At 58.5% G+C, this 93,553-nt stretch carries 92 protein-coding genes and 1 pseudogene; 67 read left to right on the forward strand and 26 right to left on the reverse strand.

Annotated elements, in window-relative coordinates:
- The 30 genes from CWI75_RS16840 to rplQ form a co-directional block, all read left to right on the forward strand.
- On the forward strand, positions 1 to 85 hold an 85-nt coding region (locus tag CWI75_RS16840), incomplete at its 5' end, for an EF-Tu C-terminal domain-related protein (RefSeq protein WP_206604777.1).
- A 310-nt stretch (positions 86 to 395) separates the two neighbouring features.
- Positions 396 to 638 carry an HP1242/YdcH family protein gene (locus CWI75_RS16845; RefSeq protein ID WP_101522698.1) on the forward strand — a complete coding sequence of 81 codons (243 nt, stop codon included), beginning with the start codon at positions 396 to 398 and terminating at the stop codon, positions 636 to 638.
- A 385-nt stretch (positions 639 to 1,023) separates the two neighbouring features.
- Entirely contained in the window at positions 1,024 to 1,335 is a 312-nt protein-coding gene (gene rpsJ, locus CWI75_RS16850; RefSeq protein WP_101522699.1) for a 30S ribosomal protein S10, read from the forward strand.
- Between the two features lie 126 nt (positions 1,336 to 1,461).
- Positions 1,462 to 2,097, forward strand: a complete 636-nt coding sequence (gene rplC, locus CWI75_RS16855; RefSeq protein WP_101522700.1) for a 50S ribosomal protein L3 — start codon at positions 1,462 to 1,464, stop codon at positions 2,095 to 2,097.
- Between the two features lie 18 nt (positions 2,098 to 2,115).
- Positions 2,116 to 2,733: a 50S ribosomal protein L4 gene (rplD, locus tag CWI75_RS16860; RefSeq protein ID WP_101522701.1), complete on the forward strand. Its 618-nt coding sequence runs from the start codon at positions 2,116 to 2,118 to the stop codon at positions 2,731 to 2,733.
- Complete coding sequence (gene rplW / locus CWI75_RS16865) at positions 2,730 to 3,026, forward strand: 50S ribosomal protein L23 (RefSeq protein WP_101522702.1); 297 nt, start codon at positions 2,730 to 2,732, stop codon at positions 3,024 to 3,026. Before rplD ends, rplW begins: the two co-directional genes overlap by 4 nt.
- Positions 3,027 to 3,040: 14 nt before the next feature.
- Entirely contained in the window at positions 3,041 to 3,868 is an 828-nt protein-coding gene (gene rplB, locus CWI75_RS16870) for a 50S ribosomal protein L2 (RefSeq protein ID WP_101522703.1), read from the forward strand.
- 38 nt (positions 3,869 to 3,906) lie between these two features.
- Complete coding sequence (gene rpsS / locus CWI75_RS16875; protein WP_101522704.1) at positions 3,907 to 4,182, forward strand: 30S ribosomal protein S19; 276 nt, start codon at positions 3,907 to 3,909, stop codon at positions 4,180 to 4,182.
- Positions 4,183 to 4,209: 27 nt separating this feature from the next.
- Complete coding sequence (gene rplV, locus CWI75_RS16880) at positions 4,210 to 4,548, forward strand: 50S ribosomal protein L22 (RefSeq protein WP_101522705.1); 339 nt, start codon at positions 4,210 to 4,212, stop codon at positions 4,546 to 4,548.
- 17 nt (positions 4,549 to 4,565) lie between these two features.
- A complete protein-coding gene (gene rpsC, locus CWI75_RS16885) occupies positions 4,566 to 5,237 on the forward strand; it encodes a 30S ribosomal protein S3 (protein WP_101522706.1) in 672 nt (223 codons plus the stop codon).
- A gap of 11 nt (positions 5,238 to 5,248) precedes the next feature.
- Positions 5,249 to 5,662 (forward strand): 50S ribosomal protein L16, encoded by a 414-nt coding sequence (rplP, locus tag CWI75_RS16890; protein WP_101522707.1) that lies wholly within the window; start codon positions 5,249 to 5,251, stop codon positions 5,660 to 5,662.
- On the forward strand, positions 5,662 to 5,853 hold the full coding sequence (gene rpmC, locus CWI75_RS16895; RefSeq protein ID WP_101522708.1) for a 50S ribosomal protein L29: 192 nt from the start codon (positions 5,662 to 5,664) through the stop codon (positions 5,851 to 5,853). The genes rplP and rpmC overlap by 1 nt, the downstream gene beginning before the upstream one ends.
- A 2-nt stretch (positions 5,854 to 5,855) precedes the next feature.
- Positions 5,856 to 6,122: a 30S ribosomal protein S17 gene (rpsQ, locus tag CWI75_RS16900; protein WP_101522709.1), complete on the forward strand. Its 267-nt coding sequence runs from the start codon at positions 5,856 to 5,858 to the stop codon at positions 6,120 to 6,122.
- Between the two features lie 40 nt (positions 6,123 to 6,162).
- Entirely contained in the window at positions 6,163 to 6,531 is a 369-nt protein-coding gene (gene rplN / locus CWI75_RS16905) for a 50S ribosomal protein L14 (protein ID WP_101522710.1), read from the forward strand.
- Positions 6,532 to 6,557: 26 nt separating this feature from the next.
- Positions 6,558 to 6,872, forward strand: coding sequence for a 50S ribosomal protein L24 (gene rplX / locus CWI75_RS16910; RefSeq protein WP_101522711.1), 315 nt, complete (start codon positions 6,558 to 6,560; stop codon positions 6,870 to 6,872).
- Positions 6,873 to 6,895: 23 nt separating this feature from the next.
- Positions 6,896 to 7,435 carry a 50S ribosomal protein L5 gene (gene rplE / locus CWI75_RS16915; protein WP_101522712.1) on the forward strand — a complete coding sequence of 180 codons (540 nt, stop codon included), beginning with the start codon at positions 6,896 to 6,898 and terminating at the stop codon, positions 7,433 to 7,435.
- Between the two features lie 12 nt (positions 7,436 to 7,447).
- Positions 7,448 to 7,753, forward strand: coding sequence for a 30S ribosomal protein S14 (gene rpsN, locus CWI75_RS16920; RefSeq protein ID WP_101522713.1), 306 nt, complete (start codon positions 7,448 to 7,450; stop codon positions 7,751 to 7,753).
- Between the two features lie 15 nt (positions 7,754 to 7,768).
- Complete coding sequence (gene rpsH, locus CWI75_RS16925; RefSeq protein ID WP_101522714.1) at positions 7,769 to 8,164, forward strand: 30S ribosomal protein S8; 396 nt, start codon at positions 7,769 to 7,771, stop codon at positions 8,162 to 8,164.
- Positions 8,165 to 8,190: 26 nt separating this feature from the next.
- Positions 8,191 to 8,718: a 50S ribosomal protein L6 gene (rplF, locus tag CWI75_RS16930; RefSeq protein WP_101522715.1), complete on the forward strand. Its 528-nt coding sequence runs from the start codon at positions 8,191 to 8,193 to the stop codon at positions 8,716 to 8,718.
- A 10-nt stretch (positions 8,719 to 8,728) separates the two neighbouring features.
- Positions 8,729 to 9,079 (forward strand): 50S ribosomal protein L18, encoded by a 351-nt coding sequence (gene rplR, locus CWI75_RS16935; protein WP_101522716.1) that lies wholly within the window; start codon positions 8,729 to 8,731, stop codon positions 9,077 to 9,079.
- 9 nt (positions 9,080 to 9,088) lie between these two features.
- Entirely contained in the window at positions 9,089 to 9,601 is a 513-nt protein-coding gene (gene rpsE, locus CWI75_RS16940; RefSeq protein WP_101522717.1) for a 30S ribosomal protein S5, read from the forward strand.
- Between the two features lie 18 nt (positions 9,602 to 9,619).
- A complete protein-coding gene (gene rpmD / locus CWI75_RS16945; RefSeq protein ID WP_101522718.1) occupies positions 9,620 to 9,802 on the forward strand; it encodes a 50S ribosomal protein L30 in 183 nt (60 codons plus the stop codon).
- A 15-nt stretch (positions 9,803 to 9,817) separates the two neighbouring features.
- Positions 9,818 to 10,252 (forward strand): 50S ribosomal protein L15, encoded by a 435-nt coding sequence (gene rplO, locus CWI75_RS16950; protein ID WP_101522783.1) that lies wholly within the window; start codon positions 9,818 to 9,820, stop codon positions 10,250 to 10,252.
- Positions 10,253 to 11,578 carry a preprotein translocase subunit SecY gene (gene secY / locus CWI75_RS16955; protein WP_101522719.1) on the forward strand — a complete coding sequence of 442 codons (1,326 nt, stop codon included), beginning with the start codon at positions 10,253 to 10,255 and terminating at the stop codon, positions 11,576 to 11,578.
- A 27-nt stretch (positions 11,579 to 11,605) separates the two neighbouring features.
- A complete protein-coding gene (gene rpmJ, locus CWI75_RS16960) occupies positions 11,606 to 11,722 on the forward strand; it encodes a 50S ribosomal protein L36 (RefSeq protein WP_101522720.1) in 117 nt (38 codons plus the stop codon).
- Between the two features lie 148 nt (positions 11,723 to 11,870).
- Positions 11,871 to 12,227, forward strand: a complete 357-nt coding sequence (gene rpsM / locus CWI75_RS16965) for a 30S ribosomal protein S13 (protein WP_101522721.1) — start codon at positions 11,871 to 11,873, stop codon at positions 12,225 to 12,227.
- A gap of 80 nt (positions 12,228 to 12,307) precedes the next feature.
- Positions 12,308 to 12,700, forward strand: a complete 393-nt coding sequence (rpsK, locus tag CWI75_RS16970; protein ID WP_101522722.1) for a 30S ribosomal protein S11 — start codon at positions 12,308 to 12,310, stop codon at positions 12,698 to 12,700.
- A 19-nt stretch (positions 12,701 to 12,719) separates the two neighbouring features.
- Positions 12,720 to 13,340 carry a 30S ribosomal protein S4 gene (gene rpsD, locus CWI75_RS16975; RefSeq protein WP_101522723.1) on the forward strand — a complete coding sequence of 207 codons (621 nt, stop codon included), beginning with the start codon at positions 12,720 to 12,722 and terminating at the stop codon, positions 13,338 to 13,340.
- Positions 13,341 to 13,377: 37 nt separating this feature from the next.
- A complete protein-coding gene (locus tag CWI75_RS16980) occupies positions 13,378 to 14,382 on the forward strand; it encodes a DNA-directed RNA polymerase subunit alpha (RefSeq protein WP_101522724.1) in 1,005 nt (334 codons plus the stop codon).
- Between the two features lie 59 nt (positions 14,383 to 14,441).
- Entirely contained in the window at positions 14,442 to 14,831 is a 390-nt protein-coding gene (gene rplQ, locus CWI75_RS16985; RefSeq protein ID WP_101522725.1) for a 50S ribosomal protein L17, read from the forward strand.
- Positions 14,832 to 14,891: 60 nt separating this feature from the next.
- Here the strand turns inward: rplQ and uvrA are convergent, their stop codons facing one another.
- Positions 14,892 to 17,792: an excinuclease ABC subunit UvrA gene (uvrA, locus tag CWI75_RS16990; RefSeq protein ID WP_101522726.1), complete on the reverse strand. Its 2,901-nt coding sequence runs from the start codon at positions 17,790 to 17,792 to the stop codon at positions 14,892 to 14,894.
- A gap of 243 nt (positions 17,793 to 18,035) precedes the next feature.
- Here uvrA and CWI75_RS18750 point away from each other — a divergent pair.
- From CWI75_RS18750 to CWI75_RS17020, 5 genes and pseudogenes are all read left to right on the forward strand, one after another.
- Positions 18,036 to 19,174: pseudogene (locus tag CWI75_RS18750) on the forward strand (MFS transporter).
- Positions 19,175 to 19,341: 167 nt separating this feature from the next.
- The gene (gene ssb, locus CWI75_RS17005; protein ID WP_101522729.1) at positions 19,342 to 19,860 is read left to right on the forward strand and encodes a single-stranded DNA-binding protein; all 519 of its coding nucleotides are present in this window, start codon (positions 19,342 to 19,344) and stop codon (positions 19,858 to 19,860) included.
- A gap of 48 nt (positions 19,861 to 19,908) precedes the next feature.
- Positions 19,909 to 20,769 (forward strand): sugar nucleotide-binding protein, encoded by an 861-nt coding sequence (locus CWI75_RS17010; RefSeq protein ID WP_162300119.1) that lies wholly within the window; start codon positions 19,909 to 19,911, stop codon positions 20,767 to 20,769.
- A 22-nt stretch (positions 20,770 to 20,791) separates the two neighbouring features.
- On the forward strand, positions 20,792 to 21,319 hold the full coding sequence (moaB, locus tag CWI75_RS17015) for a molybdenum cofactor biosynthesis protein B (protein ID WP_101522731.1): 528 nt from the start codon (positions 20,792 to 20,794) through the stop codon (positions 21,317 to 21,319).
- A complete protein-coding gene (locus CWI75_RS17020; RefSeq protein WP_101522732.1) occupies positions 21,312 to 22,517 on the forward strand; it encodes a molybdopterin molybdotransferase MoeA in 1,206 nt (401 codons plus the stop codon). Before moaB ends, CWI75_RS17020 begins: the two co-directional genes overlap by 8 nt.
- Here the strand turns inward: CWI75_RS17020 and fabB are convergent.
- Both fabB and fabA read right to left on the reverse strand, forming a co-directional pair.
- On the reverse strand, positions 22,514 to 23,740 hold the full coding sequence (gene fabB / locus CWI75_RS17025) for a beta-ketoacyl-ACP synthase I (RefSeq protein ID WP_101522733.1): 1,227 nt from the start codon (positions 23,738 to 23,740) through the stop codon (positions 22,514 to 22,516). The genes CWI75_RS17020 and fabB overlap by 4 nt on opposite strands.
- Positions 23,741 to 23,744: 4 nt before the next feature.
- Positions 23,745 to 24,260: a 3-hydroxyacyl-[acyl-carrier-protein] dehydratase FabA gene (gene fabA, locus CWI75_RS17030; protein ID WP_101522734.1), complete on the reverse strand. Its 516-nt coding sequence runs from the start codon at positions 24,258 to 24,260 to the stop codon at positions 23,745 to 23,747.
- A gap of 231 nt (positions 24,261 to 24,491) precedes the next feature.
- Between fabA and CWI75_RS17035 the strand changes: the two genes are divergently transcribed.
- The 3 genes from CWI75_RS17035 to CWI75_RS17045 are packed head-to-tail and all read left to right on the forward strand — an operon-like array spanning position 24,492 to position 28,122.
- Positions 24,492 to 25,931, forward strand: coding sequence for a mannose-1-phosphate guanylyltransferase/mannose-6-phosphate isomerase (locus CWI75_RS17035; protein WP_101522735.1), 1,440 nt, complete (start codon positions 24,492 to 24,494; stop codon positions 25,929 to 25,931).
- Positions 25,928 to 26,755 (forward strand): UTP--glucose-1-phosphate uridylyltransferase GalU, encoded by an 828-nt coding sequence (gene galU / locus CWI75_RS17040; protein WP_101522736.1) that lies wholly within the window; start codon positions 25,928 to 25,930, stop codon positions 26,753 to 26,755. The genes CWI75_RS17035 and galU overlap by 4 nt, the downstream gene beginning before the upstream one ends.
- Positions 26,756 to 26,772: 17 nt before the next feature.
- Entirely contained in the window at positions 26,773 to 28,122 is a 1,350-nt protein-coding gene (locus CWI75_RS17045) for a phosphohexomutase domain-containing protein (RefSeq protein ID WP_101522784.1), read from the forward strand.
- Here the strand turns inward: CWI75_RS17045 and pgi are convergent.
- Together pgi and CWI75_RS17055 are read right to left on the reverse strand one after the other, a co-directional pair.
- The gene (gene pgi / locus CWI75_RS17050; RefSeq protein WP_101522737.1) at positions 28,119 to 29,762 is read right to left on the reverse strand and encodes a glucose-6-phosphate isomerase; all 1,644 of its coding nucleotides are present in this window, start codon (positions 29,760 to 29,762) and stop codon (positions 28,119 to 28,121) included. The two genes, CWI75_RS17045 and pgi, sit on opposite strands and share 4 nt — an antisense overlap.
- Before the next feature lie 66 nt (positions 29,763 to 29,828).
- A complete protein-coding gene (locus CWI75_RS17055) occupies positions 29,829 to 30,791 on the reverse strand; it encodes a polyprenyl synthetase family protein (RefSeq protein WP_101522738.1) in 963 nt (320 codons plus the stop codon).
- Between the two features lie 277 nt (positions 30,792 to 31,068).
- On the opposite strand from CWI75_RS17055, the gene rplU reads away from it, so the two are divergent.
- The 6 genes from rplU (at position 31,069) to CWI75_RS17085 (ending at position 35,516) form a co-directional block, all read left to right on the forward strand.
- Entirely contained in the window at positions 31,069 to 31,377 is a 309-nt protein-coding gene (gene rplU, locus CWI75_RS17060; RefSeq protein WP_101522739.1) for a 50S ribosomal protein L21, read from the forward strand.
- Positions 31,378 to 31,392: 15 nt separating this feature from the next.
- The gene (gene rpmA / locus CWI75_RS17065) at positions 31,393 to 31,650 is read left to right on the forward strand and encodes a 50S ribosomal protein L27 (RefSeq protein ID WP_101522740.1); all 258 of its coding nucleotides are present in this window, start codon (positions 31,393 to 31,395) and stop codon (positions 31,648 to 31,650) included.
- Positions 31,651 to 31,768: 118 nt separating this feature from the next.
- Positions 31,769 to 32,968 carry an Obg family GTPase CgtA gene (gene cgtA / locus CWI75_RS17070; RefSeq protein WP_101522741.1) on the forward strand — a complete coding sequence of 400 codons (1,200 nt, stop codon included), beginning with the start codon at positions 31,769 to 31,771 and terminating at the stop codon, positions 32,966 to 32,968.
- A complete protein-coding gene (gene proB / locus CWI75_RS17075; protein WP_101522742.1) occupies positions 32,968 to 34,095 on the forward strand; it encodes a glutamate 5-kinase in 1,128 nt (375 codons plus the stop codon). The genes cgtA and proB overlap by 1 nt, the downstream gene beginning before the upstream one ends.
- 65 nt (positions 34,096 to 34,160) lie before the next feature.
- Complete coding sequence (locus CWI75_RS17080) at positions 34,161 to 35,048, forward strand: ZIP family metal transporter (protein ID WP_101522743.1); 888 nt, start codon at positions 34,161 to 34,163, stop codon at positions 35,046 to 35,048.
- Positions 35,049 to 35,066: 18 nt separating this feature from the next.
- Positions 35,067 to 35,516 (forward strand): methyltransferase family protein, encoded by a 450-nt coding sequence (locus CWI75_RS17085; RefSeq protein WP_101522744.1) that lies wholly within the window; start codon positions 35,067 to 35,069, stop codon positions 35,514 to 35,516.
- Positions 35,517 to 35,552: 36 nt separating this feature from the next.
- Here CWI75_RS17085 and hemH read toward each other — a convergent pair whose 3' ends face one another.
- Complete coding sequence (gene hemH / locus CWI75_RS17090) at positions 35,553 to 36,635, reverse strand: ferrochelatase (protein ID WP_101522745.1); 1,083 nt, start codon at positions 36,633 to 36,635, stop codon at positions 35,553 to 35,555.
- Between the two features lie 77 nt (positions 36,636 to 36,712).
- Positions 36,713 to 37,702, reverse strand: a complete 990-nt coding sequence (locus CWI75_RS17095; RefSeq protein ID WP_241521277.1) for a prenyltransferase — start codon at positions 37,700 to 37,702, stop codon at positions 36,713 to 36,715.
- Between the two features lie 103 nt (positions 37,703 to 37,805).
- Between CWI75_RS17095 and CWI75_RS17100 the strand changes: the two genes are divergently transcribed.
- From CWI75_RS17100 to CWI75_RS17135, 8 genes are all read left to right on the forward strand, one after another.
- The gene (locus tag CWI75_RS17100; protein WP_241521278.1) at positions 37,806 to 39,233 is read left to right on the forward strand and encodes an amidohydrolase; all 1,428 of its coding nucleotides are present in this window, start codon (positions 37,806 to 37,808) and stop codon (positions 39,231 to 39,233) included.
- Between the two features lie 84 nt (positions 39,234 to 39,317).
- Entirely contained in the window at positions 39,318 to 39,779 is a 462-nt protein-coding gene (locus CWI75_RS17105; protein WP_101522747.1) for a MarR family winged helix-turn-helix transcriptional regulator, read from the forward strand.
- Positions 39,780 to 39,921: 142 nt separating this feature from the next.
- The gene (locus tag CWI75_RS17110) at positions 39,922 to 41,094 is read left to right on the forward strand and encodes an acyl-CoA dehydrogenase family protein (protein ID WP_101522748.1); all 1,173 of its coding nucleotides are present in this window, start codon (positions 39,922 to 39,924) and stop codon (positions 41,092 to 41,094) included.
- A gap of 1 nt (position 41,095) precedes the next feature.
- Positions 41,096 to 41,728 (forward strand): glutathione S-transferase family protein, encoded by a 633-nt coding sequence (locus tag CWI75_RS17115; RefSeq protein ID WP_101522749.1) that lies wholly within the window; start codon positions 41,096 to 41,098, stop codon positions 41,726 to 41,728.
- A 42-nt stretch (positions 41,729 to 41,770) separates the two neighbouring features.
- Complete coding sequence (locus CWI75_RS17120) at positions 41,771 to 42,976, forward strand: acyl-CoA dehydrogenase family protein (RefSeq protein WP_101522750.1); 1,206 nt, start codon at positions 41,771 to 41,773, stop codon at positions 42,974 to 42,976.
- An 11-nt stretch (positions 42,977 to 42,987) separates the two neighbouring features.
- Positions 42,988 to 44,115 carry an acyl-CoA dehydrogenase family protein gene (locus CWI75_RS17125; RefSeq protein ID WP_241521279.1) on the forward strand — a complete coding sequence of 376 codons (1,128 nt, stop codon included), beginning with the start codon at positions 42,988 to 42,990 and terminating at the stop codon, positions 44,113 to 44,115.
- 62 nt (positions 44,116 to 44,177) lie between these two features.
- Positions 44,178 to 45,566, forward strand: a complete 1,389-nt coding sequence (locus CWI75_RS17130) for an ABC1 kinase family protein (protein ID WP_101522751.1) — start codon at positions 44,178 to 44,180, stop codon at positions 45,564 to 45,566.
- Positions 45,567 to 46,889: an ABC1 kinase family protein gene (locus tag CWI75_RS17135; protein ID WP_101522752.1), complete on the forward strand. Its 1,323-nt coding sequence runs from the start codon at positions 45,567 to 45,569 to the stop codon at positions 46,887 to 46,889.
- On the opposite strand, the gene nagA is transcribed toward CWI75_RS17135, so the two are convergent.
- Entirely contained in the window at positions 46,879 to 48,033 is a 1,155-nt protein-coding gene (gene nagA, locus CWI75_RS17140; protein WP_101522753.1) for an N-acetylglucosamine-6-phosphate deacetylase, read from the reverse strand. The two genes, CWI75_RS17135 and nagA, sit on opposite strands and share 11 nt — an antisense overlap.
- A gap of 154 nt (positions 48,034 to 48,187) precedes the next feature.
- Between nagA and CWI75_RS17145 the strand changes: the two genes are divergently transcribed.
- Together CWI75_RS17145 and CWI75_RS17150 are read left to right on the forward strand one after the other, a co-directional pair.
- Positions 48,188 to 50,635, forward strand: coding sequence for a penicillin acylase family protein (locus tag CWI75_RS17145; RefSeq protein ID WP_162300120.1), 2,448 nt, complete (start codon positions 48,188 to 48,190; stop codon positions 50,633 to 50,635).
- 1 nt (position 50,636) lies between these two features.
- Entirely contained in the window at positions 50,637 to 52,178 is a 1,542-nt protein-coding gene (locus tag CWI75_RS17150; protein WP_101522755.1) for a cryptochrome/photolyase family protein, read from the forward strand.
- 16 nt (positions 52,179 to 52,194) lie between these two features.
- Here CWI75_RS17150 and CWI75_RS17155 read toward each other — a convergent pair whose 3' ends face one another.
- On the reverse strand, positions 52,195 to 53,514 hold the full coding sequence (locus tag CWI75_RS17155) for a DASH family cryptochrome (protein WP_101522756.1): 1,320 nt from the start codon (positions 53,512 to 53,514) through the stop codon (positions 52,195 to 52,197).
- 160 nt (positions 53,515 to 53,674) lie between these two features.
- Between CWI75_RS17155 and CWI75_RS17160 the strand changes: the two genes are divergently transcribed.
- The 3 genes from CWI75_RS17160 to gdhA all read left to right on the forward strand — a co-directional run bounded on the left by CWI75_RS17160 (position 53,675) and on the right by gdhA (position 56,945).
- Positions 53,675 to 54,784 (forward strand): NADH:flavin oxidoreductase, encoded by a 1,110-nt coding sequence (locus CWI75_RS17160; RefSeq protein WP_101522757.1) that lies wholly within the window; start codon positions 53,675 to 53,677, stop codon positions 54,782 to 54,784.
- Between the two features lie 57 nt (positions 54,785 to 54,841).
- Positions 54,842 to 55,462, forward strand: a complete 621-nt coding sequence (locus CWI75_RS17165) for a 2OG-Fe(II) oxygenase (protein WP_101522787.1) — start codon at positions 54,842 to 54,844, stop codon at positions 55,460 to 55,462.
- A gap of 127 nt (positions 55,463 to 55,589) precedes the next feature.
- Positions 55,590 to 56,945 carry an NADP-specific glutamate dehydrogenase gene (gene gdhA / locus CWI75_RS17170; protein WP_338152711.1) on the forward strand — a complete coding sequence of 452 codons (1,356 nt, stop codon included), beginning with the start codon at positions 55,590 to 55,592 and terminating at the stop codon, positions 56,943 to 56,945.
- Here the strand turns inward: gdhA and CWI75_RS17175 are convergent.
- Genes CWI75_RS17175 through CWI75_RS17195 form a run of 5 tightly spaced genes read right to left on the reverse strand, consistent with a single transcriptional unit; the run spans position 56,938 to position 64,165 of the window.
- Entirely contained in the window at positions 56,938 to 58,002 is a 1,065-nt protein-coding gene (locus CWI75_RS17175; RefSeq protein ID WP_206604781.1) for a tRNA-queuosine alpha-mannosyltransferase domain-containing protein, read from the reverse strand. The two genes, gdhA and CWI75_RS17175, sit on opposite strands and share 8 nt — an antisense overlap.
- Positions 57,999 to 59,621 carry an ABC transporter ATP-binding protein gene (locus CWI75_RS17180; protein ID WP_241521281.1) on the reverse strand — a complete coding sequence of 541 codons (1,623 nt, stop codon included), beginning with the start codon at positions 59,619 to 59,621 and terminating at the stop codon, positions 57,999 to 58,001. Before CWI75_RS17180 ends, CWI75_RS17175 begins: the two co-directional genes overlap by 4 nt.
- Entirely contained in the window at positions 59,618 to 60,991 is a 1,374-nt protein-coding gene (locus CWI75_RS17185; RefSeq protein WP_101522760.1) for an ABC transporter permease, read from the reverse strand. The genes CWI75_RS17180 and CWI75_RS17185 overlap by 4 nt, the downstream gene beginning before the upstream one ends.
- Positions 60,992 to 61,004: 13 nt before the next feature.
- Positions 61,005 to 61,982: an ABC transporter permease gene (locus CWI75_RS17190; RefSeq protein ID WP_101522761.1), complete on the reverse strand. Its 978-nt coding sequence runs from the start codon at positions 61,980 to 61,982 to the stop codon at positions 61,005 to 61,007.
- 11 nt (positions 61,983 to 61,993) lie between these two features.
- On the reverse strand, positions 61,994 to 64,165 hold the full coding sequence (locus CWI75_RS17195; protein ID WP_241521282.1) for an ABC transporter substrate-binding protein: 2,172 nt from the start codon (positions 64,163 to 64,165) through the stop codon (positions 61,994 to 61,996).
- 108 nt (positions 64,166 to 64,273) lie between these two features.
- Between CWI75_RS17195 and CWI75_RS17200 the strand changes: the two genes are divergently transcribed.
- On the forward strand, positions 64,274 to 66,637 hold the full coding sequence (locus CWI75_RS17200) for a M1 family metallopeptidase (protein ID WP_101522762.1): 2,364 nt from the start codon (positions 64,274 to 64,276) through the stop codon (positions 66,635 to 66,637).
- Positions 66,638 to 66,717: 80 nt separating this feature from the next.
- Here the strand turns inward: CWI75_RS17200 and CWI75_RS17205 are convergent, their stop codons facing one another.
- The 10 genes from CWI75_RS17205 to CWI75_RS17250 form a co-directional block, all read right to left on the reverse strand.
- Positions 66,718 to 69,147: a TonB-dependent receptor gene (locus CWI75_RS17205; protein WP_101522763.1), complete on the reverse strand. Its 2,430-nt coding sequence runs from the start codon at positions 69,145 to 69,147 to the stop codon at positions 66,718 to 66,720.
- A 216-nt stretch (positions 69,148 to 69,363) separates the two neighbouring features.
- Positions 69,364 to 70,359 (reverse strand): ABC transporter permease, encoded by a 996-nt coding sequence (locus tag CWI75_RS17210; protein WP_101522764.1) that lies wholly within the window; start codon positions 70,357 to 70,359, stop codon positions 69,364 to 69,366.
- Positions 70,359 to 71,951 (reverse strand): sugar ABC transporter ATP-binding protein, encoded by a 1,593-nt coding sequence (locus CWI75_RS17215; RefSeq protein WP_101522765.1) that lies wholly within the window; start codon positions 71,949 to 71,951, stop codon positions 70,359 to 70,361. The genes CWI75_RS17210 and CWI75_RS17215 overlap by 1 nt, the downstream gene beginning before the upstream one ends.
- Before the next feature lie 14 nt (positions 71,952 to 71,965).
- A complete protein-coding gene (locus CWI75_RS17220) occupies positions 71,966 to 72,937 on the reverse strand; it encodes a sugar ABC transporter substrate-binding protein (RefSeq protein WP_206604776.1) in 972 nt (323 codons plus the stop codon).
- A 127-nt stretch (positions 72,938 to 73,064) separates the two neighbouring features.
- Positions 73,065 to 75,752: a cation-translocating P-type ATPase gene (locus tag CWI75_RS17225; protein ID WP_101522766.1), complete on the reverse strand. Its 2,688-nt coding sequence runs from the start codon at positions 75,750 to 75,752 to the stop codon at positions 73,065 to 73,067.
- Between the two features lie 153 nt (positions 75,753 to 75,905).
- Positions 75,906 to 76,601: a gamma-glutamyl-gamma-aminobutyrate hydrolase family protein gene (locus CWI75_RS17230; protein WP_101522767.1), complete on the reverse strand. Its 696-nt coding sequence runs from the start codon at positions 76,599 to 76,601 to the stop codon at positions 75,906 to 75,908.
- The gene (locus CWI75_RS17235) at positions 76,586 to 77,584 is read right to left on the reverse strand and encodes an amidoligase family protein (protein WP_101522768.1); all 999 of its coding nucleotides are present in this window, start codon (positions 77,582 to 77,584) and stop codon (positions 76,586 to 76,588) included. Before CWI75_RS17235 ends, CWI75_RS17230 begins: the two co-directional genes overlap by 16 nt.
- A gap of 62 nt (positions 77,585 to 77,646) precedes the next feature.
- Positions 77,647 to 78,474 (reverse strand): class II glutamine amidotransferase, encoded by an 828-nt coding sequence (locus CWI75_RS17240; protein ID WP_101522769.1) that lies wholly within the window; start codon positions 78,472 to 78,474, stop codon positions 77,647 to 77,649.
- 12 nt (positions 78,475 to 78,486) lie between these two features.
- On the reverse strand, positions 78,487 to 80,070 hold the full coding sequence (locus CWI75_RS17245) for a GNAT family N-acetyltransferase (RefSeq protein WP_162300121.1): 1,584 nt from the start codon (positions 80,068 to 80,070) through the stop codon (positions 78,487 to 78,489).
- 92 nt (positions 80,071 to 80,162) lie between these two features.
- Positions 80,163 to 80,528, reverse strand: a complete 366-nt coding sequence (locus tag CWI75_RS17250) for a DUF6763 family protein (protein WP_101522771.1) — start codon at positions 80,526 to 80,528, stop codon at positions 80,163 to 80,165.
- A gap of 201 nt (positions 80,529 to 80,729) precedes the next feature.
- On the opposite strand from CWI75_RS17250, the gene CWI75_RS17255 reads away from it, so the two are divergent.
- Positions 80,730 to 82,025 (forward strand): serine hydrolase domain-containing protein, encoded by a 1,296-nt coding sequence (locus CWI75_RS17255; RefSeq protein ID WP_101522772.1) that lies wholly within the window; start codon positions 80,730 to 80,732, stop codon positions 82,023 to 82,025.
- Here the strand turns inward: CWI75_RS17255 and CWI75_RS17260 are convergent.
- The gene (locus CWI75_RS17260; RefSeq protein ID WP_101522773.1) at positions 81,982 to 82,527 is read right to left on the reverse strand and encodes an SRPBCC family protein; all 546 of its coding nucleotides are present in this window, start codon (positions 82,525 to 82,527) and stop codon (positions 81,982 to 81,984) included. The two genes, CWI75_RS17255 and CWI75_RS17260, sit on opposite strands and share 44 nt — an antisense overlap.
- A 210-nt stretch (positions 82,528 to 82,737) precedes the next feature.
- On the opposite strand from CWI75_RS17260, the gene CWI75_RS17265 reads away from it, so the two are divergent.
- The 3 genes from CWI75_RS17265 (at position 82,738) to CWI75_RS17275 (ending at position 85,943) form a co-directional block, all read left to right on the forward strand.
- Positions 82,738 to 83,190 (forward strand): nitroreductase family deazaflavin-dependent oxidoreductase, encoded by a 453-nt coding sequence (locus CWI75_RS17265; protein WP_241521283.1) that lies wholly within the window; start codon positions 82,738 to 82,740, stop codon positions 83,188 to 83,190.
- A gap of 246 nt (positions 83,191 to 83,436) precedes the next feature.
- On the forward strand, positions 83,437 to 84,699 hold the full coding sequence (locus CWI75_RS17270; protein WP_101522775.1) for a hypothetical protein: 1,263 nt from the start codon (positions 83,437 to 83,439) through the stop codon (positions 84,697 to 84,699).
- A 98-nt stretch (positions 84,700 to 84,797) separates the two neighbouring features.
- A complete protein-coding gene (locus CWI75_RS17275; RefSeq protein WP_101522776.1) occupies positions 84,798 to 85,943 on the forward strand; it encodes an FG-GAP repeat domain-containing protein in 1,146 nt (381 codons plus the stop codon).
- Positions 85,944 to 86,056: 113 nt separating this feature from the next.
- On the opposite strand, the gene CWI75_RS17280 is transcribed toward CWI75_RS17275, so the two are convergent.
- On the reverse strand, positions 86,057 to 86,740 hold the full coding sequence (locus CWI75_RS17280; protein WP_101522777.1) for a response regulator transcription factor: 684 nt from the start codon (positions 86,738 to 86,740) through the stop codon (positions 86,057 to 86,059).
- A gap of 245 nt (positions 86,741 to 86,985) precedes the next feature.
- Between CWI75_RS17280 and CWI75_RS17285 the strand changes: the two genes are divergently transcribed.
- The 5 genes from CWI75_RS17285 to CWI75_RS17305 all read left to right on the forward strand — a co-directional run bounded on the left by CWI75_RS17285 (position 86,986) and on the right by CWI75_RS17305 (position 93,224).
- On the forward strand, positions 86,986 to 89,694 hold the full coding sequence (locus CWI75_RS17285; protein ID WP_101522778.1) for a cytochrome c peroxidase: 2,709 nt from the start codon (positions 86,986 to 86,988) through the stop codon (positions 89,692 to 89,694).
- Between the two features lie 591 nt (positions 89,695 to 90,285).
- Complete coding sequence (locus CWI75_RS17290; protein ID WP_101522779.1) at positions 90,286 to 90,909, forward strand: hypothetical protein; 624 nt, start codon at positions 90,286 to 90,288, stop codon at positions 90,907 to 90,909.
- 44 nt (positions 90,910 to 90,953) lie between these two features.
- Complete coding sequence (locus tag CWI75_RS18835; RefSeq protein ID WP_277621778.1) at positions 90,954 to 91,178, forward strand: HPr-rel-A system PqqD family peptide chaperone; 225 nt, start codon at positions 90,954 to 90,956, stop codon at positions 91,176 to 91,178.
- A gap of 1 nt (position 91,179) precedes the next feature.
- Positions 91,180 to 92,097, forward strand: a complete 918-nt coding sequence (locus tag CWI75_RS17300; protein ID WP_101522781.1) for an HprK-related kinase A — start codon at positions 91,180 to 91,182, stop codon at positions 92,095 to 92,097.
- Positions 92,094 to 93,224: a nucleotidyltransferase domain-containing protein gene (locus CWI75_RS17305; RefSeq protein WP_101522782.1), complete on the forward strand. Its 1,131-nt coding sequence runs from the start codon at positions 92,094 to 92,096 to the stop codon at positions 93,222 to 93,224. The genes CWI75_RS17300 and CWI75_RS17305 overlap by 4 nt, the downstream gene beginning before the upstream one ends.
- Positions 93,225 to 93,553: the final 329 nt, after the last annotated feature.

A 93,553-nucleotide genomic window follows, 5' to 3' on the forward strand; every position in this document is an offset into this window, starting at 1 on the left:
TGCGATGGAAGACGGCCTGCGCTTTGCGATCCGCGAAGGCGGACGTACAGTGGGCGCCGGCGTGGTTGCCAAGATCATCGAATAAGATGACGGGGTCAGGTCTCGCATTGTAGCATCCTGCGGGATGCTACAATGCGAGACCTGACCCCTGGTTTATCACTCCGTAGTTCATAAGAGCCCGGCCATTGTGCCGGGTTTTTTTTGGCTGAAATATCGGTGGTGGCTGGAGGGAGTGCCTGCTCGGCGACTGCGCATCCGACCTTGTGTGCGTGCAGGTTGCTGGGGGCATTGCTACCGGGGCGGGTGTTAAAATGATCTGCATCATGGTGTGCAGCGGGGGGCGCGTTTATTCTGGGGGTGCTCACGGGCACCAAAACGATATCAAGGAGCCAAGTATGTCAGTAGAACACCATGACCTGATCCATGAGTTTCCCGAATTCAAGGACCGTATTCATACCCTCAAGACCACCGATGAGGAGTTCCGCAAGCTGTTTGATGAATATCATGAACTCACACGCAGCATTGAGAACATGGAGAACGAAGTGACCCCGGTATCGACCCAGACCGAAGAGCAGGCGAAAGTCCGCCGGCTGCGCCTCAAAGATGCCCTCTATTGCATGCTCAATGCCGCCGAATAGGTAGCTTGCGCAAATATTTTTGCCGTGGGCGAGCGTCCGGGATATTTTGGGTGCTCCCTGGGGTCTCTGAGCCCCGCAGCCTGGGGTGCGCCTTACTGGCGCCGGACTATGGCCGGCAGGCCACGAGGACCCGGCTGTAGGAGCGGTGGCCACGTTCCCCGGCACGGGTGGCGACCCCCGTGCGCCCAGTGTGCCCTGTGGTGTGTGGCGTCCTGTTGAGGGTGGGCGTGGATCAAGCGGTGCCGGGGATATTATCGACGCCCAATTCTCTTAAATAATACCCAGTCGTGCTTGACACTATGCCGGGGGGTCATTAGAATTCGCATTCCTTTTTCGGGGGCCTCCAAGCGGACCCCTGGTTTTTTATTGATTGGAGTTAGGATAAGTGCAGAACCAACGCATTCGAATTCGTCTGAAGGCTTTTGACCATCGCCTGATTGACACGTCTACGCAGGAAATCGTCGAGACAGCTCGTCGCACAGGCGCCCAGGTCAAGGGCCCGATTCCTCTTCCTACCAAGAAAGAGAAATTTACTGTGCTGGTATCGCCTCACGTCAACAAGGATGCGCGTGACCAATACGAGATTCGTACTCACAAGCGTCTCCTGGACATCGTAGAGCCCACGGAAAAAACCGTTGACGCTCTGATGAAGTTGGACCTGGCAGCAGGTGTGGAAGTACAGATTAGTCTTGGATAACTACAACAAGATGTAGCAAGACCGGCCCAGCGGCCCTCAAGGTCGTTGGGTGTGTAACGCCCGGCTCTTTTTTACATAGCGGGGCGGCCATAGAGGGTAAGCCCCGTACACTGAGAGGTTAGCAAAATGGCTATTGGCTTAGTCGGCCGTAAGTCCGGTATGACACGTGTTTTTACCGAAGACGGCATATCCATCCCAGTAACCGTAGTGGAGGTAGCTCCAAACCGCGTTACTCAGATCAAAGAACTCGATGGCGAAGGCTATCGGGCAATCCAGGTCACTGCGGGCAACCGCAAGGCCTCGAAAGTGAGTAAATCAGCGGCTGGGCATTTTGCGAAAGCAGGTGTCGAGGCGGGTTTAGGCTTGTGGGAATTTCGGCTCGCGGAGGCAGAGGAAGCGCCTGCAGTGGGTTCCGAACTGACCGTAGAGCATTTCGCAGTCGGCCAGAAGGTTGACGTGGCGGGCAAGTCCAAGGGTAAGGGCTTCCAGGGCGTTATCAAGCGCTGGAACTTCTCCATGCAGGACGCCACCCACGGCAACTCGCTGTCGCACCGTGCTCCAGGCTCCATCGGTCAGTGTCAGACACCTGGTCGCGTGTTCAAGGGCAAGAAGATGTCCGGGCACATGGGCGCCGAGAGCGTTACTACCCAGGGGCTGGAAGTCGTGCGTGTTGATGTGGAGCGTAACTTGCTACTCATCAAGGGCGCTGTCCCCGGTGCACCCGGCGGAGACGTGATTGTGCGTCCCGCGGTCAAGGCTTAAGGTTAGGGGGTCTCTAACGTGGAATTGAGTGTAGTCAAGCCGGGCAACGCCGTTGCGGGTACAGTATCCGTTTCTGATGTAGCGTTTGCGCGTGAGTTTAATGAAGATCTGGTTCACCAGGTCGTCACTGCCTATATGGCCGGTGCCCGTCAGGGTACTCGTGCCCAGAAAAACCGCGCAGCAGTGCGTGGTGGCGGCAAGAAGCCCTGGCGTCAAAAGGGTACCGGTCGCGCCCGGGCGGGAACGATTCGTTCGCCGATCTGGCGCAGTGGTGGTGTCACTTTTGCCGCACAACCGCAGGATCACTCCCAGAAAGTGAACCGCAAGATGTATCGTGCCGCCATGCAGTCCATCATGTCGGAGCTGGCCCGCCAGGATCGCCTGATGGTTGTTGAGAGTATGGACCTGGATGCGCCCAAAACCGGGTTGCTGGTCAAGCAGCTTGGCGAATACGGTCTTGATAATGTGTTGATCGTGACTGCGGAGCTGGGTGAGAACCTGTATCTCGCGGCCCGTAACCTGCACAAGGTTGATGTCCGGGACGTGGAAGGTGTCGATCCAGTTAGCCTGATCGCTTACGACAAGGTCATGGTTACTGTGGACGCGGTGAAGAAATTTGAGGAGATGCTGGCATGAATCAGGAGCGCATTTTCCAGGTGCTGGTTGCCCCGCACGTCTCCGAGAAGGCGGCAGCACTGGCCGAGGCCAGTAACCAGTACGTGTTCAAGGTTGCCGTTAATGCAACCAAGGCAGAGGTCAGGAAGTCTGTCGAGCAATTGTTCAAGGTGAAGGTTGAGGCTGTTCAGACTCTGAAGGTGAAGGGTAAGCTCAAGCGCAACAAATATGGTCAGAGCGCCAAGCCGACCTGGAAGAAGGCATATGTTCGACTCGAGCGTGGTCAGGAAATCGACCTCGCCGTGGCTGAATAAGGAGTAGGTTCGAAATGGCAGTTTTGACAAGTAAACCCACTTCTCCCGGTCGTCGTCACGTCGTCCGTGTGAGCAGTGAAGGCCTGCACAAGGGTGATCCCTATGCGCCTTTGCTGGAGGCGCAGTCACGTAACGGTGGCCGTAACAACAACGGCCGAATTACTACCCGTCATGTTGGTGGTGGTCACAAGCAGCATTACAGGATTATTGATTTCAAGCGCACCAAGGACGGCATTCCGGCCAAGGTTGAGCGTATTGAATACGATCCCAACCGCACTGCGCATATTGCGTTGCTGTTGTTTGCCGATGGCGAGCGCCGTTACATTATCGCTCCCAAGGGTGTAAAGTCCGGCGACTCGCTGGTTTCCGGGTCGGCAGCGCCGATCAAGCCCGGTAACTGCCTGCCGCTGCGCAACATCCCGGTTGGCTCGGTGATCCATGCCATAGAGATGAAGCCTGGCAAGGGCGCGCAAATAGCACGCTCCGCCGGCACTTCAGTTCAGTTGGTGGCCCGCGAGGGCCAGTACGCGACGCTGCGTTTGCGTTCAGGTGAAATGCGTAAAGTGTTGTCTGACTGCCGCGCTACCCTGGGTGAGGTCTCGAACTCCGAGCACAGCCTGAGGAAGTTGGGTAAGGCAGGGGCTTCGCGGTGGCGTGGTGTGCGTCCGACGGTACGTGGTGTTGCCATGAACCCGGTCGATCACCCGCATGGTGGTGGTGAAGGCCGCACCTCCGGTGGTCGTCACCCGGTGAGCCCATGGGGCACGCCGACCAAAGGTTACAAGACCCGTTCGAACAAGCGTACTGACGCATTGATCGTGCGCCGTCGTGGTAAGAAATAAGTACGGTCGATAGAGCCAGGAAATTAGAGGAAGACATTGTGCCGCGTTCACTGAAGAAAGGTCCTTTTATTGACCTTCACTTGATGAAAAAAGTTGAAGCAGCGATTGAGAGTAACGATCGTCGCCCGATCAAGACCTGGTCGCGCCGTTCCATGATATCGCCCGATATGGTTGGTCTTACGATCGCCATCCACAATGGCCGGCAGCATGTTCCGGTGTTGATCAACGAAGATATGGTTGGTCATAAGCTCGGTGAATTTGCGGTAACTCGCACATTCAAGGGGCATATTGTGGACAAAAAGGCGAGGCGCTAGGCGCTGGTCTATAGCGAGGTTTAGGAAATGGAAGTTGCAGCAAGACTGAAAGGCGCGCGGATATCGGCGCAAAAGGCTCGCCTGGTTGCTGACCAGGTACGCGGCATGTCCGTTGAAGAAGCGCTTAGCCTGCTTGAGTTCAGCCCCAAGAAAGCGGCTCACATAGTCAAGAAGATTCTTGATTCTGCGATTGCCAATGCTGAGAACAATGAAGGCGCGGACGTTGATGAATTGAAGGTGTCCAGCATCTTTGTAGACGAAGGTATGACAATGAAGCGTCTGCGTCCGCGTGCCAAGGGCCGCGCTGACCGTATTTTCAAACGCAGCTGTCACATCACAGTAAAAGTTGCGGACGGCGAAGGCTAAGTTCAGGAGAAGACCACATGGGTCAGAAAGTACATCCGATCGGCATACGTTTGGGCATCGTCAAGGATCATAATTCGATCTGGTATGCGGACACCAAGAACTATGCGAAGACCTTGATCACCGATCTGTCGGTGCGCAAGTATATTGAGAAAGCGCTTGACCACGCTTCCGTCAGTCGCGTTGTTATTGAGCGTCCGGCGCAAACTGCCCGCATCACTATTCATACCGCGCGTCCTGGTATCGTGATCGGCAAGAAGGGTGAGGATGTGGATAGCCTGCGCAAGAAGCTCGCTCAAAAGATGGGTGTGCCCGTGCACATCAACATCGAGGAGATTCGCAAGCCGGACCTCGATGCCAGGCTGGTCGCGCAGAATGTTGCGCAACAGCTGGAGCGCCGGGTGATGTTTCGTCGGGCGATGAAGCGGGTCGTACAAAATGCGATGCGCCAGGGCGCCGAAGGCATCAAGATCCAGGTGGGTGGGCGTCTCGGCGGTGCTGAAATTGCGCGTTCCGAGTGGTATCGCGAGGGTCGTGTCCCGCTGCATACGCTGCGCGCCGACATCGACTACGCGACCTACGAAGCGGCAACGACTTACGGCATCATCGGGGTCAAGGTCTGGATTTTCAAAGGCGAAGTAATTGGCACTGGTGACCAGTCAGACAGCGCCAAGAAGACAGCAACTAATTAAGGGTTACGCAGATGCTTCAACCAAAGCGTACAAAGTTTCGCAAGATGATGAAGGGCCGCAATCGCGGTCTGGCGGAGCGCGGTAGCAAAGTCAGCTTCGGTGAATACGGTTTGAAAGCGACCGGCCGTGGCCGGATCACTGCGCGTCAGATCGAAGCTGCTCGTCGTGCGATGACTCGCCACATTAAGCGTGGCGGTAAAATCTGGATTCGTGTCTTCCCGGACAAGCCTATCACGGGCAAGCCGCTGGAAGTCCGCCAGGGTAAAGGTAAGGGTAATGTTGAGTACTGGGTAGCCCAGATTCAGCCGGGTCGCGTCCTGTATGAAGTACAGGGTGTGTCCGAAGAGTTGGCTCGCGAGGCGTTTGCGCTGGCAGCAGCGAAGATCCCGGTGGCTACGGCATTTGTTAAACGGTCGGTGATGTAATGAAAGCTAGCGAATTGCAGGATAAGTCCGGAGAGGACCTTAACAAGCAGCTGCTCACCCTGCGTGAAGAGCAGTTCAAGCTGCGCATGCAGAAGTCCACTGGGCAGCTTGGGCAGACTCATCTGCTCCAGCAGAACCAGCGGGACATTGCACGCGTCAAGACTGTACTGAAAGAAAAGGCGGGTAATTGAGTATGTCTGGTGCAGAGAAGCGTATACGGGTGGCAACTGGAAAGGTTGTCAGCAACAAGATGGACAAGACGATCACAGTATTGATCGAGCGGCGGGTAAAGCACCCGGTTTACGGTAAGTATATTACCCGGTCCTCGAAGATCCACGCTCATGATGAAAACAATGAGTGTTCGATCGGCGACACCGTGAAGGTTACCGAGTCGCGCCCCATTTCCAAGAGCAAGACGTGGAAGTTGCTCGAAGTTGTGGAAAGTGTCCCCCAGGTTTAAGCGCAGTATTTTGCGGCTCCGCCGCAGTTTGGAGTAGAAGATGATTCAGACAGAGTCGTACCTGGAAGTGGCCGATAACAGCGGCGCCCGCCGGGTGATGTGTATTAAGGTGTTGGGTGGCTCCAAGCGGCGTTATGCGCGCGTTGGCGACCTCATCAAGGTCACCGTAAAGGAAGCGATTCCGCGCGGCAAGGTCAAGAAAGGCCAGGTGATGACAGCGGTAGTGGTGCGCACTCGTAAAGGCGTGCGTCGGGCTGATGGCTCTCTGATCAAGTTTGACGACAACGCAGCGGTTTTGCTCAACAACCAGCAAGCGCCTATCGGCACCCGTATATTTGGGCCGGTGACTCGTGAGCTGCGCGGTGACAAGTTCATGAAGATCATTTCTCTGGCTCCAGAAGTTATCTGAACCGGCCGAGAGAGAGAGGAAGCAAAATGTCTAAGATCAAGCGCGATGACGAAGTGATTATCCTGGCCGGTAAGGACAAGGGTAAGCGCGGCAAGGTTCGCAAGGTGCTGGCTGACGATCGTGTGGTGGTCGCTGGCGTTAACATGATGAAGAAGCACACCAAGCCCAATCCGCAGATGGGTGTGGCGGGTGGTATTGTGGAGCGCGAGGCACCTATCCAGGTGTCCAATGTCGCGATCTACAATCCGGCTACCAGTAAGGCTGACCGTGTGGGCTTCAAAGTCGAAGGAGATACCAAGCTGCGTATCTTCAAATCCAGTGGCGAGGCGATTGACGCCTGAAGTCGGGGTTAAAGGTAAAAGACATGGCAACGTTGAAACACAAATACAAGAGCGAGATTGCTCCCCGCCTGAGGGAAGAGCTGGGTCTGGCGAATGTGATGGAAATCCCGCGCATCACCAAGATCACCCTGAATATGGGTGTTGGTGAGGCGGTTGGTGACAAGAAAGTGCTGGAAAACGCCGTAGGCGACATGCAGAAAATATCCGGCCAGAAGCCGGTTGTTACACTGGCACGTCGGTCCATTGCCGGGTTCAAGATTCGTGACGGCTGGCCGATTGGGTGCAAGGTGACCCTGCGGTCCGACCGTATGTACGAGTTCCTGGAGCGGCTGGTGAGCGTCGCGATCCCCCGGATACGTGACTTTCGCGGTATCAGCCCCAAGTCGTTTGATGGTCGCGGCAACTTTGCCATGGGTGTCACCGAGCAGTTTATATTCCCCGAAATCGAATACGACCAGGTGGATGCGTTACGCGGTATGGATATAACGATCACCACTACGGCTCGTACGGATGATGAGGGTCGCGCCCTGCTGCGCGCCTTCAACTTCCCACTGAAAAGTTAAGAGGCTTATTTAATGGCTAAGAAATCGATGATCGCACGTGAGAAAAAGCGCGCTCAACTGGTAGTAAAGTACGCGGTAAAAAGGGCTGCCCTGAAGGCTGTTCTGGCCGACCAGAATGCATCGGACGATGCTAAGTGGGAAGCCCAGATTGCGCTGCAGAAGTTACCGCGGGACGCCAGCCCGGTACGCAAGCGGAATCGCTGTCAGGTGACCGGTCGTCCTCACGGTGTTTATCGTAAATTTGGCCTGTGCCGTAACAAGTTGCGTGAAGCAGCCATGCGCGGGGATGTACCTGGTCTGGTTAAAGCCAGCTGGTAACGGAGAGATTCGAAAATGAGTATGCAAGATCCGCTGTCAGATATGCTGACCCGTATTCGTAACGGCCAAATGGCTGGCAAGGCAACTGTTGAGATGCCTGGTTCCAAGCTCAAGGCAGCTGTTGCGAATGTTTTGAAAGAAGAAGGCTTTATTGTAGATTTCGCTGCTACCGTCGATGGTGTCAAGCCAAGGCTTAGCGTCGAGCTCAAGTATTATCAGGGCAAGCCGGTCATTGCAGAAATTGACCGTATAAGTCGTCCTGGCCTGCGCAGATATGCCGCCCAGGGTGAGTTGCCTACTGTTCGCAACGGTTTGGGGGTGGCGATCGTGTCAACTTCCAAGGGTGTTATGACCGATCGTGCAGCTCGCGCTGCCGGCGTCGGTGGTGAAGTACTCTGCACCGTATTTTGAGTTTATTGAATTGAAGGGCATTTAGCATGTCTAGAGTCGCAAAAAATCCGGTACCGCTACCCAAAGGGGTGGAAGTTACCTTGAACGGCCGTGATGTTACGGTAAAGGGTGGTCGTGGTTCGCTCGCGTTCCAGCTGAGCGAAGGTATTGACATTACCCAGGAGGAATCTGTCCTCAGGGTTGCTTACGCAAACGAAAAGTGCAGGGCGCTTGCGGGCACCACACGTGCGCTCGTTAACAACATGGTCATTGGCGTTAGTGACGGCTGGGAGCGGCGCTTGCTGCTCAACGGTGTCGGTTATCGTGCCAAGTCGGATGGCAAGTCAGTGAACCTGACCGTCGGTCTGTCGCACCCGGTCGACTACACGTTGCCCGAGGGTGTCAGCGCCGAAACACCGACGCAGACCGAAGTGGTCCTGCGTGGTATTGACAAGCAGGCTGTTGGCCAGGCGGCTGCGGTACTTCGCAGCTTCCGTCCGCCAGAGCCCTACAAGGGTAAGGGTATTCGTTACTCGGACGAGATAGTCCGCCGTAAAGAAGCCAAGAAGAAGTAGGTAGGTTGAGATGAGTACAAAAAACGAATCAAGGCTGCGTCGGGCGCGTCGTTCGCGGAATCGTATGCGTGAGCAGGGCGTAGTTCGCCTGAGCATTCACCGTACTCCGCAGCATATCTACGCCCAGGTTTTTGCGCCCGCTGGCGATAAGGTATTGGCCAGTGCGTCAACCCTGGACAGTACGCTGCGCAGCGGCAGTACGGGCAACGCCGAGGCAGCGGCCGCCGTAGGCAAGCTGGTTGCCGAGCGCGCCAAAGCGGCGGGTGTCAGCAAGGTCGCATTCGACCGCAGCGGCTTCAAGTATCACGGACGTGTCAAGGCGCTCGCCGACGCTGCTCGTGAAAGTGGACTGGAATTTTAGGGTAGCACTATGGCTTTTAACGATCAGAAAAAGCAGCAACAGGAAGGCGACCTCCAGGAAAAGCTGGTTCAGGTCAACCGCGTTGCCAAGGTGGTCAAGGGGGGGCGTATATTCGGCTTCACCGCACTCACTGTTGTCGGCGACGGCAAGGGCAAGGTAGGTTTTGGTCGTGGCAAGGCGCGTGAAGTGCCGGTCGCAATCCAGAAAGCGATGGAGGCGGCTCGCCGCAACATGATCCAGGTTGAGCTGAACAACGGTACTATCCAGTACCCCGTTAAGGCCAGCCATGGAGCATCCAAGGTTTATATGCAGCCAGCATCCGAGGGTACCGGTGTCATTGCCGGTGGCGCGATGCGTGCTGTTCTTGAAATCGCGGGTGTGCATAACGTTCTGGCCAAGTGCTACGGCTCAACCAATCCGGTCAACGTCGTACGAGCAACCTTCAACGGCTTGCGTGACATGGTTTCGCCGGACGATGTGGCAGCCAAGCGCGGCAAGACTGTCGAAGAAATTTTGAATTAATTATTGGATTGGCTAGTCATGGCTAAAGCTACTATCAAGGTTACACAGGTTAAAAGCGTCCACGGTCGCCTGAAGAACCACCGCGCCTGTGTGGCGGGTTTGGGTCTGCGCCGTATCGGCCACACTGTTGAGGTTGAAGATACGCCCTCGGTACGTGGCATGATCAATCAAGTGAATTACCTGGTCCGGATCGAGGAATAAATCATGTCAGATGTTATGCGACTGAATAGCCTGAGCGCTAATCCGGGCGCCCGTAAGGACGCCAAGCGTGTGGGGCGAGGAATCGGCAGCGGGCTGGGTAAAACAGCCGGCCGTGGTCATAAAGGCCAGAAGTCACGTTCCGGTGGTACGGTTAGGCCGGGCTTCGAAGGCGGTCAGATGCCGCTGCAGAAGCGACTGCCCAAGTACGGTTTTACGTCTCGTGTCGCGCGGACTACTGCGCAGGTTCGCCTGGGCGAGCTGAGCGCGATCCAGGGCGATGTAATTGATGTTGATGCGCTGAAGGCGGCTGACGTGATTCGTCAGGATATTCGTCGAGTGCGCGTCTTTCTGTCTGGCGAAATTACCCGGGCCGTGACGGTCAAGGGTCTTGCGGTCACCAAGGGTGCACGTGAGGCAATTGAACAGGCCGGCGGGAAAGTCGAGGAATAAATGGCGAAAGCGCAACTGCCAGCAGCGGGTGCCAAGGCGGGGAAGGGTGAGCTTTTTTCCCGCCTTCGTTTTGTCTTACTGGCGATAATCGTATACCGCATAGGGACACACATCCCTGTGCCCGGTATCGACCCCAACCAGTTGGCGGCGCTGTTCAACCAGAACCAGGGTACCATCCTGGGCCTGGCGAACATGTTTTCCGGCGGTGCGCTGGAGCGCATGAGCATTCTGGCTCTCGGTATCATGCCGTATATCTCTGCGTCCATTATTATGCAGTTGATGTCGGCGGTGACACCGCAGCTGGAGGCGTTGAAGAAAGAGGGTGAGTCCGGGCGGCGTAAAATCAGCCAGTACACCCGCTATCTTACCGTGGTGCTCGCACTCGTTCAGGCTACCGGCATGACCGTCGGTATGGCTAACCAGGGCATGTCCTACGATGCCTCAATCGTGTTTTACGTGATCGCGATCACTTCACTGGTCACCGGTGCCGTGTTCATGATGTGGCTTGGGGAGCAAATTACCGAGAAGGGTGTTGGTAACGGTATATCGCTGTTGATTTTTGCGGGTATTGTTGCGGGGCTTCCCTCTGCGATAGGGCAATCCCTGGAGCAGGCGCGGCAGGGTGAACTGAACATCCTTATCCTGCTGTTTGTGTTGTCGCTGGCCATCGCCGTGATCTACCTGATCGTGTTCATCGAACGCGGGCAGCGCCGGATTACGGTCAATTATGCCAAGCGCCAGCAGGGCCGCAAGATGATGCAGGCCCAGAGCTCCCACCTGCCACTTAAAGTGAATATGGCGGGCGTGATTCCGGCGATTTTCGCCAGCAGTATATTGCTGTTCCCGGCTTCGATTGCGCAGTGGTTCGGGTCCAGTGGCTCGGCCGATTGGCTACAGGACCTGGCAGTGGCGATAGGCCCCGGCCAGCCGCTGAATATCCTGTTGTTTACGGCGTTTATCGTGTTCTTCTGTTTCTTTTACACGGCGCTGATGTTCAACCCACAGGAAGTGGCGGACAATCTCAAGCGCTCCGGTGCGTTTGTACCAGGGATCCGCCCCGGCCAGCAAACCGCCAACTATATCGACGGTGTGTTGACGAGGTTGACGGTGTTTGGTTCGGCGTATATCGCACTGGTCTGTCTCATGCCCCAGTTTCTGGTGGTCATGTGGAACGTCCCGTTTTATCTGGGTGGCACGTCACTATTGATTGTGGTGGTCGTGGTTATGGATTTCATGGCGCAGGTTCAGAGCCATCTGATGTCGCATCAGTATGACTCGGTGATGAAAAAAGCGAAATTGAACAACTATGGTGCTTCCGGCCGCTAGCGCGGACCGGTCATTGGAGATAGAGAGATGAAAGTACGTGCGTCAGTCAAGAAGGTCTGCAGAAATTGCAAGATCGTACGTCGCAATCGTGTGGTACGGGTTATCTGTACCACCGACCCGCGTCACAAACAGCGCCAGGGCTGAAATCGCCCGGTTTCTTGAGTGTTGATTTTTTGTAAACTTACCGCTAGAATGCTGCGCCCTTCGCGGCCACCCTTAGTGCCAGTTGGTGCCCCGGTGGTGAGTGTTTGCCCAGCGCAAAGCGATGAATTGAGTATTTGGAGATAGTTGCATGGCTCGTATTGCCGGCGTCAACGTACCTGATAACAAGCATGCTGTTATCGCCTTGACCTACATTTTTGGCGTGGGACGTACCCAGGCCAAATATCTGTGCGCCGCTACCGGCGTTGCTGAGAATGCCAAGATCGGCGAACTCAGCGAAGTGGAGATGGATTCGCTACGCACCAAGATAGGGGATCTCACGGTAGAGGGTGACCTGCGTCGTGAAGTGTCGATGAATATCAAGCGTCTTATGGACCTTGGTTGCAATCGTGGGTTGCGTCATCGTCGCAGTCTGCCGCTTCGAGGCCAGCGCACCAAGACCAATGCCCGTACCCGGAAGGGTCCGCGGAAACCGATTCGCCGCTAAGGCAGCTGCCTGTAACGCGCGAATCCTTTTAGTGTAGCTGCACCCGAGTGCAGTGTTGATATTAAATCAGGAAATAGAATATGGCTAAGCCAGGTGCGAAAAGCACTCGCAAGAAGATCACCAAGACCGTCGTTGATGGTATAGCGCACATTCATGCGTCGTTTAACAACACCATTATCACCATCACGGACCGTCAGGGTAATACCCTGAGCTGGGCTACCTCGGGTGGTTCCGGCTTTCGCGGCTCGCGTAAGAGCACCCCCTTCGCTGCCCAGGTGGCTTCGGAGCGCGCCGGAGAAGCGGCGAAAGAGTATGGATTGAAGAATCTCGACGTACAGGTGAAGGGCCCCGGCCCAGGCCGTGAATCGGCGGTGCGCGCACTGAATTCATGTGGCTACAAGATCGGCAGCATCACTGATGTAACGCCTATTCCCCATAACGGCTGCCGTCCGCCCAAGAAACGTCGCGTATAACGCTTACAGGAAGACTGACATGGCTCGATATATTGGACCCAAGTGCAAGCTCTCCCGTCGTGAAGGAACAGATCTGTTCCTCAAGAGCGGAGTGCGTGCGCTGGAAAGCAAGTGTAAACCCGAATCCGTTCCAGGCCAGCATGGTGCCCGCCGCGGCCGCCTGTCTGACTACGGGGTACAGCTTCGCGAAAAGCAGAAAGTACGTCGTATCTACGGTGTTCTCGAAAAGCAGTTTCGCAACTACTACAAAGAGGCTGCGCGTCTCAAGGGCGCCACGGGTGAAAACCTGCTGCAGCTGCTTGAATGCCGCCTGGATAACGTTGTTTACCGCATGGGTTTTGGTTCTACCCGCGCGGAATCCCGCCAGCTGGTTGCCCATAAGGGGATCCTGGTAAATGGGGCAGTGGTTAACGTTGCGTCCTATCAGGTTAAGGCCGGTGACATTGTATCCCTGCGGGAAAAGGCCAAGAAGCAGCTGCGTGTGCAGTCAGCCCTGGCTTTGGCGGCGCAGCGCGGAGAGCCCGAGTGGATCGAGTTAAATAGCGATAAGCTGGAAGGAGTATTCAAGTCGGTGCCCGAGCGGCAGGACCTGTCATCCGAGATCAACGAAAACCTGATCGTGGAACTGTACTCGAAGTAATCCGACTTAGGACTAACCTAACAATACAGGTGCCAGAATGCAGACTGCAGTAAATGAATTTTTAACACCGCGCGTGATCAATGTCGAAGAAAAGACGCCCACGCGCGCCCAGGTGACGCTGGAGCCACTGGAGCGCGGCTTCGGCCACACTCTGGGTAACGCCCTGCGTCGCATTCTGCTGTCCTCCATGCCCGGTTGCGCGATTACCGAAGTGGAAATCGACGGCGTTCTCCATGAATACAGCGCAATTGAGGGTGTCCAGGAAGACGTCATCGAGATTCTGCTGAACCTCAAGGGCGTGGCGCTGGTCATGAACGGTAAGGAAGAAGCCGAACTCACGCTGGCACGCAAGGGACCGGGTGTGGTGACGGCGGGCGATATCCAGGTCGACCACGACATTGAAATTCGTAATCCCGATCACGTAATTTGCCATTTGAATGCCAGCTCCGATATCAGTATGAAGCTGACAGTGGCTCGCGGTCGTGGTTACTCTCCGGCGGATTCCCGTGAAAACCCGGAAGAGGAAACGCGTTCCATTGGCAGGCTTCACCTCGACGCCACGTTTTCCCCGATTAACCGGGTGTCTTACGTAGTTGAGGCCGCGCGTGTTGAGCAGCGCACCGACCTCGACAAGCTGGTGCTGGACCTGGAAACCAACGGAACCATTGATCCCGAAGAGGCAATTCGCCGGGCGGCGACTATACTCCAGCAGCAGCTGGCGGTGTTTGTTGACCTCGAAAGCGAGAGCGAATCGGAGTCTGTGGTGGAAGAGGATGAAGTAGATCCGATCCTGCTGCGGCCGGTCGATGACCTGGAACTTACGGTTCGTTCGGCTAACTGCCTCAAGGCAGAGAATATTTACTACATTGGCGATCTGGTCCAGCGGACCGAAGTGGAGCTTTTGAAAACGCCGAACCTGGGCAAAAAGTCACTGACAGAGATCAAGGATGTATTGGCGTCGCGCGGCTTATCGCTGGGTATGCGCCTGGATAACTGGCCACCAGCCAGCTTGAGAAACGATGACCGGGTGTTGAGCATCTAAACCACCCGGATTAACAGTTGGCAGTGCTGAGATAGCACAGACAGTATAGGACAGTAAAAATGCGTCATCGACATAGCGGACGTCAGTTAAACAGGAACAGCTCGCATCGTAAGGCGATGTTCCGGAACATGACCGTGTCTCTGCTGGAGCACGAGTTGATCAAGACCACGCTTCCCAAGGCGAAGGAACTGCGCAGCTACGCGGAGCCCCTTATTACCCTGGGTAAAAGCGATAGCGTAGCGAATCGCAGGCTGGCCTTCGATCGCATGCGTGACAAGGCTGCTGTGGGCAAGCTTTTTACCGAGCTGGGTCCACGGTACCTCGAGCGTCCCGGTGGTTATATTCGCATCCTCAAGTGCGGTCTGCGCGCGGGCGACAAAGCGCCGATGGCCTATGTCGAGCTGGTTGACCGCCCGCAGGTGGAAGATCTGGAAGCCGGCGACGAATAACCCCACGGTATCCAGTCAAAAAAAAGCCGGGTCGATACCCGGCTTTTTTTTGTGTCCCACTCAGGCTGTCGCTTTTTTCTTGCCAGCTTTCCGCGTAGTCTTTTCTGGCGCCTGTAACTGCGCGTCCGCTGCGGCCTGCTTTCGCAGCATCGGTCCCAGGAACTGCCCGGTATAGGACCCTGCAACCCCGGCGACATCCTCGGGGGTGCCCGTGGCGATGATCTGGCCTCCGCCGGAGCCCCCCTCTGGTCCCAGGTCCACAATCCAGTCTGCGGTTTTGATAACATCCAGGTTGTGCTCAATAATGACGACGGTATTGCCGTGGTCGCGGAGCCGGTGGAGTACGTCCAGTAACTGGCGAATATCCTCAAAGTGGAGGCCGGTTGTGGGCTCATCGAGGATGTAAAGCGTCTTGCCGGTATCGCGTTTGGACAGCTCCCGTGACAGCTTGACTCGCTGTGCCTCACCGCCGGACAGGGTTGTGGCGGCCTGCCCCAGGCGCACGTAGGTGAGACCGACGTCTATCAGGGTTTGCAGTTTGCGCGCCACGGTCGGCACCGGTTCGAAAAACACGAGGGCATCCTCTATCGTCATCTCCAGGACTTCGTGGATGTTCTTGCCCTTGTAGCGGACTTCGAGGGTTTCCCGATTGTAGCGTTTACCCTTGCACACGTCGCAGGGCACGAATATATCGGGCAAAAAGTGCATTTCCACCTTGGTAACACCATCCCCCTGGCAAGCTTCGCAGCGTCCACCCTTCACATTGAAGCTGAAGCGCCCCGGCTTGTAGCCTCTGGAGCGCGCTTCCTGGGTGCCCGCAAACAGTTCACGTACCGGAGTGAAAATACCGGTGTAAGTGGCGGGGTTTGAACGCGGGGTGCGGCCGATGGGGCTTTGGTCAATATCAATACACTTGTCGATAAGCTGCATGCCTTCAACGCTTTCGTAGGGCGCCGGCATCAACGTGGTGGCACCGTTCAGTTCGGTAGCGGCGAGTGGATAGAGTGTGTTGTTGATCAGGGTGGACTTGCCGGAACCGGATACGCCGGTGATACAGGTGAGCAGCCCCAGGGGGAGTGCCAGGTTAACGCCGCAAAGGTTGTTGCCGGTAGCGCCCGAAAGCAGCAGTTGTTGCTTCGGGTCCGGTGCGGTGCGCCGGGCGGGTACCGCGATACTGCGTTTGCCGGAGAGGTAGGCGCCGGTGAGGGATTGTTCATTGCCGGTGATATCGGCAAGCTGCCCCTGGGCCACTATCTGGCCACCGTGAACCCCGGCACCCGGGCCAATATCGATAATATGATCTGCGCTGCGGATCGCGTCCTCGTCGTGCTCTACGACCAGCACGGTGTTGCCCAGGTCGCGCAGGTGGGTGAGGGTTCCCAGCAGTCGTTCGTTGTCGCGCTGGTGCAGGCCGATGGAGGGCTCATCCAGGATGTACATGACGCCCACCAGCCCGGCGCCGATCTGCGACGCCAGGCGGATGCGTTGCGCTTCGCCGCCCGACAGGGTCTCGGCACTGCGGCTCAGGGTCAGGTAATTGAGACCAACGTCTACCAGGAACCGATATCGAGCCCGTAATTCCTTCAGTATCTTGCTGGCAATTTCGCCCTTGCGGCCTTCGAGTTGCAGCTGTCCGAAATAGACCTCGGCGTCGCCTACAGGCATCTCGGTGATGCTGGGCAAATTGCGATCGTCAACAAAGACGTGGCGTGCGTCCTGGCGCAGGCGTGTGCCATGGCAGTCGGGGCAGGGTTGTGTGGACAGGAATTTGGCGAGCTCCTCGCGCACGGACTGGGACTCCGTATCGCGGTAGCGGCGTTCCATATTGGGAATGATGCCCTCAAACGGATGCGTGCGCTTGTGGATATCGCCCCGGTCGTTGATATAGGCGAAGGCGACATCCTCGCCCTGACTGCCGTAGAGGATAATCCCGCGATGTTCCGCGGACAGTTCATTAAAGGGCGTATCGATGGAAAAGCCGTAGTGTTCCGCGAGGCTGGTGAGCATGTGAAAATAATACACATTACGCCGATCCCAGCCGCGAATGGCACCTTCCGCCAAGCTCGATTCCGGGTGCAGGACAACGCGCTCGGCATCAAAAAACTGTTTTACCCCCAGGCCATCGCAGCTACTGCAGGCGCCGGCCGGGTTGTTAAAGGAAAACATTCGCGGCTCAAGCTCGTCGATGCTGTGGCCGCAGACAGGGCAGGCGAAGCGGGCGGAGAACATGATCTCCTCACCGTCGCCATCCATATAGCTCACCGCCGCCAGGCCATCGGTAAGGCCCAGCGCGGTTTCGAAGGATTCAGCGAGGCGCAAGCCGATATCGTCGCGCACCTTGAAGCGGTCGACCACCACGTCAATGGAATGCTTGCGTTTCTTGTCAAGGCTGGGCAAATCGTCCAGGTCGGTGACGATACCGTCGATTCTGGCGCGTACAAAGCCCGAGGCGCGCAATTCTTCAAATACGTGCAGGTGCTCACCCTTGCGCGCTTTTATTACCGGAGCGAGCAGCATCAGCCGGGTACCCTCGGGCAGGCCGAGGACCAGGTCAACCATCTGGCTGACGGTCTGCGCCTGCAGGCTTTCACCATGATCCGGACAGCGTGGCTCGCCAACCCGCGCATAGAGAAGGCGCAGGTAATCGTAGATCTCGGTAATAGTCCCCACGGTTGAGCGAGGGTTGTGGGAGGTGGACTTCTGTTCGATGGAAATCGCCGGCGACAGGCCTTCGATGTGGTCGATATCGGGCTTTTCCATCATCGAGAGGAACTGCCTGGCATAGGTGGACAGTGACTCTACATAGCGCCGCTGGCCCTCGGCGTAGAGGGTGTCAAACGCCAGTGAGGACTTGCCTGAACCCGAGAGTCCGGTGATCACGACCAGCTTGTCTCTGGGAATGTCCAGGTCGATATTTTTCAGGTTGTGCGTGCGCGCACCGCGGACGTGAATGGTGTCCATGATTCTCCGTTGTTGATCAAACACGATAGTATAGAGCCTGCCTCTGTATGTAAGCAAAGCGTGCAGGCAAATATTGTAGTGGATGTACGCAGCCAACCCCTTCGCGGATGTTGGGGTGTGCGAGAACTGCTATTATAGACAGGTTGACCACCGTAAAGTTGCTGCCTTGTGATTACCAAATACCCCATGACGCCGCTGGAGCGGCGCTCGGTAACGTCCCTGGCGTTGCTGTATAACTTCCGTATGCTCGGCCTGTTCATGGTGCTCCCCGTACTGGCACTGTATGCGGCGGAGCTGGACGGGGCGACCCCCGCGCTTATTGGTACGGCCCTGGGTATTTACGGCCTGAGCCAGGCCTGTCTGCAAATTCCCTTTGGCTGGTTGTCGGACCGTATCGGTCGCAAGCCGGTTATTATCGGGGGGCTGCTCATTTTTGCCCTGGGCAGTGTAGTGGCCGCCTGTGCCGACACCATCTACGGTGTTATCGCGGGCCGCCTGTTACAGGGTGCCGGCGCCATTGCCAGCAGTATCATGGCGCTGGTGGCGGACCTTACCCGCGAAGAGCAGCGCACCAAGGCCATGGCGATAGTCGGGGCCAGTATTGGCCTTGCCTTCGCCCTGGCATTGGTTGCAGGCCCTTTGCTGGCGGCTTATGGCGGCCTTGAGCTGGTTTTGGGGTTACCGCGCTGCTTGCGTTGTCCGGTATCGCGGTGGTGTATTGGCGGGTGCCCAGCCCGCCGACCATTGGCGTCACCCATGCCGAGGTCGGTACCCGGACCAACCTGATTGCCCATAACCTGCGCAATTCCGCATTGCTGCGGCTGGATGCCGGCATTTTTATCCTGCATTTCGTGCTCATGGTGAGTTTCCAGGTGGTACCCACTACGCTGGAAGCCACCCTCGGTGTGGCCCGGGAGCTTCACTGGCAGGTTTACTTGCCGGCAGTGCTGTTGTCAGTGGCGGGTATTATCCCGTTGATGCGTCTGGCGGAGCGTGGCGACCGCCCTCGCCTGGCATTCCTGGCCAGCATTGCGTTGTTGTTTGTTGCGCTGGCGGTTTTGGGCGTGGCACAGCGTGCATGGATTTTCTATGCCGGTTTGTGGCTGTTCTTCGTCGGCTTCAATTATATGGAAGCGACACTGCCGTCCATGGTGAGTAAAGCGGTCGTTGCCAGTGGCAAGGGTACCGCCATGGGTATCTTTTCCACGGCCCAGTTCCTTGGCATTTTTGCCGGCGGTGTGATGGGTGGTGTAGTACTGGAACAGTTTGGGGTTTTCGGCATCACCGCTATGTGCCTGGCGCTTGTCGGGCTCTGGTTCCTGCTGGCGCTGCCCCAGGCTTTCGGCAGTGTCCGGCCCGCAGATGAAGCCCTGGCTCCCTGAGTCAGCAGGGCCTGCAGGGCCGGCAGCGAACACCTTGCTGCCCTGCACGCGGGTGCTGGCCTGATCTGATGGCCTCTGGCCACTAATGCTGTCGCATTTGCAGGGCGGGATTGCTATAGTCGCCGACTCATTCTTATTCGCAAACCGTCCATGACAAAGGAGTTCCCATGGCTTCACGGGGGGTAAACAAAGTCATTCTGGTGGGCAATCTGGGCGCTGATCCAGAGGTCCGTTATATGCCATCCGGCGGCGCAGTAACCAACGTTACTCTCGCCACATCCGAAAGCTGGAAAGACAAGCAAACCGGTCAGCCACAAGAGCGTACCGAGTGGCACCGGATAGTATTTTTCAATCGGCTGGCGGAGATCGCGGGCGAGTATCTTAAAAAAGGCTCGAAATTGTACGTGGAAGGCTCTCTTCGCACGCGCAAATGGCAAGGGCAGGATGGGCAGGATCGTTACACCACTGAAATAGTGGCGGCTGAAATGCAGATGCTGGACAGCCGCGGTAGCGGCCAGCAGGGCGGCGGACAGCAGGGCGGCGGCAACTACGCCCAGGGAGACTATAACCAGGGTGCTCCACAAGACTCTTCGCCGCCGGCAGGGTCCAGGCAGCCTGCCCAGCCGCAGTCCAGTGGTTCACCAGCGGGAGATTTTAGCGAATTTGACGACGATATCCCGTTCTGAGCCCGGAATGCAGCCACACTCTTTTCCTGGTAGACCGGAGGCCTGGCTTTGCGGGTACTGCTGATCGGATCCGATACATCCCTCGGGCTGGCACTCACGGCCCACCTGCAGCGCTGGGGCAGGCACGAGCTCGAGACAGTGTCGATGACATCATCCCGCTGGAAGAGCGAGCGCCACGCAAAAAAGGTGGTACGTCGCAGCAACAGCGATATTGTAATTGATGCGAGGATAGAGGGCGCCATCGACAGTGGCGAACTTATTACCGAGCTGGATACGGACCGGTGCCACTGGCTGGCCAAGTCGTGTCAACGCAACGGTGGCTGCTACCTGCTGGTGTCCAGTGCCCGGGTATTTGCCGGAGATGCCGGGCGTCTTTACCGGGAAGACGATACCCCGGATAACTCCGAAACCGTTGGCCAGCTGCTGGCGAGGGCCGAGGAGCTGGTCCGCAGCACTTGCCCGCGCCACCTGGTATTGCGGCTGGGGCCGGTATTTTCTGCCCGCGGTGTCAATGTACTCTCGCACATGCTTGAGCAGCTCATGGCCGGCGGGCAGCTGGTGTTGAACAATCAACAGCGCGGCGGTCCGATCGAATCCGTGGATGCTGCCAGGGTTGTGGCCGGGATCATTGACCAGCTAAGCGCAGGTGCCGAGGCCTGGGGTACCTATCATTACTGCAGCCCCGATGCGACCAACTGCTATGAGTTTGCCGAGGTACTGTTTGCCTGTGCCTCGCAGTTCTCCGAATTCTCTGCAGACGCGGTACAGCTTGCGGCCGCAGACGCCCCCGAGATTATCAACCGATCCCTGCACTGCGGCCGGATTCGCAATACCTTTGCCATCAAGCAGGTACCCTGGCGTGGCTTTGTGGCCGATGCTGTGCGGGACTACTTTTACCATCGCCAATAGCCCAAAGCGGAGTAACTCTGTCATGCCAGTTAGCTGCGAAACGACCACTGAGCTGGGTATCGCGGTGCTCACCGTTTCCGATACCCGCAGCGAAAGTACCGACACGTCGGGCCGTTACCTTCAGGAGGCGTTGGTATCAGCGGGGCATCACTGCCGGGCCAGGCACATTGTCAGGGATGATATTTACCAGATCAGGGCGATACTCTCCGCCTGGATTGCCGATGACGATATTCACGCGGTACTGGTAACCGGTGGTACCGGGTTTTCCGGTCGAGATTCGACACCGGAGGCAGTAAGCCCCTTGCTGGACAAGACAATCGAGGGTTTTGGGGAGGTGTTTCGCGCCTTGTCCCTCGCTGAAATCGGCTCCTCTACCATCCAGTCCCGTGCCCTGGCGGGGATGGCCAACAGTACGGTGATCTTCTGTATGCCCGGGTCAACCGGTGCCTGCCGCACAGCCTGGACCGGTATTATCAGCGAGCAGCTCGACAGTTGCCACCGGCCGTGTAATTTTGTCGGTGTGCTACAGGTGCGGGCCGGCGTTGAGTAGTACTTTGTTGGCGGTTAGTGATGCCCTGGCGGCGCTGCTGGAACAGGCAACAGCGCCGGTGAAAACTGAGTCCCGGTCGTTGTTGCGGGCGCGCGGATGCGTGTTGGCCGAGGATATCAGGGCCGCAATAGCAGTGCCGGGAGAGGACAACAGCGCGATGGATGGTTATGCCCTGCGCGCAGCGGATGCGGCGGGCCCTCTCCCGGTCACCCAGCGGATTCCCGCCGGTGCTTCACCCCGGCCGCTGGCGCCGGGAACCGCAGCCCGGATTTTCACTGGTGCGCCTGTCCCCACCGGCGCCGATACCGTGGTCATGCAGGAAAACTGTGTAGAGGAACAGGGCGTTCTCCGGGTGCAGGCTGCGGTTACCGCTGGAGCCAATATCCGCCGACGCGGCCAGGACCTGGCGGAGGGCGACTGTGTGCTGCGCGCCGGCCGCCGGCTGAGTGCTGCCGACCTGGGCCTGCTTGCCTCCGTCGGTCACGGGGAGGTGACAGTATTCAGTCCGCTCAGGGTGGCGCTGTTATCGACAGGCGATGAACTGGTCGAGCCCGGAACCGGGCCGCTGGGTGCCGGGCAGGTTTATAATTCAAACCGGGTGATGCTGGCGGGCCTGCTGCAGGCGCTGGGTCTCGAGGTGGTGGACTGCGGCATTGTTGCCGATGATGTCGATGCTACCGCAATCGCATTACGATGGGCGGCGACTAACGCCGATTGCGTTATCAGCTCTGGCGGTGTGTCGGTCGGCGAGGAAGATCATATCAAAGAGGAGGTGCGGCAACTGGGAGAATTGTTGCTGTGGCGCCTGGCGATCAAGCCCGGCAAGCCGCTTGCTTTCGGGAACGTACTGGGCGTGCCATTCATTGGCCTGCCGGGCAATCCGGTGTCCAGCTATGTCACGTTCTGTTTGCTGGCGAGGCCATTCCTGCTTCGCTGCCAGGGTGCTACGGAGCTTGCCCCGCTGCCACTGTCGGCAAGGGCGGCGTTCGCGGTTACCCAAGCCGGCAGCCGACAGGAGTATCTGCGGGTAAATGTGCAACCGGAGGCTGGCGGGCTGGTGGCAAGGCCTTTTGCCAACCAGAGCTCCGGTGTGTTGAGTTCGGTCTGCCAGAGCAATGCCCTGGCGGTGATACCGGTGGGTGCTACGGTTGCCGAAGGTGACCAGGTTGAAATCCTGCTGCTGGATACGTTCGGCTAACCATTGAACTTCTGGAAAACCAGGGATGCGTTGGTGCCGCCAAAGCCGAAACTGTTGGACATCACGCGTTGCAGGTCTACCTCGTCATGCCGGGTAACAGCGATGGGCAGGCCCGCGGCTTCTGGGTCGAGGTTTTCAATGTTTGCCGACGCGGCTATGAAGCCGCGCTCCTGCATCAGCAGGGAGTAAATGGCCTCCTGCACCCCGGCTGCCCCCAGTGAGTGTCCGGACAGGGATTTGGTGGAACCCACTACGGGAATCTGCTCGTGACCACTGTACGCTTCCCGCACCGCTTTAAGTTCCTGAATATCCCCGGCAGGTGTGCTGGTCCCGTGGGCATTAATGTAATCAATAGGGCCCTCTACCGTGGCGAGCGCCTGTTGCATGCAGCGCACGGCGCCCTCACCGGACGGCGATACCATATCGTAACCATCCGACGTGGCACCGTAGCCCACCAGTTCAGCGTAGATTTTCGCGCCACGGGCTCTGGCATGCTCCAGTTCCTCCAGAACCAGCATACCGCCACCCCCGGCAATCACGAAACCATCGCGATTGGCATCGTAGGCCCTCGAGGCCCGCTCGGGCGTATCATTGTATTTGGTGGAAAGCGCGCCCATGGCATCAAACAGGCTGCTCAGGGTCCAGTGCAGTTCTTCACCGCCACCGGCAAAGACCAGGTCCTGCTTGTTCATCTGGATCTGTTCCATTGCGCTGCCGATACAATGGGCGCTGGTGGAGCAGGCAGAGGAGATGGAATAGTTCACGCCCTTGATTTTGAAGGGCGTCGCCAGGCACGCCGATACGGTGCTGCCCATTGTCTGGGTGACCCGGTAGGGACCTACCCGGCGCAAACCCCGCTCTCGCAGGATGTCCGCGGCCTCGGTCTGGCTGGCGGAAGAGGCGCCACCGGAGCCGGCAATAATGCCGGTTCGCACGTTGGACACATCGTTATCGCTGAGACCTGCATCATCGATTGCCTGCTGCATTGAAATATAGGCATAGGCGGCGGCATCGGCCATGAACCGCAACTGCTTGCGGTCTATGTGGTCGGCGATATTAATCTGTGGCGCCCCAGCGACATGCGAGCGCATGCCGATATCGATTTGTTCCTGGCGCAGGCCGATGCCTGAACGCCCCTCGTAGAGTGAACTTGCGACTGTCTCGGCGTCGTTGCCAAGACAGGACACAATACCCATGCCTGTTATTACTACCCTTCTGCTCATGATCCTAGAACGTCTCCGTTGACGTGAACAACCCGACTCTCAGGTCGTTGGCTGTGTAAATTTCGCGACCATCCACCGAGAGGATGCCATCGGCAAGGCCCATGATCAATTTCCGTTCGATAACCCGCTTTATATGGATGTTGTAACTGACCTTTTTTGCCGACGGTAAAACCTGGCCGGTAAACTTGACGTCGCCGGAACCCAGGGCGCGTCCCTTGCCGGGGTTGCCGCGCCAGCCCAGAAAGAAGCCGACCAGCTGCCACATTGCATCCAGGCCGAGACAGCCGGGCATTACCGGGTCACCCGGGAAATGGCATTGGAAAAACCAGAGGTCGGGGTGGATGTCGAGCTCAGCGACAACCTCGCCCTTGCCGAAACGCCCGCCCTCTGAGCTGATATGGGTGATGCGATCAAGCATCAGCATATTATCGGTAGGTAATTGTGCATTACCGGGACCAAACAGTTCTCCGAGGCCGCAGGCGACAAGCTCCTCTTTGGCAAATGTGTGTTGTCCAGTCATAGGGTATCAATTAGCCTCGGCATAAGCATGAAAGCGAACGGAACGATCTGGCCCGTTCGCGGTGTCCAGGGGAGCCATTCTAATACCTGCGGGGCACAAGTCCAGCGCTGCGGCGCATGTGCGCTTACTCGTGGCTGGCCTCTGCCTGTATCCTTCAGTTAAGATAAGCGCTCAGTCTGGCCTCAACTGTGTTGGTTGTTGTGACTTCATTTGTTTCCCGTAAGGATACCCATGCTTACTCCAGTTTTGCTGTCCGGTGGCGTCGGTAGCCGCCTCTGGCCAGTATCCAGAGAGCTGCACCCCAAGCAGTTCCTGCCTCTTGCAGGCGAACTCACCATGCTGCAACAGACGCTGCAGCGTACCGGCAGTCTGGAGTCCACTGCGCCGGTAGTGGTCTGTAATGAGGAGCACCGGTTCATGGTGGCGGAACAATTGCGCCAGGTAGGGATTGCCGCCAGCGGCTTGATTCTGGAGCCGGAAGGGCGCAATACGGCACCCGCGGTGGCACTGGCCGCAATTCGCGAATTGGCGCGGGATCCGGAGGCGATCCTGCTGGTGTTGCCGGCCGATCACCTGATCCAGGATGTCGATGCATTTGCCGACGCGGTTGCCAGTGCCTTGCCGTTGGCGCAGCAGGGCCGGTTGATGACCTTTGGGGTCGTTCCCGTTGCCCCGGAAACCGGTTACGGCTATATCCGCTGTGGTGGCGCCCTCGGTCCTGAACTCTACGAGCTGGAGGCATTTGTCGAGAAGCCGGACAGCGTGCTTGCCCAGTCCTATGTCGATAGCGGCAATTACCTCTGGAACAGCGGCATGTTTTTGCTGCGCGCGGCCACTTATCTTGAGGAGTTGGGCGAATTTCAGCCCGAGATCCTGGCCTGTTGCCAGCGCGCCATGGCCTCCGCTACCACGGACCTGGATTTCATTCGTCCGCAGCTGGAGGCTTTTCGGGCCTGTCCGGCCGACAGTATTGACTATGCGGTTATGGAACATACCACCCTGGGCGCGGTGGCGTCACTGCACTGCGGCTGGAGCGATGTGGGCGCCTGGTCTGCGCTGTGGGATGTGGCCGAGCGCGATGCAAGTGGTAATGTATGTCACGGTGATGTGATCCTGGACAACTGTAACAACAGTTATTTTCGCAGCGAGTCGCGCCTGGTCGCCGCGACCGGCGTTGATAACCTGGTGGTGGTGGAAACTGCCGATGCGATTCTGGTGGCGGATCGTGCCCGGGTTCAGGATGTGAAGCGTATCGTCAATCGCCTGAAGGCGGATGCGCGGCCGGAAGTGTCCCTGCATTCCCGTGTATATCGTCCCTGGGGATCTTATGAATCCCTGGTCACGGCAGAGCGTTTCCAGGTCAAGCGTATTATCGTTAATCCCGGCCAGACCCTGTCGCTGCAAATGCATCACCACCGGGCGGAACACTGGATTGTGGTGCGGGGCACCGCGGAGGTGACCTGCGAAGACAAGGTGTTCATGCTCGGCGAAGATGAATCCACTTATATCCCCCTGGGTCACAAGCACCGGCTGGCCAACCCGGGACGCATTCCACTGGAACTGATTGAAGTGCAGTCCGGAAGCTACCTGGGCGAAGATGATATTGTTCGTTTCGAAGATGTCTACGGCCGTGAAAAGCCTGCCTTAACCGCAGAGGAGATAAGCCTGTGATCACGAAATGTCTGTTCCCCGTAGCAGGTTACGGTACCCGGTTTTTACCGGCGACCAAGAGCATGCCCAAGGAAATGCTGCCGGTGGTCAACAAACCACTGGTGCAGTATGGGGTTGAAGAAGCGCTTGAGGCGGGCATGACCACCTGTGCCCTGGTGACGGGTCGCGGCAAGCGTGCGATCGCCGACCATTTTGATATCAGCTTCGAGCTCGAGCACCAGATATCGGGTACTGGCAAGGAACGCTATCTGGACAGTATTCGCAATGTGCTGGATAAAGGCGTCTTTACCATGGTTCGCCAGCGCGAGATGAAAGGCCTGGGCCATGCAATCCTTACCGGTGAATCACTGATAGGCCACGAGCCGTTTGGCGTAGTGTTGTCTGATGACCTCTGCCTTAATGATGGTCCGGGTGTGCTCAGCCAGATGGCTGAGCTTTACCGCCAGTTTCGCTGTTCCATCGTGGCGATTCAGGAGGTGCCGATGGAGGATGTGAACAAATATGGCGTAATCGCCGGTGAGGCTCTCAAGGACGGTGTGTACCGCGTGGACAAGATGGTTGAAAAGCCGGACCCCGCCGACGCGCCCTCAAATCTGGCGATCATCGGCCGTTATATCCTGACCCCGGATATCTTCGATATCCTGCGTGAGACAGAGCCCGGCGCCAATGGGGAGATTCAGCTCACCGACGCACTGCAGACCCAGGCGCAACGGGGTTGTGTCATGGCCTATCGCTTCAAGGGGCGGCGCTTTGATTGCGGTAGTGTGCCGGGTTTTGTCGAAGCCACCAACTACGTGTATGAAAACATCTACTCAAACCAATGATGCCGGAGTCGGATACCTTGCGGGAGCTGTCGTGTTTCAAGGCTTACGATGTTCGCGGTCGGGTACCCGATCAGCTCAATGAAGATATCGCTCGCCGTATTGGTCGCGCCTACGCCGAAGTAGTCAAGCCGCGCAAAGTGGTGGTGGGGCACGATATCCGCCTCACCAGCGTGTCGATAAAAAACGCGCTGGCCGAGGGGCTGATGGAACAGGGCGTGGATGTCCATGACATTGGCCAGTGCGGTACCGAAGAGATCTATTTTGCCACCTCTCATGCGGTCATGGATGGCGGGATTGTGGTGACCGCCAGCCATAATCCGCAAGATTACAACGGCATGAAGTTTGTGCGTGAACAGTCGCGCCCCATCTCCGGCGACAGCGGCCTGTTTGCGATACGCGACCTGGCACAGCGCAATGAGTTTACGCCGGCACCCGTGCGCGGCCAGCGGCATACCCTTGACACCACGGCTGCCTACATTCAACACCTGCTCGGCTATGTCGATGTCTCCCGTCTGCCGCCGTTGCGGATTGTGGTGGATGCGGGTAATGGCGGTGCCGGTCGGGTGGTGGACCTGTTGGAGCCGCTGCTGCCGTTCGAGTTCATCAAGCTGCATCATCAACCCGACGGCCATTTTCCCAACGGGGTTCCCAATCCGTTGCTGCCGGAAAACCGCGCCGTTACCAGTGACGCGGTGGTGAAGCACAGTGCCGATATGGGGATCGCCTGGGACGGGGACTTTGACCGGTGCTTCTTTTTTGACGAACGCGGTGAATTTGTAGAAGGCTACTATCTGGTGGGGTTGTTGGCCGAGGCTTTTTTGCGGCAGCACCCTGGCGCCAGCATTGTTCACGACCCGCGGCTGACCTGGAATACGGTTGCGCTGGTGGAAGCCGCCGGGGGACAGGCAGTGCAGAGCAAGACCGGACACGCGTTCATCAAGGAGCGGATGCGGCAGGAAAATGCGGTTTACGGCGGCGAAATGAGTGCCCATCATTATTTTCGGGATTTCGCCTATTGCGACAGCGGCATGATTCCCTGGCTACTGGTGGCGGCGTTACTGGGCAGCCGGCGGCTTACCCTGTCCGCACTGGTTGCCGAACGGGTAGCGGCGTATCCCTGTAGCGGCGAAATCAATCGAAGTGTTGTGGATTCCGAGGCCGTACTGGCGCGGGTGGCGGCGACATATCGACCGCATGCGCTGCTGGTTGAGCAGGTGGACGGGCTTAGCATGGCGTTTGACCACTGGCGCTTCAACCTGCGTTTGTCCAATACCGAGCCCGTGGTCCGGCTCAATGTTGAGAGCCGCGGTGACCCTATGCTGATGCGCGAAAAAACCGCGGAACTGCTGGCGTTGATTGACGCTTAAGCGTCCTGGGCCGCATGCCACTGGGCGAGCAGGCGCTCGGTGGCGGGGTCCATGCTGCCGTCGCTGGAATCCCCTGTCAGTCGCGCCAGTACTTCGGTACCAATTTCCTTGCCCAGTTCCACCCCCCATTGATCAAATGGGTTGACGGCCCACAGCTGGCCGCTGCAGAAAGTGCGGTGTTCATACAGTGCCAGTAGCGCACCCAGGCTGTGCGGGGTTACCGAGGTAAGTGTAATCACACTGTTCGGCCGATTTCCCGGCATTGCCAGATGCGGTGCCAGACTATCCGCCTCTGTGGCTGTCAACCCTCTGTGCAGCAGGCTTTCCCGAGCCTCGTCGATACCGCGACCCACCATCAGGGCGCGGCTCTGGGCAAGGCCGTTGGCGACCAGCATGCGGTGCTGTCCGGCGGCGCCGGTATGGGTGGTCAGCGGGATAATGAAATCCGCAGGGCACAGGCGCGTACCCTGGTGCAGCAGTTGATGGAACGAGTGCTGGCCTGTGGTGCCCGCAGAACCCCACAACACGGGCGCGGTATCGTAGTCGAGCTCTTCACCATCCCGGCTGACCCGCTTGCCATTGCTTTCCATGGTCAATTGCTGCAGGAAATCGGGTAATCTGCCGAGCCCGTGATCATAGGGCAGTACCACGTGATTGCCGGCGCCAAAGAAATTGCAATTCCACACCTCCAGCAGGCTCATTAACATCGGCAGGTTAAAGGCGCTGGTGGTATCGACAAAGTGGGTATCCATTTCTGCCGCGCCGGCCAGGAAATCATTGAACCGATCCCAGCCCACGGCTATGGCGCAGCTGAGCCCCACCGCGGACCACACGGAATAGCGTCCCCCCACCCAGTCCCACATCGGCAGGCAGTTGTCCGCGGGCACACCGAAAGCGGCGGCGGCATCAAGATTGGTGGTAATGGCGAGGAAGTGATTTTCCAGGTTTGCCATGTCGGCGCCATCCGCCAGCAGCCACTCGCGGGCGGCCGTGGCATTGGCCAGGGTTTCTTCGGTGCGGAATGACTTGGAGCAGATAATAAGCAGGGTGGAGCCCGGGTCCAGTGATGCCAGGGTCGAGTGTAGATCCGCAGGGTCGACGTTGGCGACGTAATGGGTCGCGATCCGGCCCCTGAAAGCACTCAGGGCGCCGGTCACCAGGCGCGGGCCGAGGTCGGAGCCGCCGATCCCGATATTCACTACCGTGTCAATCACCTTCCCCGAGTGCCCCTTCAGCTCCCGGTTGTTAATTTGTTCACTCCAGTGGCGCATCCGTTCCCGGGTTTTTGTCACTGCGCTGAACTGGGATTCCAGCCCGGCAGGTGCTCGCTCTGCCCTGAGCAGGGTATGCAGTGCGGGGCGTGATTCGGTGTTGTTCAGCGGCACACCGGTTACCAGGTCTCTCGCCCTTGCCTGCAGCTGTGCCTGTTGGCCAAGGCGCAGCAGCGCTGCCCTGCTGTCGCGGCACAGCAGGTGTTTGGAGTAGTCGAGGGTCAGGCCCGCGGCGGTGGCGGTAAATGCGGAGGCGCGTTGGGGATCACTGTGGAACAGCCCGCTGATCGAGGCGTCCTGTAATTTGGCTGCACAGGCCTGCAGTTCACGCCAGGAGGGCAGGTCCGATAAACGTAAAGCATGTGCCATGAAGAGCCTCTCATCAGTGATAACTGAGTATAGTAGGCCCGGGCCTGGTGTGGCGCAATATCGCCTCTAGTGATCCCTGTCGAGGGACAGCCTGGTCAGCGCCCGGAGGGCTTCCACTGCCGGGCCATCAGCTCGCGGTGCCAGTGCCGCAAGGGCCAGGTCGTGATGTTCGCGCGCGCGCTGCCGGGTATAGTCGGCGCCGCCACAGCGGTTTACCGCGACGATAATGGCATCGATATCAGCGGTATTTTTTTCGGTAATCGCCCGCCTGACCAGTTCCTGCTCCGCTACATTGCCCTGCTTCAGGATATGAATCAGGGGTAGGGTGAGCTTACCTTCAGCCAGGTCATCGCCCACATTCTTGCCCATGGTGGCGGCATCACCTTCATAGTCCAGTACATCATCCACCATCTGAAACGCGATACCGAGATGTAAGCCAAAGGTGGCCAGTTGCTGGCACTCATCCTCGCTGGCATCGCCCAGTGCGGCAGCCCCATAGCAAGCTGCCGCGAACAGGACCGCGGTCTTGCGGGTAATAATATCCAGGTAATCCTGTTCGCTGGTGGTAGCGTTTCCCGCGCGGGTGAGTTGCAATACTTCGCCCTCGGCGATGGTGTTGGTGGTATCGGCCATATAATGCAGCACAGGCAGGTTCTCCAGTTGCACCATGAGCTGGAAAGCACGGGTGTAAAGGAAATCGCCCACCAGGACACTGGGCGCGTTACCAAAGGTGGCATTGGCCGTGGGGCGGCCGCGGCGCAGGCTTGAGATATCCACCACGTCATCGTGCAGCAGGGTCGCCGTGTGGATGAATTCAATAACCGCGGCAAAGGTGATGTGAGCGGGTCGGCAACCACCGAGCGCCGCGCCAGTGAGCAATGCCAGCAGCGGACGAAGGCGTTTGCCCCCGGCGTCGACAATATAGTGGCCGACATTCTCCACCATGGGGACGTTCGATTGTAGTTGCTCGATGATGAGCTGGTTGACCTGCTCGATTTCCCCGGCAACGCTGGAGCGTATGTGCTGCATAATTTGGCTGGCATCCGATGTGCTCGCGCATGCTATGGTGCAGTGGCAGGGCTGTCAAGCGGCGCTCCGCGCTACTGTCTTTTGTCGGGGCTGGCATCCAAAGCCAGATAAATCTTGCCGGGAAGCCATTATTTGAGTAGAATCGCCGCCCTCGAGCCCTGCCTTGGCCTATGGGCCGCTGGCCGGGAATCCCCGAAAACTGTTTGTGCCTGGCTCTGCCCCCTTGATTAAAAAGGGTTTTTCGCACCGCGAGCAGGCTAATTAAACGGAGAGCAGAATGTACGCAGTGATTGAAAGCGGTGGCAAGCAGCACCGTGTTATTGAGGGCGAGACCCTCAAGCTTGAAAAAATTGAAGAAGCTACCGGCGCGACTATAGAGTTTGAGCGGGTGCTGATGATTGGTGGTGACCAGGTTAAAATCGGCACCCCTTTTGTTGCCGGCGGTAAAGTGACCGCCGAGGTGATCAATCACGGTCGCCACAAGAAGGTAAAAATTGTTAAATTCAACCGCCGTAAGCACTATCGGAAAGAAACCGGGCATCGCCAGTGGTTCACCGAAGTGAAGATCACCGGCATTACGGCGTAAAGGAGACTAACGACAATGGCACACAAGAAAGCAGGCGGTAGTACCCGTAACGGGCGCGATTCCGAAAGTAAACGCCTTGGCGTCAAGCGCTTTGGTGGTGAAGCGGTTAAAGCGGGTAACATCATCGTGCGTCAGCGCGGCACCCGGTTTCACCCCGGCACCAACGTACGCTGCGGCAAGGACCATACCCTGTTCGCGACGTCCGAGGGTAAGGTGGAGTTCGTCGTCAAGGGGCCGAACAATCGCAAGTTCGTTCAGGTAGTGAGCGCCTGATCAGGCGCTCACACTGAACGAATAAAAGCCTCGTCAACTGACGGGGCTTTTTTTTAGAGCATTTAAAGCAGCCGGGCAGACGCGTTAATGTCTCTGTGTACGTTGCAATGGCAGGGCCATGAAATTTGTAGATGAAGCCAGTATCAAGGTATTTGCGGGCAACGGCGGTAACGGCTGCCTGAGTTTTCGTCGGGAAAAATACATTCCCCGGGGCGGCCCTGACGGCGGTGATGGTGGCGACGGTGGCAGCGTTATCATGGAAGCCGATAATGGCATCAATACCATGGTCGATTTCCGCTTCGTCCGCACCTATCGGGCACCCAATGGCGAGTCCGGCAAGTCGCGCAATTCCACCGGCAAAAGCGGCGAGGACCTGGTGCTGCGTGTACCCGTGGGTACTACCGTTATCGACGAGGACAGTGGCGAGATTCTGGGTGACCTTGCAGAGGATGGCCAGCGGCTGGTTGTTGCCCAGGGTGGCTGGCACGGCCTTGGCAATACCCGCTTCAAGTCGAGCACCAACCGGGCGCCACGGCAGACCAGCCCGGGCTCAGAGGGTGAGCATCGGAATCTCAAGCTCGAACTGAAAGTTCTGGCGGACGTGGGATTGCTGGGCCTGCCGAATGCGGGCAAGTCGACCTTTATCCGCTCGGTCTCGGCGGCGAGGCCCAAAGTGGCCGACTATCCGTTTACCACCCTGGTGCCTAACCTCGGGGTGGTCAAGGTAGACTCCCACCGCAGTTTTGTAGTGGCCGATATTCCCGGCTTGATCGAGGGTGCTTCCGATGGAGCGGGGCTGGGCATTCGCTTCCTGAAGCACCTGACCCGCAATCGCATTTTGCTGCACCTGGTTGATATGGCGCCGGTGGACGGCAGCGAACCCGCCGATGCCGCCCTGGCTATCCAGAACGAGTTGGCCGTATTCAGCCCTACTCTGGCACAGCGCCCTCGCTGGCTGGTGCTCAACAAGACGGATCTGGTGTCCGCTGAAGACCTGCAGGCACGTCGCCAGGCAGTCATTGATGCACTGTCCTGGCAGGGGCCGGTCTATGAGATTGCGGCGATCAGTGCGACCGGTACCGAGCGCCTGTGCCAGGACCTCATGGTGGCACTGGAGGAGCAGCGCGCACTGGAAGCGGCCGACCCCGAAGTCGCCGAGGCGGAGGCGGAGCAGCAATCACGGATGCAGCAGGAGGCCCGTGATCGCATTACCGCATTACGGACCCAATACCAGGAAGAAGCGCGCCGTGCCCGCGAGGGCGGTGACAGCGATGATGACGATGACGATACTGAGGTGGAAGTGGAATACACCCACTAATGAGCGACCCGACACGCAGTGAAATTGCCCGCTCCCGCCGTTGGGTGATCAAGGTGGGCAGCGCCCTGCTGACCAATGACGGCCGTGGGCTCGATGGCGAAATCATCGGCGGCCTGGTGGCGCAGCTGGCGGCTTTAAAAGAGCGCGGCATCGAGGTTGTGCTGGTTTCCAGTGGTGCCGTGGCAGCGGGCGTGGTCCGTCTCGGCTGGTCGCGTCGACCGTCGCTGTTGCACGATTTGCAAGCCGCGGCCGCCGTTGGCCAGTCCATTCTGATCCAGAGCTATGAGGCTGCATTCAGCCAGTATGGCATTGCCACCGCCCAGGTATTGCTGGGCCATGATGATGTCAGCGCAAGGGACCGTTACCTGAATGCGCGCGGTACCCTGACCACCCTGCTGAAGCTCGGTGTGGTGCCGATCGTTAACGAAAACGATACAGTGGTTACCGATGAAATCCGCTTTGGTGACAATGATACGCTTGCTGCCCTGGTGGCCAACCTGGTTGACGCCGAGGCGTTGTTGTTATTGACCGACCAGCAGGGCCTGTATCATGAAGACCCGCGCCTGAACCCGGAGGCAGAACTGGTGGAGACCCGCGACGTGCACGATCCCGAACTCGACGATATGGCGGGCGAGGGTGGTTTACTGGGCCGTGGTGGCATGATAACCAAGCTCCGGGCGGCGCGCCTGGCGGCTCGCTCGGGAACCGAGACCGTGATTGCCAGTGGTCGGATGCAGGATGTCATTGGGCAGGTAACCCGGGGGGTGCCGTTGGGCACCTGGCTGCGAACGGGCAAGCGCCCGCAGAATGCGCGCAAACAGTGGCTGGCCGCCATGGTGCAAACGCCGGGCAGTCTGGTCCTTGATGAGGGCGCGGTGCGAGTGTTGCGCGAGTCCGGACGCAGTTTGCTGGCGGTCGGTGTACGTATGGCAGAGGGTCGATTCGAACGCGGCGATATGGTGTCCTGCCGGGGGCCGGATGGGCGCGAGGTCGCCCGTGGGCTGGTCAATTACAGCGCCGATGAAACCCGTCGCATCATGGGCCAGCCGTCCGCGGCGATAGAGGGGTTACTGGGTTACCAGAGTGATGAGGAATTGATTCACCGCGATAATCTGGTACTTTGCTAGCAGGTAATCCCCGTGCCAAAAAACAAACCTAACGGGCGTCATTGCCTGACGGACATGATCACGACATGAACCTGTCTCCCGAAGTATTACTGGTCGGCTATTCCCTCGCCATTGCCCTGTTGTCCCTGGCGGGAGGGTTGCTGCCCGACTGGGTGCACATGACCCACACCCGCACCCAGTTGGTGATGAGTTTTGTTTCCGGCTTGATGCTCGGGGTGGCCTTCTATCATTTGCTCCCGCACAGTATTGCGCTGCAGCCGGAGGGCGCACCTGCCGCGGATGTGTCGGTGTGGTGGTTGATGATAGGTCTTATTACCATGCTGCTGCTGTTGCGGATGTTCCACTTCCACCAACATGACTTCAGTGAACACGACCATGACCACGATCACGGGCACGATCACGACCATCTGGTTGCAGAAGCACCCGAGCCGGCACATGCACCGGTGATGCCGGCCGTGAACAAACTTAGCTGGGTTGGCCTTGCCCTCGGGCTCGGCGTGCACACCCTGATTGATGGTGTGGCTTTGGGCGCAGTCCTGCAGGTGGAAATAGGGCATGTCGCCGGCCTTGCCGGTGTCGGCGTATTTCTGGCGATTCTGTTGCATAAACCACTGGATGCCATGTCGATTACCACGATGATGCAGGCCGGTGGCTGGAGCAGGCGCTCCCGGGCGATCGCCAACCTGGGTTTTGCGCTGCTGTGCCCATTGGGTGCAGTGCTGCTTTTCTTTGGGGTCGATCTGATGGGGGAGGCGCGCCATTATGCGGTAGCGGTGGCGCTGGCGTTTTCAGCCGGTGCCTTTATCTGTATTGCCCTGAGTGATCTGCTCCCCGAGGTGCACTTTCACAGTCACGATCGGGGCAAGCTGACCCTCGCCTTCGTGATCGGAATAAGTCTCGCCTATGCGATTGGCGGTCTGGAACCCGCGAGTGCGCATCTGCACGGCGGTTAGCTTCTCGAGGAGAAATACATGGTCAAGCGAGTTATTTACCCACCGATGTGGCTGGTGTTTGGCGTGGTTGCCATTTTCGCCTTCAACGAATTTTATCCGGGGCCGCGCTATACCAGCCTGACGAGCCAGTTGCTGGGCGGGGTCCTGCTGGTATTCGGCCTGGCGATGCTGGTGTTTGCAGGGGGCAAGTTTCGGCGAGCGGGCAACGATATGGTGCCCTTCAGGAATGTGTCGACACTGGTAACTACCGGGGTATACGGTTTTACCCGTAATCCCATGTACCTGGGTATGGTGGCCATTCTGCTGGGAATTGCGGTGACCGTGGGCGCATTGACGGCGCTGATCGTCGTGCCGCTGTTTATGCTGGTTATCCAGTGGCGCTACATTTACCCGGAAGAAGAGTTGCTGCAACGCCAGTTTCCTGAGGAGTTTTCTGCCTATCGCCGCCAAGTGCGGCGCTGGCTGTAGTCGGGAGCGCCGGATTCTTGCAGCCGGCACCCGGAATCAGCTGGCCGCTCCCAAATTGCGTGCTCTCGCCGCCGTAGCATCACTATCCTGTGACAGGGGTAACCAGCCCTGTATCTGTTCCTCAATGATCTGCGTCAGCGCCTCAATGTGTCCCTGCTGGCTATTCAGGCAGGGGATGTATTCGTAGCGCTCGCCCCCGGCATGCATGAAGTACTCGCGGTTCTCCACGCCAATTTCCTCAATGGTTTCCAGGCAATCTGCCGAGAATCCGGGGCAGATGAGCTGCACGGACCGTATGCCTTTGCCAGGCAGCGCCTTGAGTGTTGCGTCGGTGTAGGGTTGCAGCCAGGGCTCGCGACCGAAGCGGGACTGGAAGCAGGTCTGGTACTCATCCCCGGTTAATTCCAGGGCCTCTGCCAGCAGCCTGCTGGTCTTGTGACACTGGCAATGATAGGGGTCGCCCTGTTCGAGGTAGCGTTGTGGTTCGCCGTGGTAGGACATCAGCAACAGCTCGGCACGGCCATGCTCAGCCCAGTGGGCGCGAATGCTGTCGGCCAGCGCCTGGATGTAGGCGGGGTGGTCATGGTACTGGGCGACGAAGCGCAGGTCGGGCAGCCACCGTCGCCGCTGGAAATCAGCCGCTACCGCGTCGAAGGTGGAGCCCCCCGTGGGGCCGCTGTATTGCGGATACAACGGCAATACCAGTAACTTCCGGGTGCCCATTTCAAACAGCGATTGCAGCTGTTCCGGGATGGAACGGGTGCCGTAGCGCATGGCATATTCGACAATGACGGACTCGCCGTGCAGCCGGGTCATTGCGGTTTGCAGGGCCTCGGCCTGTGCCCGTGTATTGGTCAGTAATGGGGAGCCTTCATCCGTCCATACAGTGCGGTAAGCTGCGGCGGAGCGCGCCGGGCGTATGTTGAGAATCACGCCATGGAGAATCATCAACCACAGCAGTCGTGGGACCTCAACCACCCGTGGATCGGACAGGAACTCACGCAGGTAGCGACGCAGGGCGCCTTTTTCCGGTTTATCCGGCGTACCCAGGTTGGTGACCAGGACCCCGACCCTGGGTGATTGGCTGTGTTTGAAGTCTTGGCTGCCACGGTAGCGCATGCTGCAGTAATATCCTTTTAAAAAAAGTAAAACCAGCCGCGTCCGCGCGCTGGTATGTAGTCGATGAATTGCCGGCGTCAGAGCAGGATTGTAACCACTACGGCCAGTAAAAACAGCGATGTAAACCGGCGCGTATGACGAAAGCAGGCGGCCGAAAACCACAGTGGCCAGATTTTTGCCGGATATTCCGCTGGCCTTGCCGTCGGTTTCGGCGCCCGCAATAGCGTGAGGCATCGGACCAGGCTGGGAGTGCTGGCAAAGACCAGTAACAGTGGCCAGGAAAACAGCCCCCCCAGCACCAGCCCCAGGGCCAGCAGGTACTGAGCCAACAACAGCACCATGGTGGCATGCCTTGCACCACGCTCGCCCAGTAGCACCGGCAGGGTGCGCACACCCTTGTCGCGGTCGGCGTCGAGTTTGTCGATATGCTTGCCGAACAGGACTGTCGTGGGTCCCAATGCAAACACCAGGCTCAGCAGGGCCACCTCGTTGCTCCAGCTGCCAGTCACCACGTAGTAGGTTCCCCCTACCATTAATGGCCCCCAGACCAGCAGTACCGAGGGCTCCCCCAGGCCGATATACTTCAGAGGCCAGGTGTAAAACAGGACAAAGAAGGCACCCGCCAGCAAAAGGGCGAGGGTGGGGCCGCTGCGCACGCTGACCAGCCACAGGCCCAGCGCCAGGGCAATTGCGGCAGTGACGGCAAAGTAACGCCAGAATTGGGCCCTGCTCATCAGCCCGTCTTCAAGCACATGTACCCCGTACTGGTTGCGATAGTAGTTATCCCGATCGATTCCCCGGCGCGAGTCGGTATAGTCGTTGAGCAGGTTATTGGTGGCGTGGGCAAATAATAGCCCCAGGCAGCAGGCGAGCCATAGCAGGCCATTGAAATAGCCGTCGCGCCAGGCCAGCAGCCCCCCCAGGATGGCGGCGGTCAGGGTCATGAACAATACGGATGCGCGGCAGGCGAGCAGCCAGCGAGAGACCGGGCCCAGCTGCTGCCACTGCTCGACAGTGACGCCGGGCATACCGTTGAGTGCGGCAATCCATAATTTGAAGTTTGGCACGTTATTTCTTCCTGATCCGTAGCTGTGGAGTGCTTGTCTTTCAGGCTTTCTCTTTTGGCCCTGTTAAAGTACCGTATTACGAATCACGATGGAGAATGTTATTTTGTCCAGACTACCAGTAATGGCCCTGTGCCTTTGTTTATTCCCCGGACAGCTTCTGGCGGATACCACTAACACTATTCTCAGCTACCTGGAGCGCGAACAGGGTAAATACGCGGCGCTGGCGCACGAGATCTGGGAGAAGGCGGAGCTGGGGTACCTGGAAACCAGAAGCTCCCGCCTGCTGCAGGAAATGCTCGCCGAGGAAGGTTTTACCATTGAATCCGGGGTGGCGGGTATGCCAACGGCATTCGTCGCCAGTTACGGCAGCGGTGAACCCATTATTGGTATACTGGCCGAATTTGATGCCTTGCCCGGCATTTCCCAGACCGCGTCGCCTAAACGGGAGCCGGATCCGGACAAGACCAGCGGCCATGCCTGCGGCCATCACCTGTTCGGCGCGGGTTCTACTGCCGCCGCTATAGCGGTTCGGCACTGGATGCAGGAGCACGATGTGTCTGGGACTGTCCGGTTGTATGGAACCCCCGCAGAGGAAGGCGGGTCCGGCAAGGTTTATATGGTGCGAGAGGGCTTGTTTGCGGGTGTCGCAGCCGTTCTCGCATGGCACCCGTCGGACAAGAATGCCGCCAACCCCGTTACCACACTTGCCAACAAGTCCGCCAAATTCGGCTTTCATGGCGTGTCCTCCCACGCTGCAGTGGCACCCGAGCGAGGCCGCTCGGCGCTGGATGCGGTTGAAGCCATGAACCACATGGCCAACATGATGCGCGAGCACATACCGCAGGAAGCACGTATGCATTATGTGATTACCCGAGGTGGCTCCACACCCAATGTGGTGCCCGATTTCGCCGAGGTCTTTTATTACCTGCGACACCCGGATGCCGGCACGCTGGAGGACCTCTGGGAGCGGCTGCTTGACGTTGCTCGCGGTGCTGCACTGGGTACTGGCACCGAAATGGTCTCCGAGGTTAACCACGGAAATCACAGTATGTTGCCCAACGAAACTCTCGCAGAGGCCATGTACAATAACCTGGTTCGGGTAGGCGGGGTCAAATACGACGATGATGACCTGGCATTCGCCAGTGAGTTGGCGCAAAGCCTGAACTCCAGGGAAGACGACCTTGCGCTGGCGGCGGTCCGGATCGAGCCGATGGGGCCATTGCAGTCGATGGGTTCCACGGATGTTGGCGATGTCAGCTGGCAGGTGCCCACCTCCCAGGTGAATACGGCGACCTGGGTTCCCGGTACTGCGCCTCATACCTGGCAGGCTATCGCCGCCGGTGGCACCGCCATTGGTCATAAAGGCATGCTGGTGGCCGCCAAGACACTGGCGCTAACTGCGGGTGATTTGTTCCTGCACCCCGCACTGCTGGACGCGGCAAAAGAGGAGCTTGAACAGCGTCGAGGTAAAGACTTTGAGTATCAGCCGCTATTGGGCGACCGTGATCCACCACTGGACTACCGGCGGTGAGCTGCAGCTGCAGTAGATGGTTACATTGGTAACCATCTACTGCAGACCTTATACTATCGGTCTGTAATCACGCACTGAGTTGTTATGAGCAAATCTTTGAGCCTGGCCGGGTTTCTGCCCTATCGCTGCAATAGCCTGGCGCAAAAAATCAGCTTTTCCCTGTCCCGGATTTACGTTGATCGCTTCGGGATCACGGTTCCCGAGTGGCGGGTGCTGGTAACGCTTGCAGAATACGGTGAATTGCAATCCCGGCGCATCGGCGAGCTGACCAGCATGGACAAGGTGCGTGTATCCCGGGCCGTATCCGGGTTGAGCGCGCGCGGTTTATTACAGCGTCGTCCCTGTGACAGGGACAGCCGGGCGTCCCTGCTGTGCCTGAGTGATACCGGGGCAGAGCTTTACCAGCGCATTGAGCCCGAGGTGCTGGCTTGGGAGGAGGCATTGTTGCAGCCGCTGTCGACAACAGAAAGAGAGTCGCTGTTTGTGCTGATCGACAAGCTGGACCTGCGCCTGGCAACCATGCCTGCAGTGGAGCCGCCACCCTGATTACAGGCAACCCACCGCAACCTCCGTGCCTGTTTATGCCGGCACGCCACAGCATTAACTAAACACATCCTGAGCGATGCATATCGGCCCGTACTCCACTAAGATAGTCACTCTTTCAATAAGACCGTCACAGAGAGGACTCATGGCACTGGACTTTGATAGTGCGCGCCTGCCCAATCCGTTTATTACCGCAGAGCACGAAGCCTGGCGCACGCAATTGCGCCGTTTTATCGACACTGAAATCGTACCCTCTGCCGAAGACTGGGACGAAGCCGGTCATATCCCTATCGAACTATGGCCAAAAGCGGCGGCGGTGGGCTTGCTGGGCCTGGGTTATGCAGAAGAGTTTGGCGGCACCCGGGAAGGTATCGATAGCTGGCATTCCTGGATCACCAACGAGGAGCTGGCGCGGATTGGTGTGGGTGGTATTCCGGCCAGTTTGATGGTGCACGGTATCGGTCTGCCGCCGGTAATCAACTGGGGTTCCGAGGCGATGAAACAGGCCGTCGCCCCGGCCGTGCTGGCGGGCGAGAAGCACATTGCGCTGGGCATTACCGAGCCCGGCGGTGGCTCCGATGTTGCCAGCCTCAGTACCACCGCGGTGCGCGATGGCGACCATTACATAGTCAATGGTTCCAAAACCTACATTACCGGCGGCATGCGCGCCAACTGGGTGTCTACCGCGGTACGCACCGGGGGTGAAGGTGCCCGCGGTGTCTCCATGCTGCTGATCCCGACGGATGCCGAGGGGTTCTCCCGCACGGCACTGGACCGTAAACAGGGGTGGTGGGCGTCGGATACCGCGACCCTGTACTTCGATAACGTGCGGGTGCCGGTGGACCAGCTGATTGGCACAGAGAACCAGGGTTTCCTGGTGATCATGACCAATTTCAACAGTGAGCGCATGGCCATGGCGGCGGGTATGGAAGCCCTGGGCCGGGTCTGCCTGGAGGAAGCCGTCGCCTGGGCCCGGGAACGCAAGACCTTTGGCAAGCGCCTTGCCGATCACCAGGTGATCCGTCACAAGATCGCCCAGATGAAACAGAAACTCAATGCCACCCAGGCCTATATTCGCCTGTGCTATGAATCCATCGAAAACGGCAATCCCAATCCCGGGGATATTGCGCTGCTCAAGGTGCAGGCCAGTGAAACCATGGAGTTCTGCGCCCGGGAGGCCATGCAGATTCTCGGCGGGATCGGTTATATGCGCGGCAGCCGGGTAGAGCGGATCTATCGGGAAGTGCGGGTCAACGCAATCGGTGGTGGTTCTGAAGAAATCATGCGCGACCTGGCAGCTCGCCAGTACGGAGTTTAGGATGAAATTATGGCATTGCGCGGGAGCTCGCTCGCTGCGCCCCCTGTGGACGCTGGAAGAACTGGGCCTGGAGTACGAGCTGGAGGTGCTGGCGTTTCCTCCGCGGCTGATGCAGCCCGATTATCTGGAGGTTAACAGCCTGGGCACCGTGCCTTTCTTTGTTGATGGCAGCACCGAAATGACGGAATCCACCGGCATCTGCCAGTATCTGGTGGACCGCTATGAGAACCACGGCCTGGGCCTGCCACCGGAGGATCCGGACTATGGCGCCTACCTCAACTGGCTGCATCACAGCGACGCCACACTCACCTTCCCCCAGACCATTGTCATGCGTTATTACTTTCTGGAACAGGACGCGAGCAAGCGCGTGGTCGCCGATGACTATGCAAAGTGGTTCAGGGCGCGACTGCGGCGGGTAAATGAACGGGTGGAACAGCACGACTACCTGGTGGCAGATCGCTTTACCATTGCCGATATTGCGGTGGGTTATGCCCTGTTCCTCGGCTCGGTACTGCACCTTGATAAATACTACAAGCCCGCGACGGCCGCGTATCTCGAGCGCCTGATGGCGCGGCCTGCCTTCCAGCGGGCCAATGCCATTGGCGAGGCGCTGGCGCTGCCGGATGTCGTCTGACCACAACCATTACGAGTAAGCATGAATAGCAAGGAGAGTGCTGTGAACGCGGTAACCGATCAACAGAAACAGGCCTTTCGCGAAGAGGTTTCAGCCTGGCTACGGGCGAACAAACCGGCTGATCCGGGATTTTTGCTGCCCCAGTCATTCATGGAAGTGGGCAGTGAGCAACAGCTGGATTTCCTGCGCGAGTGGCAATACAAGGTATGGTCCGCCGGCTACCTGGGAATGGCCTGGCCCGAGGCCTATGGCGGCCGCGGCATGGATCCCGTGTTCCAGGCCATTGCCGACCAGGAAATGCGCCGCCAGGCGGTGCCCATATGCTTCAACGTGATCGGCCTTGGCTGGGCCGGGCCGCTGATCAATGATATTGGCAGTGAGGCCGACAAGGCGCGTTACCTCAAGGGTATCCTTACCGGGGAGGACATCTGGTGCCAGGGCTTCTCCGAGCCGGACCACGGTTCTGACCTGGGTAATGCCCAGACCCGGGCGGTACGCGATGGTGACGACTACGTTATCAACGGCACCAAAATCTGGACCACCATGGGTAACTTCGCGAAATACATGATCCTTCTGGCTCGTACCAATCCGCAGGCCGAACGCAAATACGACGGTCTGTCTTTCTTTTTATCCCCCATGGACGTGCCGGGTATTGATGCCCGGCCGATCCGTAAACTCACCGGCGAGTACGGCTTCACCGAAACCTTCTTCACCGATGCCAGGATTCCCGCTGATTGCCTGATGGGGCAGGAAGGGGAGGGCTGGAAGATCGCCATGAAGACCCTGCAATATGAACGTGGCGCCGAGGCTGGAGCAGCCGGGGGCCTCGCCTTCGTACGCATTGTAATTGACGACATGATTGATCAGCTGCGGGATGTCCGTCGCGATGATGCTCCGGTACTGGACGATCCGGTGGTACGCGACCAGCTGGTACAGCTGGTCATGGAGGAAAAGGCCATTACGCTGGGTGACCGGCGCGCCAATATAGGCGCGCTGAGTAACGACTACCCATTTTCGTTGCAGTTGTCCAACAAGCTGCGTTTCACCGAGAACACACGGCGGATGCGCCAGTTCGCCATTAATCTGCAGGGTGCGGACGGTGCCCTCTATGTGGGCGACGAGGAGGCAAGACAGGGCGGCTTCTGGCAGCGCGCCTATCTCAACAGTTTCTCGGCGACCATTGGTGGGGGTACCAGCCAGGTACAGGCCAATATCATTGCCGAACATATTCTTGGCCTGCCCAAGTAAGGAGCGTACAAGTGTCTGTTATTGGTAGTACAACGCTGGTATTCAGCGAAGAGCAGGCGATGATCCTTGATGTCGCTCGTGAGTTTTGTCGGGACCAGTCGGATATTACCGCTGTGCGGGCCCAGCTGGAGTCCCCCGATGGCTTTGACCCCGGCGTCTGGCAACAGATGGTGGCGCTCGGCTGGGCAGGTATTGCCCTGCCCGAGCGGGTCGGGGGCGCCGGCCTTGGTATGGCTGCGGTCGTGCCGGTACTGGAGTCCATGGGCCGGGCTTTACTGGGCGGCCCGTTAATGAGCACAGCCCTCGCCGGGCAACTGGTTTTGCGTGCGGCAGGTGAGGAACAGGACGAATTACTGTCCGCCATTGCCGCGGGCCAGCCGGCCACGATCGCATGGCTGGACAACCACGACTGGGGGTCCGCTGGCATCCAGTGCGAACTCGACGCCAACGGTGTTTTGCAGGGTCGCAAGCAACAGGTGATGGATGCTGCCGGGGCCGAATGGTTCCTGGTGGTGGCGCAGCAGGCCGGGGAGCCGGTGCTGGCGGTACTGCCGGCGAGTGCGGTAGCGGCGGATGCGCGCAGGGACTGCATTCTCATAGACCAGACCCGGCGTGCGCAGACCATTGATTTTACCGGCATTGCAGTGGCGTCAACGGCGGTGCTGAAGGGTCCTCAGGTTGCGGCGGCGCTGCGCGATGTGCGTCTGCTGGGTGCCTTGCTGGTGGCGGCGGAGTCGGGTGGCAGCGCGGCGTCGTGTCTCGATACCACTGTTGACTACCTGAAAACCCGCAAGCAGTTTGGCAAGTTGATCGGTTCCTATCAGGCGCTCAAGCATCCCTGCGTGGACATCCTGGTGGCGGTGGATTCAACCCGCTCCTTTGTGTATCACGCGGCCAGCCTGCTCGATGACGGCCCCCTCAGCCGGGACGCGGAAATCGGCTGCCGGATGGCCAAGGCGCAGGCCACTGAAACACTCAAGTACGCCGGCGACCGGGCAATCCAGTTTCACGGCGGCATGGGCTTTACCTACGAATGTGATGCCCAGCTGTACGTGCGTCGTGCCCAATGGGCCCAGCAACAGTTTGGCGATGCCCAGCACCAGCGCAAACAGCTTGCCCATCTGCTGCTGGATGCCTGATGTTGTCGCCTGCCGTGAGCCGGCCGAGAGGTCTGGTCCGCGTGCGGCTGCGTAGATGATGCATGAGTAAAAAACCGGCAAAAATACGCCAGGGCAGTTTTGGTCGCGGGCTGTCGATTTCCCTGGCAGGTTTGCGCGCAGGGAGCGCGTTCGCAATTGATAATGCCCTGCAACGGTTGCGCGGCGACGCTGATGCGGCGCCAGAGGAATCGGCGTTCATCCGGCGAGAGGCGCGGCGCTTTGTCACCGAACTCGGTAGACTCAAGGGTACCTACGTCAAGATCGGGCAGATGTTTGCCCTGCTGGGCGAGCACTTCCTGCCACCCGCCCTGACCGAGGCGCTGCACGAACTGGAAGCGGCGACCGAACCGCTACCCTGGGCGACCATAGAACCTCATTTGCGCGCCAGCTTGGGAGCGCGCCTACAGGAACTTGAAGTGGAGCCCGAGGCGCTGGCGGCTGCCTCGCTGTCGCAGGTGCACCGGGCCACCATCAGGGCCACCGGCGAAAACATCTGCCTCAAGATCCAGTATCCCGGTTTGCGGGACGTTATTGACAGTGACTTTGATGCCGTAGTGCGGATGCTGGTTCTGGCCCGCTGGGTCAGGACCGGGCGCGAGCTGGATGCCTGGCTGGAATCCATGCGTACCCACCTGCATCACGAAATCGATTACCTGCGGGAAGCACAGATGGGTGACGCCGTCGCCGCACTGGTGGCAGAGGATACCGCTTCCCGCAAGCATGGTCGCTACTATGTGCCGCAGCGGTTTCCCCGTTATTGCCGACCCGATGTGCTGGCTCTGGAATATATTGATGGCCGGCTGGTGACCCATCCGCAAGTGCTCGCGCTCTCCCAGCGGCGCCGCAATGCCCTGGGCCGGAATATGCTGGAGCTGTTCTTTCATGAACTGTACAGCTGGGGAATTCTGCAGACCGACCCGAACTTTGGCAATTACCTGATCCGCAGTGACGGCAATCGTGACGAACTGGTATTGCTGGACTTTGGCTCTACCCTCAGTTGCGAGGAACCCTTTCTCAAGCACCTGGGTAATGCCATTGCCGCCGGCCAGGAGCAGGACCGGGAGGCGCTGTTGGCCAGCCTGGTGGGGCTGGGCTGCCTGGATGAAAAGAGCTCGGACTTTGCCCGGGACAGCTTCAGTGACTTCTGTTTCGGCTTGCTGGAGCCGCTGCGGCCGGCGGACCAACTGCCGCCTGAATACCTGAATGCCGCCGGCGAGTATTGCTGGGGCCGCTCACAACTCTTGCGCCGCGCGGGTAAGAATGCTGCCAGTGCAGCAACGTCACTGGACTTTGCAACGCCCTCGCGGGACTTTGCGCTGATTGCCCGCAAGCTGACCGGTGTGTTTACCTTTATTTCCGTGCTGGATGCCCAGTTCAATGCGCACGACCTGGTAACCCGGCATATCCGTCGCTGGCGGAAGAGGCACTGAATGGCAGGCGATGACACGACAGACAGCCCGGTTCCCCAGGGCCGGCTGCGCCGGCTGGCGGGGATGGCGCGGTTGGCCGGGGGCATTGCCGGTGGCATGCTTGCGGAGGGTGAGCGGCAGTTGCGCGCCGGTAAGCGACCGCAGGCACGGGATCTGCTGCTTACTCCCGGCAATGCCCTGCGCCTGACCAGGCAGCTCTCCCGCATGCGCGGCGCTGCCATGAAACTCGGGCAGATACTGTCCATGGATACGGGCAACCTGGTGCCCCCTGAACTGGCGGAGATTCTGGCGCGGTTGCGCGCAGACGCCCAGGCGATGCCAGCCAAACAGTTGCGTGAGGCCCTGACACTCGCCTACGGGGCCGACTGGGATCCTGCCGAGCATGAGTTCCAATGGCGACCACTGGCTGCCGCGTCCATCGGCCAGGTGCATTGTATACGGGCTCCGGATGGCCGCGAGGCAGTGCTCAAGATCCAGTATCCTGGTGTGGCCCGCAGCATCGATAGCGATGTGGATAATATTGCGACGCTCCTGCGGATGTCCGGCCTGTTGCCCCGCCAGCTGGATATCGAACCCTTGCTGGCGGATGTGCGGGTGCAATTGAAAGAGGAGGCGGACTATCTGAGAGAGGCGAAATACCTCAATCGGTTTCGCGGGCATCTTCAGGGAGACAGCCGCTTTGTGCTGCCCGAAGTGCTGCCGTCGCTTACTCGACGTACTGTCCTGGCGATGACCTATGTCGAGGGCGAACCCGTTGAAACGGTCGTGCTGCAACCGGCGGCCGAGCGCAACCGGGTGATGACCGTATTAATCGAGTTGCTGTTGACCGAGTTGTTTGAACTGCGGCTGATGCAGACGGACCCCAATTTTGCCAATTACCTGTATCGTCCCGATGACGGCGCCATCGTGTTGCTCGATTTTGGCGCCACCCGCCCCTTCAAGGCGGCCTTTGCACGGGATTATGGGCGTTTGGCAGCTGCGGCGATGGCCGCTGATCGCGAGGGTGTCGCCCGCGCGGCAATACGCATCGGCTATGCCATGGGTGAACCCGGGTCGCCTTATCGCGAACTGGTACTGGATATGCTGTTGCTGGCGCTGGAACCCCTGCGCCACGAGGGGCCTTATGATTTTGGTAATTCGGATATGCCCGCCAGGCTTATGGAGCTGGGTCAGTCGGTGACCGGGTTTCGCGATTTCTGGCAGGCGCCGCCAACCCATGCGGTGTATTTTCATCGCAAGCTGGGCGGCATGTTCATGCTCGCTCATCGCCTGCGGGCCAGGGTTGACGTGCGTGCGCTGATGGCCCGCTGGGTCAATGGTTGATGCGGTTACCGGCAACCCAGGTCGCCTTCACCCGCAGCGCGTCATCAAGCAGCACCAGGTCCGCCCTGCAGCCCGGCGCAATGCGTCCCAGTCGCGGTTCATCCAGGAATTGCGCCGGGTACAGAGAGGCCATGCGCAGGCATTCTTCCAGTGCAAGACCAACCTTCTCATGGCAGTAGCGCACGCCATCTACCATGGTAATCGCGCTACCGGCGAGTGAGCCCTCACTATTTACCAGCCTGCCATCGCGCTCCTCAATTATTTCACCATAGAGTTCAAAGCTGCGACGGTCGCTGCCCGCGGTAGCCATGGCGTCACTGACCAGGTACAGCTTGCCCGGCGGGGCGCAGCGCTGGGCGATGCGGATGCTGGCCGGGTGCACATGGTGGCCGTCGGCGATGATGCCCAGCCAGCAGCCAACGCTGCTCAGGGCGGCTCCGGTTACCCCGGGTTCCCGCGCGCTGAGTGGGCTCATGGCATTGAACAGGTGGGTGAAACCACGAAGTCCTTCGCTACAGGCTTGCTGGACCTGGGTGAAGCTCGCGTTGCTGTGGCCGGCACAGACCATGACACCGGCGTCGACGAGGCGGCGGATCTGCCCGGGCAACATCAGTTCCGGTGCCAGGGTCAGTACCCGTGGCAGGTCGGTGAGTCTGCACAGCCAATCAATATCGTCACCGGTAGCGATACGTAACCGATCTGCGCGATGGGTACCCCGGCGGGCCTGCGCAAAAAAAGGGCCTTCAATATGAATGCCCAGAATACCGGCTATACCCATCCTGCGAGCGCCGCGCACGGCGGTCACACCCGCCTCGTATACATCCCGCGTATCGCTTAGCAGGGTGGGCAGCAGGCTGGTAGTGCCCCCCTGCCGATGGCTTGCGCTGATGTGCTCGAGCGCCTCGACCGTTGGCGTGTTATTGAACAACATGCCGCCGCCGCCATTGACCTGCAGGTCGATAAACCCCGGCGCCAGGTAACCTCGGGATAACTCCTCGCAGGGTATGCCTGCGGGTATATCCGGCCCTGGCACCAGACTGTCAATGCAGCCCGCGAGCAGCAGCAGGCCGCAGTCATGGTGCCACCGTTCCCCATCAAACAGGGAGGGGACACGTAGGGCGCGATCAGGTTGTGATGATGTCATCTGGCCATTCCCTAGCGACTGAGTACAGGAGGGAATCATGAGCCGCGCCGGGCTCGCTCCGTGTCGTCATTATGTCCGCTGTCTGTGTGCGGCAAAAGACTACAATAGTGTTATGCTCCGATCCAGCCAAGAACTCAATAACAAGAGGTTAGTCATGTTCAAACACTCTTTGACGATAGTGGTGGTGAGCGCGCTGCTGGTAGCCTGCAGCGATTCCGATGACTCGGCACCAGCGCCGCAGCCGGAACCTGAGCCCAGCCTCATCTATTCGGCTGAGGTGAGGCGCACCGACTTTGGTATACCGCATATTACCGCGGATGACTGGGGCAGTCTTGGTTACGGATTCGGATATGCCTATGCCCAGGATAACTTCTGCATCGCCATGCGCGAGATCGTGTTCGCCAGCGGGCGCTCGACAGAATTGATGGGGGAGGGGATGGGTAGTGTGGAATCCGATTTCCTGTTCCGCTTCCTTAATGGCAACAAGGATGACTTTGCGGAGGAGTTTGTTTCGGAGCTGCCGCCCTTTGCGCGAGAGCTTGCCGAGGGCTATACCCAGGGTATGAACCGTTATCTCGAGGAAACCGGTGTTGCCAACCTGCCGGCGGGCGAGCTTGGCTGCCGCGATGCAGAGTGGGTATTTGCCTTCGACTCAATCGACCTGTTTCTGCTGTTGCGTCGCGAGGCGCTCCGCGGCAGTTCCGAGCAGGGGATTTTCCGCCGTGCGCTACTGGCCACGACAGGCCCTGCCCTGGTTGCCGACAGCGCACCGGGCGTTGATCTGGACGAGGCCGCCCGGGCGCTGTCAGACGCGGCTGCAGAGTTGCGCGATCTGGATCGCGGCAGCAACGGCCTGGCGCTGGGGCGCGACGCCACCCGCGACGGCAGCGGCATGCTGTTGGGTAATCCTCATCAGCCCTGGTTTGGGGCGGGCGCCTGGTACCAGGCCCACCTGACCCTGCCGGGCACCTATGACGTTGCCGGTGCCGCTCTGCACGGTTTCCCCTTTATTGGTATCGGTTTCAACCGCGACGTCGCCTGGACCCACACGGTTTCGCTGGCCAACCGTTTCAGCCTGTTCGAGCTCAAGCTCAACCCGGACAACCTGCTGCAATATGATTATGACGGCGAGTGGCGCGACATTGTGCCCGAGGTCATTACCATCCAGGTCAAGCTGCCCGATGGCACGCTGGAGGACCGCCAGCAGACCTTCTACGTTTCACAATACGGCCCGGTGATTAATCTCAAGGGTGTCAGTCCGGCCCTGGATGGCTGGCCCATGTTCAATGGTTCGGTGCTTGCCTTCAGGGACGCCAACCTCCTTACCGGTATCCGCGGTATTGAGCAGTGGATCAACAAGGGCCAGGCAACGTCTATCGACGACTATGTGGCGGCACTGCAAAGTATTGGCAATCCCGTGTTCCACGAGATTGCCGCAGACCGGACGGGCGAGGCCTTTTATGGTGAATTGTCAGCGGTACCCTTTATAACCCAGGAGCAGATTGATCGCTGCGTGAATGGTGTGGTTGGGCCACTGCTGGCATCCGCTACGACCAATGTGATCCTGTCCCTGGACGGCTCGGATCCCACTTGTGAGTGGGGTGAAGATCCGGAGGCACCACCCGGCACTAACCTGTATGGCGCGTCGCAGTTGCCACAGCTGCGCACCACTGATTATGTGGGCAACAGCAATAACAGCTATTGGCTCAGCGATGCCAACAACCCACTGGAAGGGTTCCCCAGTGTGATGGGCCCCGTAGGCCACGAGGGCCAGCAGCAGTTCCTGCGCACCCGGCTGGGCCATTTGATGGTGGCGGAACGCAAGGCCGGTACTGACGGTCTCGATCCGGAACCCCTGTTTGACCTGGAATCACTCAAGGGCATGATGTATGCCAACCGGGTTTATGGTGCGGAACTGGTGATGGACGATATCCTCGTTATCTGCGCCACGGATGCAGCCGTATCCGTGCTCCCCGCCTGTAATGTGCTGGCAAACTGGGATCGCAAGGTTAACCTCGATAGCATGGGTGCCCAGGTATTTACCGAGTTCTGGAGCATTATTCGTGGCCAGCTGGGTAACTCCTTCCAGAATATTGTGCAGAGTGACGAGTTCTGGGCGCAGGATTACGATGTCAGCGATCCGCTCAATACACCTGCCGGTATTGATATCTCAATACCAGCCAACCACGACCGGGTTATCGCGGCACTGGCATCGGCAACCTCTCGCCTGCAGGCGGCTTCGGTTGCGCTGGACGCGCCATGGTCCGAAGTGCAGGTACTGGAGCGCAATGGTGTACGCGTTCCCATTCATGGTGGCACGGGCAACATGGGTGTTTACGGGGCTATCAGTGCGGGACTTTCCGAGGGCGGCTATATTAACCCGCGCGCCGGCAACTCCTACATTCAGGCGGTAACCTGGGACGAAACGGAGTGCCCCATAGCGGATGTCATTCTGGTGCCATCGCAGTCAACGGATCCCGAATCGCCGTATTTCAGCGACCAGACAGAGCTTTATTCCAATAAGGAGTGGGTGCGCTTCCCATTCTGCGAGTCGGATATCGCCGCAGCCCAGATCGGCGAAACCCTGCTGCTGCAGGAATAATATGGCAGGGAGAGCCCGAACACTGATTCTGGTCCTGGGCGACCAGCTTTCCCTGGCCAACCCCGCGCTCGCCAACGCCGACCCACGACAGGACGTCGTGGTGATGGCGGAAGTGAAAGAAGAAGCCGGCTACGTCCCTCATAATCAACACAAGATTGCCCTCATCTTTGCCGCCATGCGCCATTTCTGCGCGGAGTTGCGGGCGCGGGGATTTACGGTACATTATTTTCCGTGGGCGGCCGGCAAGGCCTCATTACTGGAGGCTGTGCAATGTGCCCTGCAGCTGTCCCCGGCGGATTGCGCGCGCGTATGCGAACCCGGTGAATACCGCTTGCAGGCTGCAATGCAGGGCTGGGAAAGTGCGCTTGGCGTGTCTTTCGAGACGCTGGACGATACCCGTTTTCTCGCCACCCGGGAGGAGTTCGACACCTGGGCGGAGGGACGCAAGCAGCTGCGCATGGAGTATTTCTACCGTGACATGCGCCGCAAGTACGGTGTCCTGCTGGAGCCGGATGGCCGCCCGGCGGGGGATCGCTGGAACTACGACAAGGATAATCGGGTGGGCTGGCGTGGCCAGGTGAGCATTCCCAGCCGTGAAGCCATTGCGATGGATGAGGTCACGGCGGCTGTACTGGCTGAAGTGGCCCAGGCATTTGCGCAACACCCGGGCGATTTGCGAACCTTTAATTACGCAGTGACAGCCGCGACGGCCCGTGCAGAATTCGACTGGTTCTGTGAATATGCGCTGCCCCAGTTCGGGACGTACCAGGATGCCCTGGTGGAGGAGTCGCCCTGGGTGTTCCACAGTAAAATTTCCATGTACCTGAATATTGGTCTGCTGGAGCCGCTGGCACTGTGCCGGCAGGTGGAGCAGGCCTGGCGTAATGGGCATTGCTCGCTGGCCGCCGCGGAGGGCTTTATCCGCCAGATTCTGGGCTGGCGCGAGTATGTTCGCTGTGTGTACTGGCGGTATATGCCGGAGTATGGACAACGCAATACCTTCAATGCGACGGTGCCGCTGCCGTCGTGGTTCTGGACGGGCAACACCGAAATGCGCTGCCTTCAGCGTGCGCTGCGGCAATCCCTTGACCTGGGATACGCTCACCATACCCAACGGCTGATGGTGATTGGTAATTTTGCTCTACTGGCCGGCCTGGATGTGCGTGCCGTTTGTGGCTGGTACCTGGCGGTGTATGTCGATGCCTTCGAATGGGTGGAGTTACCCAACACACTGGGCATGGCGCTGCACGGGGACAACGGCCTGATGGCGAGCAAGCCCTATGCCGCCAGTGGCAAGTACATTCAGCGCCAGGGTAATCATTGCGGCGAATGTCGTTACAGTCCGGCGAAAATGACGGGCACGGGGGCCTGCCCCTTCAACGCCCTGTACTGGCGTTTTATCGATAACAACCTGGGCTATCTGGCGGACAACCCGCGCATGAACCTGGTGGTCGCCAACTGGCGACGGCGCCCTGCGGGCGAGCGCGAGGCCATCATTGATTGGGGCGATCACTGCCTCCAGGAACTGCTGGATCCTGCCTAGGCCTGCCTATGGGTGCTCAGCTGCCGTTATCACCGGGCATCATGGGCCAGTCGGCAGCGTCGGTCACATAAAGCGGCTGGCTGGGACGGTTCCCGCCCCATTTGGCTGTAAACAGGCCATCGGGATCGTGCTCCGCCGCCTGCTTTGCCAGGTTGAAGTGGCGCCCGCCGCGCGGGTCAGCACCGACCCCGGCGATGTATTGCCAGTTGCCATAATTGCTGCCCACATCATAATCAATCAGGTGCTTCTCAAAGAAAGCGGCACCATAGCGCCAGTCCAGCCCCAGTTCGTTGATCAGGCAACTGGCCGCGATCTGGCGACCGCGGTTACTCATCCAGCCGGTGGCCAGCAGCTGTCGTATCAGGGCGTTTACGAGTGGAAAGTCGGTATCGCCCTGGCACCAGCGGGCGAAAGCCCGGGGCTCAAAGGTACAAAAGCGATGTTTGCTTTGGGGTGCTGAGCCGGTCGAACGGAACAGCCTGTGCCCATCTGCCAGGGCGCGCCAGTGGAAGAATTCCCGCCACAGAAGCTCCAGGTAAAGGGCCTGGGTGGAATCATTGCCTTCGTGTTGTTGTTCAAACCCGGCGATGCTGCTGGCGACCTCGCGGGCCGAGAGCGCACCGCTGGCCAGCCAGGGCGACAGGGTGCTGGAGCCATCCAGAGGGTCCAGGCAGTTACGTGTGTTGCGGTAGTCGAGAACGCGCTGCTCGCCAAAAATGAATTGGTGCAGGCGGCGTTGCCCGGCCTGGCTGCCCCCCCTTATCGGCAGCGCGGCCGGCGGCGTTGCGGCAGCTTCGGGTAACGCGTGATAACGAACCGCTGCGGGTGGCGGTGGCAGCTGTAAAGGAGCCGGTACGACCGAGGCTGCGGTAACTGACTCAAGTGCCCGACGAAAGGGTGTGAAGTGCCTGGGCATTTCGTCCAAAGACATCGGCAATGCTGTCTGTGGAAGCAGCGTGTTCCCTCCGTGCACCTGCAGTGGCACAGGCAAGCGATCCCTCAGTTGCTCAAGAGTGCGTGTTTCATAGGTGCCCGGGCTGCGGCTGGTACCCACGCGCTCGATTTGCAATTGCTGGACCAGTGCCGGCAATATCTGCTCCGGGCGGCCTTCCAGGAACAGCAGGTCCTGCCCCAGTTCCTGCAACCGGCCGCGCAATGCGCCGAGGTGTTCCAGCAGCAGGCGCCGGCGCTGGGCACCAACGCCTCTCAGGTTGCACCAGGGTTGGGGTTCCTGCCAGATATACACCAGCAACAGTTCCGTTGCCGCACAATGTGACAACAGGCCGGGATTATCCTGCAACCGTAAATCGTGTTGCAGCCAGTAGAGCTCGCGCATGTTCACCACGTGAAAGAGTGTGAGGTAGTTACGCAGCCGAGGCTGGAGTGGATTTCGACATGCCCGCAGCCGCTGGTTCTAAATAGATTGATTTGCCTTTGTTGCGAGGGCTGGTATAGGCTCTCGCGACTGTCCCGTGCGCTTACTGGAGTACTATCAAATGAGCCTGACCGATGTCCTGTTCCAGCCCTTCCAGCTGGGAAACCTGGCGTTAAGGAACCGCATTGTCATGGCTCCGATGACGCGCAACTTTTCACCCGGCAATGTGCCCGGGGATGACGTTGTTGAATACTACCGCCGTCGCGCTGCCGGCGGTACCGCCCTGATCATTACCGAGGGTACCTGCATTGATCATATCGCGGCGAGTGGCTACCCGGACGTACCGTACTTTCATGGCGAGGAGCGATTGAATGCCTGGCAGCGGGTGGCGGACGCGGTACATGCCGAAGGTGGCAAGATAGCGCCCCAGCTATGGCACGTTGGCGGGATGCGCAAGGCCGGTGTCATGCCGGAAGGCGACGTGCCGGGCCATGCGCCCTCGGGGATGAATATGCCGGGCAAGGTCAATCGCCACGTGATGACCCAACAGGATATCGACGCTGTCATTGACTCATTTGCCCGCGCCGCGGCGGCGGCCGAATCCATTGGTTTTGACGCCGTGGAACTGCACGGTGCCCACGGCTACCTGGTGGACCAGTTTTTCTGGGAAGGGACCAACCAGCGCACGGATGCCTACGGGGGCTCCATGGACAAGCGTGGCCGTTTCGCGGTTGAGATCGTTGAAGCCGTAAGGGCTGCAGTCAGCGCGGATTTTCCGGTTATCCTGCGTTTTTCGCAGTGGAAACAACAGGACTTCAGTGCGCGCCTGGCGCCGACGCCGCAGGCCCTCGAACAGTTTCTGGCGCCTTTGAGTGCGGCCGGTGTCGATATCTTTCACTGTTCCACGCGCCGCTTCTGGGAGCCGGAATTCGAGGGCTCTGACCTTAACCTGGCGGGCTGGACGCGAAAATTGACGGGTAAGCCGACCATTACCGTGGGCAGCGTGGGCCTGAACGCAGATTTCATTCCCGAACCCGGTGAAACCAGCTTCAGGGCCGCGGAACCAGCCAGCCTCGAGGAATTGCTGCGGCGCATGGACGCCGGTGAATTCGACCTGGTGGCAGTCGGGCGGGCACTACTGGCTAACCCGGACTGGGCTGTCCTGGTGCGCGAAGGGCGGCTGCAAGAGATGCAGGCTTTCCTCAAGGATGATCTTGCCAGCCTGGCCTGAACGGCTCAGCCGTTGAGCGTGCTGGCGGGTATTGGACCGGGGGCGCAGGGCAGCGGCATGCTGTTCCGCCAAATGGCTGCGGACCTGCGCGACCAGGGGTATACGGTATGCCCGAACGCGCTGCCGGAAACATTGGTTAATAGCCTGATGGCGCATCTGGCGGACCTGAATACAGTCCGCTTCCAGCGTGCGGGCGTGGGCCGCCAGGAAGATCATACCCTTAACAAGCGGGTACGCACCGATGCGATAAGCTGGATTTGTGATGATTTCCCCGCGGGGAGCGACTGGTTAAGCTGGACGGGGGAGTTGCAGCGTGCTCTCAATGAGCAGCTGTTGTTGGGCCTGTTTTCCTTTGAGAGCCATTTTGCCCACTATCGCCCCGGCGACTTTTATCGAAGGCATGTCGACGCCTTTCGCGGCGGTGCGAACCGGAGGTTGTCGCTGGTGGTCTATCTCAACCCGGACTGGCAGCTGGCCGAGGGCGGCGAGCTGCTGCTGTATACAAGCGCGTCCCCTGACGAGATGTTCCGGATTCTGCCGTGCCTGGGCACGGTCGTATTGTTCCTCAGTGAGGAATTCCCGCACGAGGTACTGCCCGCCACTCGCGATCGTTATTCCATCGCCGGCTGGTTCCGGGTGAACAGCTCCACCGCCGAGCGGGTGGATCCACCCACTTGATGCTACCGCTGCCGGGTGATGACTGTAGACGTGACTCAGCCGGCGGTCTACTCTTGAACTTTCTGCTGGTGCGGCCCCACAGCACCTGCAGAGTGTATGACGAAACCCATAAAAAGGAGCAACACTGGTGAATGCACATCAGGCAGACGATCTCGAAAGTTTCATGGCCGGAGTAGAGCGGCGTAACCCCGGGGAGCCTGAGTTTCGGCAAGCGGTTCATGAAGTGGCCATGGACATCATTCCCTATATCAGTGACAAACCGATCTACAAGGAATTGATGATTCTGGAGCGGATGACGGAGCCGGATCGCATCGTGACCTTTCGTGTGGTCTGGGAGGATGACCGTGGCAGTATCCGCGTTAATCGCGGTTTCAGGGTCCAGCAGAACAATGCGATTGGTCCCTACAAGGGCGGTATTCGTTTTCACCCAACGGTAAACCAGTCCGTACTCAAGTTTCTCGCCTTTGAACAGGTCTTCAAGAATAGCCTGACCGGGCTACCCCTGGGCGGCGGTAAAGGCGGCTCCGATTTCAATCCCAAGGGCAAGAGTGACCGCGAGGTAATGCGTTTCTGCCAGGCGTTCATGACTGAACTGAGTAAGCATATTGGGCCTAATACCGATGTACCCGCGGGGGATATCGGCGTTGGTGCGCGGGAAGTCGGTTACATGTTTGGCCAGTACAAGCGCCTTGTGAACCGTTTTGAGGGTGTGCTTACCGGCAAGGCGCTGGAGTTTGGTGGTAGCCGTATCCGGCCTGAAGCTACCGGTTATGGCTGCGTTTACATGATGCAGGCGATGCTGGCGCACCATGGCGAGAGCATCGAGGGGCGTACCTGCCTGGTGTCCGGCTCCGGTAATGTGGCCAGCTACTGTGCTGAAAAACTGATTGAGCTTGGTGCCAAGGTTGTGACCCTGTCTGACTCCGGTGGCTTTATTCATGACAAAGAAGGTCTTACCCGGGAGAAACTGGCATGGGTAAACGAGCTCAAAAACAAGCGGCGGGGGCGTATCGGTGAATACGTGCGCGAGTTCGGTGGCGAATATTTTGAAGGCGAGCGCCCCTGGGGTGTGCCTTGTGACCTGGCGTTTCCCTGTGCAACCCAGAATGAAATTGAGGCCGATGATGCCGCCACCCTGCTGGCCAATAACTGTCGCGCAATAGCCGAGGGCGCGAATATGCCGGCCACGCCGGAGGCGATCAAGATGATCCAGAACAACAAGAACCTGCTACATGCACCTTCAAAAGCAGCCAATGCCGGCGGGGTTGCCGTATCGGGCCTGGAAATGAGCCAGAATAGCCTGCGACTCCAGTGGACACGCGAGGAGGTTGACCAGCATTTGCACAAGATCATCAGCACCATCCACGACCAGTGTGTGGAATTCGGCACTGCCGCGGACGGCCATATTGATTATTTCAAGGGTGCCAATGTTGCCGGCTTCAACAAGGTGGCCTCCGCGATGATCGCCTATGGCGTTATGTAGCGAGGGTACCCAGCACTTCCGCCCACAGCGGCGCCAGGCGGTCGGCATGCCAGGGTGAGACATCCACGGCCGGCGGCAGGTCCCCGCCAAGCCACTTTCGCAGCCGCGCCACCAACGCGGCTGAATCACCCTCCGGGTAGCGACAGACCGGGGGATACTGCTCCGGATAGCACAGGGCATCCGGCACCAGTGGTCGGGCACCGGCGCTGGCGGCCTCCAGCATCGCCAGCCCCTGGAATTCGTGGCGCGCAGTGCTGACGGCAATGCCCGCCCGGCCCAACTGGGTTCGATATTCATCCAGGGGCAGGCGGCCATCCGCAACAATCCTCTCCGGTAGAGCCTCGCGCAGTCGCGCCAGTGCCGGTGGTACCTGCCGCGGACGCTTGCCCAGCAGGGCGAGCCGGAACGGCACACCTTCCCCCGCCAGCGCAATCATCGCCTCGGCGAACACCTCCGGCGCTTTGTCGTGTTCCCAGCGGTGATTCCACAGTACCAGCTGTGGATCCCGCTCCGCCGCGGCGGATACCGGCGCGATCGGTACCGGGCACAGTTCGCTCTTCTGCGTCAGTCGCTCGACAATACCCGCTGGCACCGCATCCGGCATCTGCGTCAGCAGCGTCGCCACACCCTCCAGGTAGCTTGAGCGGTTGAAGGCGGAATTGAACAGCAACCGATCCGCCGCCAGCCCACCATAGAGCTGCACCATGCAGGGCTCCAGCCAGTGGTTCTGGCGGTCGCTGAGCGGATAGGCGAACTGGTTCTCATGGAAGTAGTACAGCGCCGGCACTTCGGCCAGGCGCGGATGCAGGCCCTTAAGGGTCGCCAGGTCCACCATCGAAGTGGCCAGCAGCAGGTCCGGCGCCTCGGCTGGCAGTGCATCCAGCCACGACAGGGGATTACCACGGATACGCCAGGCGAAATGCCGGCCGGGCAGCTCCAGCCGCCGCCAGTCCACCTGGGGCTGGGACGCCAGCAACCAGTCCGCCCAGGCGGCGTGGCTATCCGCGCGGTAGGCGGAGAGCAGCCAGGCTCGGGGGCGGCGGGTCCCGATGGTCAGTCCAGGCGCGGCACAGAGGCCAGCAGGGCCCGAGTATAGGGGTGCTGCGGGGCGGTGAGAATCTGCTCCGCGGTACCCTGTTCAACCAGCTTGCCATGCTGCATCACGCCCACCTGGTGTGCCAGGGTGGGCACGATGGACAGGTCGTGGGTGATGAACAGATAGGATACGCCGAACTCGCGTTGCAGCTGGCCCAATAATTCCAGTACCTCGGCACGGATAGAGACATCCAGCGCACTGGTTGGCTCATCGCAAATAATCAGCTCCGGGTTTACCGCGAGTGCCCTGGCAATCGCCACCCGCTGCAACTGGCCGCCGGAGAATTCGTGAGGATAGCGCCGGGCGTGGCCGGCGGTCAGCTGCACGCGCTCCAGCAGCGCCGTAATGGTCTGTTCGCGTTCGCTCTCGGAGAGACCCAGGTCAAGACTGATCATGCCTTCGGCAATGATATCGCCGACCGCCATGCGTGGGTTCATGGAGGAAAAGGGATTCTGGAAAATGACCTGGATTTTTTTGCGATAGGGCAGCATCGCTTTACGGCCGATATTCTGTATGGCATTGCCCTCGAAGCGCACTTCCCCGCCGACGATATCTTCCAGGTTGAGGATGGCGCGGCCCAGGGTGGATTTGCCGCTGCCTGATTCCCCGACCAGGGCGAAGGTTTCGCCGCGGCCTATCTTCAGTGATACACCGTCCACCGCCCGGGTGTGGTCGACCACCCGTTGCAGCAGCCCCTTGCGGATGGGGAAGTGCACCTTGACGTTGTCCAGTTCCAGTAGCGGCCGCTGTGCGGCGGCTTCGCGAAAGTGGCGAAGGTCCGGCAGTGCATCTATCAGGCGCTTGCTATAGGCCTGCTGTGGATTGTGGAAAAAGTCATCCACCGTGGCGCGCTCAATCAGCTCGCCGCGGTACATCACCGCGACCTCGTCGGCGGCGTATTTGACCACGCCCATATCGTGGGTGATCAGTAACACTGCCAGCTGCCGGGACCTGGTGAGGTTCATGATCAGATTCAATACCTGTTCCTGGATGGTGACATCCAGGGCGGTGGTCGGTTCGTCCGCGATCAGCACATCCGGCTCGCAGGCCAGCGCCATGGCAATCATTACCCGCTGCTGCTGGCCACCGGAGAGCTGGTGGGGGAAAAAATCGAAACGCTGGCCAGGGTCGGGAATGCCGACTTCGGTAAACAGTGTGATCACCCGTTCGCGCAATGCTTTGCCACGGAGCCTGGTATGCAGCTTGAGCGTTTCTGCAACCTGCCGGCCAACGGTCTGCACCGGATTGAGTGCGGTCATGGCGTTCTGGAAAATCATTGCTACCCGGCGACCGCGAACAGCCTGCATGTTGGCCTCGGAGAGCGCAAACAGGTCCTGGCCATCCATGGTGACACTGCCGGCGCGGATCTTGAGGGCGTCAGGCAGTAGCCGCATCGCGGCCAGCGAGGTGACTGATTTGCCGCTGCCGGATTCACCCACCAGGGCAAAAATGTGACCGGCTTTCAGCTCAAAGCTGACCGCGTTGACGATGGTTTCGCCACTTTCAGCGGCGACCACCGTGAGGTCCTGCACCTGCATGCAGAGACTGCCTGGGGGCTTGTTCTCGTGTTCGGTCATCATAATTCCACTGCACTCGGCAAGCTGACACGTGGATCGAAGGCATCGCGGACCTGGTCCGAGAACAGATTGGCCGCCAGCACCAGGGTGAACATGAAGAAAAAGGCACCGGTCAAGGTCCACCAGATGGTGGGTTCACGCGAAAGTTCGGAGCGGGCACCGTTAATCATGTTGCCCCAGCTGCCCATGGAGGGATCGACCCCGACCCCGATATAGGACAGTACCGCCTCGGCCAGGACCAGGGCGCTGAAATCCAGCACAAAGGTGATCAGGATGATATGCACCACGTTGGGCAGTACATGCCGGGCCAGGATCCGGGTATGGCTGACGCCGAAGGCATGTGCGGCCTGCACATAGCCCAGCTGGCTGATCTTGAGCGTCTCCGCCCGGATCAGCCGACACAGCGTGGCCCAGCTGGTAACCCCGAGAATAAAACACAGGGCGATGAATTTGGCGTCGGCTTTTTCCATGCCAATAGTGAAGAAGTCCGGATTGAGGTCGATATACACCTGGAACAGCAATACCGATGCGGCGATCAGCAGAATACCCGGGATCGAGCTCATGGTGGTGTAAAGGTATTGCACCACATCGTCTACCCAGCCCTTGAAATACCCGGCCATAACGCCAAGGGTAATGGCGATGGGCAGCATGATCAGGGTCGCCAGTGTGCCCAGCAGCACCCCGGTACGGATGCCCTTGAGCGACTGGAACAAGACGTCGGTACCACCCAGGTCGGTACCCAGGATATGGTAGTAACGGCTGATACTCACCATCCACACACCGGTGCAGAGCACGATGCCCTGTACCAGCCAGGACGCCCGCCAGGGATAACGACTGCCGCGGGTCAACAGCCACTGCGGCCCGATTACCAGCAAGGACAGAAGTGCGCCCCAGAACAGCGCCGTAACACTCTTGACCGCGATGTCCATCCCGCGCTCGTCCGGGTCATCAAGATGCTGGCCGGCATGACGCAGGGGCGGGTAATCGCGAATATCATTGCCGGCAGCATCCTGCAGGTTTTCCTTTTCAAACGATTGCAGGGCAAAGGGTGCCGAGTAGGTGCGTTCGAAGCGGTCACCCATACCGCCGGTCAGCACATCAAAAACACTGGTCACCTTGTTGTCGTAGAAAACCTCCTGGCCGACAACGCCCTCGGGATTTTCCAGCGCCTCGCGAAAGTGCAGGGAATCCAGCAGTGCTATTAGAATATAGGTGGCGATGACGGTGAAGGTGACCATGCCCAGGCTGGAGCTGAATACCTGGCTCCAGCGCTCGCGGATTTGCGGGTCCTTGCGCAGCCGGTAAAAGAAAAATGCCAGGGAGATCACCAGCAGGTAAATCAATGCGTCTGACCAGAGGATAACGGGTTTCATTTATGCGGATTCCTCAGGACAGGCGCACCCGGGGATCAGCCCAGGTATAGGAAATATCGGTGAGAATGAGGCCGAAGATATACAGGACGGACCCAATGAATACCATGGTGCGCACGATGGCAAAATCCTGGGACTTGATGGCATCCAGCATGTAGCTGCCCAGGCCTGGAATGCCAAAAAAGGATTCGATCAGCAGGCTGCCCATGAACAGGGAGGGAATCAGCACCACCACCCCGGTGAGGATGGGGATCATGGCATTGGGCAGGATATGTTGAAACAGAATGCTGAGTTCGCTGCAGCCCTTGGCTCGCGCGGTGCGTACGTAGTCCTGGTTGGCCTCTTCCAGAAACAGGGTGCGATACCAGCGGGCACCGGCGCCAATGCCCGCAACCACGCCTACCAGGACCGGCAGGATCAGGAACTTCCATACCTGGCCCTCGGTGTGAAACCCCGAAATGGGTACCAGGCGCCAGGTTTTGGCCACCAGAAACTGGCCGCCAATAATGTAGAACAGGTAGGAAATTGACATCAGGGCAACGAACAGGAATACCGCGCCCCGATCCAGGCGGGTGCCGTGAAACATTACCACCATCAGTGCAACGCAGATATTCACCCAGATCCCCACCAGGAAGGTTGGCAACGCCACCGCCAGGCTTGGCCACATGCGGGTGGCCACATCCGTGGTAATGTCGCGACCACTTTCCGAGCGGCCGAAGTCAAAGGCAAACAGCCGCACCGACTTATTGAAGAAAATGGTATCGGTCAGCTGTGTTACGCCGCCGGCCTCGGGATTGATGAACAGTGGCTTGTCATAACCATGTTTGCGCTTCCAGTTGGTGATGGCTTCGGGCGTAACGTATTTTTCACCCAGTTGGGAGGCGGCCATGTCATCGGGTGAATTGACCACGAAGAAGAGGGTGAAAGTCAGCAGGTTAACGCCTATCAGAATAGGGATGGCATACAGCAGCCGGCGAACAATGTAGGCAAACATAAGCGTTCCTGTTATTGGCGAGCGGTTGCGGTAAGACGTCGGCGGTAGGCAATTACACCGGGCAGAATAAGGGCCAGCAGCAGTATTGCCGCCGCAAATAGTGGCCAGGTGACTGGCTGGTTCCATTCCTCACGCTTTTGCTCGCGCAGTTCTTCGTCGATGCGGAGGTACTTCAATGTGTTCTTGGAAATCCCGTGACGCTTGGTGTTATGCACCCAGCTGTTATTCAGGTAGATGTCCTTGGGGTAGTAGGCGAACAGCCATACGGCGTCATCCCGCAGCATGTCTACCATCCGGCTGACAATGTCGAGCCGCTCGGGACCGGGAGGCAGGACGCGCATGGACCTGAACAGCTGGTCATACTCTTCGCGTTCATAGTTGGAATTGTTGGCGCCATCGCAGTTACAGATCAGCGGGCTCTCTGGGCCGTAGAGCAGGAACAGGAAGTTTTCCGGATCCGGGTAATCCGCCAGCCAGCCATGGGAGTAAATCTGGGTATTACCGGTAAGCAGTTTTTCCCGGGTGCGGTTCCAGTCCGCCGGCCGGTATTCCACCTGCACCCCGATTCTGGCAAAGGCGCGATCTATCCAGTTCATGCTGGTATTGGAAATCGCCTGGCTTTGCACATCAATAAAGATCTTCAGCGGCTCGCCGGTGCGAACATCCCGACCATTGGGGTATCCCGCCTCAACCAGCAGCTGACGGGCGTGCTCAATCGATTTGCGCCGGGGCTCGCCGTCAACCCAGTCGTAAACGTGGGGGTTTATACCCTCGGGGCCTTCAACAAAGCCGGGAATCCCCGGCGGGATGGGCATCTGTGCCGGAATGCCATTGCCCTTGTAAAAAATATTGAGATATTCCTCGGTATCGAAGGCTATCTGCAACGCTCTTCTGAGCTTGCGTTTTTCTTCGGTATAGCCGCCAAGCACCGGGTCGCGCATGTTAAAGCCATAGTAGTAAATACCGGGTTTAACATCGGGCGACACGGTAATACCGTGGTCCTCAAGGTCATCGGAAAGCTCCACCCCGTCCGGACCGACAACAAAGGCCTGGTCGAAGACGCCCGTGGTGTTGCCATGGACTTCACCCGAGCGATCATAATAGCCCTGCAGAAACTTGGTCCACAGTGACAGTACTTCCTTTTCCAGCCTGAATACGGCGCGGTCAATCATTGGCAGCCGTTTGCCCGCATCTGCCAGCAGGCCCGCCTCGGCGTCACCGGGAGCGCCTTCTTCCGGATAGTAGTCCTCTCGGAAATTGGGGTTGCGCTCCAGTACAATTTCACTGTTCGGGTCATTCTTGACCATCATGAACGGGCCGCTGCCCACTGGCCACCAGTCCAGGGTGAGGTTGCGATCGGCAAAACCGGGATTCCGGAAGAAGCGATCAACCTCGGGGGCGATAGGAGAAAAAAAGTGCATGGCCAGCCAGTAAGTGAACTGGGGATAGCGGCCTTCTATAGTGATCGTGTAATTATATTCGTCAATGACTTCCAGACCGGCCATTGGGTACTGGTCCAGGTTCACCCAGCCGTTGCGGGGCACAAGTTGCAGCGTGTTGGAGAAGTCTTTCATCCCGACAATATACTGGGCCATGAAGCCCAGCATGGGCGAGCCGTTGAAGGGGTCGGCCAGGCGTTTGATGGCATATACGTAATCATTGGCTCGAACCGGGCGTGAATCGGTGAGCGGGAAATCGCCTATCTGCCCGTACTCCCGCCCCTGCTCGGGGTCAGTGAACAGGTAAAGAGCGTCTCCCTCTGCATCGGTTACAAATGCCGGGTGGGGTTGGTAGCGGGCGTCCTCGCGTACGCTCAGGTGATACCGGGAAAAGGCCACGTCCGCGCTGTCGGGCTCTACGCTCTCACCCTCAGCGTTGAGATAGGTGATTGTCGGAAAGCTCTCCACGCCAAGGGGGATCAGCTCATAGGGGCGCTTGAGAAAGTGATAACCCATGGGCGGTTCGTATATTTGCATCAGGAACAGCGACTCGTCCGAGGCGTAGGATACGGCCGGGTCAAGGTGCTTCGGCGGCGCCGGGGACATAACCGACTGATAGGTTACCTTACCTTCGGGTGAAGGAGGGTTGGGGTTGTTCCAGGGCCCTTCGGAGCAGCCGGCCAATACCGTCACGAGCAGTAATATGACGATTCCGGCGCCGCGCGCAAACATTCGGTAGCGCATGCGGAAACTTCCATCTTATAGTCAGGGACAGCATGTTAACAGTAAACACACGTGGGGTTAACTCCGGCATTAGTGTTGCGAGTACAATAGGCGCAGGAGGTCACCACTATGCGCGTTGTACTATGGTTCACAGTTTCCTTGCTGGGATTCACCCTGATGGCCTGTAAGCAAGAGATGCCGCTGCCGATAGAGCCCGGGGTTTCGCTGGCGCTGGCTGAGCAGCGGGCACGGCGCCTGGCAGATATTCATTATGAGCTGTACTTTGAGATTCCCGCGGATCAACAAGCCGGCATCGCCGGCCGCGCGGTAATCAGTTTCACGCTGACCGAACCGGAGAAGGATCTGCAGCTCGATTTCCGGGCCGAAGCGGACGCGGTGCACCGTCTCGTAGTCAATGGTGAACCGTTGGTTCCACTGCTGCAAGAGGAGCATCTGGTCATTCCCGCGGCGGCGCTGCAACCAGGTCCCAATACCGTGGAACTCGATTTTACGGCTGGCGATGCTTCACTGAACCGCAACCCCGATTATCTCTACACCCTGTTCGTGCCGGACAGGGCGCGCACGGCGTTGCCATTGTTTGACCAGCCAGATCTCAAGGCAACCTGGGACCTGACCCTGGCGCTGCCGGAAAGTTGGGTGGCGCTGGCCAACGCGCCCCTGCTGGCAACCCGGGACGGGGAGCCCGGCCAGACTGTGCATCAGTTTGCCACATCGGAGCTGATCAGTTCCTACGTATTCTCCTTTGTGGCAGGACGTTTTGAGGTGGTAACCCGCGAGTACGAAGGGCGGCCAATCACGCTGCTACACCGGGAAACTGACGACGCCAGAGTCGCCCGCAACCTCGAGGCCATCTTCGACCTGCACTGGGCGGCACTGGACTGGCTGGAAGATTACACCGGTATTGCCCATCCTTTTACCAAGCTGGACCTCGCGCTGCTCCCGGCCTTTCAATACGGCGGCATGGAGCACCCCGGGGCCATTCAGTACCGGGCCGAGTTGTTGTTGCTTGATGAATCCCCGACGGACGAGGAGCAATTGCGACGTGCCAGTCTTATTGCCCATGAAGTCGCCCATATGTGGTTTGGTAACCTGGTGACCATGCGCTGGTTCAACGATGTCTGGACCAAGGAGGTTTTTGCCAACTTCATGGCGGCGAAGATCGTAAACCCCCAGTTTCCCCAAATCGATCACGAGCTGAGCTTTCTGCTGCGGCATTATCCGGCCGCCTATGCCGTAGACCGCTCGGCGGGGAGCAACCCGATTCGCCAGCCATTGGCCAATCTCAATGAGGCAGGGCAGCTCTACGGTCCCATCATCTACAACAAGGCGCCCATCATGATGCGGCAGCTGGAGCAACTGTTGGGTCCGGTGGCGTTTCGAGCAGGCATCGGCGAGTATCTGCGGGCCCATGCCTACGGCAACGCAAGCTGGCCGGACCTGGTCGCTGTTCTGGACAGCCATACCGATACCGGCCTGGCCGCCTGGAGCGATGAGTGGGTGCACAGCACCGGGTTTCCGGATTTCGCCCTGCAATACAGCGCCGGCGGCCTGGGCTATGGGCGCACCCCAGTAGTCCTTTCCGACCTGGATGCCTGGCTTGAACTGGAGCCGGTTGCCCGCGGCAGGTTGTTGTTGAATCTGTATGAGGAACTCCTGGTTGGCGAGAAAGTATTACCAGAGGACTACACCCGCCGGCTACTGGATATTATTGCGATTGAAACGAATCAGCTGGTGCTGGCCACAGCTCTGTCCCAGCTGGCGCGCTTGCAACAGGTCCTGCTGCCAGAGCGTGCACGGAACGAGCTGCAGCCGGTGCTCGAGGAAACATTATGGCGAGCGGTTGCCGCCACAGACGACCCCGCCCGGGTCAGGTTATTGTTCGATAAGCTGGTAGCACTGGCGTCCGAACCTGGATCCGTGCAGCGCCTGTACCGGATATGGTCGGGTGAGGAATCCGTTGCGCAATTGCAGCTGTCAGAAAACGACCGCATTCACCTGGCGGCCATTCTGGCAATTCGACTGCCGCAACAGGCAAAGGAGATTGTGGCCCTGCAACATGGGGAAATCATCAATCCGGATAATCGCCGCCGGCTGGAATTCCTGGCGCCGACACTGTCACCGGTGCCGGCAACACGCGACGCCTTCTTCGCCAGCCTGGCGGACCCGGCCATGCGAGCCACTGAAAACTGGGTGCTTGATGCGTTGGGGTATCTACATCACCCGCTGCGAGCCGGGCACTCGCGGCGCTATATTCTGCCCAGCCTGGAGCTGCTGCAGGAGATACAGGTTACCGGCGATATTTTCTTTCCCTCGGGTTGGTTGCACGCCACGCTGGCGAACCATGGCTCGGCAGAGGCCGTTGCCATCGTGCGGGAATTTCTGGCGGCGCATCCTCAATTTAATGCCCAGCTGCGGATGAAAATCCTGCAGGCATTGGATATGCCGGCAAGGGCGGCGCGGCTGCGCACATAAAAAAACCCATCACCGGAAACCGGTGATGGGTTTTTGTTGCAGCAGTAATCAGGAGCTGATAGCGCCGCGTTTTTTGTGCTCTAGAACTCGTACAACACGTCCAGGCCAAAGGTACGCGGCTGGCCGAAGATGTTGCCGGCGTAGCCGAGTGTCGCAAAGTCTATGCCCCACTCCTCGTACTCTTCGTCGGTGACATTCTTGCTCCAGGCCGAAATCCGCAAATTGCCGTTATCGCCCAGCGGAACCTCGTTGAGGGTTACCCGCGCGTTGACAAGAGTTCGACTGTCCGAGGCATCAAATTCGTTGAGGAAGGGATGAAAAACGAATTCATCGGTATAGGAGAGATCCACCCGGGCCGACAGGGTGCCAAAGGTGAAGGGCTGGAACCGGTATTCCAGTCCCGCGGACGCGGTATTTTCCGGGGCTCGAGTCACGGTTGTAACATCCGCGATATTCTCGACCTCGTTGGTAACCGGGTTCAGCGCACGGTATTCATCAAACTCGGCGTCAAGGTAACCGTACGTCGCCTCCAGGGTCAGGCCCTGGGTCAGTCGGGCAAGAATCTCCAGTTCAAAGCCCCTGTAGGTTGCTTCGCCGGCATTGACAATCCTGCTCGATGCACCGCCGCTGCCAGCCTCAAATACGGCAATCTGCATGTCCGTGTAATCGTTGTAGAACACGGCAGCATTCACCCGTAACTGATTATCAAGCCAGCTGGATTTGATGCCCAGCTCGTAGGAATCGAGTTCCTCCTCTTCAATGATCTCTTCCCAGCCACTAACAGTAGAAGCGCGCGAGTTGAAACCACCGCCGTTGTAACCGGTGGAGTGGGTGGCGTAGACATTGATATCCGGCGTCCAGGCGTAGTTTGCCGTTAACAAATAGCTGATGTTGTCCCAGCTGTCGCTATTGGTGAGCTTGTCGTCAATCGAGGTGTGGCCGAGTGTTTCGTTGAACAGGAAAGCGTTGCGTTTGTCCTCGGTGTAACGTAGCCCCGCGGTGATATCCAGTTGCTGGGTGAAAGAGTAGGTGAACTGCCCGTAAGCCGCGACAGACTCGGTTTCCTGGCCATACACAAAGTCCACAAAACCGTTCATGTTGGGATCAGCACCGGGAAACGGAAAGGGCAGGGGCAGGCGTTGGCTGCCCTGGCAAACCGGTCCGTTGCCGAAGTCCTGGCAGAAGCCGGCAGCAGTATAGGCGCCGTCAAGGGGGCTGCCCAGCAGGAACTGAATGGGCAGGGCAAAGGTCTGCGGGTTACTCTGGAAAATTTCTTCTTCGTAGTAGAACAGGCCGAGGGTGTATTGCAAGCGCTCGTTAAAGGCATCGCCCATGAGTTGTAATTCGTGGGTTTGCAGGTCAATCCAGCCCTCGTCAATGGTGGCGTGAAACCCCGGGGTAGGTATGACTTGCCCGCCGCCGTAAAACAGGTCGGCGGTATTCAGTGCGCCGCCGTCCAGGTCGGTAGAGCCGTAGCCGGAGTCAGTCCTGCGATCTGCGAAGATATATTTGACGCTGAAGGCGTCAAGATCCCAGTTCACGGTCAGGTTGTGGCCCTCGACCTCGAGGAATTCATCGCTGACGCCGTCCAGGTTGAAGTTCTCACGGCGTGTCTCGGGGTCGCCCACCAGCGCATCCATTTCCTGGTAAAGCTGGCCGCCGAGGAAAGTATAGGGAAAGGGCGTGGTAGTGAAGCCGTTATAGATGCTGTCCTTGACCTTGGTTACCTGAAAGGGCGTCGGCACACCGGTATTGTCGGTTTTATCAAACACATAGTCGATGGTCAGCCGCTCTGTCGGCTGCAGGCGAAAAGCGGCACGGTATGATTTGTTGTCTTCACTGCCGAGGTCGCTTTCGCTGCCGGGGAAGTCATTGTCCGCCCAGCCATCGTATTCCATTTTCACGGCGGACAATTTTACAGACAGCATATCGGCAATCTTGGGCAGGTCAATGGAACCCGCGACGCGCCGGTAGCCGTCATTGCCGACGTTCGCCTCCAGCCTGCCGCCCAGCTCGCCGGAGGGTTTTATTGTGGTGACGTTAATGGCGCCGCCGGTGCTGTTGCGGCCAAACAGGGTACCCTGGGGGCCCCGCAGCACCTCGATTGCCTGCAGGTCAACGATGTCGAATACGGCGCCAACGGTCTTGCTCATGTATACGCCATCAAGGTAGAAGCTGGTCTTGGGATCCACCATCAGGGAGGTTTCGCCGCTGCCCACCCCGCGAATGTAAATGGACATATTGGAATTTGACGAGGGCTGCTTCTGGATATTGGTGTTTGGCGCAAAACTGGCGAGGTCAGTAACGTTATAAATACCAAGGTCAGCGATTTTTTCGGTATTGAACGCCGTTACCGCGATAGGCGTATCCTGCAGCAGGGTTTCACGCCGCTGGGCAGTGACCACGACTTCCTCCAACGCCAGTGACTGGGCGTGCAGTGCGCTCGTCAACGGTAATGAACCCGCTGCGATCAAGGCTGTAGCAATAGGCGTGCAAAGGTATCTGGACATATAGTGGCTCCGTTTATTTATTATCTGCAACCGTCTGTTTCATGGGTAACTTTGGCGGCACGTCATGTTGGTGTCCGCGAGTTTTTTATGCTAGGTAGATACTCGCCCATGCAGTGTAGCTTTACCAGAGTAAATGTAGATACCGGTCAAAAGATATACAAAAATATAGTTCAATATCTTGTACTTGCCGGGAGGCGGCAGGGCTCGGGAGAGCTGCTATGAAATGCCGCGCTTTGGTTCGTAACGCCGGGTGAGCAGTTTGCCGAGCGGCTCCCTGTATTGGTCAAAGAGCACCGCGCCAATAATGACCAGGCCGGTAATGATCCGTTTGCCCGGTTCCGATACCCCCAGCTGTGCGAGCCCGGTCTGCATTACTGCGATGATCAGCACACCGAGAAAGGTGTTGACGACGGAACCCCGTCCTCCCGACAGGCTGGTGCCCCCGATAACCACCGCGGCAATTGCCGACAACTCCAGACCAATGCCGGCGTTGGGGTCGGCGCTCTGCAGATAGCCAAGCTGGAACACCCCGCCAAGGGCCGCCAGAACACCGGCAATGGCAAATACCACGACCTTCCAGCGCACGGTATTGATACCCGACAGGCGCACGGCCTCCTCATTGGTGCCGATGGCAATCATGTAACGGCCAAAAACGGTTTTAACCAGGATAAACTGTGCCAGCGCGACCACGACAATGGCACCAATCAGCGCCGGTGACAGCCCGAGGCCCGCTATCGGCTCACCGATACGACCAACCGCAGGCCCGAGGTATTTGGTCTCTGAACCGGTAACGAGATAGGCGCCACCGCGAGCGATTTCCAGCATCCCCAGAGTAACGACGAATGAGGGTATGGCCCAGCGTGCACTGACCAGGCCACTGAAGGAGCCACATGCCAGGCCCGTTAACAGGCTCGCCAGTAACGCGGGTACCAAAGGCCAGCCGCTATCGGCCATTAATACACCCATCACGGCGGCACACAAGGCCATCACCGAGCCCACCGAAAGATCAATGCCGGCAATCAGCAATACAAAGGTCATGCCCACTGCAACGACAGTCAGGGTTGGAATCTGGTTGGCCAGGGTTCGGAAAGTGACGGCGGAAAAGAAGTAGTCGCTCAGTGAACTGAACAGCAGGATCAATACCAGCAATACCGCGACCAGGCCGAGCGAGTTCCAGGGCAGCCGGATACGGCCGACAATAGAGGGTGACATCAAGAGATCTCCAGCGGTGGAGCAACTTTCTGCCCCGCCGTTGTATAAAAGCGGAAGCTGGCTTCAAGCAAGGCCTGCTCGCTAACGGTGTCGGCTGTAAACTCACCCGCCAGGCGCCCGTTGGAGAGTACGACGACGCGGTCGGCGAGGGCCAGCAGTTCTTCTGTTTCGCTGCTGACCACGATAACCGCTTTACCTTGAGCAGCCAGGTCACGAATCAGTTCCTGGATCAGCAGTTTGGAGCGCGCGTCCACGCCGCGCCCGGGTTCATCAAACAGCAGTATCTGCAGGTCCCGCAACAGCCATCGCCCGATAAGGACTTTTTGTTGATTGCCACCGCTGAGCTGGGCGACGGGTTGCTGCAGGTCGTCGTGCTTGATATCCAGTTGCCGGCATATTTCGGCGCTATTGTCGGCGATGGCTTTATCATTAACTATCCCAAGCCTGTTGTGCAGTGTGCCGAGCTGACCAAGGCCGATATTCAAGGCGATTGATTTATCCAGCAACAGCCCCTGGCCCTTGCGGTCTTCAACCACCAGGCCAATGCCCGCAGCGATAGCCTCGGCAGGATTGCGCAACTGTTGCAGCCGGGAAAAATCGTCCGCTGCCAGACGGATGCCCCCGGTGTCTGCCGTATCGGCACCAAACAGCGTGCGTAGCAGCTCGGTGCGGCCTGAGCCTATGAGGCCGCCGATGCCGAGTACTTCTCCCGCTCGCAGTTCCAGGTTGATGTCAGTGAAGGCTCCCTGGCGTCCGAGCTGCTCTATTTTCAGTACGACATGTCCCGGCTTGGTCGCGCTTCCGTTACTCGCAGCTGTAGCCGCGATTGTCGTGGGGGTTTTCGGCGGAATGCGCGCCATGGCCGGGCCGGCCATCAGGTGCACCATACGTTCAACGTCCATCTCATCCGCGTTTTCGGTGGCGATTAACGCGCCATCGCGCAAAATCGAGACCCGATCCGCAACCCGTTGTATTTCGCTCATGCGATGGGAAATATAAATGATACCAATACCGGCAGAGCGCAGGATATCGAGCTGACCGAACAGCTGGTCGATCTGGGGGTCGGTGAGTGCCGCCGTAGGTTCGTCCAGAATCAGTAGCCGTACCGGCTGGGCAAGTACCCTGGCAATTTCGACCAGTTGTTGCTTGCCTACCCCTAGGGCTGATACCGGTGTGTCCGGATCGAGTTCATCCAGATTGAGGCGCGCCAGCGCCGCGCGTGCGGAGTCACGCAATGCCTGATGATTAATCACTCCTGCGCGATTTCCAAGCCGGTTAAAGCAGAGGTTTTCGGCAATGCTCAGGGTGGGAAAGAGATTCAGTTCCTGCATTACCATGCGCACGCCTGATGCTTCGGCCGAGTGCAGGGAGGCGGGCTGGTAAGGCTGGCCCGAAAGCCGCATGTTTCCGCTGTCGGGCCGGTGAATGCCGGCGATGAGATTGCACAGAGTGCTTTTGCCGGCACCGTTGCTGCCCATCAGCGCGTGAATCTCCCCGGCCCGGAGAGTGAAGTCAATGCCGCGTAACACCGGCACCGCAAACTGTTTGTGCAGTGCGTCGATTGCCAGTAAGGGAGGCTCGCCAGCAGTCACAGAATAGTACTCGATTACTGGCCGGCACCGGCTTTAACCACATCAACCGGCGTATCCCGGTCGGCTGGCGCCTGGCCGGACGCCAGTATCTCCAGCGCGTACTCGATACCGAATACGGCCAACTGGTCGCCGTACTGGTTTGCTGTAGCGAGCATCTCGCCCGATTGCACCAGACTGTTGGCGGCGGAGATGTTATCGAAGCCCACGATCAGCACTTCCCCGGCGCGACCCGACTGGCGTACCGCGGCTACAGCGCCCAGGGCCATACTGTCATTGGCGCAGAGCAATGCTTTGAGCTCGGGGTTTTCGCCGAGGATGGCGGCGGCAACATTGGCGGCGCGTGCCTGCTCCCAGTCGGCTGCCTGGACTGAGACTATTTCGATGTCGGCGGCTCGCATGGCATCTTCGAATCCCGCCTGGCGTTGTTGGGCGTTGAACGCGCCGGGATTGCCGCCAATGATGGCCACCTGGTCGCCGGCCTTTAGTTCCGCTGCCAGGACATCGCCAACCTTGCGAGCACCCGCACGATTGTCCGGCCCGACAAAGGGAATGCTGATATCCATTCCGGCCAGGATTTCGCGGTCAAAACGGTTGTCGATATTGACTACCACGATGCCCTGGGCTGCAGCACGCCTGGCCACCGGCAATAACCCTTTGGAGTCCGCCGGCGCGATCACGATGGCATCTACTCCGGTCGCCATCATCTGTTCCACCAGCGCCACTTGCTGGGCCAGATCGCTTTCGTTCCTGATGCCATTGACAACCAGTTCATACTGGTCGGCATTGGCTGCCTGGTGCCTGCGGGCGCCGTCTGCCATATTGATGAAAAACTCATTTGCCAGTGACTTCATCACCAGAGCTATACGCAGCGGTGCCGGGTCAGCTGTCGTCTCCGGCGTCGGTTCCCGGGTACAGGCTGTCAGCGCCGCGAGCAGCATCAGCCCCGTGACCAATCGGCTTAAGGGCATTGAGCGAAAGGGTGGCATTAAAAAGTTCCTTTAGAGGCCAGCGCTGAATGTTGCGAGCACTGTAGTTATTTAGACACAGGGCAGATTACCCCAGAAATCAGCAGGGTGCGAGGAGACTGCGCGGGGCGGTTGGAAATACCCGTTCTTAACCCCGGCTGGAATTGGACACAGTATGAAACCTGATGCCGGGTGCAAAAAGGCCCAGCGCTGCCGGAACGAGGCTCATTCCAAGTATTAGCATCCAGCCGTCACTGCCGGGTATGGCCGTCTGCAGGACACCGGCAAGTGGTGGCCAGTAGACCGCAAGGAGCAGCAGGCAGCTGCAAAATACCAGCGCTGCCCAGATCCAGAGATTGCGGACCACATCGTTGTTCCAGGGCCTTGAGCCGCGATCGCGCAGGTTCAGCACAAACCACAGCTTGGAAAACCCGAGCGTCAGGAACGATATGGTAATAGCCTCGGTTTCACCCACCTGCAGCCATAGCAATGCCAGGGTGAATGCGGCAAGCACACAGGCACCGACAACCAAACTCCATCCTCCAATCGCATGCCAGTGATGACGTGTGATGACAGCTTCCCCGGATGGCCGGGGAGGGCTTTGCATGACACCGCTACTGCCAACACCGACGCCAAGTGCCAGGGCGGGAAAGACATCCGTGAGTATGTTCAGGAACAATATTTGCAGTGGATGCAGAGGCAGTGGCGCCTGGGTCAGTGAAGCAAGGGACACCACCAGAATTTCAGCCAGGTTGGTGCAAAGCATGAAAATGACGGACTTGCGTATATTGGCGAATATGACCCTGCCCTGGCGGACAGCGGTAACAATGGTGGAGAAGTTGTCATCGCGAAGAACCATGTCGGCGACCTGTTTGGCCGCATCCGAGCCCCGTTCCCCCATGGCGATACCGATATCGGCCTGCTTCAGGGCCGGGGCGTCATTGACCCCGTCGCCGGTCATCGCGACCACTTCACCGCTATCCTGGAAAATCTTTACCAGTTGAAGTTTGTGTTCAGGAGTGACTCGCGCGAAAACGTCGGCCTTCAGGATCCTGTTACGCTCCTCTGTGGAGAGGGCTTCGATATTGCCCAGATCGCGGCCATGAATCGCCGCACCGCTGCTGGCCAGCCCAACCTGTTCGGCAATAGCCTGCCCCGTATCGGGTCGATCGCCTGTTACCATCACTGCGCGAATGCCGGCCTGCTGGCACTCTTCCACCGCCTCGCGTATGTCTGCGCGCGGAGGATCCGCCATGCCCACCAGGCCAAGAAAACACAGTTGCGCATAAGGGTCATCATCGACCGCCTGGGTTGTTTTCTCTGCTACTGCAAGAAGGCGCAGGCCTTCTCCGGCAAGTTCGTCAGCGCGCTGTTTCCAGGAGTCCCTTTCATCCTCCGATAGCGCTGTTTCACCTTCATTTGTTGCCATCGCAGTGCAGGCATCAAGCATCACCTCGGGTGCGCCCTTTACCGCAACCCGAAAACCGCCTTCGATACGGTGGAAAGTGGCCATTTTCATGGTGTCGGAATCAAACGGTTCTTCGCGCTCCTCGGGGAATTCCTCAAGCAGTTCCGCACGATCCTTGTCCAGGAGGGCACCCGCCTCCAGCAGCGCCAGTTCCGTTGGGTCGCCGCTGCGCTTTTGCTGCTGGTCTTCAAGCCTGGCGTTGTTGCACAGTACGCCGACCTCGAGCGCCCGTCTCAGGAGTGGCTCGTTGGCAAGATCCGGCTTGTTTTGCTGACTGTCATCCAACTCGTGCACGCCCTCCGGGGTGACAATCTTCTTCAGCACCATTTTATTAGCGGTGAGTGTGCCTGTTTTGTCGGTAAAGATAATGCGGGTGGCGCCGAGTGTCTCCACCGCCGCAAGATGATTTACCACGGCATTGCGGGTGGACATAAGGTACATACCGCGCGCGAGTGCTACGGTAGCGACAATGGGCAGGCCTTCCGGAATGGCAGCAATGCCCAGCGCAATGGCGGTTTCGATCATTACCATGGTGTCGCGACCGGCGACGAGCCCGGTAATGGCGACTATTATGGTGATACCGATAGTGACCCAGGCAAGCTGGCCGCCCAGCTCGTCAAGTTTCTTTTGTAATGGTGTTGTCTTGCCTTCTGCACTTTGTGCGAGTTGCGAAATATGTCCCAGCTCGGTGTCCATCCCGGTTGCGACGACAACCCCCTCGCCATCACCATCGGTAACACTGGTGCCTTTATAGAGCATGCAGGTACGGTCGGCGAGCACGGTGTCTGCCGCCACTGCTTCTGGTGTTTTCATCACCGGCACCGATTCTCCGGTGAGCGCCGCCTCATTCACCTGCACTTCACGGCTTTCTTCGGTTTTCTCACCTTTGCGCGGAAGTAGTCGCAGGTCTGCCGGCACGAGGGTTTCCGGGCTCAACAATACAATATCGCCGGGCACCAGGTTTTGTTCGTCAATAGTGTGCTCGCCGCCATCCCTGCGCACTTGCGCCTGCTGCTTGCCAAGGTCCCGTAGCGCTTCCATCGAGCGCAACGCCTTCCATTCGCTGAAGAACCCGATCAGGGTGTTAATCAGCATCACGGCGATTATCGCTATCCCTTCATGCCAGCGACCGGTCAGCAGAGCCAGGGCACCGGCAGCGCCGAGGAGCAGGATAACCACGCTTTTGAACTGTCGGAAGAATATCCGTGGAGTACTGACAGGTTGGCTTTCGCGAAGTACGTTGGCTCCGTACTGTTCGAGACGCTGATCAACCTCGTCTCCGGAAAGGCCGGAATCCTGGTTGGCGGTGAAGTGATCAAGTACCTCTTCTGGATCCAGTGAATAAAATTTCTCTGCTGGCTGACTCATCTGATCAAACCCCGATGTTCACCTGCATGGCACTCATTGCCCAGGCTACTTACCAGCATAGCAAACGGCGGGTTTTCCGCTTTGGCGAAGCACGCAGGGAAGGTTATTTCAGGGTGGAGTGATAGCGCTAACCGGCGCCCCGGATACCAGGACTTAAGTTGATGATCCGGACCTGCGTGAGGCACCGCTGGCGGCCGCATTAACCAGGGCCTGGAACAATCGCCGCTGGCGGCGCATGAAGATGAGAAACTCCGGGTGCCACTGCACACCAATGAGAAAACCATATCCCTGGTCTTCTATGGCCTGTACCAGTCCATCCAGATCTCGCCCCGCCACGGTGAAACCCGCTCCGGTTTCAGCAATTGCCTGGTTGTGCAGGCTGTTGATTTTTGCCGTTTCAGTACCCATGAATTCAGCCAGCCAGGTGCCGGATTGTATGCAAAGGGTTTTCAGCGGGAATATTGTCCAACGATGGGATGTTTTCTCGCGGTGGCTACTGAGTTCCTGGTGCAGATTGCCGCCGCGATACACATTCAGCAACTGGGCCCCGCGACAGATGCCCAGCATGGGCAGGCGCCTGTTAATGGCCAGGTCAATAACTTCCATCTCGAATTTATCCCGTGCCACATCATGTTTTGGCTCTACTTCGGGTTCCGCGGCGTAGAGTACGGGATCAATATCGTGGCCACCGGTAACCACCACGCCGTCAAAAGAGTATTGGCCTGGCTCCTGGCCGGGTCGGAGCTGCAAAGGTTGGCCACCGTAGAGCCGTATCGCGAGGGCAACCAGAAAACGCGGGCCGAAAGCGCCTTTTACCGGTCCGGTGATCGCAATCAGTGGTTTAGCCATTGCGCTTCCACTTCCTTTACCCAGTTGCCGGTCAGTCTTTTCAGCGGATTGTGAAGATACCGGCTATAGGCCTCACAGCACTTCTGCAGGCGGTCATTGTCTGCGGCCAGGTATTCCACTTCCAGCCAGTCATTCCAGGCGTTATGCAGCCCCCACACCGGATTCTGAATTTCGCTACTGGGCAGGCGGTAGTGAAAAGTCGGTCGCGGCTTGATCAAAGGATCGTCGGTCACATTGCGGACTCTGGATTTATCCAGGTGTAAAAACAGCGGCAGGCAATCCAGGGCGCGATTACGCGTTGGGTTGTCCTCCAGGTAGTCATCAATGAGCTCCGCCAGGTTCGGCCAGTAATTTTTGGCAGTGACCTTTTTGACATATTTGGCTGGATAGGGATTGATATAGCTGGTGACCTGGCGCGAGAAGTCTATTTGCGCCCGCTCGTGTAGCCAGTCATAGAGGCACAGAAACGCCTTGATGAAACTGGTCAGGGTTTCCGGACGGGCGTCAGGTATTTCGGGGTTCAGCTGCATGCCAAAGGCATTGACCAGGCTGTCTGATGAGCCCTTGGCGCCGGCCTCATGCAAACGCTGAATCAAAACCTCAACTTCCGGTAGCCGGGCCAGTGGCAAGGGCGGGCTCACCAGTTCAAAAGGCACCAGGCTTTCGGCAACCCAGGCCAGGGCTTCTTCGGCGGAATCGCCGAGCTCACTGCCCAGTTCTCCGGAGGGTCTTTGCTTCCTGCCCATTTCCTTGAGCAAGTGGAAATCGAGTTCAACCAGCCAGTCAGCATCCTGTTGATCGGTAATCTGGCGCTCGTACCGTCCCTTCGACGTGATGGTTCCGTTCTGTTCCCTGGCGACAAGCTCGGTGATTTCCTCCAGGGTGAGGCCGGTCATTTCAATCTCGATACCGATATGCCGGGTTTCCCCGCTCTCGTTATGAAGCCAGGGAGGGTCTTTCAAAAGTGGTTTTTGGTTCGTCATGGAGGTTGGCTCAGTGTTTGTTGGCGAATCCTTCACTGCCCAATGATATCCGTTTTTTGAGATCATTTCCTTAGAGTATGGATGCGGGGTGTTATCGCCAGCTTGTCGCGGCCCTGTTCAACCTCGAATACGGAATACTCCGGTATTGGCAGCCAGCGCTCATCGGTTAGCGGTTCCGAGGCGACAAGTAGTGCGCGGTACCCCTTCGCGTCATCATCGGGAGGGTGTCCGCAAATCTCTGCATCGCGCGTTTCGGTGCGCTGGAGCATCCACAATGTCTGCTGCCAGCGCACACCGAAAAACCGTTCGCCGTCGCTCAACAGAAAGCTCAGCCCCAGGTTCTCGCAGGGGCCAGCCGCGGCGCACCAGTCGGCGACGTCGCTGATTACAGTGGCAATGATCTCGACGGGGTTTATCTCAGGCCGTGCGTCAAGCCGAGTAAGTAATAGCTGGAACAGGACTTCACTGTCGGTAGTTCCGCGTATTCGTGTGCGGTAATCGGGCGCGATTTCGGGCCACATCCTGGCCTTCACCTGTTCCCTGAAGTGGCGGATGGTGCCATTGTGGACGAATACCCAGGGGCCCTGCACGAAGGGATGAGTATTTTCAAAGCAGATATCGCCGGCGGTGGCCTGGCGGACATGGGCAATGACCTGTCGTGCCCGGACCGTACCAGCGAAGTTCCGGTAATCCTCTCCTTCATGGGCGGCGGCGAGGTGGCGCATGACCGAGACGCCGTCTTCTCCCCATTGGGCGATGCCCCACCCGTCGGCGTGAGCAAATCCCTCAAGGTCCTGGCTGCTTTGCGCCAGCAGTGAATGAGGCGCTTCGACCAGGGTACAGCCGAGCGCGGTTGGGTGCGTGGCTATGAAGCCAACCATTCTGCACATGGCTGAGCCTCCTCAGCGCGGCGAGTGGCGCTGTGAGTCGCCGTGCACTGCGGGCGGTGCCTGGAAGTGGCGATTGTGCATCGCCATCTGCACCATGCCGTATCGGCCCTCCTCCCTGAAGCCATGCTTTCTGTACAGGCCTATCGCCTTACCGTTGTTGTCGTGAACCTCCAGTTTGAGGTCGGTTACGCCGAGCTCATCAAAACAATAGCTTTCGATGGCCTGCAGGGCCCGGTCACCGATGCCATGGTGTTTGTGGGCGACCACGATACGACGGAGAAAGGCGGTTTGCTCAGGGCCCTGTAGTCCCTCCAGGATCGCATAACCGGCTGGTTTCCCAGCCTCGTCTTCAATGATGAGATGTTTCCGATGTGGTTGATACAGGGCGTCCAGGTGCTTGTCCGCCGGCCATTGCTCGACCATGCTGCAGTTTTCCGGTGCCGACTCTACTTCTCGGACGAAGGCAATATCTTCGGGTCGGGTGGGGCGAAGGTGAATGCCCCGCGCATCCAGCATCGGTGCCCGGTTTTCCGAATAAAGTGCGGCGGGTCGCTTCGGTGCGGCGCGGCAACGCGCGCTACGGATAATGTGGCCCAGAAAATCTTCATACTGAATGCCTGCAAAGCCCGCCATTCTGGCCATCATGCTCTCTGCACCCCATTCCGGGTGCGCATTCGCATCAATCAGTCGCGGTGTACCCTGAGCATCGGTCCGAAAGTCGAAGCGGGCATAATCACGGCAACCGAACCGCGAGAATATCTGCAGACACTGGCGTTCGACAGCTTCACGTGTAGTGTCCGGTAAATCCGCTGCAACGATCGCCAGTTGTTGCCAGTACGGCGATGTCGAGTCCGCTTTTGAATCGTGGGTCATGATCCTGGGCAGGTTCGCAGGCAGCTTGCTGAAGTCGACCTCAAGCGCCGGCAGACAGAATGGCGGCATTCCGGGCTCCGGATTGCCCAGCACGGCTACGCTGAACTCGCGGCCGTCGAGGAATTCCTCTGCGACTACCCACTCGGTAGCCGGACTCTCCCGAGCCAGTTCCGAGAGTCGTGCCGAGGCTTGCCGGGGATCCCTGACCACCGAACCTGTGGAGATCCCCATGCTGCCACTGCCTTCGTTGAGCTTCAGAATGACGGGATAGTGCTGCGGTAGCTGGCCCGTGCCCAGTCGCAGCAATTCCATACGTGGCGTGGGGATATCAAGATTTATGGCAGCGGCATTGATCGAGGCTTTATCATGGCACTTCGCAAGGCAGGCGGCATCTGCCCCGGCGAATGGCAGGCCGAACATTTCCAGCAGCGCCGGCACGTGCATCTGTAATTCGGGTTGGTTGCCGAAGCCGGCATTACAAAAATTCAGCACCAGGTCGGGGTCGATCCGGCGTAACTCATCAAGCAGGTGACGATGGTTATCCAGATAGGTGACGCGATTGTTGCCGTCACCCAGCCGGCCCATGGCCTCTTGCAGCCGCACGACATCACCACGGTCGTGCGCCTTTTGCGCCTCGTTGGCATGGTAGGGATTGTCGAGCCGGGAATCGGCCAGAACGATGACGAGGTCGAGATTGGTGATCGACGAAGAGTTATCGTACATGCTTGCCTCCATGTCTCGTGCTCCCAGAAGGGGAAGCACTGAGGAGTGTTGGACTGGGGCGTTCTTGCGCTGTTGCAGCTGGGTAGCCCTGGCTACTCGGAACCTTCGCGTTTGGGGTTCCCGGTACGAAATATCCGGTCGGGCGCACCCTCCTGTTCAGCGGGGCGAAACCCTTCACCGGATTCCGCCCAGTCTTCAGCCGATGTGTCGGTAACTTCCGTGCCGAAATCGTCTTGCTCGCCAATATCAAGAGCGCCGCTCCAGTTCTCGGGCTCCTCGCACAAGGCTATGTCGAGTTCGGCCCAGTCATCGAAGGATAATTCCTCAATATCGCCATCGAAAAGCTGGATGTCGACAGTATCTGCCTCGGAATCGACAGCGATAACCTGGAATCGCTGGCTATTGTCAGCCGGCAAGTACCACTGGCCGAGCAGTGGGTCCAGTTCATTCGGCATCATGGCCACCTTTACTTTGCACGCTTTCCTCTAAAAGTAGTCAATCCTGCGCGCTTTTCCTGACAGTGATCAACTTTAGGTGAAAATCCCGAAGGAGGCGCAGCGCTGTGTCTTGCGCCGCGCAGCACAGCATTGCGCTGAACGGTGCCCCGCGGCTAGCATGGCGGTATTGCTGCCTTGGCCGGGCTGAGACGGAGCACAATAATGAAACTACTGCGTAAACATGTTTTCCACCTGAGCGCTATTCCCCGGGACCTCGACCCGATAATCACTATCGACAAAAAGAAGGAAGTCGACCCTCGCGACGTCGGTCTGCTACAGCCCGATGTGGAGCGGATCTGGGACACTATCGTCAAGCTATACAGGACCGGCGTTCACCCCGCCATCACCGCCTGTATCCGCCATCAGGGCAAGGTACTCCTGTCCCGGTCCATTGGCCATGCGCGCGGTAATGGGCCGGACGACGATCCGGACAGTGAAAAAGTGCTGGCTACACCCGATACCCCCATGTGCCTTTTCTCCACTTCCAAGGGTATTACCGCATTGCTGATGCACATGCTGCAGGAAGACGGGCTGGTTAATGTCTCGGACCCGGTAGCCTTTTATGCCCCGGAGTTCGCGCGCAAGGGCAAGGACAATATCACCATTCACCAGATCCTGGCGCACCGCGGCGGTATCCCCGGCTTGCCGAAAGACGTCGACCTCGAAGTGCTGTGGGACGAGGATCGCACCTGGGAGCTGTTGTGCGACGCCAAACCCATCGTTACCGATGGTTCCAGGCTGGCCTATCATGCCATCACCGGCGGGTTTGTGCTGGAACGTGTGGTTCGCCAGGTGACCGGCGCGGATATCAACGCCTATATCGCCAAAAAGATACGCGAACCCATGGGCATGAAGTATTTCAGCTACGGTATTGAAGACGAATACCTGGATGACCTGGCGCAGTCCTATGCCACCGGGCCGCGGCCGGGACCGCTGATGGGCGCTTTTATCAAGCGCGCATTGGGCACCGACATCGTCTCGGTAGAGAAGCTCGCCAACGACCCGCGCTTCCAGCAAGCCATCATTCCTTCCGGGAACCTGGCCGGTACCGCCGAGGAAGCTTGCCGCTTTTTCCAGATGATGCTAAACGGCGGCAAATGGGGTCGCAGGCGCATCTGCTCCGAGCGCACCGTGGCGCGCACCCTGCAGGAATTCGGCACCCGCACCCTGGACAGAACGCTGTTTATTCCCATGCGCTTCAGCGCCGGCCTGATGCTGGGTGACGAGCCCTTTGGCATCTGGGGGCCCAATAGCCGCCAGGCTTTCGGCCACCTGGGCCTGGTGAACAAGTTTGCCTGGGCCGATCCCCAGCGGGACCTGTCCGCGGCCATACTGACATCCGGTCTGCCCGTGATCGCTCACCACATACCAGCGCTGGTGAATGTGATACGCAGTATCGCCAAGACGGTTCCGGTCAGGGACTGCGACCCGAAGCCGTTTGCACTGCAGCTGGAGTAGCGTCCGGCCGCGCTGTGTAAGCCTTCAGCGCAGCGGCGGTAGTCGGTTGTCCGGTCTCGTAGTACAGCTTCATGGCAATCGCCACATCGGCCAGGGTAGCACCCACGACGCCAGCCATCCGCCGGCCCAGCCAGTCACCGAGGCGTCCCCAGGGCATTTCATACTCAAGAGTGGCGGTAAACAGCGTTTGTCCTGAATCGTTACCCTCAAGGGCGTATCGGAACCAGGCCTTCCTGAACGGCGGGGCGGGTTTGTCGCCCCTGTGCAGGCGGATCAGGAAGCCCTTGCCCTCGTGCCACTCTTCCACGGTTTCCTGAATATACGATTTCCCGTTGCGATACACATAGCGACTGGCGCCAGGGCCCTCGGAGTTTTCGCTGACTATCACGGTTTTCACAATACCCGGAACGTAATTGTGCGCCAGGGAAATGTCCCTGAGTTTTGCCCAGGCCTCGGTTACTGGCAGGTCTATCAGCGTTTGTGCGCTCAATTCCTGGCTCATGATTGGCTCCTTGCCCGGCAATGAGGAAGCGTGGGCAGTCAGTGTAGGGCATTACCCGATCATAAGTCGTCATGATGTCATTCGAAACTGGTATCAGTCGGCTGGCTATGGATGCGGTGCTGGTCCCGAAGCACAGACGGCGCATCACTGTTTGTATCCAGTACATACCGCGCTATGCTGTTACGTCATGCCTGAACCGGAGTAATGCTCATGGACACACAGATTCCCGCCTCACTACCTGACTGGATCAGGGAGCACATTGAGCTTTACCAGCGTGACCCCGAAGCCGGCCACTACTGGGATGCCTCCCTGGGAGGCGGCGAAGGCATGTTGACCACCCTGTTGCTCACCACCACCGGGCGCAAATCCGGCAAAGCCTTGACCCTGCCCCTGATCTATCGGCCCACCGGCGATGGCGGATATTGTGTGATCGCCTCCAAGGGGGGCGCCCCGGCACACCCGGCCTGGTACCTGAACCTGGAGTCCAATCCCGAAGTGGAGGTCCAGGTTGCCAGTGACCACTTCAAAGCACGGGCACGGGACGCTGAGGGAGAAGAGCGCGAGCGGCTGTGGCAGATGATGGTGGATTACTATGCGCCCTATACCGACTACCAGGCCAAAACCGAGCGGCAGATTCCGGTAGTGGTGCTGGAGCGGATCTGAACCGGCGCCAGTTCTTGCGTAATCAGCGTGACAGCAGCTTGATGGGGGCTGGTCGCAGACCGAAAGCCCCTGGCTTTCGTTTCTTTTTTATCTGCTGTAGGCTCTTTTTACAATAACATTGTCGATAGCTTTTGCTTCTGCTGGCCCCCGTTCACTTTATCGTTCGTCAGTTCAGTCAGCTTGCTGCGACACTTCAGCCGCGCCCTTACCGGTTTTTCCGAAAACCGTCTTTGATGGAATATTGCCATGACTAAATCACCAGCAAGCACTCATCCTTTCTTTTCCCTGATCGGCGCCGTGGGCGCAACTGCGCTTCTCACCGGCCCCGTTCTGGCGGGATCCGGCGCCGACGCCTTGCTTGCGGCTCAGCCGCAACTTCTTGTTCGCGCAGAGCCCCAGGCACGGCAGGCTTTCGGTAGCGCCGTAGCACTCGCAGGTGACATTGCGGCCGTGGGCGCCCCCGGGAACGATGGCCCCACTGAGGATGCCGGTGCGATCTTCCTGTATCAGCGCAGTGACAACGGTTGGCAGGAGAACGGTATGTTGAGCCTCGAGAATGTCGGCGTTGGCGCGGGTCTTGGGTATGCGGTGGCTGTGGAGGACGGCTGGCTGGCTGCCGGCGCATCGGGAATCCAGAGCGGCAGGGGCGCGGTCTATTTGTACCGCGAGGAAGGAGGCGCGTGGCAGGAGCAGGCCCGTCTGTTGCTACCCGGAAGAAGCAGGAATGGCTTTGAAATCTTTGGTTCGGCGCTCGACCTGGACGCAGGCGTGTTGGTCGCCGGAGCTCCGGGCCATGATGGGGAGGCAAAGAATGCCGGTCTGGTCATGGCTTATCGTCGCACAGACGATGGCAGCTGGACTGAAGGGACCGCGCTGCTCCCCGACGTACCAGTGGCGGGCGAACGCTTCGGCACCGATGTGGCGCTCGATGGCGGGCGACTCCTGGTCGGCGCCGCCGGCATGGACGATGCGGAAGCCGCCTACCTGTTCGAGTACCGCAACGGTGCCTGGCAGCAGGTTGCGCGCCTGTCCGAGGAACTCGGCGAAAAGGGTGGAGGCTACGGTGCCGCGGTAGCGTTGCAGGGAGATACGGCGCTGGTGGGAGCACGCCGGGCTCCGGATGATTCAGGTGAATCACGGGGCGCGGTATTTGCCTATACGTTGGGCGACGGGGGCTGGACCCGCCAGGCAGTGCTGCACTCGGATGCACCGGCCCGGGGCGACCAGTTCGGTGCGGCGCTGGCCCTTGATCACGGTGTCGCCCTTGTATCCGCACCGCGCGATGATGCCGGGGCCGACGACGCGGGCGCTGTGTTCGTGTTTGCCCGCGATGACGGGCACTGGCAGCTGAAAGGTCGCTTGCCCCGCACCGAGCCTGCGTCTTACGCTAATTTCGGCGACGGCTTCGTGGTACTGGATGGCGGACGCGCCTGGGTCGGATCACCCAATGACAGCGCTCCGGACAGTGATGTTCGAGCTGCGGGCGTCGTCACCCGTTATCACCCGTAGTATCCGCTTCCGGCGGTACTTCGCCGCCAGTTCGTATTGCCGCAAAAACTGAGAGTGCCCCCCGTCCGCAACAAGGACAACAGGCACATGGAGAAACCATGCATAAAAAATCAGCAGCGGCGGGCCTCGCCGTAATTCTTCTGGGACTGTCCGGCTGCGGCCCTGTGAGCGAAACCGAGATTCCGGTATGCCTGGATGAGGGGCTGCGGCCTCACACTTTCACGGTCGGTGACCTCAATATGGATGGGAATACTGACCTGGTCGTCGGCTGTGTCCGGGCAGACGGCCCGGCGTCGTCGGGCGTTGGCCATGTCGAAGTGTTGCTCGGTGAAGCCGGCGGGGTGGGCAGTCCCTCGATCATTCGAAGCTTCGAGCGCGGCGTCACCTCTGTTGCCCTTGTCGATTTGACCGATGACGAGGTTCCGGAATTGGTGTTGAATATATCCGGGCCAAGCGAGCGGGTGCTGATGGTTCTCCACAATGACGGAACGGGATCATTCCCGGAAGAGACCCGCTTCACCACTGACTTTTCCTTATCCAGACCCGCGCTCGTCGATGTCGATGGTGACGACGATCTCGATGTCGCGATGCCCCAGGTCACCCAGTTGTTTCGGAACAACGGCGATGTTGCCAACCCCGGTCCATTCGCACGCTCGAGGCTGCAAAGCGCCCGGGGCCTGGATGACGCTGACCTGATTGATGTGAATGCCGACGGCGCCTTCGATCTCGCCGCTCTTCTTCCCCGCTCAGGCAAGATTCTGTTGTACTCGAACGCTATGAGCAGCCCGACCGAGATCTTCATCGGTAAGTCGGCCCGCAGTATCGTGGAGGTGTTGGCCGGGGGTGACCTGAATGGCGATGGGGTGGTGGACCTCGTCGCCTCGTCGCGCTCGGATGATGGTGAGAGACCGATGCTGCTCATCTTGTCCCGGGAAGGCGAGGAGTGGGATTTGTCTGCGGCTCCCGCTGCGCTTAACGGCGCTTCGCAGATCCGGATCGGGGACCTGGACGGCGATAACTTCCAGGACATCCTTCGGGTTCCCATCGCGCAACCGGGCCAGGATAACTACGCATTGCGCTTGCTGCGTGGCCGTGGCGACGGCTCCTTCGACGAGATTGAGGAATCGGGTGTTGAATCATTCCCCTATCGGGCGACGCTTGCCGACCTTGATGGAAATGGTGCGGCTGAAGTGCTGTACCTGGACATGGGGGCGAGCGTGGTCCGCCATGCGACGTGGCGCTGAAATTTGGATTTAATCTTTATTTCCCGGGATGAACTGCACACTGCAAGTACGGCCGCTGGACCCTGCATTCGACCTTTGTGGTGCCCTGGGGAATGCCGCAATAAACCAGAGATTCAACCTCGTTTTGGTAATGCCGGCTTTATCTGCGCAACGTCCTTTTGTGCCAGGACCAATAACTCGAGCCGACTCGACACTCCCAGCTTGGAGTAGATGGCCGTCAGATGATTTCGCAGGGTGTGTTCGCTAATGTGCAAGTCTGTGGCGATCAATCGTGAAGGAGCTCCCGCCTGCTTGATGACAGCTTTGTAAATCATCTGCTCTCTTTTTGTCAGCCGGTCCAGGATGCTCCCGGGATTGGCCTCGCGGGCTGTTAATCCGCGCAGTAGCCGGCTTGTAACCTGGCGATCCAGCCACAGCTCCCCTTGATGAACAGCCAGAATTGCTTTGAGAAGGACATTGCTCCCTGCCTGCTTCTGAACGACGCCCTTGAGCCCCTTCAGGACCGATGCCTCGACCAGATCTTCAGTGGCGGATCCTATAAGCGCAACGATGGAAACCTGGTTGATTGGCCCCAGCAAGTTCACGCAGTCCTGTCCAAGGGCTGAGTCCAGATCTGTCATGATGATATTTGCACCAGCCTTAATCGCGTTCGCAAGGCTGCCTAGTTCCGATATGGCACCCTTCCACTCCAGGTGGGGAGCATTCGAACAAACGAATTTCTCTAACCCGAGGTTAAGAACCGGGTAATCGGAAACCGCCAGTACTTTCGGTGCTGCCCCGTTACCTCGTATTGACACATCACTTCCCTCCGGACGAGTGGGGGAGATATATCCTGCTTTTCTACCAAGATATTAGTTCATCCCGGCTACAAAGATAGGGAGAAGTGACTCAGGCGCACCTGTCGGACCTTTCTTAGGCTTAATCAAGGTTCCTCCCGCTGTTGCAAGTCGCGGTTATTCCGATCGATGACAACAAGTGTGTCCTGCGGGCCCTCTCGGGAGGCAAAAAAAGCGATGGCACTGAATGTGCCGGGAGAGCCGATATGAAAAGCAAATCTGGAATAATACGAAGTCAACCTTGCCGCTTGCCGGTGGCTGTGCTTGCGACACTGCTGCTGGGGGTGCCATGCGCACAGGCCCAGGAAGTCGCGCCCCTGAACCAGGTTACGGTCCCCGATGTGAATATGCTGGGACTGCTGGATGGAACAGGGAACGGAGCCTGGCTGCAGGTTACGCAACCTGAAAAAAAGAGGGCATTACAGGGATTGGGCAAAGCCCTGTTCTGGGACATGCAGGTTGGTGGAGACGGCGTCACCGCCTGCGCCACCTGTCATTATCATGCAGGCGCTGACCACCGTCGTAACAACCAGATGAGCCCGGGACTCAAGGGCGGCGACTTTGAGCTTGATCTGTTGGCGGCCAATCAGGCCCTGACTTCGCCCCACTATGGTGGAGCTAATGACTTTGGTACCGTCGTGGGTTTTCCGGTGAACGAATCTCATCTTTTGAGCCAGGGCTGGAGCGTTGATGCCACGGACGGAACACCCGGTAGTGGCCAGAAGGGAGATCCGGGCCTCGATATTAACGATATCGCTTCATCCCAGGGCGTCCGGGCCGGAGTTTTTACAGGACTATCAGGAGAGCGAGTGGATTTCGCTTTGCTGGCGACCACCGATGAAGGTTTTAATGTGCTGTATACCGAGCTCGGACTCGGGATACCTGCTACCGCGCGAAGGGTTGAACCCCGTAACGCCCCCACCGTTATCAATGCTGTCTATAACCTCCGAAACTTCTGGGATGGTCGCGCTGATAGTTTCTTCAATGGGGTGAGTCCCCTGGGATTCCGCGATCCAACCGCCAGAGTCAAGGCGTATGTTGATGGGCAGGTTGCGGATGAAAAACTCCTCATTCCTTTCTCGTCCCTGGCTTCCCAAGCCGTTGGCCCGCCACTCAGTGATTTCGAGATGCAGTTTGCCAATCGGAAATTTGCGCACATAGGGCGCAAGCTTTCCCAGCTTGTGCCACTGGCCGAGCAGCTGATTGCCTGTAATGATTCCCTGCTTGGTGACTTGTCGGGTTGTAGTGGTATTGGTAGTGAGCGAGGACTGGTCGACGTCCATTACGCGGACCTGGTCCGGGATGTGTTTGATAGGCGGTTCTGGGGAGATGAAAATGGCGAAGATGTCTGTCTTGTAGTTGATGATGCAGAAGGTCTGGTCAGGGTGATTAACTGTGCGGACTCCGGGCCAAAGGACTTTACCCTACTCGAGTACAATTTTGCTCTGTTCTTCGGTCTGGCTGTGCAGGCTTATGAAGCAACCCTGTTCACGGAAAATACTATCGTTGACCTGCTGGCAGGTGGCGTAGCCACTGGTGCCGTAACCAGGGGAACCGGACGACGGGCAGTGACGATCAGTGACGTTGCCGGAATGCCGTTCGAGACTTGCATTGCCATGCTTGCAGGCAACAATAATGAGGCGGCAACCGACAATGCCGAGCAGATCTGCGCCGCGCATTATGCCAAGTTCATCCATCCCGGCGCCGTTACTGGCGCGGAGTCTGGAAATGCCCGGTTTCCGGTGGACCCAGGCACAGCCATTGGCGGTTGTATGGACCCTCTGACTTGCAACGGATCGCCAAATCAAGCGGTAGCGATCAACGCGCTGTTGAATATTGATCGGGGTTTGGGGCGGTTCTTTGCGGGGGCCACTGCCTGCGCGGTCTGCCATTTCAATCCGGAGTTCACCGGCGCGACTGTCTCGGCGTTAACCGGATTTGGTGCGGCACCGGTTCCGCCATTGCCGCCTGGCCAGTTGCGTAAGGAAGCCCTTGAGGCACCCATAGAGCGCATGATTGCTTTCAACGGGCAGGCTCATGTTTACGATGCCGGATTTTATAACATTGGGGTGAGGCCTTCCGTGGAAGACCTGTCACTCGGTGACGCAATAAACGGGGTCCCGCTGTCCTTCGCCAAACTGCGAGAGGCGATTGCCCTTTTGCAAAGCGGCGCGGAGTTACCAAACCCAACGGCGATTGCGATGATTGCTGATGTTATAGCATCCGGAGAGCTCAAGATCCCGACCTCACCGACCGATCTCACGCCTCGGGTGTTCGATCTTGCGCTGGCCTGTGGCCCCGGTCTGGTTGGCAACGCAAATGCGCAGGACCAGCGAAATGGCGATCCCAACAATAACCCCAATACCAACCAGTGCATACGGGACGTTATTCCCGGGGAGAAAATCCTGATGAATGGCGCTTTCAAGACTCCCGGTCTGCGTAACGTGAAGTTTACCGGCCCATATTTCCACAATGGTGCCAAGAAAAACCTGCGACAGGTACTGGAAACCTATAAGACTGCCGGTCACTTTTCGACCATCAACTTCAACAACCTGGACGCGGGCATGAGGATCTTTGATCTTGGTCCGACTGACGAGGCCTCGGTGATTGAGATGATGGAGACCGGTCTGACCGATTGGCGTGTTGCTCATGATTCCGGAAAGTTTGATCATCCGGAACTGTGTGTGCCCCATGGGCATGATCCTGCTACCGGCCAGACGTTACTGGTATCTATCCCTGCTGTCGGGCAGGGCGGTCATGAGAATCGGCTGCAAACGTTCGAGGAACAGCTTGATGGCATAGATGGAGCACACAGTCTGCTTGTGGCATGTTCAATGCCGGGCATAGTGGACAAAGACGATCCGGCTGGAAGATCATTGATTGATGTTCCGCTCCAGGCTGTCGTGGCTGACTAACAGGCAAACTGCCGGAGGAAAACCAGTGCCAGGGCGGGCCGATCCGGGAAGATCGGTCCGCCTTTTCTCGCCCCCAGGCAAATCCTGAAACTGTCTCGCGTCATCGCCATAGGCGCGCCGGGGGAATGCCAAGATCATCCGGGGTGTAAGATGATCTAGTGGCCCGCTAAAGCATGCCAGGTGCTGCAGCGGTTAGGTTTTACGCCGTTTTCCAGCTAACCTGAACCCTAGGCAAGCAGTGCGTTTGTGCTATTATTTAGAGTGCCCTTGCCAGAAAATAATCGCCGATTGGAGATTTTTGGGGCGAAGATCAGGGTCATACCCAGGCATTATCAGGGCAGGCAGGGCGAAGATGACAAAAAACGTCGGATGTCGGTTTTTTTTACATTCCGTGTCGCTGGATTCGGATAGTCTTCCTTCTGAGACGGCCTGAGTAAGGCAACTCTATGTTTTAGATATGATTTTTTATATTGGTGTGATTTTTGCTTTAAATAATGAACAGACTGTGAAACGGATCACGGTTAGGTAGTTCTAGCACGAGCAGGCTGGCGGTTATGATAGGCTGTACAGTCCTTTGTGGAGGAGAATGCAATGAGCGAGCAGCAAGACAAACAAACCCCGGAAGTTTCGGGCGGTGATGCGCAGATGGACGCACGCAGGCGCAAGCTGGTCGCCCTGGGTGCCTCCTCGTCATTGTTACTGACCATTGCAAGTCGTCCCGCTTGGGCCAGTGGGACTATGTGCAGCCCCTCCGCTATGGCTTCCGCGAACTTGTCCGGCCAGGATACTTTCGAAGGTTGCGGTATTTCCGCTGGCTGGTGGCAAAGCCCGAACGGAAAATTGCAATGGCCTGAGCCTGTTTATTTGACCAGCCTGTTTATCCCCATTTTCGGTGAGGTCAAGTTAAAAGGCAAATCTGAGGTCCTCTTTGCAGGCCAGACTCTGGAGAATGTCATAGATACTAATGGCCGCAGCACTGCCAACCCGGCGAACATTGGAATGCACTTGGTTGCTGCTTACCTGAATGCCCTTACGTTCCCCCCCGGAGGACCGAACCCTGTTGGTTATATGTATACCGCTGCCCAAGTGGTTATGATGTATAGTGGACTCAGCGTGATCTCTGGCGGCGCTCCCGAAGCGGAGTTTCGGAAGCTCAAGGAGGATCTCGAGTACGCCAACAACCTCTACGACAAGTGGACCGCTAAGCCCTTGTGACAGTGATCGAAGCAGAGTGTGGCCTTGCTTTGGCAGCTTATGGGGTGCGTTGGCGAGCTTGGGATGATGCCACCGTGATATATGATCCCATCAGTGGTGACACCCACCGTATAGATAAGCCTTCCGGCGCAATGCTTCGGGCTCTGTCTGAACAGGGCGCGATGGAAACAGCCCGTCTGCGTGCCCGGGTCGACCCCTCGGGAGATGAGGCGCATTTCCTGGCGGTTGCCGGGTTATTGTTAGATCTTGACGTGCTGGAGCAGGCCTGATTTGCAGCTGCGAAGTCTCTCGAAGCAACAGGTGTACGAGCAGTTAAAGGGCCCCGGCCTCGGCCTGGTGACAGGGCCCTTCGTATTCCGGATTTTTTCTTCCCTTGGGGATGTGGCGACGCAGCTGGCAACGTTGTATGCCGATGCCGAGTTGGCCGCTACCGATAGCTTCACCGACTTCCACGTTCGCGTGCGTCTTGCCAAAGGACTCCGCCGTTTTTACCGGCCCCAATCCCTTTTCGATCTTGACGGCATCGTTCCATTCAAGCCGCTGCCGGGAAAACAGGCCCTGGCATTGCTCGAGTGGGGCATGAACTGGTGTATTTACAGTCATGCGCACAACTATCTGATTATTCATGGCGCCGTCCTGGAGCGTAATGGTGAGGCGCTGTTACTGCCGGCACCCTCGGGTTCCGGTAAGAGTACCTTGTGTGCCGCCCTGATGATGCGTGGGTGGCGGTTGCTATCGGACGAGTTGATCCTGCTTGATCCCGATACCGGTCTGGTGCATCCACTATGCCGCCCCGTTAGTCTTAAGAACCAATCCATCGATATTCTGCGTCACTTCGCCCCGGATGCGGTGTTCACAGACCCGATCCCCGACACCACCAAAGGTACCGTGGCGCATTTGCGACCAACGCTGGATAGCATGCAGCGTGTGTCGATACCGGCCCGGCCCCGCTGGGTTGTTTTCCCCCACTATGCTGCGGGCAGCTCCACGCACCTGGCGCCACAGGCCAAGGCCGACGTGTTTATGGCCTTGGTCGATAATGCTTTCAACTACAGTATTCTAGGCGCAAGAGGCTTTGATGCGCTGGCGAGTGCAGTGGACCACGTAGATGGGTTCCAGGCGGAGTACAGTTCACTTGATGATGTTATCGCTGCCCTGGATAAAATGACCGGAGTCATATCCGCATGAGTGTGCCGGCGTCTCAGTTAATTGATGCCTTGCTGGAGCCGGAAAGGGTTGCAGGGTTTGGCTTGGGCGACTGGGAGCAGGTTATTGCGCAGGCGCGCGTTTCACTGTTGATGGTGCGCTTGGCGACAGTCCTTGAAGAGGCTGGAGTTCTCGATTCTGTGCCTCCCGGCCCAAGAAAACATCTGGAGTCGATAATGTACCTGCGGGATTGTCAGCGGCGGGCTGTGCGCTGGGAAGTGGATCACCTGGCCCTGGCGCTAAAGCAGGTAGAGATCCCGCTTGTTTTACTGAAAGGTGCCGCCTACGAGGCGGCGGCATTGCCACCCGGGCGCTGTCGCTTATTCAGTGACTTTGATTTGCTCGTTTCCAGGGACCAGCTTCAGACCGCTGAAATCGCCCTGATGCGTCATGGCTGGGCTTCGGCCTATCATGATGCTTATGACCAGCGCTATTACCGAACCTGGATGCACGAGTTGCCACCCATGCGTCATATCCGGCGCCACAGTATTGTCGATGTGCATCACAATTTGATCCCGGATTCTGCTCGCCTGCGTCCTGATCCTGAAAAACTGCTGGCTTCTTCGGTAGCCTGTCCCGGCCACGACAATGTTCGGGTACTGGCCGGCCCCGACATGATTCTTCATAGTGCTGTGCACCTGTTCCACGACGGCGAATTTGATCATGGTCTCCGGGACCTTTTCGACCTGCGCGACCTGGTCACCCACTTCATGACGGGCCCCGAGGCCTGGGAACAGCTGGTACAGCGTGGTTATGAGCTCAATCTGGCCAGACCCCTGCATTACAGCTTGCGGTATTTACAGCAAGTATTGAATCTGGAGGTACCGCAGGCCAGTATTTCGCAGTTGCGCCCGGCAGCTCCAGGCATTCTGGCAACGAAGACTCTGGACAGGGTGTTCCTGCGCGGTTTGCTACCGGATCACGCAACGTGTCGCGACCAGTGGACGGGATTGAGCAGGTTTTTCCTGTATGTGCGCGGCCATAGCCTGCGAATGCCATTACACCTGTTGTTGCCACACCTGTTTCGCAAGGGGATGAAATCAATGAACCTGCTCCCCGAGCCTATGGTCACTCCGAAGATGGATCCGCTTGGCAATCGGCAGATATAAGGCGCTCCGATTCGCTCTAAGTCAGGCCGCGCAGGCGCATACTGCGGCGTGCACGCGCCTGTCAGTCGCCGTCGTGGTGGGTTCGCACAAAAAAGGGCCTGGAGGTTATCCAGGCCCTTGGTGTTTGGTGGAGGCGGCGGGAATTGAACCCGCGTCATATTTAACTAGATCAATCACTTATGTATACCTGTGTCTGAATCGAACCAATTATCCTAGAAAGGCCGAACTTAACCCTTACGCTAGCGCAAACAAAAGCTATTTCTTAGATCTCCTAAGCTTACCATTTGGGTTCTACCCCGCTTCCACGGACGGTTCTAAAACGGCTAAAT

Source organism: Kineobactrum sediminis, assembly GCF_002868715.1.
In the GTDB taxonomy this organism is placed as follows: domain Bacteria; phylum Pseudomonadota; class Gammaproteobacteria; order Pseudomonadales; family Halieaceae; genus Kineobactrum; species Kineobactrum sediminis.

Bases quoted from the DNA above. Each gene is read 5' to 3' on its own strand.
- CWI75_RS17055 (WP_101522738.1), bottom strand. From the start codon at position 30,791: ATGCAGCACATACGCTCCAGCGTTGCCGGGGAAATCGAGCAGGTCAAC.
- CWI75_RS17165 (WP_101522787.1), top strand. From the start codon at position 54,842: ATGCTGTTCCGCCAAATGGCTGCGGACCTGCGCGACCAGGGGTATACG.
- nagA (WP_101522753.1), bottom strand. From the start codon at position 48,033: ATGACATCATCACAACCTGATCGCGCCCTACGTGTCCCCTCCCTGTTT.
- rplV (WP_101522705.1), top strand. From the start codon at position 4,210: ATGGAAGTTGCAGCAAGACTGAAAGGCGCGCGGATATCGGCGCAAAAG.
- rplR (WP_101522716.1), top strand. From the start codon at position 8,729: ATGAGTACAAAAAACGAATCAAGGCTGCGTCGGGCGCGTCGTTCGCGG.
- rplO (WP_101522783.1), top strand. From the start codon at position 9,818: ATGCGACTGAATAGCCTGAGCGCTAATCCGGGCGCCCGTAAGGACGCC.
- CWI75_RS17205 (WP_101522763.1), bottom strand. From the start codon at position 69,147: ATGTCCAGATACCTTTGCACGCCTATTGCTACAGCCTTGATCGCAGCG.
- CWI75_RS17135 (WP_101522752.1), top strand. From the start codon at position 45,567: ATGGCAGGCGATGACACGACAGACAGCCCGGTTCCCCAGGGCCGGCTG.
- CWI75_RS17285 (WP_101522778.1), top strand. From the start codon at position 86,986: ATGAAAAGCAAATCTGGAATAATACGAAGTCAACCTTGCCGCTTGCCG.
- CWI75_RS17240 (WP_101522769.1), bottom strand. From the start codon at position 78,474: ATGTGCAGAATGGTTGGCTTCATAGCCACGCACCCAACCGCGCTCGGC.
- fabB (WP_101522733.1), bottom strand. From the start codon at position 23,740: ATGAGCAGAAGGGTAGTAATAACAGGCATGGGTATTGTGTCCTGTCTT.
- rpsN (WP_101522713.1), top strand. From the start codon at position 7,448: ATGGCTAAGAAATCGATGATCGCACGTGAGAAAAAGCGCGCTCAACTG.
- rplN (WP_101522710.1), top strand. From the start codon at position 6,163: ATGATTCAGACAGAGTCGTACCTGGAAGTGGCCGATAACAGCGGCGCC.
- rplE (WP_101522712.1), top strand. From the start codon at position 6,896: ATGGCAACGTTGAAACACAAATACAAGAGCGAGATTGCTCCCCGCCTG.
- cgtA (WP_101522741.1), top strand. From the start codon at position 31,769: ATGAAATTTGTAGATGAAGCCAGTATCAAGGTATTTGCGGGCAACGGC.
- CWI75_RS17080 (WP_101522743.1), top strand. From the start codon at position 34,161: ATGAACCTGTCTCCCGAAGTATTACTGGTCGGCTATTCCCTCGCCATT.
- rpsK (WP_101522722.1), top strand. From the start codon at position 12,308: ATGGCTAAGCCAGGTGCGAAAAGCACTCGCAAGAAGATCACCAAGACC.
- CWI75_RS17085 (WP_101522744.1), top strand. From the start codon at position 35,067: ATGGTCAAGCGAGTTATTTACCCACCGATGTGGCTGGTGTTTGGCGTG.
- rplP (WP_101522707.1), top strand. From the start codon at position 5,249: ATGCTTCAACCAAAGCGTACAAAGTTTCGCAAGATGATGAAGGGCCGC.
- CWI75_RS17290 (WP_101522779.1), top strand. From the start codon at position 90,286: ATGAGCGAGCAGCAAGACAAACAAACCCCGGAAGTTTCGGGCGGTGAT.
- CWI75_RS17305 (WP_101522782.1), top strand. From the start codon at position 92,094: ATGAGTGTGCCGGCGTCTCAGTTAATTGATGCCTTGCTGGAGCCGGAA.
- CWI75_RS17110 (WP_101522748.1), top strand. From the start codon at position 39,922: ATGGCACTGGACTTTGATAGTGCGCGCCTGCCCAATCCGTTTATTACC.
- rpsD (WP_101522723.1), top strand. From the start codon at position 12,720: ATGGCTCGATATATTGGACCCAAGTGCAAGCTCTCCCGTCGTGAAGGA.
- rpmA (WP_101522740.1), top strand. From the start codon at position 31,393: ATGGCACACAAGAAAGCAGGCGGTAGTACCCGTAACGGGCGCGATTCC.
- rplX (WP_101522711.1), top strand. From the start codon at position 6,558: ATGTCTAAGATCAAGCGCGATGACGAAGTGATTATCCTGGCCGGTAAG.
- rpmD (WP_101522718.1), top strand. From the start codon at position 9,620: ATGGCTAAAGCTACTATCAAGGTTACACAGGTTAAAAGCGTCCACGGT.
- CWI75_RS17130 (WP_101522751.1), top strand. From the start codon at position 44,178: ATGAGTAAAAAACCGGCAAAAATACGCCAGGGCAGTTTTGGTCGCGGG.
- rplW (WP_101522702.1), top strand. From the start codon at position 2,730: ATGAATCAGGAGCGCATTTTCCAGGTGCTGGTTGCCCCGCACGTCTCC.
- proB (WP_101522742.1), top strand. From the start codon at position 32,968: ATGAGCGACCCGACACGCAGTGAAATTGCCCGCTCCCGCCGTTGGGTG.
- CWI75_RS17185 (WP_101522760.1), bottom strand. From the start codon at position 60,991: ATGAAACCCGTTATCCTCTGGTCAGACGCATTGATTTACCTGCTGGTG.
- CWI75_RS17245 (WP_162300121.1), bottom strand. From the start codon at position 80,070: ATGTACGATAACTCTTCGTCGATCACCAATCTCGACCTCGTCATCGTT.
- CWI75_RS17275 (WP_101522776.1), top strand. From the start codon at position 84,798: ATGCATAAAAAATCAGCAGCGGCGGGCCTCGCCGTAATTCTTCTGGGA.
- rplC (WP_101522700.1), top strand. From the start codon at position 1,462: ATGGCTATTGGCTTAGTCGGCCGTAAGTCCGGTATGACACGTGTTTTT.
- CWI75_RS17180 (WP_241521281.1), bottom strand. From the start codon at position 59,621: ATGATGACCGAACACGAGAACAAGCCCCCAGGCAGTCTCTGCATGCAG.
- CWI75_RS17160 (WP_101522757.1), top strand. From the start codon at position 53,675: ATGAGCCTGACCGATGTCCTGTTCCAGCCCTTCCAGCTGGGAAACCTG.
- CWI75_RS17035 (WP_101522735.1), top strand. From the start codon at position 24,492: ATGCTTACTCCAGTTTTGCTGTCCGGTGGCGTCGGTAGCCGCCTCTGG.
- CWI75_RS17115 (WP_101522749.1), top strand. From the start codon at position 41,096: ATGAAATTATGGCATTGCGCGGGAGCTCGCTCGCTGCGCCCCCTGTGG.
- CWI75_RS17260 (WP_101522773.1), bottom strand. From the start codon at position 82,527: ATGAGCCAGGAATTGAGCGCACAAACGCTGATAGACCTGCCAGTAACC.
- rpsC (WP_101522706.1), top strand. From the start codon at position 4,566: ATGGGTCAGAAAGTACATCCGATCGGCATACGTTTGGGCATCGTCAAG.
- CWI75_RS17150 (WP_101522755.1), top strand. From the start codon at position 50,637: ATGGCAGGGAGAGCCCGAACACTGATTCTGGTCCTGGGCGACCAGCTT.
- CWI75_RS17145 (WP_162300120.1), top strand. From the start codon at position 48,188: ATGTTCAAACACTCTTTGACGATAGTGGTGGTGAGCGCGCTGCTGGTA.
- ssb (WP_101522729.1), top strand. From the start codon at position 19,342: ATGGCTTCACGGGGGGTAAACAAAGTCATTCTGGTGGGCAATCTGGGC.
- CWI75_RS17195 (WP_241521282.1), bottom strand. From the start codon at position 64,165: ATGCGCTACCGAATGTTTGCGCGCGGCGCCGGAATCGTCATATTACTG.
- CWI75_RS17270 (WP_101522775.1), top strand. From the start codon at position 83,437: ATGACTAAATCACCAGCAAGCACTCATCCTTTCTTTTCCCTGATCGGC.
- pgi (WP_101522737.1), bottom strand. From the start codon at position 29,762: ATGGCACATGCTTTACGTTTATCGGACCTGCCCTCCTGGCGTGAACTG.
- hemH (WP_101522745.1), bottom strand. From the start codon at position 36,635: ATGCGCTACCGTGGCAGCCAAGACTTCAAACACAGCCAATCACCCAGG.
- CWI75_RS17230 (WP_101522767.1), bottom strand. From the start codon at position 76,601: ATGGCTAAACCACTGATTGCGATCACCGGACCGGTAAAAGGCGCTTTC.
- CWI75_RS17265 (WP_241521283.1), top strand. From the start codon at position 82,738: ATGGACACACAGATTCCCGCCTCACTACCTGACTGGATCAGGGAGCAC.
- moaB (WP_101522731.1), top strand. From the start codon at position 20,792: ATGCCAGTTAGCTGCGAAACGACCACTGAGCTGGGTATCGCGGTGCTC.
- CWI75_RS17255 (WP_101522772.1), top strand. From the start codon at position 80,730: ATGAAACTACTGCGTAAACATGTTTTCCACCTGAGCGCTATTCCCCGG.
- CWI75_RS17210 (WP_101522764.1), bottom strand. From the start codon at position 70,359: ATGTCACCCTCTATTGTCGGCCGTATCCGGCTGCCCTGGAACTCGCTC.
- CWI75_RS17155 (WP_101522756.1), bottom strand. From the start codon at position 53,514: ATGCGCGAGCTCTACTGGCTGCAACACGATTTACGGTTGCAGGATAAT.
- rplF (WP_101522715.1), top strand. From the start codon at position 8,191: ATGTCTAGAGTCGCAAAAAATCCGGTACCGCTACCCAAAGGGGTGGAA.
- uvrA (WP_101522726.1), bottom strand. From the start codon at position 17,792: ATGGACACCATTCACGTCCGCGGTGCGCGCACGCACAACCTGAAAAAT.
- CWI75_RS17250 (WP_101522771.1), bottom strand. From the start codon at position 80,528: ATGATGCCGAATGAACTGGACCCACTGCTCGGCCAGTGGTACTTGCCG.
- rpsH (WP_101522714.1), top strand. From the start codon at position 7,769: ATGAGTATGCAAGATCCGCTGTCAGATATGCTGACCCGTATTCGTAAC.
- rpsM (WP_101522721.1), top strand. From the start codon at position 11,871: ATGGCTCGTATTGCCGGCGTCAACGTACCTGATAACAAGCATGCTGTT.
- fabA (WP_101522734.1), bottom strand. From the start codon at position 24,260: ATGACTGGACAACACACATTTGCCAAAGAGGAGCTTGTCGCCTGCGGC.
- rplU (WP_101522739.1), top strand. From the start codon at position 31,069: ATGTACGCAGTGATTGAAAGCGGTGGCAAGCAGCACCGTGTTATTGAG.
- rplB (WP_101522703.1), top strand. From the start codon at position 3,041: ATGGCAGTTTTGACAAGTAAACCCACTTCTCCCGGTCGTCGTCACGTC.
- CWI75_RS17105 (WP_101522747.1), top strand. From the start codon at position 39,318: ATGAGCAAATCTTTGAGCCTGGCCGGGTTTCTGCCCTATCGCTGCAAT.
- rpmC (WP_101522708.1), top strand. From the start codon at position 5,662: ATGAAAGCTAGCGAATTGCAGGATAAGTCCGGAGAGGACCTTAACAAG.
- CWI75_RS17200 (WP_101522762.1), top strand. From the start codon at position 64,274: ATGCGCGTTGTACTATGGTTCACAGTTTCCTTGCTGGGATTCACCCTG.
- secY (WP_101522719.1), top strand. From the start codon at position 10,253: ATGGCGAAAGCGCAACTGCCAGCAGCGGGTGCCAAGGCGGGGAAGGGT.
- CWI75_RS17220 (WP_206604776.1), bottom strand. From the start codon at position 72,937: ATGCCACCCTTTCGCTCAATGCCCTTAAGCCGATTGGTCACGGGGCTG.
- CWI75_RS16980 (WP_101522724.1), top strand. From the start codon at position 13,378: ATGCAGACTGCAGTAAATGAATTTTTAACACCGCGCGTGATCAATGTC.
- rpsE (WP_101522717.1), top strand. From the start codon at position 9,089: ATGGCTTTTAACGATCAGAAAAAGCAGCAACAGGAAGGCGACCTCCAG.
- rpsQ (WP_101522709.1), top strand. From the start codon at position 5,856: ATGTCTGGTGCAGAGAAGCGTATACGGGTGGCAACTGGAAAGGTTGTC.
- CWI75_RS17235 (WP_101522768.1), bottom strand. From the start codon at position 77,584: ATGACGAACCAAAAACCACTTTTGAAAGACCCTCCCTGGCTTCATAAC.
- CWI75_RS17190 (WP_101522761.1), bottom strand. From the start codon at position 61,982: ATGTTTGCCTACATTGTTCGCCGGCTGCTGTATGCCATCCCTATTCTG.
- rpmJ (WP_101522720.1), top strand. From the start codon at position 11,606: ATGAAAGTACGTGCGTCAGTCAAGAAGGTCTGCAGAAATTGCAAGATC.
- rplQ (WP_101522725.1), top strand. From the start codon at position 14,442: ATGCGTCATCGACATAGCGGACGTCAGTTAAACAGGAACAGCTCGCAT.
- CWI75_RS16845 (WP_101522698.1), top strand. From the start codon at position 396: ATGTCAGTAGAACACCATGACCTGATCCATGAGTTTCCCGAATTCAAG.
- CWI75_RS17225 (WP_101522766.1), bottom strand. From the start codon at position 75,752: ATGAGTCAGCCAGCAGAGAAATTTTATTCACTGGATCCAGAAGAGGTA.